This is a genomic window from Sulfurospirillum halorespirans DSM 13726 (genome assembly GCF_001723605.1).
In the GTDB taxonomy this organism is placed as follows: domain Bacteria; phylum Campylobacterota; class Campylobacteria; order Campylobacterales; family Sulfurospirillaceae; genus Sulfurospirillum; species Sulfurospirillum halorespirans.
In genome coordinates, this window is the sequence record NZ_CP017111.1 from 2,757,011 (window position 1) to 2,870,962 (window position 113,952).

Sequence of the window (113,952 nt, forward strand, 5' to 3'; positions counted from 1 at the left end):
TGATCGTATCATTTTCGATGACCGCTTCAAGCTCCGTGCCTTGAAGTAGTTTATCGAGGGCATTTTTCACCCCTTCAATTGCGTCTATTTTGGGAGCCATTTTGCCTTGAAGCAGTTTACCATCGGCAATGTAGGGCATATGCGACTCTATGGCGATTTTCTTGATCGCCTCTTCCAAGCTCTGTTTCTCGACGCTAAAACTCTGCGCGTATAAGCCTGAATATAAGGCTAAACCTAGAGCAATTTTTGAATACGTGATGCCCGTCATCTCTTCTCCTCGTTTTATTTATAATTTTGAGAACTGTTCTCTAAATTATAAGACGCAGAACGTTTCAAAAATGGATATACCATCTCAAAAAAAGTTACAACTTTTGACGAATATAGAGCGCATCTGCCTTTTTGTCGACTTTCAGCGCGTAGATTTTAGTAAGGGCTCGTAAAAATTTATCGACTTCATCTGTCGCAAATGAACCCGAAATAGAGAAGTTTTGCACCTCTTTTTGGACGGAGATGTTTAAATCTTGGTAGTGTTTAAATTCATCCAACGCGCTTTGCAGCGTCTCATCATGAAACACAAGAATGCCCTCTTTCCATGAAGCAATATTTGCGATGGGGACATTTTTGAGGCTCATCTGATTGTTTTGCGTATCGAATGAGAGTTTTTTCCCTTGCGTCAATGTTGCAAGAGGTTCTTTTTCGGCGGTTTCAACGCTCACGATCCCTTCTATCACACTGACCTCTACACGGTTGTTGTAGTTTTTGACCTCAAAATGGGTGCCTAAAACTTTAATGTTTAGCTTTCCTGCGTGGACGATAAAAGGCCTATCAGGATTTTTCGCCACATCAAAAAGCGCTTTTCCCTCTTCTAGCGTTATTTCACGTTTTGTATTGGCGTAACGCATCACTGCTTTGGTTTTGACATCCAAAAGCACCGTCGAGTCATCGGGCAAAAGCACCTGTTGCGTTTGTTTTTCAGTCGCGTAGCTGTGCGGTACAAAAAAAGCGAGGTAGCGTTCGTACACGCCTAGACAGAGCACAAGAAGGATTGAAGCGGCGATAGCAAAGTATTTATTTCGTCTGAAAATAGCCTCTCGTTTGATCTCTTGATGCACGCTTTGAACGATTTCGTCTTTCACATTTTTTGAAAGTGTTGCATACAACGACGCCATTTTCTGTACGTTTTCAAAGGCTTCTTGATGCTCAGGGTTCTCCTCACACCACACTTCAAATGCCTCTTGTTGCGCTGGCGTAAACCCCTCTTTCTTACAGGTGAAAAAATAACTCGCTTGGTTTTGAAGGGTTGTTTTCATGCGTCGTTCCACTCTTTGTGCTGGATATATTCGGTCAGTTTGGCAGTCGCGCTGATAATGTATTTTTGGACACTGTTGAGATTGAGGTTCAGCATAGAGGCGATCTCTTTTTTACTGTAACCTTCTATTACATGTAAAACAAAAACGTGTTTGAGGTGTCTGGGAAGTGCCCCCAGCGCTTCAACAAGCATCGCATCTTTGAGGCTTTCAAAAACAATCGCATCGGGCTGTTCGTGCGCATTGCAGCAGTGATGCTCCTCTTCGTAGGCAATAAACGTTCGATTCTTTTCCCTACGCGTTGCATCAATCACGATATTTCGAGCCACTTTGTATAAAAAGGCTCTCTCATTTTCGATGATCACATCTTTTGATTTTTCAATGGTTTTGGCATAGGTTTCTTGTGTAATGTCCATGGCAAGTTCTCGATCACCCACCATTTTTTGCACAAAATAGACCAATTCTTTGTAGTATTTTAGCATCGCTCGTTTTCATTTGTTTTGATAGATATTATCAAAACAAAATTTAGAGTTCACTGAGAAAAGCGACTACACGTTTACATGTAAAGCATTTTTCACCCCAACTTTTATCCAAACCGATACCCCACACCTGAAATGGTGATGAGTAATTGAGGTCGATTGGGGTCGATTTCGATTTTTTTGCGAAGTTGATTGACAAACACACGCAGTATTTTGGTATCGTTTTGGTAGCCTACACCCCAGACATTTTTTAGGATTTGCGCATGGGTTAGGGCTTTGCCACTGTTTTGCATGAAAAATTTTAAAAGGCTAAATTCGAGTGGAGTGAGATGCAACGCTACATCATTGAGTTTAAATTCTCGTTTTTCAAGATCAAGTTCCAACGTGCCAACTTTGAGCAGTGGCGTGCTCTCTTTTTTGAGCGCATGTCTGAGTGCAGAGTTGATGCGAGCAACGAGTTCTCCTGTAAAAAAGGGTTTCACCACATAATCATCCGCTCCAAGATTGAGTGAATCCACGATCTCTTGTTCGCTATTTCGTGCCGAGACAATAATGATGGGAATGTTGCTAAACCCGCGTATTTTTTCGACAAAAAGCTTTCCATCACCATCGGGAAGCCCTAAATCTAACAAAATGAGATCGGGATTAAACGCAATCATGTGCGACATACCCTCTTTTTGACTGCCACACACTTTGAGTAAAAAAGCGTGCTCTTCAAGGCTCACTTCAAGAAGCTTTTGGATCTGTTTATCGTCTTCGATGATCAAAATTTTATATTTGGGTTGGGACACTATTCCTCCTCAATGGGGATATTAAACTCAACAATGACGCTGTTTTCCAAATTTCTCGCCCAAATCGTTCCCTCGTGCGCTTCAACGATTTTTTTGCAGATAAAAAGACCTAAACCACTGCCATTGATGTCATCACTAATGCCTTTGATTCTGAAAAACTTTTCAAACACCATTTTGAGATCTTCTTCGCTGATGTGGCTGTCTTCATTTAAAACAAAGATTTTACACTTTGCACCCTCTTTTTGAAACCCTAAGGTAATGGCACTTCCGTGTTGCGAGTATTTAATCGCGTTTTCCAAAAGATTGACGACCACGCGTTCTATCAAAACACAATCCGCTTTAAAAATGCCCGATTCTTCTTCAATTTTGATGCTGAAATTGCGCTCTTTTAAAATATCTTCAAACTCCCTCGCCGCTTGCGAGAAGATGTCTGCAATATCGCACCAATCTTTTTTAAGAACTACTTTATGGCTTTCAAACCGCGCAGAATCGAGCAGATTATTCATCAGCCGTTCCATCTTTTTCGCGCTAAAAATAACTTGAGAGATGATAACGCGTTTTTTCTCATCCAGCCACGTCTCATCCGTCTTAAGCATCGAAACCATGCCTAAAATGGAAGCAAGCGGTGTTCTTAAATCATGAGAAATAGAACCATACAGCGCATTTTTAAGCTCTTCACGTGCTAGAGTAATCGCATTTTTACTATTTTTTTCTGAAAGAGAGATACGCTCAAAAGAGACCGCCATGACACTGGTGACCGAGTCTAAAAACATCTTAAGCTCTGTCGTCATCTCATCTTGTTTGAGTTTAAGTCCCAGTGCTCCATAAACGACCTCGCGACTTTTAATCGGAATGTAGAGCATATCCGAAGCCAAAAAGGTGTCCGTACCTGCCCCTGCTATTTTACCATTGTCCAAACACCAATCAAGGACTGCTTTTTCACTCGAAGAGATAAAAATAGCCTCTAGTTTTTCAAACATCGCATCGTATTTTTTACTCGAAAGTGGGCTTTTAGGATCATAATGCGCATAGAGTTTTGGCATCTCATCCACATGCTTGCGTAGGAAAAAGAAAGTCTCTTTGCCAAGCGATTCCGCAATGAGTGGCATGGCTATTTTAATCACCTGTTTTATCTCAGAAACAGCGGTTACTCTACGGCTCAGTTTATACAGTCGTCTCACCCTCTTCTCTCGCTCGCGTATCACTTCGCCAATGAGTTTCAGCTTTTTCGCTTGCGATGAGATGAGATACGCAACAATAAAAAAGATGAAAAAGCTCCACAGATGCGAGATGTCACTTACTACAAAGGTATAAACAGGAGGAACAAAAAAGTAGTTAAAAAGTCCGACACCGACAAAGGTAATCACCATCGAGGTTTTCATATCGCCTCTGGAAGCAACGATCAGCACAGGAATGAGAATAAGCAGTGCGACATTCAAAAGTTCTAAATGATTTCTAAAAACGATACACCCAAAGGTAATCACACCCAGCAAGCCTAGTCCAAAGAGAGAGTGCCATAAAGGAGCTTCCTCTTTGGTCTCTTCATCAAGGGTGTACGCTTCTAATTTTTGCTCTTGAGTTTTGTTAATGTACGAAATAATGCAAAATTCATTGCCTGCATTGAGGAGCTCATCGGCAATATCCATACGCCAGAATTTTCCTATAAAATTCTTTTTACGCTTCGCTACAACAATGTGTGTTACAAACCGTGCCCTCGCATGCTTTAAAATCTCTTCGCCTATATCTTGCCCTGAGACGGTGTTGACCTCAGCGCCTAACTCTTCGGCTAAGCGGATATTTTTAGCCAATTTTTCACGATTATTGGTTGAAAAATCATCGACATAAAGCGCGATCCACTCCGCATTCATCTGCGAAGAGAGCCGTTTGGCATAGCGAATCAAATTGGCGGAAAAATCACTGCCATCGATGCACACCATGACCTTTTCAACCGCTTCCCAACGTTCCAGTCTGTTCTCTTTATACAGATCGTAAACATCTTTGCTCACGCGCCCTGCAGCTTGTTTTAGCGCAATTTCTCGCAAAGCATTGATGTTGCCAAGCTTGAAAAAGTTCATCAGCGCTTTTTCAACGCTTTGAAGTTTATAGATTTTCCCCTCTTTGAGTCGCTCGACCAATTTTTCAGGAGGGATGTCGATGATTTGGATTTTATCGACACGTTCTAAAATGCTATCGGGAACGGTTTCAGTGACCTTCACACCCGTAATTTGTAATACCAAATCGTTAAGGCTCTCAAGGTGTTGGACATTCATCGTGCTGTACACATCGATGCCATTGTCCAAGATCTCTAAAACATCTTGGTAACGTTTTTGATGCCTTGAGGTGGGCGCATTACTGTGGGCTAACTCATCAATCAGCACAACATCGGGCTTGGCTTCCAAAATGGCATCGATATCGAGTTCATACAGTGTACTTCCGCGGTACACGATCTTTTTAGGTGCGATGGAAGGGATGCCTTGGGTCAAACGCTCTGTTTCAGCCCTGCCGTGCATCTCAACATAACCGATGAGCACATTTTCTCCGCTTTGTAGCAGCTCTTTGGCGTTACGAAGCATGGTGTAGGTTTTTCCCACACCTGCAAGGGCTCCAAAGAAGAGCGTTAACTCCCCCGTTTCACGTTTGTTTTTGATCTCTTGAAGAACCAGATCACTCGTTTCTAAGACATCTTCATTCATTTTAAGGATTTAAAACTCCAAAGTTTTTATCTAACGCACGATTTAAAAGAAGGACATTCACCCTCTCCTCGCCTATAAAACCCAAAAATTTTCGCTCTATATGCTGATTGACAAGTTCAAGCATTTGAACTTCATCGACATGGCGCTCTTTTGCAAGGGTATTCACCTGATACAGTGCCGCTAATTTTGAGATATGCGGGTCAAGTCCACTGCCTGAGGTCATAACCAAATCACTAGGAATATCACCCTCGCCAAATCTTACATGTAAAGCTTCTTCACTGGCGTCTATTCTATCCAACAAAAGCTTGTTTGTCGGTGCTAAATTGCTACCAGCAGAAGAGAGTGCATCGTAGCCATCCTCCCCTGCAGCCGAGGGTCTAGCAATAAAATAGCCCTCTTTTGAAAAATTTTGCCCGATAAGCTCTGAGCCTATAACGGTTCCATTATCTTCCAGTAAAAGCCCCGAACTTTGGCTTGGAAAAACCCATGCCCCTAAATTGGTAACCACCAGAGGATAAACACCTCCAAGTAAAAATGTCATGACTAAAAGTAATTTAATCGATTGAAATAGTGTTTTCATACGCTTCCTTTTACAAAAGATGCAATGTTGCAAGCAACATATCAAGCAGTTTTATACCCGCAAACGGAACGATAATACCGCCAAGTCCATAGATGACTAAGTTTTTTCCCAGCACCACATCTGCACTCAAAGCTTTATACCCAACCCCTGAAATCGCCAGAGGAATCAGTGCGATAATGATCAACGCATTAAAAATAACCGCCGATAAAATGGCACTCTGCGGCGATGAGAGGTGCATGATATTGAGCACTTCCATCTGAGGGAACGCGACTACAAAAAGGGCGGGAATGATAGCAAAGTACTTTGCAATATCATTGGCCAAACTAAAGGTTGTCAGCGCACCTCTCGTCATTAATAGCTCTTTACCCACTTCCACCACTTCGATGAGTTTCGTCGGCGAACTGTCCATATCCACCATATTAGCCGCCTCTTTCGCGGCTTGGGTTCCGCTGTTCATTGCCAGTCCCACATCCGCTTGCGCAAGAGCAGGTGCATCGTTGGTGCCGTCCCCCGTCATCGCAACCGTAAAGCCCTCTTTTTGGTAGTTGCGAATAAGCGCTATTTTGGTATCGGGTGTTGCTTCGGCGACAAAATCGTCCACACCCGCTTCGGCGGCGATGGCAGCAGCCGTGATCGGATTGTCACCCGTAATCATCACGGTTTTAATGCCCATACCTCTAAACTCAGCAAATTTCTCTTTAATGGAGGGTTTGATGATGTCTTTGAGATGAATCACCCCTAACACTTTGCTCCCCTCGCATACAACCAAAGGTGTACCACCTTTTTTACCAATTTGAGCGCAAATATCGTGAGCCTCTTTAGAAAACTTTCCACCCGATGCTGTGACAAATTTTTCAATGGCATCCACCGCCCCTTTGCGGTACGCCTTACCATCAAGATCAAGCCCACTCATTCTCGTATAGGCACTAAAAGGGATGAATTTAGCACTTTGTAGATTGGCTGGCTCTTTAACTCCATAATGATTTTGCGCAAATGTGACGGTACTTTTCCCCTCAGGAGTGTCATCTGAGAGTGATGTTAACAGTGCAGCATAGGCAAGTTGATCCAGTTCTTTTATATCAAGAGGAATAAAAACACTTGCCATACGGTTACCAAAGGTGATCGTTCCTGTTTTATCGAGCAATAACACATTAACATCACCCGCAGCCTCTATGGCTTTACCGCTCATCGCCAGCACATTCTTTTTAAGCAGTCTGTCCATCCCCGCAATACCGATGGCACTTAAAAGCCCGCCAATCGTCGTAGGGATCAAACAGACCAGAAGCGCAATCAATGAAACAACAGAGATATCTGCATTTACATGTAAAGCCATTGGCTTAAGTGTCAACGTCACGACAAGAAAGATGGCAGTCAAGCCCATCAGCAAAATGGAAAGCGCAATTTCATTCGGACTTTTTTGCCTTTTAGCCCCTTCAATCAGGCTAATCATACGATCCAAAAAGGTCTCGCCCGGATTTTTCGTGATCTTGATTGTAATCTCATCACTTAAGACAAGCGTACCGCCCGTCACCGAGTTGCGGTCTCCGCCGGATTCACGAATGACAGGAGCCGATTCGCCTGTAATGGCACTCTCATCAATGCTTGCAATGCCTTTGATGACCTCACCATCGCTAGGAATCACTTCTCCTGCAACCACTACGACGACATCGCCTACTCTAAGGCTCTCTGAGCTGACCTTTCTTAGGCTGCCATCTTCACTTAACTTATTGGCACTGCTGCTTTTTTTAGCTGAACGCAATGCACTCGCTTGCGCTTTCCCCCTGCCTTCGGCTAATGCTTCTGCAAAATTGGCAAAAAGGACTGTAAAAAAGAGCCAGACAAAGACCCAAAATTCAAATCCAAAAAGAGGAATAGTGCCACGACTGCTCTCATAAAGCCATATAAAGCCAGTAATAAAGGTACCCAAATAGACCACAAAAATGATCGGATTTTTAAGCTGCTCTCTCGGGGTTAATTTGCCAATACACCCTTTGAGTGCATCTTGGATAATCGCTTGGTTATAGCTAGAATTATTTCGTTTTTTCATACTCATTCCTTAAAAAGAGATGTGTTCAAGCATCATCAAATGCTCAATCACAGGGCCAAGTGCAAGCGAAGGGAAAAACGTAAGTGCTCCCGTTAATAAAATGGTCGCTACCAAAAGGGTGATGAAAAGCGCACTTTGGGTATTGAGTGTGCCTTTGCCAAAAGGAACCACTTTCTTTCTCGCCAAGCTTCCTGCAATCGCTAGCATGGGGATAATCACACCAAAACGCCCCACGAACATACACAAGGCAAGTGCATAGTTATAGTAAAGCGTATTGCCGCTAAACCCTGCAAAAGCACTGCCATTGTTTCCACTGGCTGAACTGAAGGCATAAAGAACTTGAGACAGACCATGAGGTCCTGGATTGGAGATAGAACTGGTGGCATCGGGAATTAAAAGCGATAATCCTGTAAAAAGAAGGATGCACAGACCCGGAAGCAACACGGCTATCACGGTATAGGTCATCTCCTTGGCTTCAATCTTCTTGCCCATGTACTCAGGGGTTCGACCTATCATCAGCCCTGCGATAAAAACACTTAAAATGACATACGCCATCATGCCGTAAAACCCTGCTCCCACACCACCGATGACAATCTCACCGAGCATCATCTGCACCATAGTCACCATACCTGCAAGTGGAGTGAGGCTATCGTGCATACCATTGACCGCACCACACGATGCTGCCGTTGTGGCTACTGAAAATAAAGAGGTTGAGGCAATGCCAAAACGCACCTCTTTGCCTTCCATCGCACTCTCTCCAACAATGCCCGAAATTTCAGGATTGCCAAATTTTTCAGAAATATAATGCGAGCCTAACATCAGCACAAAAAGTACCACCATCGCAATTAAGATAGAACGACCCTCACCGCTTTTTTGGCTCATTTTTCCATAGACAAAAAGCAATGAAATGGGCAAGAAGAGGATGGAAAAGACCTGCACAAAGTTCGAGAGTGGGGTCGGATTTTCAAAAGGGTGCGCGGAGTTCGCATTGAAAAAACCTCCACCATTGGTTCCTAACATCTTAATCGCCTCTTGCGAAGCTACAGGACCCATCGGAAGTGTTTGCTCCACTCCTTCAAGACTAATAGCACTGATATAAGGAGTAAAGTTTTGAATGACGCCTTGTGAAACCAAAAAGAGCGCATACACCAAAGAGAGCGGAAGCAAAACATACAGCGTTATACGAACCATATCTGCCCAGAAATTGCCGATGGACTCGCTCTCTTTATAAACGATACCTCGCATAAAAGCTACTGCTACGGCAATACCTGTTGAAGCAGAGAGAAAGTTTTGCACACTTAAGACAAACATCTGTGAGAAATAGCTCATCGTGCTCTCACCACTGTAATTTTGCCAGTTGGTGTTGGTCACAAAACTCACCGCTGTATTGAGCGCTAGCTCAAACGGTAGAGCGGGTAAGCCTTGAGGATTAAGAGGTAAAAGATGTTGGCTCAGAAGCACTGCTAAAACCAGCACGATGCCCGCACCGTTAAAAAGCATCAGTGCTAAAGCATACTTCTTCCAGTTCATCTCAAGCTGAGGATTGATGCCACACAAGCGATAAAGACTATTTTCTACATGTAAAAAGAGTGGTGTAAAAACATTTTTCTCACCCACCAACACTTTGGTAAAAAACCCACTGTACGCTTTTGCCGCTCCTATAAGCAAGATCAAAAAGCTGATAAAAAGGGTTATATCTGCAACCATTGTTTTCCTTTTTGGTAATTTAGGAAATTATAGAGCAGATAAAAGTGGGAAAATATCTTGATTTGGGGTTAAAAGATAAGGATTTTGTTAGGATGTAAAAGAGAAAGTGAACGACTTCCTCTTTTACATGTAAAGATGAGTGGATGTGAGCAATTATTTTTCCATTTCAACAGTAGAGTATTCACCCGAAGTGATTATAGAAGTTTATGGCAAAGAAGGATTATGCCCAATGATTTAATTCATAATCAGTCCACCATCCACAGCGATTTGGCTTCCTGTGACAAAACTAGAATCTTCCGATAGTAAAAAAAGTGCAACATTGGCTGCTTCTTGTGCACTTCCTGCTCGTCCTAAAGGGACAAGATCAACGACGACTTTTTCAAAAGCTGCTTGATCTTCATTCGAAAGAAAACGTCTAAAATTTGTTTCTATTGGCCCTGGGACAAGGGTATTGACGCGAATATTTAACGAACTTAATTCTCTTGCCCAAGATCTTCCCGCGGCAATAATCGCCGCTTTAGAAGCTGCATATAACCCCGTGACATCAGAGCCCTCATATACAGAAGACGATGCACTCAGGACAACAGATGCCCCATTTTTTAAAAAAGGCTTTAATGAAGCCATTTGCAAGAAAGGTGCTTTTACATTGATGGCAAAAATATGGTCAAACATTTCAGCGGTCGTATCCTCGATACGACCAAGAACAGCCGTTGCAGCATTAAGCCACAAACCATCCAAAGAGATTTCATTAGGTAAATATTCTACAAGGGCTTCTACGCTATTTACAGTGGATTGATCGTTGAAAAAAACATTGGCTTTCTCACCTAAAGCTTTTTGGGCGTATTGAATATGCTCTAAATCTCTGCCCGTAAGAATAACGCTTCCGCCTTCTAAAATAATTTGCTTTGCCGCAGCAAGCCCCATACCGCTCGTTCCCCCTGTAATGAGGATAGTTTTATTTTCAAATCGATTCTGTTGTGCCATTATTCTATTCCTTTCTTTACATGTAAAACTCTTCTAATTACGCCTTTGATACTCGTCATACCCAAACTGACTCGTCACTTCGTAACTTCCATCTTTGTGAAGTACCGCAAGATCAGGCAATTTTACACCGTTAAACGTTGTGTTTTTAACAATCGTATAGTGGATCATATCTTCAAAAATCAGCTTATCGCCGATCTTTAGTGGCACGTCAAAACTGTAATCGCCCATGATGTCGCCTGCTAAACAGGTTGGGCCTCCGAGTCGGTACATGTAAGGTTTTTCGCCCACTTCTCCAGCTCCACGAATCGCGGCGCGATACGGCATCGCAAGGGTGTCAGGCATATGCGCTTCAGCGGAGATATCAAGAATGGCGATGTCCATACCGTTATGGACGATGTCAAGCACACTTGCCACCAAAGGGCCTGTTTGCCAACCCACCGCTTCACCCGGTTCTAAATAGACTTTGATGCCATTGTATTTGGCTCTAAAATCCGTGATAAGAGAGATAAGTTTTTCCACATCATACCCCTCGCGCGTGATGTGATGTCCACCTCCAAAATTAACCCATTTCATTTGAGGTATCAACTCTCCAAAGCGCGCTTCAAATCCTTGTAAAACCGCTTCAAGTGCGCTCGCATCTTGCTCACACAACGCGTGAAAATGAAGCCCTTCAATGCCTTCCAGTTTATCATTTTGCATGTTTTCTTTCGTGATGCCCAAGCGACTGTACAGACCACACGGGTTGTAAAGATCCACAGGACTGGACGAGACTTCAGGGTTGAGACGCAGTCCGCAACTCGTTTTTCCGATCGCTTTAGCTCTGTATTTTTCCCATTGAGTGAAAGAGTTAAAAATAAGATGATCACTGAGGGCTATCACCTCATCGATCTCCTCTTCTTTGTACGCAGGTGAATAGGTGTGAATCGTGCCTTTAAAATACTCTTTCGCAAACTTCGCTTCATGAAGTCCGCTGCAGGTACAACCGCTCAAATAAGTGTCTACTAAAGGTGCGAGTGCTTTAAAGGCAAAGCCTTTGAGTGCCAACAAAACCGTTGCACCTGAACGCTCACTTACCTCTTTGAGAAGCTTTAAATTTTCCTCCAATAATGCCTCTTCGCAGACATACGCAGGGGTTTGAATCTGTTCGATGATTGTCTCTATTTTACTGACTTTGACCATGTTTTTCTCCCAAAATGACAGATGAAATGTAGCATTTTTCCTCTTAATAATCTCAATACACCCCTGCCATGAACCAATTAGCCAAAAGTTACGATAATATTAGGAATTAGCGCAAAAAACAAGGAGAATCTATGCGGGCTTTGAGTATTAAAATTAAGGCTTTGATTGTCTTTATGGTGTCCATTGTCTTCGTGGCATCCATCTCTTTGGGGGTGGTGGTTTACAAATCACAGCAACTCGGGCAAATCCAAACCAAGGATGAGGGCGAACTCATTTTAGAGATCAATAAAAATGAGCTCAAAGCCTTTACAACGATGGCAGAAAAGGCGATTGGTTCCTTTTATGAAGCCTCTTCTTCAGAAACAAATATCGCGCAAAAGATCAAAGCCGATGCGATGATTCTCAAAAAAACATTGGATGACATCTACACGAACAACAAAGACAAGCTCTCCAAAGATGAACTGCAAACGATGCTTTTAGCGCTGATTAATGGCTACCGCTACAACAACGATGTGGGGTATTTTTATGCGTATACTATGGAAGGTATCAACGTCGTTCATCCCATCAACAAAGCGCTTGTCGGCAAAAATTTGATCGAGATGAAAGACAAAGAGGGAAACTTCGTTATTAAAGATCTCCTCAAAGCAGCCAAAGAGGGAACAGGGGTTACCAAGTTCATTTGGCCCCACCCCATTACCAAACAAGATGAACCCAAACTCTCGTATAATTTCTACTATGAACCTTTAAACATCGTTATCGGCACGGGCGATTATGCTTCGAGCATCAAAGAACATTTTCAAAATGAGGCGATTAAAATTCTCAATACCCTGCGCTACACGGATGACAACGAGGGGTACTTCTTTGGTTTCAAAAAAGGAACTGCGAACAACTATGTTTACGCGTTTCATGCCACAAAGCAAGATCGCCAAGGAAGCGAGATCAAACTTGACAGTACCGATTCACAAGGCAAACCATTTCGCAAAGAGCTGATTGAGGGGGCAGCGAAAAACCCTAAAGAGGGTGTCTTTGTCATTTATAATTCGGAGCACCCGATCACGAAAAAAGATGCTCCAAAACTCGCCTACGCCAAATACTTCAAAGAGTGGGATTGGACAATCGTCTCGGGCGTTTACATCGACAACATTGAAGAACACATTGCCAAACAAGGTGAAAAAATTTCTACTAATATTAACGCCATGCTGATCGAAACTGTTACCACAGGATCGATTGTCGCGCTTATTGCGATTATCGCGATCTATTTTCTCATCACCAATCTGATTGCAACGCCCCTTCTAAACTTGCAAGCAACCGCGCACAATCTAGCCGTTGGTGATGGCGATCTGACCAAACAGCTCGAAATCAAAAACCAAGATGAAATCGGTGGAGCTTCCAAAGAGATCAATAATTTCATCGAAAAAGTGCGTGCAACGATTGCCCTTGCGAAAGAGACGAGCAGTGAAAATGCGTCCATTGCGCATGAGCTCTCAACAACAACCTTACAAGTCGGCAAACGCGTGGAGGATTCGACCACGATCATCCATCAAACGACAACCATGTCCAACGCGATCCAACAAGAGATTAACGCGTCAGTGGTTAAAGCCAAAGAGAGTAAAGAAGAGGTGATCAAAGCCAATCAAGAACTCAAATCCGCCCGTAAATTTGTCCAACAACTTGGAGAGCGCGTTCAAAACAGTGCACACACCGAGCTTGAGCTAGCGCATAAAATCCAACAGCTAAGCAGTGATGCCGATCAAGTGAAAAATGTCCTCACGGTCATCAGCGATATCGCCGATCAGACCAATCTTCTAGCGCTCAATGCCGCCATAGAAGCGGCGCGTGCAGGTGAACATGGAAGGGGATTTGCCGTGGTTGCCGATGAAGTTCGCACCTTGGCGGAACGCACCCAAAAAAGTTTGGTGGAGATCAATGCCACCATCAACGTGATCGTTCAAGCAATTGTGGACAGCAGTGAACAGATGAATCATAACTCCAAAGAGGTTCAAGAACTCTCCCTCATCGCGGAAGATGTGGGCAAAAAAATCAATACCACCGTTGATATTATGGATATTGCAACCACGTTAAATGACAAAACGGTTACGGATTATATTAATACGGGCTCAAAGATCGAAGCCATTGTCGCAAAAATAGAAGAGATCAACACGCTTTCAACGCAAAATACGAGAAGTGTCGAAGAGATAGCAGGTGCAAGCGAGCATCTCAATGCGCTCACTGAAAAACTCAACGCGATTTTAAATAAATTTAAAACCTAAGAGAAGCCCTATTTTAGGGCTTTCTAATCTCCCGCTTTTCTGGCAATCGTATCCATCCAGCAGGTGGGGAAAAACCGTTTTAGCCAGACAAAAAGCTTGGTTGGGAAGGTCACGGGGTAGCGAAACTTTGGCTTTTTGGCTTCAATCGCGTGAATCAAAACCTCTAAAACCGCCTCAGCACCCAAGGTAAAAGCGCTGTCGCCACTCTTTTGAAGGCGTTCTAATGTTTTGGTGTAAACATCTTTGTGTGCGGAGCGCTCTTGGTCGATGTTGGCGCGAAACTTTGCAAGTGCATTTTTGCGAAATTTACTTCGGATGGGGCCTGGCTCTATCAAAACAACCTCAATGCCACTGCCATGAAGCTCAAGTCTGAGTGTATCGGCAAGTCCTTCGATGGCAAATTTGGACGCATTGTACGCCCCTCGGTAACCCATCGCGACTAAACCCAAAATGGAACTGTTGTAGATGATGCGCCCATGCCCTTGTTTTCGCATGTAGGGAAGCACAAGGTTTGTCAGCTCTAAGGTGCCAAAAACATTGGTTTCAAACTGTTCACGAAGCACGTCACGCTTCAGATCTTCCACGGCTCCTGGTTGTCCGTACGCGGCGTTGTTAAAGAGCACATCAATGCGACCACCCGTTTGAGAGATCATCCACGCAAGCGCTACATGTAAACTGCTAGAGTCGCACAGATCAAGTTTAAACGCATTGAGCCCTTCTTCTTTAAGACGCTTGACGTCCTCATCTTTACGACACGTTGCAAAAACGGTGTAACCCAGTTTTGAAAGTCCGTGCGCGCAGGTATAGCCAATGCCCGAAGAGCAGCCTGTGATAAGAATCGTTTGAGCCATCAGACACTCACAATGGTTTCGCCAGAGTTGATCCACGAGCTTAGAAGTTCGCCCGTGTAAAAAACATCAATTCCGCAGCTTTGTAACGGCGCGGTGATCTCCATTGTGTCGGCGCATTTAAGGCAGGCTACCACTTTGACACCATCTTTTACCATTGCTTCGACTTTGGCTCGCACTTCCGCATCTTCGCTGATCAAACGCTGTGAAGCACCCCAAACAAGCACTTCGACTTCATCCATCCACCCTTTTAAAATGGCGTTGTGTGCGTAGAGGCAGACCATCAGTAAGGCGGTCTCTTTGTTATCGGTTGTCCATAAGATTTTTGCTTTTTTTGACATGGTGATCCTTTACATGTAAAGTGTCAAAGGAGAAACTCAAAGCTTTACATGTAAAGCTTTGAGCATAAGAAATTATTTGACTTCGAACGTTTGCTCAGGTTTCATTTCGATAATTTTCCAAGGAAGCCCTTGCACATTGAGCTCGTCCATAAAAGGTTTTGCATCGAATTGTTCCATGTTAAAAACTCCCAAGCCAGTCCATTTACCCTCTAACATCATTTTAGCCCCGATCATCGCAGGCACGCCTGTGGTGTAACTGACCGCTTGAGCGCCCGTCTCACGGTAACACGCTTGGTGATCGCACACGTTGTAGATGTACACTTTGCGTTTTTGACCATCTTTAAGCCCTTCAAAAACACACCCGATGTTCGTAAACCCAACGGTTCGAGGTCCTAAACTTGCAGGATCTGGAAGCAATGCTTTTAAGAGTTGAATTGGCACGATTTTCACACCGTCAACCTCAACTTCATCAATGCGAAGCATACCCACGTTTTCCAAGCATTTCATGTGTGTAAGGTAGCTTTGACCAAAGGTCATAAAGAAGCGAATACGTTTCAATCCTTTAATGTTTTGAACGAGTGACTCTAACTCTTCATGGTAAAGCAAATAACTGTCTTTTGGACCCACTTCTGGGTAATCCCAGACCATTTTCACTGAAACAGGCTCTGTTTCGATCCATTTGCCCTCTTCCCAGTAACGCCCTTTAGAGCTAACTTCTCTAAGGTTGATCTCTGGATTAAAATTCGTTGCAAACGCATAACCATGATCGCCTGCGTTACAGTCTAAGATGTCGATAGAGTTAATCTCATCAAAGAGGTATTGCTGTGCATAGGCACAAAAAACATTGGTCACACCTGGGTCAAATCCACTACCCAAAAGCGCCATAATGCCAGCATCTTTAAACGCTTTGTCTCTTGCCCATTGCTCTTTGTACTCAAATTTTGCCAAGTCTGGATGCTCATAGTTTGCGGTATCAAGGTAAGGAACGTTGGTTTTTATACATGCGTCCATGATGGTAAGGTCTTGATATGGAAGCGCGATGTTCATCACCAAAGCTGGGTTTACTTTTTTGATTAAAGCGACGAGTGATTCGACATCATCCGCATCAATTGCAGCGGTTTCAATGTTTACATGTAAAGATTCTTTGATCTCATTTGCGATTTGGTCGCACTTTGATTTGGTTCTACTTGCCAAAACGATGTGCGAAAACACCGCACTGTTCATCGCACATTTTTTAGTGACCACACGGCTCACTCCACCCGCACCAATAATTAATACTGTTGCCATTTCTATCCTTTGAGGTTTCATTATGAGGCTTCTTTAATAAGCGCTATGGCTCATAGCCATTATCAAAAAAGCCTAGTTTATTTTACGGTTTTTTGGTTACGTTTTTATTTCAAGCTTTTAAGTACGATGTACGCGAGTTCAAGCGCACGTGCTCGGTGGGAAAAGGCTTTTTTCACGCTCTCATCCAGTTCACCCAGTGTTTGAGTGTAACCGCAGGGAATGAACATTGGGTCGTATCCAAAGCCGTTGTTTCCACGAGCCTCAGCAATGGCATCTCCATGCATCCAGCCATGCACACAAAATTCGCCTTTGGCACAGACAAGCGCAATCGCCGCGGTGTAAAATGCAGGTGTTTTTGCAATACCTTTGTCTTTAAGCGTCTGAATGAGTTTATTTAAATTATCTTTAGCGTTTGCATGCACACCTGCATAACGCGCACTGTAAATGCCCGGCTCTCCGCCTAAAAGAGGAACACTGATGCCACTGTCATCGCTTAAAACGATGTCGTTTTTGGTGTCCAGTTTTTCATAAACGGCGCGCGCTTTAATCAGTGCATTTTCTTTAAATGTTGTGCCTGTCTCATCAATCTCAAAAGGAGGCATAATATCGCTGTAAGCGACGACTTCATATTCGCTGATCCATGATTGAAACTCTTTGACTTTACCGTGATTGGACGTGGCTAAAATAATTCTCAAACGCTGCTCCATTACCTTACATGTAAAAGGTTTAGAAATAACCTGCACGCAACACTTTGAGCCGATGGGACGAAAAAGCGTACGCGTTTCGGGGTTCTCATCGTGTCTCAACTGTGTGGAGAAAGGGTTAATTCTATACCTTGATTTTATCCATTATTTGTTTAAAACTTGGGCTGCATAATCCACAGCTCCAGTGGCGCTTTGAGCTCGCCTGCTATCCATTGTGCCCGCTCGCCGTAACCCATAAACATATCCGCTCGATTTGGTCCTTTGATTGCACCTCCCGTGTCTTGGGCAAAGACAAACTTCTCGACTTTATAGTTAGGCGATTCGCTCTTCACGACCAAAAGTGACCCTAAAGGAATATGCGCCCTATCCACTGCAACGGAACGCTCAGGGGTTAGTACCAGTCCCAAACTCCCCGTAGCACGCTGTTCCATTCTACGAAAGAAAACATAACTGGGATTCGTGTTGAGCAATGTGTCGATCTGGCTTGGGTGAGCAATAAGCCACGCTCGGATGCTCTGCAAAGAGACCTCTTCCACGGAATTAAAAATCCCACGGTTGATCATCTCACGCCCCAAGGATTTGTACGCATGCCCGTTTGAATCGGCATAGCCTATAAAAATGACGTTGCCATTTTCCAGCTCAACCCTTCCAGAGCCTTGCACTTCCATAAAGAAAAGATCGATCTTATCGTCCACATAACAGAGCACTTCGGCGTTGAGTTTACGCTTTCCGATCTCTTCGCGCGTAAAATAAGGCATCATTTTGCCCTTTACGGAACGTCCTCGCATCTTTTTGTCATTCTCACCCACGATCATCACAAGGTCTTTGGGTTTGCCGTAAACGGGGTATTTGAACCGTTCTGTTTTTTTCAAACTGCCGTGCAACAAAGGTTCATAATAGCCTGTCAGCATCGAGCGTTGTTCGTTGGGTTGGATTTTTTTAAGCTCAAAAGAGTTTTTAAAAAAGGCTTTCGCATCGTTTACATGTAAAGCTTGTTCACACACATTGGCATACACTTTTTGGGTTAAAGGTGCTGCACAATTCTGGCGAAACAAAACAAGGAGTTCATCAAAATTCTCAGTGTGACTCAGCATTTCAAAGCGTTCATTTTGCTCTTGAAGCGAGAGGACTAAAGCTTCATCTTGAAGCGTTGGAGCGGTTGTTTTCAAGCTACAACCGCTCACCAAAACCATTAAACAACTACAAAAATAGAGACTCTTTCGCATTACCATCCATTAAGAAGAGACACTCACGTGTCTCACATTTACTTTTTAAGCGTCGCTAACTCCGCTTTAATCGCGTCAAACTCAGCATAGATTTTATTGTGTTCCATGACAATCCAGTGGTTCAATCCCACATAATACAGCGAAACAAAATACGCAACCACACACCCTAAAAAACCCAAAATATGTGTAATTTCCATGGCCTATCCTTTTCATTTGATGAAAAAAGTATAACATAAATATACCTTGCTCGATATGATGCTTACAAATCCCATAGAATTTTCAAAGTTTAACCAAGGTAAAATTGTCACATCAATATATCTTTTAGGATTATCAGACTGATGTTTAAAACTATTTTCCCCCTTAGCCTTATCATTTCCCTCCGTTTCTTAGGTCTCTTTATCGTCCTACCTGTCCTCTCCGTTTACGCGCTCCATCTGGAAGGATCTAACGAATTTTTAGTGGGCATTACCATCGGCGGATACGCGCTGACGCAGATGCTCCTTCAAATTCCTTTTGGCATTATGTCTGACAAGATTGGACGCAAAATCACCATTTTTATTGGACTGGTTATCTTTCTTGCAGGCTCATTAGTGTGTGCGTATAGTGACACCATTTATGGCTTGATGATCGGACGCTTTTTGCAAGGTGCTGCTGCGATTGGCGCTGTAGGAACGGCAATGATCAGCGATATGGTCAAAGAAGAGGTTCGTGGTCACGCGATGGCGATTATGGGTGGCTGTATTGCCGCGAGTTTTGCCATTTCGATGATGCTCGGCTCCTTGATTGGTGGCTATTATGGGGTCGATAAACTCTTTTTTATCACTGCTGCCCTTTCGATTTTTTCAATGATTGTACTCTACACCAAAGTGCCAAATCCTCCTAAAATCGTTCACCATTACGGTGCCGATGAGACGGAACTCAAGCACATTTTAAAAGACCGAAACCTTATGAACATGAATATCACCAACATGCTGCAAAAAGGGATGATGACATTAGCATTTATGGTCATTCCCATCATCATGGTGCAAGAGTTTGGCTTTGCTAAAAAAGAGCTCTGGATGGTTTACTTACCTGCCATGCTCTTTGGTGTCCTTGCGATGGGACCGTCTGCGATTTTAGGGGAGAAAAAACACCGCTCCAAAGAGATGCTCATGATCGGTGTCGCGCTCTTTGCGATCAGCTACGTTATGATGGGCTACGCAAAAAGTGCGCCGTGGTTTATCGTAGGCGTGGTGATCTTTTTTATCGGTTTTAACATGCATGAACCACTCATGCAATCCATGGCAAGCAAATATGCCAAAGTTCACCAAAAAGGCGCAGCGCTGGGTGTCTTTAACACTTTTGGTTACGCAGGAACGTTTATTGGTGGTGTTTTTGGTGGGTATTTCTTGCAACATTTTGGCATTATGGAGATTGCTTGGGTTATTTTTATCGCCTGTATTGGCTGGCTATTTTTAATAGCCGCCCTCAAAAATCCAAGCCTCAATAAAAATCTCTATTTGCCCTTTTCCACCATCGACATGACACGTACCTTGCATCTCAGCCACGTCAAAGGCGTCGTCGAATGGTACAAAAACGAAAGTGAAGCGCTTCTTGTTATCAAGTACGACTCACAAGCCACCGACAAAGAGACCATCTTAGCGGTTTTAGAATAGGTGAACTACCTCAGCCTTTTTCTCGCAAGCTTCGCCTCCGCCACGCTATTGCCCGGTGGAAGCGAAGCACTTTTTGTCTATCTTTTAAGCGAACAATTAAACCCTTTTGTACTCCTACTCATCGCCACACTGGGCAACACATTAGGCTCGTTTGTGAACTATGTGCTTGGAAAACACGCCTCCACCTTCGCCCTCTCCAAAGGATACATGAGCGAAAAGCATCTCCAAAAAGCCTCCACCCTTTTTGAAAAATACGGCGCAATAAGCCTACTCTTTTCATGGCTCCCCATCATCGGCGACCCACTCACCTTTGTCGCTGGCATCGTGCGTTATGCGTGGTGGAAATTTCTCCTCATCGTAAGTTTTGCCAAATTGGCACGGTATAGTTTTGTCTATCTTGGATTTTTGGCGGTAACACAATGAACACACACATCTCCTGCGAATTTTACGACCAGCTCATGGTCGCTATCCAACGCAAAATTCCTTCCACGATTGTCTATCTGGAAAACGAGCAAAAAACCACCGTTAAAGGCGTTGTTACGGAATTGATGATGATAGAGTATGAAGAGTTTTTGGTTTTAGAAGGTGGAAAGAAGATCAATCTTCAGAGCATTTTTTTATTTAATGGGAAGAGGCATAAAGAGGGATGAAGCTTTACATGTAAAGATTTTGTCTTAATATATTATGGTCGAATTTCTATCGGTGTTCCTGCGTCTATTGCATTCCAAATTAAATCCATATCGCTAATACATCCATTTGTCCAATTGAAAAATTGCATTATAAATGACGCCCATCCAAAACCATTTTTTTGTCCATGAATCATAATTGCGCTACCAGGTGATACACCTAATTTATGAGCAGTTTCAATATCTTTTGCGTTAGGATAAGAAATATGAATTGCCTTATGAAATGCACTATCTTGTTTCTTGTAATCAAGGGTATAGAAGCCTTCAGGAGTTCGTTTATCACCTTCTTGTTGCTTATGTCCGCTTAAATTATTAGCTCCAAACACTACTGGATATGTTCCTATGTCTTGTTTGTCTTTGTAAAGTATCATTGTTTTTTCTTTTTTAGAAACAATAACAATATCAGCTTTTTCCATAGAGAATAAAGACAAAGAACTTAAATAAGCATCAACATTATAAATAGAAATTTCATAATACTCCATATTTTGGATGTTAAATCTTAGGATTTAAGAGGCAGAACTAAACTTTCTATTAAACCTCATTCCCTTCAATAGGATTGATGCGAATCTCCACCGTATCGTCACTCTTTGCTGCAATGACAATTTCGATAGGTCGACAGCAGACATAACAGTCTTCAACATAACTCTCGCCCACTTCGCTACTGGGTTCAATAAAAATAGTAAAGTTTTCCCAACAGTAAGGGCATGTTATAGTTTTTTCAAACAGTTCGTTATTCATAAAAACCTTTCTAAAAATAGCGGGCTATGTGTTTACATGTAAAGTAAAAAATGAGGTTTTTTGGGTATTGCCAGACCTTTACAAGTCCAGCAATACCACGTCAACCATCTCGCCTTTTTCAATTTTTTGGACATCTTTTTCGACACGTAAAAGAACGGGATTGTCTAAGAGATTATTGAGTATGGCGCTACTGCCCTCTTTTTTGCCTTGCAGATCAACAACAAGCTGACCTTCGTCAAAGCGAAGATTGCAGGCGGTAAATTCCACAAATTTGGAGCGTTTTTTATAGAGTTCGCCCATAAACGCTTTAATCGTTGGTAAGGCAAAGGTTTGCGCGCGCAGTTTGCGAAGCAGTGGAGCGATGAATAAAAAGGTACAGACCGATGCGCTGTAGGGAAAGCCTGGGAGCGCGTAGATGTATTTGTGTCCGGTTTTGACGACACGAATGTGGCGTCCTGGTTTCATGTACGAACCGTCGATGATATTTTCGATCTTCATATCGGTCAAAATGCTCTGCAAATAGTCAAAATCCCCGACACTTCCGCCACCGGTCGTGATAACGATGTCGCTCCACATGAGTGCTTGTCTGAGTTGCTGCTCGATGAGATCACGGTCATCACGGATAAGTTTAAACCGCATCGTTTCGCAACCGAGTTGGCGCAAAATGGCTTCAACAGTAACGTGATTGGAACTGCGAATTTGCGCAAAGGAAGTTTTTGGCTCACCAAAGTCTAAGATTTCATTGCCAGTGGAGAGAATGGCAACGCGAGGTTTCATAAAGACTTCAACTTGCACCATACTCACTTCTGCCATCACACCAATCTCGGCAAAACCGATCTTTGTACCTTTTTTAATAAGCACTTCACCCGCTTTATAGTTCTCACCAATCGGTCGAACCGCAAAGCCCTTGGAGACGGCAGAAGTGATATGAATCTTGCCCTCTTTTACTTCGACATTTTCGATGGGAATGAGCGTGTCGCTACCTTCGCTCATCAGTGTGCCCGTAAAGGTTTTCACACACTCACCTTTGTTTACGACGCCATGCGTTTCAGTCCCAGCAGGGATAAAATCGCTGATGGTGAGCGAGCCTAATTGTTGGTCGCTAAAACGAATGGCATAGCCGTCCATCGAAGAGGTTTCGTGCGTTGGGTTATTTTCCTGCGCAACAATGTCAATGGCAAGAAAGCGACCAAGGGCATCACCGATAAAAATATTTTCAATGCCGATTTCTGTTTTAATGGAATTTTCAAGCGCTTTAAGGGTTTCATCAAATGGGAGGAAATTCTTACTCATACATCTGCCTTTAAGAGACCAGAACCACTGAGAACGTGCGAACGCTCTTTGGCATAGACACGTTTTCCATCCACGAGGTCGTACTTCCAAATTGGCGCATTGGCTTTAAAATCTTCGACAAAATCGTTAATCATTTTAAGGGCGACCTTTCGTTTAGGAGAGACAACAGCGGCAATGTAACTTGAAGTATGGTTGGGCACGTCACCACGCGAGTGTGCCATCAAAAGATAGGCATCTTGTGCTTTGGCTCTCTCTTGCCACGCATTAAACCAGTTATTTAAGATAGGCTCATAAATGTCAAAACTAAGTCCTTCTATGCCATCTTCATCTCTGACGATGCCCACAAAAGGGATAAATGCCCCATAGTTTTTATCGCTAATTTTGGCGTACCAATCTGCCAAAATAGTGTTTACATGTAAAGATCCATTGTGAAGTTCTACCATAGATCAACCTCCGCAAACGGGGGGTAAAAGTGAGATTTTATCTTCTTTAGAAAGTGGCATATTAAGGTCACAAACGAGTGTATCGTTCACGGCAACGGCACAAATGGCAAGCCAGTCTTGAAGTTCTTTGTCTTCTTTAAAAAAGGTTTTGAGTTCACTGAGATTTGCAATATTCACTTCAATGCTAGGACGACCTATTGGTCCCAAAAATTCGACTTTTGCCACATCTTTTCCTTATTACATGTAAGAAATTTCAAAGAAGCGCGGGGGCGCACTTCTCTGAAGTCTTTTCAGACAGGTAATATTCGTATATTTTTACTTAATTTCTCTTGTAAGACAGCTTCAATCGCAAAAAGTGTGCCCGTAGAGCTACTTGCACACCCACTGCATGCACCAAGATAGCGGATGTAAACATCGATTGCACCCTCGCTGCCATCTTTGATGTCTAAAATTTCTATGTTTCCGCCATCCATGACAAGCATCGGACGAATATTTTCGTCGATCACCGCTTCAATTTGTTGGAATTTTTTAACCACAGTCAGATCATCAAAGTTCACAGTATTGCTACCTTCGATTTTTGAATCAGAGATGGCAAGCAGATGGTCATGATCCATCTCAGCTCTCGTGTCTCTTAAAATGTCAACAAGGTAATGCTCGCGTGCTTCATGACCACCTGGCTTAATACAGGATTTACAAAATGCACCTGCTTTGGTGTAGTTGGTGATCTCTTCAACGGTTTTGAGGTTGTTGATCTTGATGACCTCTTTGATCGTTCCAAGGCTCACACGCGCACATTCACACACGATGATATCATCTTCAAAAGAAGCAGCATCCACGCCTTTATACGAAGCAGCAGCAGCTTTAATAACATCGTACGCCATAACCGAACAGTGCATTTTTTGAGGTGGAACCGCTGGAATATCAGGGTTGTCACGCATCGCATGTTCGACATCAATATTCGTAATTTTGACTGCTTCAGAAACCGTTTTGCCAATGCAAAGCTCTGCCATGGTATCGGAACTTGCAATCGCAGTACCGCAGCCAAAACTTTTAAATTTAGCTTGTTTAATCACTTCTGTTGCTTCATCAACGATCCAGTAAAGTCTGACGGCATCGCCACAGCTCTCTGCACCAAAGTCCGCAATAATGAGCTTTCCTCCCTCATTTTTTGCATCATCTTCCGTCAACTCACCCATATTTTGGGGATGGTTCATCAAATCTTGTACTTTTTGGCTGTATTCTTCCCAGATGGAACCGCCAATTAAACTATTTTTTGCCATTTTTTTATCCTCTATTTATTATTGAATTATAATTTACTCACGTGCCATGATGGCGCGTATGCATACGTGCTTGAAATGGCACGAAGTCTGATTACCGCTTTTTGAATCACATCAATCGCAAAATCAATCTCTTCTTCTGTGGTGAACCGTGAAAGTGAAAGACGAAGTGCCGTGTGAGCTAAATCAGCTTCGGCGCCAATGGCTTCCATAACAGGGTTTGACTCTAACGCTTCGCTTGCGCAGGCACTTCCAGTACTCGCACCGATGCCACTTTGGTTGAGATCCCACAGCATCGCTTCGCCTTCAATGCCTTTGACACTGACCAAAATGGTATTGGGAACTCTCTGTTCTTTGGTGCCAACAACCATCATTTCAGGGATTTGCAAAAGAGCATCTTCGAGCTTGTCACGTAAACGTCTCACATTGTTTTTTTCAAAATCAAGCGCTTCCACAGCCAGTTCCATTGCTCTGCCCATGCCTACGATTCCAGCAACATTAAGCGTTCCACTACGACGTCCACCCATGTGCTCTCCACCATGGAAGAAGGGTGACAATGGTTGTCCATTGCGGATATAAAGCCCACCAATCCCTTTAGGTCCGTGGAATTTATGTGCCGAGAAACTGAGAAAATCGACATTGGCTTTTTTGACATCGACAGGGATTTTACCGACCGCTTGAACAGCGTCCGTATGAAAAAGGACCCCTCTTTCTTTACAAATCGCACCAATCTCTTCAATCGGGAAAATCATACCCGTTTCGTTATTCGCCCACATGATGGAAACCAGTGCGGTTGTGTCAGTAATGGCATTTTTAAGATCTTCCACATTGATGACACCGTCAGTATTGACAGGAAGATACGTCACTTTAACACCCAAGCTTTCTAAAAATTTACACGAAGCCCCAACGGCAGGATGCTCAACTTCACTGGTAATGATGTGATCTTTATCGCCATTTAAAATGTAGTCATTATAGATACTTTTAATCACCCAGTTATTGCTCTCGGTCGCACAGGACGTAATGACAATGTCATCCTCATCACTAGCGTTAATGCCAGCATAGAGTTGATCCATCGCCTTGCGAAGTGCAGGATGACTCTCACTGCCAAACTCATGCAAAGAATTTGGATTGCCATACATCTGGCAAAAATAAGGAACCATCTCTGCAAACACTTTAGGGTCAACGATGGTTGTCGCGTTATTATCTAAATAGACTCTCATTGGCTTCACTCTCCATTTCTATATAGGATAAAGTTTATCCTAATTAATTTTTGAATACTAGTATTTTCTATATTAAAAAATACTAAAGAAATTTAGGCAATAATCTGTTTTAACTCAGCAACGGTTGCTTCAAACTCAAAAACCTCTTCAGGAGATTGTTGTAAAAAGCCATTCATCTTCTCTTTTTTATTGATCGCCATATCGAGTTCTTTATCGTTGCCCTTTTCGTATGCACCGATGCGGACGAGAACTTCGTTCTCTTTCAAAATGGAATTGAGCCGTTTAAAACGCATCGCCGCTTTTTTATGCTCGCTATCAATGACATCGCCCATAACCCTTGAAGCACTGTTTTGAATGCTAATCGGTGGATAAATACCATAATCGGTAAGCTCACGACTGAGCACGATGTGACCATCCAAAATACTCCGAGACTGATCGGCAATCGGATCGCTCAGATCATCCCCTTCAACAAGTACCGTAAAGAACGCTGTAATCGAGCCTTTGCCCTCTTCTTTTCCGGCTCGCTCCATGAGTTGAGGCAAAAGCGCCAAAACAGAAGGCGGGTAGCCTTTAGAGGTGGGTGGCTCACCCAAAGCCAAACCAATTTCACGCTGTGCCATCGCAAAACGCGTGACGGAGTCCATCATAAAGAGAACATCGCGTCCTTGGTCTTTAAAATACTCGGCAATACTCATCGCTGAAAATGCACCGTATTTGCGCATCAAAGGCGAATCATCGCTGGTCGCAACCACGATCACAGTATTTTCAAGATTACCGCCTAAGTTTTTTTCAATAAACTCAGGCACCTCACGTCCACGTTCCCCTATGAGTGCGACGACTTTGATGGAAGCTTCTGCCCCTTTAACGATCATACCCATTAGGGTTGATTTACCCACACCACTTCCTGCGAAAATGCCCATTTTCTGACCTTTGCCACACGTCAAAAGTCCATCAATGGTCTTGACTCCGACACGAAATGGCTCGTTAATGAGCCCTCGTTTCATCGGATCAAGTGGCGCTTTCATGATCGGTGCTTGTGAACTTGCACCTATTGTTCCTTTGCCGTCTTTGGGACGAATAAACGGATCAACCACCCGCCCAAGTAACTCTTCGCCTACAGGAATCATCATACCCTGCTCGCTGATAAACACTTTATCGCCTGTTTTGAAGCCTTCAATAAAACCAAAAGGAGAGATAAAAAAGGAGTTGCGATCCACTTCCGTGATCATGCCAAGCTCGCTTTTATGACCATCTAAAGAGACGATTTTGACAATATCGCCAATGCTGGGTCTTAGCCCACACGCCTCGATGGTTGTGGAGCTGATTTTGGTGATAGTGCCAAACATGGGAGAGAGGCTTTTACCGTTAAGTTGTTTTTTGAGGCGTTCAAGTGGCATTAGTAGCGATTAGCCTGCGGTGCGTTAATGATGTCAAAAAACTCTTTCCTCGTATCGGCTTTCAAAAAGAGTCCTCGAAGGGCTGATGTAGTCGTGTTGGAGTGTGTTTTTTCTACACCTCGCATCTCCATGCACATATGGCGCGCTTGAATAACAACACCCACCCCTTTAGGAGCGATGACATCATCAATCGCTTTAGCAATCTGTTCGGTCAGTTGTTCTTGAATTTGAAGACGACGTGCAAAAATATCCACCATGCGAGGAATTTTAGAAAGTCCAACGACTTTTCCATTCGGAATATAAGCAACATGCGCACGTCCAATAATCGGTAAAAGGTGATGTTCACACATCGAATAAAATTCTATATCTTTAATCAGTACCATTTGGTTATTATCGCTCTCAAAAAGTGCCTCACCTAAAACTTCATTAGGACTTTGATGATAGCCTTGTGTCATATGCTCATACGCTTTAAATACACGTGTTGGCGTCTTTAAAAGCCCTTCACGCTCGGTATTTTCACCGATGATTTCTAACATCGTTTTAACGGCTTGTTCGAACTCTTCTCTTCGTTGCATTGTGATTCACTTCTGTTAAAATTAAGACGAGATATTTTATCTGCTTTTTGCTTTTTAATGGATAAAAAGCGACTTAAAAGCAAATTTTTGCTATATTTGAGCAAAATTTTATATCGAAAAGGGATTTTATGCAAATTAAAGTTAACCGTACTAATAGTGCTAATGCTGCAGTTGAAGCGACTATTTCACCTGCACTTTTACAAAAAAAAGAAGAGAAGCTCATTGCATCAGCAGCTTCAAATATGAAAGTGGATGGTTTTAGAAAAGGAAAGGTTCCTGCACACATCGTTAAAGCACGTTACGGCAAACAACTTAAAGAAGACGCACAAACCGAAGTTCTCAGAGAACTTTACACCAAAGCCTTAGCTGAACTTGATGTTAAAGCAGATCTTGTTGTTGGAGAGCCAAGTTTCTCAAAATTTGAAGAGAAAGAGGGTGGTTTAGAGCTTGTGATGAAACTTTCATTTAAACCAACCGTAGTCATTGAAGGCTACAAAGAGTGCGTACCTGAATATAAAGCGCCAAAAGTAACGAAAAAAGAGATCAGCGAGCGACTTGAGAAAACGTTAGCACTGGTTGCTGAGCTTAAAACCGTTGAAGAAAAACGTGCCGTTAAATCAGGCGACTTTGTTGTGATCGATTTTGAAGGCTTTGTCGATGGTGTCGCGTTTGAAGGTGGAAAAGCGGAGAGCTATACCCTTGAAATCGGAAGTGGTTCATTTATCCCAGGTTTTGAAGATGGCATTATCGGACTCAAAGTCAGTAGTAAAAGCAAAGATATTGCAGTAACGTTCCCAGAGACTTACGGAAACAAAGACCTTGCAGGCAAACCAACGGTATTTAAAGTCACCATTAAAGAGATCAAAGTAAAAGATATTCCAGAGACTCCTAGTGAAGAGATGATCAAAAAATTACTTCCAGGTGTTGAAGCTCCGACTTTAGCCGTACTTGAAGAGCAAATTGAGACCGAAATCCGCAATGAAAAACTCGCAAAACTTTTCAACGATGAAGTCAAACCTAAATTTGTTGAAAATATCTTAGAAAAACTCGCTCTTGATTTACCAGAAAACATCGTTGACCAAGAGATTGATCTTCAAATGCGTGGTGTTTTTGGCAAACTCAGCGAAGACGAAATCAAAGAATATGCAGGAAATCCTGATAAAATCAAAGAAAAACGAGAAGAGTTTAGAGCAGAGTCTGAAAAAAGTGTTAAACTTACCTTCATTGTTGATGAATTAGCCAAACAAGAAGGGATTAATGTCAGTGACCAAGAAGTCCTTCAAATGATCTACTTTGAAGCGATGCAACAAGGTGCTAATCCAAAAGAGTACCTAGAGTATTATGAGAAACAAGGTGTTCTTCCAGCGATTAAAATGTCTATCATTGAAGAGAGACTCTTCACAAAGCTTTTTACTAAAGGTAAATAATGAGCTATTATGTTCCAGTCGTTATCGAAAAAACGGGCCGAGGAGAAAGAAGTTATGACATCTACTCTCGCCTTTTAAAAGATCGTATCATCATGCTCAGCGGTGAGATTAATGATGTTGTTGCTTCTTCGATTGTAGCTCAGCTACTCTTCCTTGAAGCGGAAGATCCTGAAAAAGACATCTATCTTTACATCAACTCTCCGGGTGGCGTTATTACCAGTGGTTTTAGCATCTATGACACGATGAATTATGTCAGACCCGACATCAGTACCATTTGTATCGGTCAAGCAGCATCCATGGGAGCATTTTTACTCAGTGCTGGGGCTAAAGGGAAACGTTACGCGCTTCCAAATGCACGCATTATGATTCACCAACCTTTAGGTGGGGCACAAGGTCAAGCAACGGACATTGAGATTCAAGCAAAAGAAATTTTGAGAATGAAGCAAGTGCTCAATGAAATTTTGGCAAAAAACTGTTCACAAAAACTCCCTAAAATCATTAAAGATACAGAGAGAGACTTTTTCATGAGTGCGGAAGAGTCAAGTGAATACGGTTTAATTGATAAAGTATTAGATAAAAGTTTTAAATAACATAAAGAGGGCAAACAATGGTTCGTTTTAACAAAGAAAAAGGGAAAACGGGTGTTTATAATATCGATGTCAAGGATGATACGATTGAGCAAGCTCCACCCCCGCCCATTCCTAAAGAGCCTATTGTTCCACAAGCTTCCAATGTGGAGCTTGAAAAATTTGCCGCGTTGGTACTCAAGGTGTTGGGGGATGAAAATATCCCTCCCACCCCTACCAATTTTCAGATCTATTTTGACAAACTTTTAGAGAGTAAACCCGTTGCGTTTAGAAAACGCATTAATGACTTTTTAGATCTTGAAAATACGAACAATGATGAAAATCATGCACGCATTGAGCGCGAAGTCAAAGAGGGTTTTTCACAGATTAAAAACATCATGCAAGTGGTTTCTACGGTCTATCGCAATCTTAATGTGATGCAAGAGATTATTAAAAAACGCTCAACGCAGTTAGAGACAAACTCCAACCCACTTTCGATTCAAAATATCATCTCAACGCTGAGCGAAGATCTCAATAAAATGTTTGTACTGACCACCAAGCAAATTGATCTTTTGAAAGATTATTATCAAAAAACAACAACGATCTTGCAAGAGGTCGACAATCAATCTATTTTCGATGTTAAGTATGGCGTTTACAACCGCAGATACTTGCTTAAATCGCTCCAAGATGAGATCAAACTGATCAAAAACTATGCGCATTCAAGCTCTTTGGTACTAGCGCGTGTAAAAGAAGATACATTAGAGAAAATTGTCAATAAAAAAGACAAAGACACCGTTGTGCGCAACATTGCTAAATTGCTTCTGAAAACTTCTCGCAGAAGCGATATTGTGGCGCATTTTGGCGATGGTGTTTTTGCGATGATTCTCAAACATACTGATATTACGAGTGCTAAAAAAGCGTGCGATCGTATCAGTGAACTGGTGTATCAAACCAGCTTTTTTGTGGGAACAGGCGAAGTTGAAACCGACATCGAGCTTTCCATCGTTGCCCTCGATACCGAGCATAATTCCGAGGAGTTTATTTCTGCAACCCTTGAAGAACTCCCACACACTGGTAAAAAATATGTTCCTTACATTGTGTGTACGCCTTCCCTTCCAAGCGAGGAGCTATGATTAGAGAGATTCTTGTTTATCCCAATAAGCTGCTACGAGAGACCTCCAAAGAGGTAACGCATTTTGATGTGCATTTGCACACGCTTTTACACGATATGTACGAAACAATGGTTGCCAAAGAGGGTATTGGGCTTGCGGCAATTCAAGTGGGTGTGCCTCTGAATGTACTCATCATCAATCTTGTCGATGAAGAAGGGTACCAAACCGTCGAAAATCTCTATGAAATGATCAATCCCGTCATTCTTGAAAAAGATGGTCTTACGATTTACCAAGAGGGATGTTTAAGTGTTCCTGGGTATTACGATGAGATCGAGCGTGCCGCACATATTAAAGTTGTCTATTGTGATCGCGATGGTAATAGATGCGAAGAAGAGTTTACCGATCTGATGGCCATTGCCGTACAACACGAGATGGACCACCTCAAAGGTCGCCTTTTTATCGAAAAACTCTCTTATTTAAAACGTAAAAAATTTGACAAAGAGTGGAAAAAAAAGCAAAAAGCAGGTAAATAATCGTGGAAGAAGCTGTTGCACTCTCCAAGGTCAAACATGCGAAGTGCGCCACGCTATTTGGGAATAAAGCTTATGAGGTCGATGTCGAGTCAACCCTTGTGCGAGCCCTTCCTGGATTTAATATTGTCGGTCTTACCGATATTTCCATCCAAGAGTCACGCGAACGCGTAAAATCAGCTCTTTCGAGCATTGATTTTCAGTTTCCTTCCCAAAAAATCACGATTAACCTCTCCCCTTCTGATCTTAAAAAAGAGGGAAGCCACTTTGATTTGGTCACGGCTCTGCTTATCGCCATTCAAAAAGAACGCTTTACATGTAAAGATTTTTTCATCTTTGGTGAACTGGGGCTGGATGGCAAAATTAAGAAGACCAACTCCATGTTTCCTATTATCCTCTCCCTTGCTTCGCATACCCCTAACCTTCGTGTTTTAATCCCAAGTGAGATTCTCTCCAAAGTGCAGCAAATCCCCAATATCGAGGCATTTGGTGTTGAAACGCTGAGTGATGCCGTGCTCTTTTTTAAAGAAAAACGCTTCAACACGGAAGCGCCTCCTCGTGAGCAAAGTTTTTGCGAAAATGTATTGGAGATTGAGAATAAACGTTACTTTTACAATACGCAATTTCCGCTTGATTTTAGCGATGTTTTAGGGCAACACCGCTCCAAACGGGCGATGATGATCGCCGCAGCGGGTATGCACAACCTTCTGATGGAAGGAAGCCCAGGATGTGGCAAAAGCATGAGCATCAAGCGCCTTCGCTACATTTTACCGCCTCAAAGCATTGAAGAAATTTTAGAATCAAACGCCTATCAATCACTTCAAGAAGAGGATGTGGAGCTAAGCCCTTTGCGCCCTTTCCGCTCTCCACATCACACCTCTTCGCGTCCGTCCATCTTTGGTGGAGGTAGTTCTCAAAGTCGTGCAGGGGAAATTGCGCTCGCCCACAATGGGATTTTGTTTTTTGACGAATTTCCCAACTTTTCCAAAACCGTTTTAGAGAGCCTAAGAGAACCTTTAGAAGATCATCGCGTCCTCATTTCTCGGGTCAATACCAAAGTCAGTTACGCAACCAAATTTCTGTTTGCCGCCGCTCAAAACCCTTGCCCATGTGGGAATCTTTTCAGCCAAACGCATGAGTGTCGTTGTTCAGAAGTCGAGATCAATCGCTATAAAAACCGCATTTCTGAGCCCATTATGGACAGAATCGATCTGTACATTCAGATGAGCGAAGAGAGTTCTAAAGAGCAAGGGCTCAGCTCAAAGGAGATGTTTGAACAGGTGCTAAAAGCCTTTGTTATGCAAAAAAGTCGTGGGCAAAATGAGCTTAATGGCAAGCTGGATGAGCACAATACGATGCGTTTTTGCACCCTCGAAGCAAAAGCGGCTGAGAGTTTAGAGATGGCGCAAAATCGCTTGGGGCTGAGTCAGCGAAGTATCCACAAAGTGCTTCGCATTGCGCGCTCCATCGCCGATTTGGCACAGAGTGAACCCATCTTACAAGAGCATCTTTTAGAAGCTTTAAGCTTCCGTAAGCGTTAGGAGAAACCAATGCAGTACGTCCATGAAGAAACAAACAGTTTAGATGAGCGTTGTTATAAAAATTTTGATTTAACCCCTGAAATTTTGATGGAACATGCGGGTCTTGCGCTCGCACGTGCTGTCAAAAAAAAGCTTACATGTAAAAAAAGTGCGCTCTTTGTCTGTGGCATGGGAAACAACGGTGCGGACGGCATTGTCGCGGCACGGTTGCTTTATGGCGCGTACACTGTGAGCATTTATCTCCCTTTTGAGCTCAAATCTGAGCTTGCAAAACTGCAACTCAAACGCGCTAAAAAAGTAGGTGTTTCCGTGCTCAATGAGCTCATCGATGCCGATATCTACGTCGATGCACTCTTTGGCGTAGGGCTCAATCGTCCTTTGGATGAGCTTACATGTAAACTGCTCAAAACACTCAATGCAAAGCAAGGCTACAAAATAGCCTGCGACATTCCCAGTGGAATTCTGAACGATTTAACACTCAGTTCTGTCATTTTTCAAGCCAATGAAACGGTGACGATGGGCGCTTTGAAACTGGGTCTGTTAAATGACACGGTTAAAGACGCCATAGGCGATATCAAAGTCGCCAATCTTGGCATCGCTCGAAGTCAGTACGAAACACCAAGCTCCAATTTTTTGCTTCGAAAAAGCGACCTAAAACTGCCGATTCGTATCAAGAAAAACACCAATAAAGGCACTTTTGGACACGTCGCGATTGTGCAAGGTTCCAAAGAGGGCGCGGCACGATTAGCAGGCATGGGCGCATTTCATTTTGGCGCTGGCCTGGTGACACTCATTGGTGAGAAACCTAAAAAATTGCCTATTTATCTGATGCACAGCGAAACACTGCCAAAAAATGCCAATGTCATCGTCGCAGGTATGGGACTTGAAATGCCTTTTGATGAACCAGCGCTTAAAACACTTTTGCTCGCCAATAATTTACCACTGGTTATCGACGCATCCTTGTCGCATCATCCGCTTATCACGGAGATCATCGCATCCCAAAAACCTGTCGTTTTAACCCCCCATCCCAAAGAATTTAGCGCGATTTTAGAGCTTACATGTAAAGAAAAAATCAGCGTGGAAATGATTCAGCAAAACCGCTTTAAACACGCCAAACACTTTAGCCTCGCCTTTCCTCATGTCGTACTCGTTCTCAAAGGTGCGAACACCATCATCGCACACAATGGTGAGCTTTTCATCAACACCTATGGCACGCCTTCCCTTGCCAAAGGGGGCAGTGGCGATGTCATGTCTGGCATGATAGGCGCACTCCTCGCCCAAGGCTACACCCCAAAAGATGCGGCAATCAGTGCCTCTTTGGCGCATGCCCTCGTATCACGCACGTTTACATGTAACAATTTTGCGCTCACCCCGATGGATATTTGTAAAGGTCTTAAATGGTTATAAAGAAAATTGCTATTTTATTCAGTGGAGAAGGGAGTAATTTGGAAAAATTGCTTGCGGCTCTTCACAACCAAGTATTTGAACACTGTCAAATCGAAGTTGCAACCACCATTTGCAATCGCCCCAATGCGGCAGGAATCGAAAAGTCACGCAGTTACGGCATAGAACCTCTCATCATCGATCACACGCTTTATGGTAGCCGTGAAGCCTTTGATGAAGCCCTTGTCGAGGCTATCCACCGCAGTGGTGCCGAGCTTACTGTGCTCGCTGGCTTTATGCGTTTTCTCACTCCGTATTTCACACAACAGGTTAAAGCGATCAATTTACATCCCTCACTCCTTCCGCTTTTTAAGGGAGGCAATGCTATAAAAGAGAGCTTTGATTCCCCCATGAAAATCGCTGGCATCAGCGTTCACTACGTCAGCGAAGAGCTCGATGGCGGTGAAATCATCGCTCAACGCTGTTTTGAGAAAAGTGAAGGCATGAATTTAGAAGATTTTGAAGCCAAAATCCACACACTCGAGCATGAACTCCTTCCCGAAACCGTTAAAAATTTACTCAATAGGAACTAAAATGAACGACATTCTTAAAGTTGGAAATATAGAATTTGCAAGCCGTTTGATCGTTGGAAGTGGTAAATACCCTGACTTTCAAACAACCAAAGATGCAACACTTGCGAGTGGCGCAAAACTCATCACCGTAGCGGTACGTCGCGTCAACATCACCAACCCTAACGAAGAAAATCTCATGGATTACTTCAAAGGAACCGACATCAAACTGCTTCCAAACTCAGCAGGCTGTACAACCGCCGAAGATGCTATTACACTTTTCAGAATGGTTCGAGAAGCGACAGGACTTGATCTCATTAAACTCGAAGTGATTGGCGATACGGCTAAAACACTCTACCCCGATGTTATGGAAACACTTAAAGCGTGTGAAGTTTTAGCCAAGGATGGCTTTACCATCATGACCTACACCAATGATGACCCGATTATGGCAAAACGCCTGGAAAATGCTGGAAGTGCCGCTGTTATGCCTTTAGCTTCGCCTATCGGCAGTGGGCTAGGCATTCAAAATCGCTATAACGTTCTGTTCATCAAAGAAGCGGTGAATATTCCTGTTATCGTTGATGCAGGTATTGGCTGTGCCAGTGACGCGGCTATTGCGATGGAAATTGGCGCCGATGGTGTACTAACCAACACGGCTATTGCACAAGCAAGAAACCCTATTTTAATGGCTGAAGCGATGAAATACGCTGTACTTGCAGGACGGGCAAGCTTCCTTGCAGGACGCATCGCGAAGAAGCCTTTTGCAACGGCCAGCTCACCGACAGAGGGATTGATCGAGTTTTCCCACAAAGCCTAAAAACTTTTCCTTGACAAAAGGCTGGATTTTGGCTAGAATTTCAGCCTTAAAAAGACCATCTTAGGTTTTTTTAAATGTCGGGGCGTAGCGCAGTCTGGTCAGCGCACCTGGTTTGGGACCAGGGGGTCGAAGGTTCGAATCCTTTCGCCCCGACCATGTCATAATTTTAAAATGATGGTGGGTGTAGCTCAGTCGGTTAGAGCATCAGGTTGTGGTTCTGAGGGTCGTGGGTTCGATCCCCATCACTCACCCCATTGTTTAGAGCGGTTTATTTATGCGCTCGTAGCTCAATTGGATAGAGCAACGGACTTCGGATCCGTAGGTTGTAGGTTCGACTCCTTTCGAGCGCACCACCTAAACCGAGAAGATGCGCTCTTAGCTCAGCTGGATAGAGCAACGCCCTTCTAAGGCGTAGGTCACACGTTCGAATCGTGTAGGGCGTACCACCCTTTTAAGACGAAGTCGCAGCTTCGCAAAATTTACTACTGTTGTGTGCGGATATGGTGAAATTGGTAGACACGCCAGACTTAGGATCTGGTACCGCAAGGTATGGAAGTTCGAGTCTTCTTATCCGCACCATCCCTATTTTAGGGACTTTCAAACAAACTTCTCAACTTCATTTTACTACTGTTAAAAAATCTAGGGTACAGCTTAAGAATTTATTTCGATAAAAAATTCTTAATGCAGTCATACTATGATCACTGCATTAAGAGAGAAATCGTTACGATTTAGAATTTATAATTCGCTTTGAACCAAAAATCGTGTCCATCAGCATCTTTTCCCCAATCTTGATACATGATATCTGTCGATAATCCTTTAAGGGCACCTACAAAGGTATATGTCGTATAAATATCGGTATAGGCATACTCTTTATCATTTGCATTATCCTCAACTCCGGTGTATCTTGCCCCCAATTTGAAATTAATGTTTTTAAATAAATAATTTGCATCAACAGAATAGGCATCCGTATCTTTGGTAAAGGTGCCTGGTTTATTTTGCAATCCCTTGGCAAACACCGTTTGGGTACCACCACCAAGACCGCCACCCATAGAATTACCTTTGATATCACCATCTTTGGTAATAGTAGTATATGCAACGTAGGTATTAAAATCACCGTACCCTAAACTGGCTTTTGCACCGTACATTTTGCCGTCTTCTTCATTCAGTTTTTCCGTTGCTTTATACTCATGGTTCAAAGCAAGACCGTATCGATATTCACCCAATGTATTGGCATAAGCAGCTTCTAGATAATAAAAGTCACCTACGCCTGTAGCTGTATTATTACCATTAATACCTAACCACTGCGCTGTCAACGTTGTATTGGAAAGCGATTTATTGATAGCAAGGAGTGTATACGCATAAGAACCAAGAGCAGAATCAAGATTTTGAAAATCCGCAATATTTCCTGCGAAATCTGTTCTATCTTGATACTTTGTAATAACACCTGCTACGATAGTTGTTTGAGGAAGATCGGTATTGGTAAGCATAGCCCCTTCAAAGGATTGCAAGATAATACGTGAAGGGCTACCTGCAACTAAAGGAGTGTTAATAAATTGGCGACCCACTTTAACAGATGTCTTATCAAGTGTATACTCTATATAGGCTTCTGATAATACTGTGCCAGAACCATACATCTCGTTTTTAAAATCATCTTTCGCCGTACCCGCAGTGCCAATAGCACCATCAGCAAAAGGCGAACTGCTTGACTGCATCGTCGCACCCAATTTGAAGCCGTAGAATGAATCCGTATTATAATGAAGCATAATGCCTGTTGTGAAAATGTCAGAGTTAACTTTTTCGGTTGCGGCAGTACTTAAATTTGGCGAACCTTCTCTGTCAAAATAGTATGCCTTAATCTCTCCATTAATCTTTCCATTTTTAAAAGCATCCGCCAGTGTATCTGCTGCAAATGAGCTAGTGGTTAAACCAGCAACAACGATCGTTACCAAACTAAGTTTAGCTAATTTCATATTATCTCCTTAAAAAACCTTTTAGAAGAACAAGGTAAACATATTAAGATCCTTATTCATCACCGTTGTTAAAATTACCCGCTTAAGATACAAAATGGAATAGCAACACACTAAATACTGCCAAACTAAAACTATACGCTACTTACATCTCAACCGTTTGTAACGAGATTTTTTCAGTCATATCCATTTTTGAATCCTTCCTCTGTGAAATCCAAATTCACGCTCTTCCTATCGTTACCCAAGAATCCCATGACCATAAGATTCTTTTACAAACAGATATAATAATGATTTATTTCTGTTTAGATTTATCGATTCATCAACATCATTATAAGATTCATTGCCACCTTTTGTCAAGACTATTATATATATTTTTATATTCTTCTTTATTTTAATATATATCAGTATATCGCTACTTATTTAATAATAAATAACTTATTTATTAAAATTATTCTCAAAAAATATAAATGTATAAAATTAATTAATTATTTTTAATATTTTTATATTTTTTAGTGTTAGAATGAGTGAAATAGTTAATCTTATTCAATAACGTGATTTTTGTTGCTCTTTGATGCCTCTATTATGGGCTATGCGAAGTATGTAACATGATTGAAAGTTTGGTATGATTATTCTATCAATCTTATTTTACATGTAAGGTTTTAGGTTCACGTTTTATAAGGGAAGTGATTATGCGCAAAAAACGTTCATCTTTTACAACTGAGTTTAAAACACTGGTTGTTCTTGAAGCGCTTAAAGGGGAACTAACCATTTCACAATTAGCCGCTAAATATGCTATTACATCTAAAAATATTCTCAATTGGAAACAACTTTTTTTAGACAATGCTGCGCTTGCTTTTGAAGCGACTGACTCAACCAAATCTTCCAAAGCCGAACTTGCCAAGCTCAAAAAAGAGAATGAAAAACTTGCTTCCAAATTATCCTCTTTAGCGTCTGAAAGGGATTATGCGATTGAAAAACTCAAAGATTTAGATTTATAACACGCCTTCTTTGCGCTATAAGATTCCCTCAAAAGACAAACTACGTATTGTAAATTTTTGCACCCAAGAGCGTACCCATTTTTTCAGTAACACAGGAAAAAGCATCTTCATTTTTTTGTCGTTCATACAAAAGGATTTGTTGCGTTGAGAGAATCGTATCAAGATCATTGTGAGCATCAAGCGAAATAGCATTTTTAAAGCAAACATCCACGCATAAATGGCATGCAACGCAGCGTGAACGTTTAGATGTAATCCCCAAATTCTCCTCGCTGGTATCTGTTTCAAGAGCTCCCGTTGGGCAGACATTGGCGCAGATAGTGCATCCGATGCACTGCGTCGTATCGATGTTTGGTGCTAGGAATAAAGCATCATCGCTGCAAGGCAAAGGTGTTTTCCCCGCCAATAATTGTAAGGACTGAACGAACCGTTGATGTTTTTTGGGTATGGGTATTTTTGTATTATTCTGTCTGATCTTTGCCGTTTCTACCGATGGTTCCACACGTTTTTTACGAAACAGTTTTAAAAAAAATATTCTACGAGAATGATCTTTACATGTAAGATTATTATCTGAAATATTCTGTGCGCATTCCAATGCAATTGGGATATGAACAGTGCATAGATCAGCATATTTTTGTGTCATTTCAATCGTTTTGTGAATGGAAGGCAAAGTATGGTTAAGAGCACATTTTTGGCACTCTCCTGAGATCAATTTAATTTCCGATGCCCCTTTTGCAAGGGAAAGAAGAAGCAAAGAAGGCTCAAGCCGTGCAAGGCATTTGAGAGAAATTGCGCCTTCACGCTTCTTTTCAGATTCTTTACATGTAAAGATAATTTTCGCATTCAAAACAGCCCTAGAGATAATTTCTTCTTCGAGTTGTGCATCGCTTGGCGTTAGAGCTTCGATAGCTCCCATAGGACAAGCACTCTCACACGCTCCACATTGCAGGCAAAGCGCAGCATCGTAAATGGGATGATTCAGCGTGAGCGTTATGGCACCTGTTGGACACGCTTCACTGCAACATTGGCACGTTGAGGCTTTATGCAAATAGCATGTACACTGCTCTTGCGCAATGCTTACCCCTGTATTTTCTAGTGTATTGTCTCTTATCATTGCATTTTGCCTTAGAGGTGCTTATCGTTTTTTTGACTAAAAAAAGGAAATTTGATGGCACTCATCGGACACACATCCGCACAGTCACGACACTTTGTACACCTCGAAAGGGTTGAAGCCTTGGCTGGTTCATGCAGATCAATCGCTTCATTGCAGACACTTTTGCACAGCTTACACTCAATCCCTTTACTGGTTTGCATACACACCTTTTGATCAATTTTAGGTCGCATGAAAATATTTAAACGGCTTACCAAAGAGATCAATGCGCCTAAAGGACAAAATTTGCTGCAGGAGTAACGGTAAAATACCAGCTCTAACACCAAAATGACAGGGAAAATTAGAAGCGACCATGTTGGTTCATTAAACTGTATCAATCGCCAAGCGCCAATCAATACAGCAAAGGTCAACCCCACAGGACAAATCAAACAAAAGACAGGAAACCCAAAAACAAAACTTGAAGCCAAAGCTCCGCCTAATACAAAATAACTGGAATCTGCCGTCTTTGAAGTTTGTTGAGAGGAAGCGTGAACTTCTTTTTCCGCATGGTTTATTTTTGAATTATTTTTAGGAAACCATTTGCGAAACAAAGGAACAGGGCACGCCCAAGCACAAAAAATACGACCAAAAAGGATGGTAATCAGCACAAATACTGCCAAGGAAATCAGTACTTGAGGTAAGAATGTTTTGCTGGCTAATTGCGCTTCAAGTGAGCCTAAAGGACAAATGGCGGAGATCGTTTTATATCCAAAAGCAGAAATAGTTCCCGTGCCTGTGTGAAAAGCCAAACCTATGATCACCAACAGGACAAATGCTAAAATCGTCAGGGTACGAAGGGTTGATGCCTTAATTTTTTTCATACGATTGCCTCTTTTACTATGGGTCTCACTTCGATACCACGCAGTGTTCCGCCGATGTACGATCTTAAAACAAGGGATGGGCATATTTTTTCACAGACGCCACATCCATTGCATTTGTCGGCATCAATGATAGGTCTTTTTTGATCATCTAGCGAAATCGCTTTATACTCGCATGCTTCAAAGCAGAGCGTACAGCCGCCATAATTGAGGGCAATGCAGGTGTCGGTGAGGGTTGCTATCCCTATTTTGACCGTTTGTTTATCAAAAGGTTCTAGGGCTTGTGTGGGACAGACCTCAACACATTGGTTACAAAAATCACAAAACCCGAGATGAAACTTCATCACAGGCGTTCGCGCATTGATAAACCCCTCTTCAATGGGAGTAACACCAATGACAGACGTGTGGCACACACTTCTACAGCGATCGCATTTGATACATTTCGCCCTAAACGCATCTTCATTTTGCCCTCCTGGAGGACGAAGCAGCTTTTGTGTTTTACTCTGTGCTCCAACAAACCCAAGACCAAGCATGACGACAATACCAGCACTTGAAGAGAGAAATTGACGACGCTGAGAGCTTTTTGAAGCTTTTGTGGTATTTTTTTCCGTATACAATTCATTCTGTTTCATTATGGTTTTACTCTTTTCTTAGAATACATCACGCTTCATTCTAAAAGATCGATTACGATGCATCTTCTGCGCTATTTTCGATACCCATTTCATTATTGCTTAACACCATCGTTTCGCTCAAATAATGGATCATTTGCGTATCCAAGTCTAAATATCCATGGGTTATTTTGCCAATCGCTTTGTAGAAATCAACGTGTGAGCATTTTTGAATGTCGGCACAAAATTCGGGCATCCAATTGAGCAGATGGTGTTCTAAAAAATCTTTTTGTATCTGAAGTGACACAGCAGCCGCAGACCAATCATTTAAAACTATAGCCTCTTTGGCTTCATGGCATAAATACGCCATAAATTCCAGCTCAAGACCGATATGATCCTCAGGAATATCCAAAGCTTCATCTTTATCCAAACCTTTCTCACGGTAAATGGCAAGTACCTTATCTCTGGCATCTTGCATAATGAGTCGCTCAGGACTGGTGTACACAGACTCATACGGATACGCAACCGTACCATCCGCAATGCCAGCACCTAAAAAAACAGCCGCATAGTCAACAGCAAGTTCTGTTAATATGTCTATTTTTGTTTGTTTAAAATAGTCCTCAAACAATTGGTATCCCTCTGCCAGTTCACTTTCACTGCCGCTACATTCTTTTGAAAATTGCATGTGTGACATGTGATCTAACAATGTTTTGTCTACTTCGAGCTTGTATATCCGACCCAAAAATTGGTACATATTTTCGCGATTTTCCATTAAGGTTATAGTTTCAGTTAATTGATTCATCTGTTATCCAATTTTAATAAAGTTATAAAGCGATGTTAAACGAATGAGAGAGGCTAAAACCTCTCTCATCATCCCTCATTTAGAAAAACTGCCAAACCGTAGAGCCCAAATTAAACATCAGCACTCTAAAGGCGGCGGCTCCTATAAAAACACACACCAATCCAAGCGTTGCTGACATTACGGGAGCGACACTCTCTTTCTTAAGCGTGGTTAAGCCAAAAGGGATCAAAAGCCCAATAATGACGATTCCACCCCAAAATAGAGCAGAAAATCCTCCCATCAAAACCTGCGTGGCTGATCTACTGACATCACTGTAAGGGGCATTGGATAAGGCGACTAAATAAGCGACCATTAAAACAGCTTGAATAACCAATAATCCTTGCGTAAGCAATTTTAACTGAGTCACCAAATGCTCACTAGGGCTTACAACCAATATCCTATACGCAAAGCAGCCTAAAACAGCCGCTGAACCCAAATAAGCAAAAGGTAAAACCAGCGTATCCCACGCTGGACGAGAAGCCATAACATACGAATCCCCTACCGCAAACGCAAGGATCACCGCAGGAATGGCGCCGATCAATGTGATCAGTTTAAGATTTTGATGCGATGCATTGCGTTTGAGCGCAAAAATATATGCCAACACACAAATGCCTGTAATCGCAATCATAGAAGACTCAATGAAAATACCAGAGGTTGGATGACTAAAGGCTCCAAAAATTCTCTCTGGATGACCTAAGTGTAATACACTGGATAAGCCACCAAGTGCTAATGCGACAAGCACTGCGATAGCGCCACGCCATCGTACTTGTGGATTGATACTAAACCATTCATTAATGGCTAATGCAACAAACAATCCACACCCTAAGTCAACAAACGATGTAAAAAAGACTAATGACCATTCGCTACCCATGTTGTTTATCTCCCTTTCGTCCAGATTGATTACTATTTCTCCACGTCTCTTTGGGTGGAGTTGCTTGCCATGTAGCTGTCTTGCGGTGCAAGATATATTTCACAGAAGGGTGGTTACCACTATCGGGTAAGGTATGAATATTATCACTTCCCGCTTCTCTTAATACTTGTGAAATATGACTGTTTGGATCCTCAATGTCTCCAAATGTTCGCGCTTTAGAACAACAGACTTTCACACAAGCAGGTTCTTCGCCAATGGCTTGAAGGTGTCCGCACAATGTGCATTTTTCAACAACTTTTTGAGCTTCATTGAAAGAACGTGCACCATAAGGACATGCCATCATGCAGTATTTACAGCCAATGCACAGCTCTTTATTCACAAGCACCGTACCATCAGCCGCTTTATATGCGGCACCTGTTGGACAGACCCCCACACACGGGGCGTCATAGCATTGTTGGCAGATGGTTGGCAGAAAATACTGTTCAATATCAGGGAACGTTCCTGTTGGTCCAATCGTCAACACTTTATTGTAATAAACACCTAGCGCAACGTCATTCTCCATCTTACATGCAATTTCGCACGAGTAACAGCCGATGCAGCGGTCTAGGTCAATAACCATTGTATTTTTCATATGTAAATTCCTTTGTTAAAGTTACAGAACCACAGTTTTGGTTGCATCCGTTGGCTCAGGAAGCCACGGTTTGAAATCTTCTGGTTTTTGCCAAATACCTTTTGGTGCGCTATCCGCTTTAGAAATCTTGACTTGATAGCCACGCAACGTATACGTTCCAAACATGTCATTGTAAGGACCTGTGTATTTGGAGAGAACATTCACATTCATCTCTTTCCACCCTTTTGTAGGGCTATCAAGGGTTTCAGGATTCCAAAAACGCTCCATGTAAACCGTATTAGGTGGGATTCCCTCCGTGACACGTGCTTTGGCTTGTATCTTTCCACGAAGTGATTCAACCCAAACCCAATCACCTTGTGCTACACCGTATTTTTTAGCCGCAATTGGGTTAACCCAAATCTCAGCTACAGGAAAAATCTCACGAAGAAATGGGCTATTGCGCAATGTTCCGTGATGGTAGATTGGTAAACGTCCATTGGTCATTACCAGTGGGTACTCTTTTCCAGTTTCAGATTTTGGATTTTCAGGCGGCTCCATGTAGTAGGGAAGCGGATCGTAATCTTTGGAAGATGGCGGAAGATCATACGTTGTCCAAGGACGACCTGTGCGACCAAGTGTAATAAAGCTCTCACCATACACTTCACATTTTTTAGAAGGTGTTCCAAAACCTTTTGGTTTCCCTGTTTTTGGATCAATCTCTTTATAAATGTAATAGCGTCTCCACTCATTATAAGGAACATAATCAAAAGGAACTTTGGCTTTGTACTCTGACCATGTCATGCCAAAGTATTTACTCCAGCCATCCAATTGCTCTTCATAGGTGTTGTAGTAAGGAAGCTCAGGCGCTGTCTCTTTAGGATCAAAGGCTCGCTTACATGATTCATGTCCAAGCTCACCACATTTTTTCGCCAGTCTTGCCCAAAAGAAACTCTCATTACAAGTCTCCCAAAGGTGCGTAACGGCTTGTCGTGCAAACATACGGTTGTGAGAACTGACAATAAAATCAGACTCTAACCATTCATTCATAGGAAGAAGATAATCAGCATAAGCAGAGAATGACGTAGGATAGACAAAAGCATGAACGACTAAATCCAACTGTTTTAACCCTTCAATCCATTTAGCAGCGTCCGCAACCACAGCAAGTTTATTGCCAGAACGCTCAATCCACGCATGAATGCCATAAGGTTTGCGTGTTGTCATCGCTTCCAACAAAGGACCAGGTTGTGCAACCCACCACCTTAGCATTCCCTTATGCTCGATACCTCCCAAACGTTTGCGTAACTGCTCTTCTGGAAGGAATTTTTTCAACATCGTGGTACGAAGATCACCGATTCCACCCCCAGCGTAACGTTGTAAAGCCGTACCTGGTTTTTCAACATTTCCCATAAGCATATCAAGTGCTGCTGTACACATAGGTGCTTGCGCCGAATTCACATTGTGATCGGTTGCAACCCCTAGCGCAATACTTGAAGGAGTGTTTTTGGCATAAAGATTGATCGCTTTTTCAATTTTATAAGCTTCCAAGCCACACTCTTCCGCTGCTTTTGCAATGGTAAACGGCTCTACACGCTCTTTGAGAAGGCTAAAACCTGTTTTACATGTAATACCATCAACGCTAAAAGCACCTTCTAACGCAGGATCTAAATTATCATCCCATGGATACGCAATTGGCTTAGCTGCATTGGTTTTTTTATCCCAAATAACAAAGGTATCTGCACGTCCACCGACCATAAGATCACTCTCGCGAAGTAACATTTTTGTTTTGGTATTGACAAGGTAAGGAAGATTTGTCCATTTCATGACAAAATCAAGGTCATACAAGTTTTTTTCAATAATATACTTGATCCATGCCATCATCAATGCGACATCAGTTCCTGGACGAATCGGCAACCAGATATCTGCCTTAGCCGCATCAGGTGTAAAACGTGGATCAATAACAATGGTTTGAACACCACGCGCACGAAGTTCCACTAAAGCACGCCCTGCTTGAGAAGGTCCACTATACGATGGGTCTGTTCCCCACAACACGAATGTTTTCATCTTGATGTCGTTGTAAAAATAGGCTTCGATACAGTTAGAATCTCCTAAGCTTGTATTTCCAGCAGGTCCACCACCGTACATCATTTGATAAACCATTTGACGAGGCATATAACATTGTGAAGCTCCTGGTTCAAACCAATTGGGTGTGCCAAAAACATCGCAAAAACGACAACAGCTGAGGAAGTTTGGATTTCCGCCACCGCCAGTGCTTCCCATGACCGCTTCTGCACCATATTTTTCACGGATTTCCATCAATTTTTTAGCAATGTCATCCAATGCTTCATCCCAAGTGACACGCATCCATTTATTTTCACCACGAGCACCCATACGCTTCATTGGGTATTTATTGCGTTGAGGATGATACAGTGCTGTAATCCCAGATAAACCCTTAACACATAAAGCGCCTTCACTTCTCTCAAAGTCAGGATCGCCTTCAAGCTTAATAACGCGACCATCTCTCACATGTGCTAAAACACCACAATCGGCAGTACAGCTACGACAGTTCGTCTTCATAATTTTTGTTCCGGTACGTTCTTTGGTCATTGCAGTTTCACTGGCTGCATTCGCCCGTGGGACAAGCCCACCTGACCACGAACTGCTCAGCGCACCAAAGGCACCTATAACAGCAGTCGTCTTGAGAAAATCTCTTCTCCCGAGCGCTGGTTGTTCTATTTTTTCCATAAATTTCTCCTTATAGGGTCAATCATTAGGAATGAAGATTGGCTGTATGCGTATACGATGATCCATTTTCGCTCACCGCGTTCATACCCATACGCGTCGTTTGCCATTTGTCTCTCCACTCCAAACCGCCGGCATTTTCAAGTGTCTCAATGAAATAGTTTGCATAAATTTTCGGACTTTCAAGAATTGGATTGCCTCGTAACATTACCTCAATTTCTGCTCTGGTTTTAGGAGAAGCACATGTGCCTAAAATTTGCCAATAGATGCTAACATAGGCAGGTTCTTGCATGAATAATGTGGCTATCTTATCGCCACTCTTTTCTTTATCAAGTACCGCCTTTCCTGCTATCGTCGTACGGAACATACGCTCTTTTCCTTCCCTACCCGCTAAAACCACTTCCTCTATTCCATCACACGCAATCAACCATGAGAGCAATAGTGAAACAGGCTGCAAAGAACCCTTCATCTCAGGATAAGAGCATACTTCTTCAGCTATATCAACTGACGAGTGTGTTGCTTGGCAGAATGCAAGCATCTTATAAAGAACGGTCCTATAGGCAGGTTCGGAAACTATTCTTTGATGAATTTTTGCCATAGCTTCTTCTAAGCTTTGTAACGAGACCTTTTGAGTCATATCCATTTTCAATCCTTTACCTATCAAATCTAAATTCACCCTATTAACACGTTTACCCAAGAATCCTCTGGTCATAAGATTCTTTTACAAACAGATACAATAATGGTATGTTTCTGTTTAGATTTATCGATTCATCTGTGTCATTATATGCTTCATTGCCACCTTTTGTCAAGACATATTTTATTAATTTATTATTCTTTTAATATCTCTTATAGTTTGCTATGTCAATTTTTATATAAAAATAGATTACTTATTTTGTGAAATACTTCTCTAAAGTATTTAATATTTAAAATTAATCATTTATTTTTAGTAATTTTCAACAATTTAGTGCTAGAATAACCGTAATATATAATTTTATATAATGATAATTCTGTTTTTGGATTGCGTGCTAGAGAAGTATTTAAAATTATTAAAAGTTTGGTAAGATTGTTCAAGAGATCTTGTTTTTAAAGTGTTTTACATGTAATGTTTTATCATTAATGTTGTTGGCACGTTAAAGTGAACTGTATAGGGGAGTTATTATGAGTAGAAAGCGTTCATCTTTTACGACTGAGTTTAAAACACAGGTTGTGCTTGAAGCACTTAAAGGGGAACTAACCATTCCGCAATTAGCCACTAAATATGCTATTACATCTAAAAATATTCTCAATTGGAAACAACTTTTTTTAGACAATGCTACGCTTGCTTTTGAAGCGACTGACTCAACCAAATCGTCCAAAGCCGAACTTGCCAAGCTCAAAAAAGAGAATGAAAAACTCAACGCTAAACTCACGAATGTAGCTTCCCAAAGGGATGCGGCGATCACGAAACTTCAAGGACTCGATGTCGCTGTTAAAAAGAAGCTCATCGATACACACTACAGCAAGCTCTCGATTGCTAGGCAATGTGAAATTATCAATCTGAATCGCACTTCTCTTTATTATGCACCCAAACAAACCGATGACAAAGACGCAAAAATCATCAATCGAATTCAGGAAATTCATACAACCATCTCCTCCGCTTACGGTTACCGTATGATGCATCAGCAACTGATTAAAGAGGGGTATCGTATTGGTGTCAATAAAGTACACAAGCTTATGAAGATGATGAAACTACACGCCAAGCAGAAACAGGATGATCAAAACAAGATTCATCCCTATCTCTTACACGATCTTTCCCTTGCAAAACCAACTAAATTATAGTTTACATGTAAACCTGTACTGATCGCATAACGCCTAGCTAATCAATAAATAATCTAAGGCAATGATCTCACGCTGTTTTTTCTCTAACGTATGGCTTCGCGCATTCATCAACCTTCTGTTATGCGCGATCGATAAACTTTGCAATGTACGACACACCACATCTCGCTCCGTCGTAACTTTTTCAACCATAACTGTTAATTTTTTATTCTCTTTAACATACGTTTCAACCCTTCGTTTTAATGCTTTTTTCGATCTTTGCGTCTCAAATATCTCTGAAGCATTGGCTAAGAATTGTTGTTTCCACATCGAAAGATTTTCAACAGTTGTTCCATATTGGGTGGCAATCTCTATGAGGTTAGGTTTTCCGTGTAACAATTCAAGAACAATTTTTGTCTTTAGTTCAGTGCTAAAGGTTATGGGTGATTGATTCATAAATTCCTCCTTTATCCATTTGGAAATTATTCAATTACCCCAATCTTAACACTAAAGCATCCAATAAGCAGTAAATGGTTGGTAACAATTCAAAATAGTTACCTATTTGTATATTTTACGTTTATTTATGTTCTGGTAATTTGCGCTATCCTCTTTACGATCGGATAAAAATGCTCAAAATTCCTCTAAAATACTTTAATGTGGCATTTGAAAAATCGTCTTGTATTTTTGAGATGAATGATTTATTTTAAAAAAAATTGAATTTATTTTTTTAGTTTTATAACTTTAGAGGTATAATAAGCCCATGATAAAAATTTTACTGATTGAAGATGATGTCGAATTAGCACGGCTCCTTCAACGCATACTTTTAACAGAAGAAGTCGAAACAGTGATGGCTTTTAATCCTGTTGATGGGTTAAAAATCCTTGAGCATGAGACATTTGATGCCCTTGTATTGGATCTTTCTCTACCTCAAATTGATGGCTTAGATGTCTGTCGCACCGTGAGGGCATCGTTTCCAGATCTTCCCATTATTATCTCATCTGCAAGGTCAGATACCGTCGATAAAATCATTGGTTTTGAATTAGGGGCAGATGACTATCTTCCAAAGCCTTATGAGCCAATAGAATTAGCTTTTAGATTACGCGCTATTTTACGAAGAGGCATTCAAGTAAAAACATCTTCGGAAGTTTTTAGTATTGATGAAAAACAACATGTTATCAAACGCAATAATCGTGAATTGAACCTCACAAAAGCTGAATATGATATTATGGCTTTTATGCTTGACAAAGAAGGTTTTGTTATCTCACGTGAAGAGCTTTTGCTCAATATCAATTCGATTAAATTTCAAAGTGGACTTAAAAGTATTGATGTTATTATTGGACGAATTCGTCAAAAAATAGGCGATGATCCCAAAAATCCTCATTCGATCCTCTCTGTCAGAGGGGTAGGGTATAAATTTATCAATGCGTAATATTTCAATTATTAAACTTATCTCCTTTTTTTTTATTTTGGCACTTGTCGTTATTAATATCTCTTTTACCATTGAATACAACAGGCAAATTAAAGACTTAAACTACTTTACCTTTCAACGTTTTATGATGGGAATGCGCACCATTGGAGAAGAGCCTCAAAATAAAGATGATCTGCTTGCAGAGCTTGGGATTAAATTAAGCGATACTCCAAAAAATGAGATCCGCACAAACGGCAAAAAACTTCTTGAAGATTCGTATTGCGATATGATTTTGTATCACAATACACTCTATTTTGTCCCACGAGATCCCCCTCCTCCTAAAAAGTCTATGGTTAAAATCATGCTATTAGCAGGCATTGCTCCAAAGTCTGATGAAGAAGTGATTTCAATGGATGATAGGCCCGCTCTTGAAAATCTAGAAAACTTTTCACTCAATCGTTTATGGATTTTATGGGGAACCATGAATGTCGTAACCGTGATCTTTTTTATTATTGTCTTACGCAAGCTATTACGACTCCGTAATTTAAAAAGTGCTATTCGCGCATTTGGTGATCAAACCACCTTTCAAGAAATTCCCGTAGATAGCAAAGATGAATTGGGAGAAATTGCGGCTGAATTTAATTTTGCTATGAAAAAAATTCACCTCTTGAAAGAATCTCGAACGCTCTTTTTGCGCAATATTTTACATGAGCTTAGAACACCTGTTATGAAAGGAAAAATCCTCGCAAGCATTATTAAAGATGACGAGTTTAAAGGACAGCTTAGGCAGATCTTTATTCGACAAGAGGTGCTTTTAGGCGAAATGGTCAAAGTTGAAAAATTGGCTTCGAATGAATGGATATTATCAACCAAAGAGTACCGCTTGGTGGATATTTTAGACCATGCAATTGACCTTCTTTTGATACACGATACAAAGCGCATCTGTATTAATGCCGAAGATACGACACCTATTCTTATGGCTGATTTTGAGCTTTTAGCCACGGCTATTAAAAACTTACTTGATAATGCACTCAAATATTCTAAAAATGACGTTATTGTTGATATATGTCCCGATCATATTAGTATCTGCAGTGATGGTGAAAAAATTCCTGAACAACGCTTAGATTTTACACGAGCATTTAACCGTGATATAGAAAGTACCAGTATTGGTTTGGGGCTTGGACTTTATATCGCCAACAGTATTATTTTAAAACACTCATTTGATCTTCTTTATCATCATGAAAATGGGAAAAACTATTTTCGCATCTTTTTTCAGCCTATCTCGCATAAGCCATACGAAGAAATTTCAGATGTACCTGAAAATCTTATACATTAATATCATTTGGAAACACTATGCAAAAAATCTATCTTGCAGGGCCTGAAGTTTTTTTACCCAATGCTTTAGAAATCGGTACTGCACATAAACTCCTTTGTAAGAAATACGGCTTTGAGGGTCTTTTCCCACTTGATAATTCCATTACAGGAAATAATCCCAAAGAGATAGCCGAAGCAATTCGGCAGGCGAATCAGAGGATGATCTGTGCGTGCGATACCGTCATCGCCAATCTTTCTCCGTTTAGAGGGCCAGAGCCTGATAGTGGGACGGTTTGGGAAGTGGGTTTTGCTGAGGGACTTGGTAAAAACATTGTGGCTTATTCGACGGATCTGCGCACGCTCAAAGAAAAAACGCAATCCATTCTTGATTTAGGGGATTCTAATTGCGATGCTTTGGGTATGGCGATTGAAGATTTTGGACTCACCCACAATCTGATGTTTTCGCATACCGTGGTTGCTGAGAACTTTGAAGCATGCCTGCAATACCTTCAAATAAAGATTAATACAATCTAAAAAATATAGTTAATTTAGCCATTGTCTTTGTTGTTAAAGCTTACTGGAATAGAGTAACCAAAGAGATAATTATTATCTTTTAACTCTATCAAGAAAGGTGCAAAAATGGCATATTCTAGACCTACGTACAAACCGCGTTATGAAAACTTTATTGGTGGCGAATGGGTTCCACCTCTTAATGGTGAATATTTTGACAACCTCTCACCCGTTGATGGTGAACTTTTAACGAAAATCCCACGCTCTTCAGAAGCGGATGTTGATGCAGCCGTTGCTGCGGGTGTTAAAGCATTTGAAACATACAGACACACTTCGGTCATCGAGCGAAGTACCCTTTTAAATAAAATTGCCGACAAAATTGAAGCCAACCTCGAAGCACTCGCTATTGCTGAGACGCTTGATAACGGTAAAGCCGTTCGCGAAACATTAGCGGCGGATGTTCCTTTAGTGATCGATCATTTTAGATACTTTGCTTCGGTTATTCGTGGCGAAGCAGGAACCGTGGCAGATCTTGATGAAAATACGATTTCTCAAGAGATTCACGAACCTTTGGGTGTTGTAGCGCAAATCATTCCATGGAACTTTCCTCTCTTGATGGCAGCATGGAAGATCGCTCCTGCAATTGCTGCTGGAAACTGCGTTGTTTTAAAACCAGCGAGTGCAACCCCAATGTCAATCCTCCTATTAATGGAAACTATCCAAGATGTGTTACCAAAAGGCGTGGTCAATATCATTAACGGTGCAGGTGGAAAAATCGGTAAACACCTCTCGACCCATCCTGACATCAAAAAAGTAGGCTTTACAGGTGAGACGACGACCGGTCAGCTCATCATGCAGTATGCAACCGAAAACATTATCCCTTCTACGCTCGAACTCGGTGGTAAATCGCCTAACGTCTTCTTTGAATCCATTATGGCAAAAGACGATGAATTTTTTGACAAAGCGATCGAAGGACTGGTACTCTTTGCCTTTAACAGTGGCGAAGTCTGCACATGCCCTTCACGTGCGCTTATTCAAGAGTCCATCTATGAGCCGTTTATGAAACGTGTTTTAGAGCGCGTTAAAGCGATTACCCAAGAAAATCCTCTTGATCCAACGACCAAAATGGGAGCACAAGCTTCGGTCAATCAAAAAGAGAAAATCTTAGACTACATTCGCATCGGTAAAGAAGAAGGGGCAGAGTGCCTCATTGGTGGCGAAGAGTACAAAAACAAAACCTTCCCAAAAGGCAATTACATCCAACCGACTATCTTCAAAGGTCACAATAAAATGCGCATCTTCCAAGAAGAAATTTTTGGACCCGTTCTTTGTGTAACAACGTTCAAAGATGAAGCCGAAGCGCTTGCCATTGCCAATGACACGATTTATGGTTTAGGCTCTGGTGTTTGGTCAAGAGACGCGCATCAACTCCACAGCATGTCACGGGGCATTGAAGCCGGACGTGTGTGGGTAAACTGCTACCATCTCTACCCATCACATGCCTCTTTTGGTGGCTATAAAAAATCAGGTATCGGTCGTGAAACACACATGATGATGCTTAATGCTTATAGACACACCAAAAATATCTTGACGTCTTACAATAAAAATAAACTTGGATTTTTCTAGACTGCACTAACGCATGGGCATCAAAGCCCATGCACCTTTTTTTGAAAGGAGCTCAAATGAGCATCCATCGTCTGAGTGCGACAGCTGAAGCGCTTAAAGTCATCGAAATGCTTAAAAAAGAGTACGGCGAACTTGTTTTCAATCAAAGTGGTGGCTGTTGCGATGGCACGGCACCGATGTGTTATGAAAAAAAAGATTTTCACGTTCCTTCGCGTAATGTCAAAATGGGTGAAGTCGGTGGCTGTGAGTTTTTCATCGACAAAGATCAATTTGAATACTTTCGTTACTCTCAAATCGTCTTAGATGTTAAAGAAGAAAAAGCCGCGTTTGGCAACTCTTTTTCATTGGAAATAGATGAAGGGTATCAGTTTATCACACGTTCGCGTATTTTTAGCGATGAAGAAAACAAGCTCTTGAGAGAACAGGAGAAGTGAAATTCACTTCTCCACTTTTTTAGAGCTTCTCTTTGAAATCAATGGTAGTAACATTGAGATTATCAAGCGTAATAACCGTTAATCGATCCTCTTTTTTAGGAAAATATGCCACATCTTTTTCATTTTCCAAAAGCCCTATGGCATAAGGATATTTCTTAAACTTTGGCATCATGAACATACTCATCACCAAGCTTGGAACAGCCGTTGCATCCATAAGATAAAGCGCACTGTTTTCGCTTAAGTAATTGGGATTAGCCTCTAAAAAAGCTTTCATCACATCGCCTTGGGATTTGGTGTAAGCGATGATAATCTGCTTGGTTTGCGGTGTAACGCTCATTGTTTTTTCAAACTGATCTTTAATCGCAGGCGCTTGAATAGGCGAGCCCTCTTTCAAGGTGTCAGCAAAGAGTCCGAAAGGCAGAATGAACGCAATGAGGAGTAGAAGTTTTTTCATAGAATTCCTTTATTGATAATTATTCTCTGATTGTATCTTTTCAAAGTAAATAGCAGATTAACAAAAATTGATCAATCTTCTCAGTAAAGTTTGAAAAAAGCATGCTATACTTTATTCACATTAGACGCTTAACATGTAAAAGGAATTTCCATGAAAATTGCTGTGATTACCCCTCTTTTTTCGCGCTCGCTTGAGCTGATGAACGAGCTTGCATTTCATTTCCCAGAGGTCAAACACAATGCCGACAACACGCTTAAAACCAAGGAAGATATGATCGCTTTTTTACACGATGTTGATGGGGCAATCGTTGGACGTGAAGAGATAGACGATGAAATCCTAAGTGCGTGTCCAAAACTCAAAATCCTCTCACGTTACGGTGTTGGACTGGACAATCTTGACCTTGACGCGATGAAAAAGAGAAATGTAAAACTGGGTTGGAGTGGCGGAACAAACAGCAATTCGGTCGCCGAAATCACGCTTTCGTTGATGCTCTCGCTCATTCGCAATCTGCACATTGCAACGACCCTTTTAAAACAGCACACGTGGAAAGTCAATGGCGGAAGTGAACTCAGTGGCAAAACGATCGGTCTTTTTGGCTTTGGCAACATCGCTAAGCGTCTGGTTGAGCTTTTGAGCCCTTTTCACTGCAAAATTCTTGTCTGCAACCGTACGCATGATGAAGCTGAAGCTCAAAAGTATGGCATCACGTTTGCAACGAAAGAGCGCATTTTAGAAGAAGCGGACATCATCTCCATTCATCTGCCACTCACGCCTACGAGTCAAAACCTCTTCTCAACCGAAGCATTTAAAACGATGAAAAAAAGTGCGTTTATCATCAACACGGCGCGCGGTGGCATTATTGATGAAGAGGCACTCAAAGTGGCGCTCAAAAGTGGTGAAATCGCAGGAGCAGGACTGGAAGCATTTGAGGTAGAGCCTACGCAAAACTGGGAGCTGATCGACCTTCCAAACCTTGTCTGCACACCGCATCTTGGGGGAAATTCTAAAGAGAGCATTTTAGCGATGGGCTACGCCTGCATCGATCATCTCAAGAATATGAAATAAGTTATCAGAATTTTATTCTTTTTAGGTACAATAAAACCGATTTTGTGTTAGTAGGGAAGAAATGGAAGAGTCATTCAGTCACGCCGAAAAAATAATTGATCAATTTTTAACAGAGTTCGATCCAAATCGTTACCTCTTTTTGGATGTGCTTTACCGTTTTGAAGAAGAGGATCTTGAGCCGATTATCTCTGCGCTTTCCCATTGTAAGCTCCCCAAGCGTTATGCTTCGTATATCGATGTTTTACACGAAAAATTTGCCAACAAAGTCGATCTGAATGCCTCGGATCTTTTTATCTGCACAGATGATGAAATCTACATCAAACGTTATTTTCAAGTTGAGATACCCGAAAACAGTGCAGATCGTAGAGCGTGCGGCATTCCAAATGAAACGCTTGCTGGCTATAAAAAGCAGTATTTTCCGAACAATGAATACAAAGAGCGTTTATTGACCCTGCTCCCTTTTGCCATCAACAGTACCCTCAACGTCAAGAAAATCAACCCGATGGAGTTTAAAACACTCTTCATTCCAACCTTCGTCAACCTAGCAGACATCGTGATCATCGAATCAACGGAGATAGAAGATTTGCGAAGCATTCGTGGGCTGAGTTTTTTTATTTTGCGCGAAATATTTGAAGATTTGATGCTTCTCGTCGCTGAAGATATTTTGTTGCACTTTTCCAACCAAGAGAAAAAGGCGATCGATTTTCTAAGTCACTTTGGTATTCACGAAACCATCGATGCGAAGGGAAACCGTTACAAGCCAAATCCTATCTTAGATGAGAGCAAACGGGCTTGGAATATGACGACGATTCGCTCCACGATGATTCAATTTAAAAAGTCCAAACAGACACTTTACGATAGACGCAACGATATTGCCATTATCAAGAAAAAACTCGACCAACTCCATAGCGAATCCAAAGAGATCAGCCAACAGATCAAAAAAGAGCATCTTGGGCTCAAAGATGTCGAAGAAAAAGCCGATCAAACGCGCACAACGCTTGAAAGACTTGAAACAAACGATGCCAAAGAGGTGAAGTTTTTAGAAGATGGCGAGGAGAAAAATTTTGATCGCAGAAGTTTAATGGCACAACTTTACCGAAAAGAAGACTCGATTTTAAACCAAAGAACACGTCACCAAAAAGCACTCAAAGAGCTCGACCTAGCCCTTGCCAATAAGCAAAAAGAGATCTACGTCTGGGAACGACGCTTTGGTGAAACCGAAAAATCGCTTGTCATCCTCGAATCCCAAGGACACCCTATTGATGGGCAATACGAGCGCATTCGAAGAGCGCTTGCTAAAACGCTCTCGCAAAGGTAATACGCTAAGCCGATAGCTTTTGTTTGATCTTCTCAAAAGTCTCTTCGTCGATCTCACCACGGGCAAAACGCTTTCGGGCTATCTCCAACGCTTCGTCTTCTTTCTCATGATGATGGCAAGACGATTTGCCCCCTCGCATCATCATAAAGAGCACTAAAATCACCATCGGAAATATAATCATCCACGGCATAAAAAACCCATGCCCCATCCATTCATATCCATACATTTTGACTCCTTTGCATCAAGTTACCCTATTGTAATCCTTTTGTGTGAACAACGTGTTAACTCTTTCAATTTTCTCAAAGTGTCATTAAACTATAATATCCTACCCCATAGGATAGGATATATCATGTCGCAACATCTTTCACACGAAGATATACTCAAACGCCTCAAACGAGCCGATGGACACCTTAAAAGCATCATGACGATGATCGAGAACGAACGTAACTGCGCTGAGATAGCCCAACAACTTCATGCCGTAGAAAAAGCCATCGCCAATGCTAAAAAATTACTCATCCATGACCACATCGACCATTGTCTCGATAGTGCCGCAAAAGATGGCACACTCAGTTCCGACGATGTTATCAAAGAGTTTAAACAAATAACCAAATACTTATAACAAGGCAACACATGACAGACATCGCCTCAATCATTCAAAGCAGTTCAGGCAATGCGTGGCTCTTTCTTCCCAGTGCCATTCTTCTTGGCGCACTGCATGGACTAGAGCCAGGGCACTCTAAAACGATGATGGCGGCATTCATCATCGCGATTAAAGGAACGGTCAAACAGTCTATTATGCTAGGTATTGCAGCGACACTTTCGCATACTGCAGTGGTTTGGGCTATTGCACTTTTGGGTATGAGTTTTGGTTCTCGCTTTGCAACAGAAGCAGTCGAGCCGTATCTTGAAGTTGTTTCGGGTTGTATTATGGTAGGCATCGCACTGTGGACACTCTGGCAAACACGTAAAAATGAGCGTGCCTGCTTTAGCTCTCATGAGCATGACGACTATCATCATTCGCATGACCACGACCACGAAGAGCATCATCACCACAGCAAAGAAGAGATCATTTTTGAAGAGCTTGGAAGTTGCAATGACCCGCATGAACTCGCACATGCCAAAGATATCAAAAAGCGCTTTTCAAACAAAGAGGTGACCAACTGGCAGATATTACTCTTCGGGCTAACAGGCGGTCTTATCCCCTGCCCTGCATCGATTACGGTGCTTCTCATCTGTTTACAACTCAAACAGTTTACGCTCGGTGTTGCGCTTGTGTTAGCTTTTAGTGTTGGATTAGCGCTTACATTGGTGTTATCGGGCGTGATTGCAGCTCTTAGCATGCGCCATCTCTCACAAAAATGGAATGGCTTTGGGGAGATTGCTAAAAAAGCACCTTATGTTTCAAGTGGGCTTATTTTGCTTGTTGGCTTGTATATCGGCTATCAGGGATTACGCCATCTTCTCTAAGTGATCTTTACATGTAAATGTTTACACCTCTTTGAGGCTGAGGCTCACTTTGCCTTTTTCTTTGTCGACTTCGATGACACGAATGCGCGTTAACTGCTGATTGATGCTCAAAACTTCGAGCGGATGGGCGATGCGCTTGTCGCTCATTTGCGAAATGTGAATCAGACCATCGTTTTTCAGTCCAATGTCCACAAATGCCCCAAAATCAGCGATATTGCGTACTACTCCCGAGACGATAGAACCCTCATTCAGTTCGCTAATATCCGTCAAATCGGAGCGAAAGGCAATCGGCGGCAAGCTCTCTCTGGGGTCAAACCCAGGTTTTAAAAGCTCGGCAATGATGTCTTGAAGCGTCACTTCCCCAATACCTTGCTCGCGCGCTAATGTGATAATCTGCTCTTTGGAAAGCGTTGCCAAATCAGCACGTGCCAAAAGCTTCTGCGCCGTTGCATAACTCTCAGGGTGAACACCTGTATTATCAAGCACACTTTTACCCTCGCGGATACGGAAAAACCCTGCACATTGCTCGTAGGCTTTCGCTCCCAAACCTTTTACATGTAAAAGTTCAGACTTACATGTAAACGCCCCTTTGTCCTCACGATGCTCGACTATGGCTTTGGCAAGTTTCGCGCCAACACCTGCCACGTAGGAGAGCAAAGAGATCGAAGCGCTGTTAGGATCAACCCCGATGCGGTTTACCAAATCTTCAATGACTTCACCCAGTTTCTTTTCCAACTGTTTTTGATCGACATCGTGTTGGTACTGCCCAATTCCTAGTGATTTTGGGTCGATTTTCACGAGTGCCGCCATCGGGTCGCGCAGGCGTTGCGCGATGGAAATGGCTCCTCGTATCGTCACATCAAGGTTCGGGTACTCTTCGGTGGCAATTTTCGACGCGGAGTAGATGGAAGCGCCCGCTTCCGAAACCACGGTATAGGCAAGATTCAGCCCCTCTTCGCGGTTAAGTCTGGCAAAAAACTCTTGGCTTTCACGCGAGCCCGTACCATTGCCAATCGCCACGGCGGTGATGTGGTACTTCTGCGTAAACTCTTTGATAACTTTGGCAGACTTCTCATAGTCACTTTGCGGTGGTGTCGGGTAGATAACCGCGTGGGTCAAGTACGTGCCATGTTCATCCACGACGGCGAGTTTACACCCCGTACGATACGCTGGATCAACGCCCAAAATCACGCGCTTGGTAACGGGTGGCGTGTTGAGAAGTTGAGAGAGGTTTTTACCAAAGGTGGTAATGGCTTGTGTGTCGGCTCGCTCTTTGATAATGGTGTGAATTTCGCGCTCCAATGAAGGGAAGAGAAGGCGTTTAAACCCATCCAAATACGCTTCCAAAAGATAGCTTTTGGAACTTCTCGCGTTGCGTGGAATACGGTAACGCGTGATGGCACTTTCCACTCGCTCCATCTCGTGCAGTATCTTTACATGTAACTCTTTTTCGCTCACGCCACGCATCATCGCAAGGTAGCGGTGAGAGGGAATAGAGGCGATTTTCTCGGCTTTGCCTGCCAGCTTGGCGTAAAGTCCATCCGCTTTGAGCGTTTTGGTTGCTTTGATCTCAAACGAAGCGTAGTCATGCAGTTGCGCTCTCCAATATTCTCGCTCTTTGGCATCATCACTGTAACGCTCCGCGATGATGTCCTGCGCCCCTGCTATCGCCTCTTTGACACTCCCAATTTTCTCGTTCACAAAACTTTGCGCCTTTTTCTCAAACGCTTCTAACTCTAACTCTGCCCTTTCCAAGACATCCGCCAATGGACTCAATCCCGCTGCAATCGCAAGAGCCGCACGGGTGTTTTTTTTCTCTTTATACGGTCTGTAAATATCTTCCAACTCTTGAAGTGTTTGCGCTTTTTCCACCGCTTTTTTCACCTCATCACTTAGCACGACTTTTTCAGCAATCAGCCGTAAAATCTCCTCTTTACGATCATGAAGTTTCTTCGCATAGGCATAAATGGTATCAAATTCTCGCAGCTGCTCATCGCTCGCTCCACCCGTCATCTCCTTGCGATACCGTGCGATAAACGGAATGGTCGAACCTTCTTCTAAAAGTTTTAAAATGTTGATAATGTTTTCTTTGGCAATGCCTGTTTTTTGGACTAAAATGGAGATAAGTGGATTCATAATTTTTGCTTTCCTAGGTTTTACATTTAAAGATTTTTGGAGAGGTATTTTAGCGGAAAAAAATCTAAAGATTAAAATAGTTTGTCCATTTTATTCTTCTTTATTTTTTTAAAACTTCTTGACCTTTTTTAAGAAACTCTTCTAACAATTGATTATATTGTTTTTCATATTCTTCAAGCCCTAATTCTTTATTAAAAGCAAAAAGAATTGAGTAAACACATTGCGATACAGTTAACATAAGGGTAATAATCGTACTAAAATTGTGATTTATCATTCCTTCTACAGAAAATGATTGGTTTTTTCTATTTACAATGCCCAAACTATGTCTCATCCCATATAATGTTCCATGAACGATATCCGAAGATGTTCTGTAAATTGTAAGATGTGCTATTTGCAAAAATCTAGCAACCATATCGCCATATTGTTTATTAATGAGATTGATTCTATTAGATATATTTACCCCTGTCCAATCTCGAGGGTCACCTTTCATATTAATTGGATTGTTTTTAGAAAAACTGATAATATGTTTTTCTCCATCAAAAGCAAAAAATACAGCTTCTTTATCGGTAGCAATTGAGCGCGCTGATTCAAACTTTGATTTTTCCTTTGTATATTCAATCATATCTTTCATTGCTTCAAAATTTGTAGCAGAAATATATAAAACGTTAATAGTTGTTTCATAAATCATCCGAGATATAACGTAACAATCTCTCATCTTATTGATTTTTGATAATACGGATAACGATTCTAACGAGTCAGAAATTCCTAATAACAATAAAAATAATTCTTCACTATACTTGGTATCTGTATGAAGAATATATTCACATGCTTCTTTAAAAATTTTGATTTGTTTATCGAAAATAGCGCTGATAGTATGAACATCATTTATAGTCATTATTTTAAATCCTTCAGGTAATAACTTACTCTCACTATCTTTACATGTAAAGCTAATTATACTTCACCCCCCAACCCATGCGAACTAAAAAATCATCTCTTCATTGTATTGGCATCTAAAGACAAAGGAACTCTTCGTATCACAAATCCTGTTGGGGTTTTGTAGATTTCAAAGCGTTGATTGAGTGTGATTTCTTGGTAGACGGAGCTTCCGTATTCGATGTCGACAAAGGGGTTCCAACCAAGCAGGGTGAAGTGATCGAGCAACGTGTTTTCGCCAAGATCGTGCGAGAGTTTTTGCTGAGTGTTTTGATCTTCACTCTTTTTGTAACGCCCTTCAAAGCGCTCAAGGACGTAACGTGAGTCCAGTTTTAAAAGATTTGACCAATATTTCATTTTCATAAATTTAGCATCAATGCGCCACTGTTCGCCGTAGATCTTAAAATCTCCAACGACTTTGCCGTCTTCGCCACTCAGATGCGCGATATGAAAACCACTGCCCTCATAAGGTTTGGTAAACTGAACCGTGGCGATGAGCGTCTCTTGGGTGAGTGCGGTATAGGTCCATGAAAATAGCACCACTAAGATGGCATTTAACACTAGACTCGCCAAGATCAACCCAAAAGAGATTCGCATCAAAAATCGTCTCATTTTTTCTCCTGTAGCACGTTTATCTCTCCACCATCATAGCTGAATTGATCTATGGCGCGTCCAAAGATAGATTGCTATTCGTCCTTAAATGCAAACCCTTGTGCCATTAAAACTTTGCCTGTTTTTCGGTAGTAAACACTCGAATACGCGTTTGAAGTAATCTCCGCGTAAGTAGGCATCGAACCGCTTCCTGTTGCATCTCTAAAGGCTTTAAAGGTTTTATCATACGCCAAAACGCCCTTTTTTACTTTTTCATTATCGTAGACGTCTTGCATCGCAAAGCTTTCTAATGCAACACGTGGTTTCAACGGAGCATTTTTAGCCGCTTCGGTTGGAACACCGATGGTGCAACCGACAACTAAGAACGTTTTGGGTGGAAGATGAAACAGTTCGATCATCTTGTCAGAATTTTCACGCACTGCGCCGATCGGTGTTGTGCCGTATCCCAACGCTTCAGCAGCAACTTGAAGGTGAATCAGCATAATGCCAGCATCCACGGCGCCTACCATAATGCCCTCAGCACTCTGCTCGATGACATGTTTTTTCCCCATGCTTTCGGTAATGATAGCAGTTCGATTAAAGTCGATAACAATCCCCACGAAAACATCTGCTGTAGCGATGTGCGCTTGTTCATGACACAGATGCGCGATCTCTTTGAGCTTGGCTTTATCGCGGGTGTAGACAAGGCTGATTTGTTGCCCGTTGATGGACGTAGGTGCTCGTTGCGCTGTTTTGAAGATAAGCTCTAAATGCTCATCGCTGATCACTTCACCGGTGAATTGACGGATGGATTTGCGGTTTTGCAGTTGTTGGATGGTTGGATTTTCCATGGTGTTTCCTATAAGATTTTTTCTAACTTCTGAATCGACATGCTTTCAACTTTTCCCTCTAACGCCATTTGAAACGCTTTAAAATGTGCTTTTCCCATGTGTTCTGCCAAAAGGGCTTCGCTCTCCCATGTTTCGACAAAAACATACGTGTTTGCTTTTTCGGTGTCTTTGTGAAGATCGTACTGCACACACCCTTTATCTTCTTTGTGCGTTGCGGTATGCAATGCTTTAAGGGCTTCAAAGCCAACTTCCGTGTAGGCATCTTTTAGGGTTAATGTTGCGACAACAACGACGTATTTCATCGTATTCCTTCATATTAAATTCTGTAACAAGTATAGGAGCCATATACTTAATATTCTCTTACGATACTTTTGTAATGTAAAGAGCAGAATAGCCTCATTTTCGTTACATGTAAAAATAAATTGTGACATTTTTTTGACATATTTCATCATTTTTGTGATATCATTAATTAATTATTTTAAGGAGGTTTTAAATGGAAGCAAACGGTGATTACAAATACTATGTAAAGCTTTTAGCACCCGTTGTTGTAGGTCTTTTGGTTTTTATGTGCCCGACCCCAGAAGGGTTAAGCGCCAATGCTTGGCTTTATACCAGTATTTTTGCAGGTCTTGTCATAGGTCTTATTTTTGAGCCAATTCCACCCGCACTGATCGGAATTATCGCGGTTGTCCTAGCTGTTCTCTTTAAAGTAGGTCCTGTTGGTTCAGGAAAAGATGGCGCAGTTATCAAATCAGCTGCTGCTATGGACTGGGGCTTAAGTGGCTTTTCTAACGCTGTCGTATGGCTTATTTTTGCAGCCTTTATGATCGGCATTGGCTATCATAACAGTGGTCTTGGTAAGAGAATCGCTTTTTTACTGGTGCATAAACTTGGAACCTCAACACTGGGTCTTGGCTATGCCATTGCCCTAGCCGATCTTATTTTGGCTCCGTTTATCCCTAGTAATGCTGCGCGCAGTGGTGGAACGATTTATCCGATTGTGACGAGCATTCCTCCTATGTTTGAGAGTTATCCTGAAAAGGATGCGCGCAAAATTGGTGCTTATCTTGTATGGGTTTCCCTTGCGACAACGTGCGTTTCCAGTTCAATTTTTTTAACGGGTCAAGCACCCAACCCTCTTGCACTTGAACTTGCTGTAAAAGCAGGTGTTCATTCGGTGAGCTGGACGGGTTGGTTCATCGCGTTTGCCCCTGTGGGTATTATCCTTTTTGCGATCACACCGATTCTTGCTTTGTGGATCTATCCACCCGAGATCAAAGGCTCACCGATCATCTCAAAATGGGCAGGCGAGGAGTTGGAAAAGCTGGGTAAAATTAGCAGAGGCGAGATTTTGATGCTCTCCATTTCCATTCTTGCGCTCGTTCTTTGGATCGGCAGTTCTTTCTTTAAAGTCAACGCTACCACCACCGCATTGATCGTTATTGTCCTTATGATCGCTGCGAAGATTATTTCATGGGGCGATTTCTTGGGCAATAAACCTGCATGGAATGTTTTAACATGGTTTGCAACCCTCGTCACGATGGCAGCAGGTCTTAAAAACGTCGGCTTTTTGGAGTGGATCGCTAAAGCAACGGGTACGTACTTACATGGCTTAACACCGTTTATGGCAGTTCTTGGGCTTATCGTCGCGTTTAGTATTTTGCGTTATTTCTTTGCGTCAGGAACTGCTTACGTTACGGCAATGGTAGGACTTTTTACCGTTCTTGCCATCTCCATTCCGAACACTGACCCATCTCAAACGATGCTGATGTTACTGCTTCCAATGGGAATTATGGGTGTTTTAACCCCGTATGGAACAGGTCATAGCCCCGTTTGGTTCGCCAGCGGTTACGTCACAGGACCCGAGTTTTGGAAACTGGGAGCCATTTTTGGTGCGATCTATTTGGCTGTCTTTTTAGTGATTGGACTTCCGTGGATCAAATTTATCTATCCGTATATCGCAGGTTAATCTACTTTACAACGAGACTGGCTTTATCGCCAGTCTCTCCTCAAAAATCTTTTACATGTAAAATCCCTCTTGGCTCTGTTATAATGGCGATACTCGACTCAAAGGAGCTTTCGTGAACATTGTTATACTCGATGATTATCAAGACGTGGTGCGCCACCTTGCGTGTTTTTCACTTCTAAGCGAGCATGATGTTCGTGTGTTAACCACTTCGTACACCAATAATAATGAACTCGCTGAAGCGATTAAAGATGCCGAAGCGTTGGTACTGATTCGCGAACGAACTCCCATCACGGAAGCACTTTTATCCAAACTGCCCCATTTAAAGATCATCTCTCAAACAGGAAAAGCGGGAAGTCATATTGATCTTCAAGCCTGTACAAAACAGCATGTGTTAGTCTGTGATGGTGTTGGCTCACCGATTGCGCCTTCTGAACTTTGTTGGGCGCTCATTATGGCGGCATCGCGCCATATCGTCCCCTACGCGACTAACGTGAGCAATGATATTTGGCAAAGTTCAGGCGCGTTAGGACTTGGACGAACACTGAGTGGTTTGACACTTGGGATTTGGGGTTATGGAAACATCGGTCAACGTGTTGCTGGGTTTGGCAATGTCTTTGGGATGAAGATTCTCGTTTGGGGAAGTGAGGTATCAAGAGCAAAAGCAAAAGAGCATGGCTTCAAAACAGCGAATAGTAAAGCAGAATTTTTCGCTACTTCGGACGTTTTGTCTTTGCACTTAAAACTAAGTGATGCAACCAAACGTTGTGTCACCCAAAGTGACCTTGATAGTATGAAACCTGATTCACTGTTTGTCAACATCAGTCGTGCAGAACTGGTTGAAAAAAGAGCACTTTATGCAAGTCTTAAAAACACTCCTACCAAACGTGCCGCCATTGATGTCTTTGAAACAGAGCCAGCCACACGTGAAAACGAGCCACTTTTAGCGCTTAAAAATGTACTTTCAACCCCACACATCGGATATGTTGAGCAGAACAACTATGAAAACTATTTTAAAATGGCATTTGAAAATATCGTAGCATTTGCGCAAGGAAAACCTCAAAATGGTGTAAATCATCTCTAAAAGGAACGACGGCTGTGTTGATAGAATGCTACATTTTTGCAGTGTTTATACTTTCAAGTTTTTTGCAAACCGCCACTGGATTTGGCTATGCAATCATCACCGCACCGCTTTTGGCACTTGTTTTAGAACCGAAAGAGACGGTTATGATCACAATGCTAACTGGTCTTATGATACGGCTTATGATGATGAAAACAACCCAGCACGAAGGCAGTTTCAAAGCCATATCGCCGCTTATTATCGCTAGTATTTTAGGCGCGATTCCAGGGGCGTATTGTCTGAGTTTTATGAGCGTGGATCTGCTTAAATTTTTTATGGGAGCGATCTTGCTCCTTTTTACGGTGCTTTTATGGAAAAACTATCGCTTTCCCATTCATCATCATACGCTTGCCAAAGCGATTGCAGGGGGAATCAGTGGTTTTTTAGCCACCACGACGAGCATCAATGGCCCACCCATCATTTTATACTATCTCAACGCCAAAGCAGAAGAGAATAAAAATGCTCTTCGGGGAAATCTCACACGCTATTTTTTACTGATTAATATAGCATCTATTATTCTATCTTACGCTATGGGAACATTAAAGATAGAAGAACTGTGGGTAACAACGCTGGTCTCTATACCTGCACTTGTTATAGGCTTTTATTTTGGAGAAAGGTTTTTTCATCGCATTAATGCAGAAATTTTCAAAAAAATGGCATTAGCGATTGTGTTTATAAGCAGCATCGTTTTAATCTATAAAGCAGTGAGTTAAAGAAAGCCTAGATAACTAGGCTTTCTTCGCTTTTTTCTCTTCGCGTTTCTCTTTGAGCGACTTCTCGGGTTTCTTCTTGACTTCTTTTTTCATATCTTTACTTTTTGCCATGCTCTCTCCTTTTTGAAGTTGGTTAATACTTCTTAATTGTATAAGAGTTGGGCTTAAAAATAGACTTTATGAAAGCCTTAACGTGACCTTCTTCGAAAAAAGATCATCGTAATACTCATAAAAACAATTCCCAAAAAGAACATCGGTACAATCAGTGTCCACGCAATCTCCCAAGAGATGTCTTTTAAAAAAACGCCTTTTATAAGGATAAGATAATATTTAAGAGGTGTGAGGGCTGTTAAGGGCTGTAACCATGAAGGCATATTCTCTATCGGTGTTGCAAAACCTGAGAGTAAAATGGAAGGGAGCAAGAAAACAAATGAGCCTAAAATGGCTTGCTGTTGCGTGTTAGAAATCGCTGAGATAAAAAGACCAATGCCTGAGATAGAAAATAAAAAGACGATGACACCCGTATAAAGAATGGTTAATGAGCCCATGAGCGGAACGCCAAAAAGATAGATGGCAAAAAGCAAAATCAAGATGGATTCTAGCATGCTAATCAACAAAGCAGGAACCAGCTTTCCAACAAGAATCTCAAATGGGCGTAAGGGAGAGACAAGAATTTGATCAAACGTCCCTAATTCTCGCTCTCTCGCAATCGAAAGAGCCGTTAATAACATCGCAACGATCATGGTAATAGAGCCAAAAAGGTTGGGAACAATCCACCAAAAATTACTCAAATTAGGGTTAAAAAAGAAGCGTGTTTGAATGGTAACCGCACGTGTAACGGGTTGTTTGCTCAGAAAAAAAGTTTGGACGATGCTGCTTAAATACCCCTCTGCAATTTGCGCGGTATTCGATCTTCGCCCATCGAGTAACAGTTGCACATTGGCTTTGGCGTTCAACACTTCTTTGCCAAAACCATTAGGAATGACGAGTACTGCCAATACCTGTTGTGTATTGATAAGCTCAGAAATCTCGTGGTTATTTCCAACACGGACAAGTTTTTGGATATAAGCAGAACCTTTGAGGTTTTGAATCAATTCTTGACTTGTATGGGTTCCATCTTGATCAAAAACAGCTAAATCAATATGCTTTATCTCCAACGTTGCCGCAAAAGAGAACATCAACACTTGAATCAGCGGTGGCACAATAACCACAAAAAGACTTTTTTTATCGTTTCGAATCGCCAGCGCCTCTTTACGAATCAGTGCTAATAATCGACCAATCATTCTAACCCCTTCTTCGTTTTTTTCACCACAAGTGTAAAGAAAAAAAGCCCTACCAAAAACATGCACGCCATATCTTTGATAAAAATAGAAGGGATGTTTCCCACCAGAAAAATAGTTTGCAGAGACTCTACAAAATACCGAGCAGGAATGATATACGTAAAGATTTGCAACGCCATAGGCATATTGTTAATTTCAAACAAAAAGCCTGAAAGCAAAAACGCAGGTAAAAAACCCGCTATAAGTGAAACTTGCGCAGCAACAAATTGATTTTTAGCCAAAGTTGAGATGAGCAAACCAATACTCAGTGAGGGAAATAAATAAACAGCACTGAGTAAAAACAAGATGCCAAAACTCCCTTTAAAAGGGATGTCATACCAAAAGTAGACCACCACAAAACATAAGATCATCGAGCCTAATCCCAAAATAAAATAGGGAATAAGCTTTCCTAAGATAATTTCCATCATCGATGTGGGCGTTGCCATTAACGCTTCCATCGTACCTCTTTCCCACTCCCTTGCGATAACCAACGCGGTGAGTAAAATTCCAATAAGCGTCATAACAACACTGATGGAGCCTGGAAGCAAGAAGTAGCGGCTAGAAAGTGGAGGATTGAACCAATAGCGAGGTACAACACTAATGCCAGCGGAGGGCATAATTCCCTCCTCAATAGCCCAGTTGCGAATAATTTTAGAGGCATAATTTTGAATCAATCCACCCGTATTGGGCTCTGTTGCATCGATGAGAATTTGAAGGGTATAATCGTCATGTTTTCCAAATGACGCAGGCACTTCTAAAACACCTTTGAGTTTATTTTCTTGAAGCAATTGCATCAGCTCTTTTTTATCGTAAGACATGTGAGTCTTAAACGAAGAAGAGCCAACAAACGAAGAGACTAAGGCATGTGCCTCTTTGGTGTTACTTTTATTGATAATGCCAAGTGACATATTTTTGGCATCCAAAGAGACGGCATAGCCCATTAAAAACAGTAAAATCAATGGCAAGATGACGGCAATAAGAATGGCACTAGGATCACGCATGATTTGCAACGTTTCCTTGAGCAAAAGTGCGAAGAGCCGTTTGCGGTTCATGAATTTGCTCGCTTATCGTACGATTCAATCAAGTAGATAAAGGCCTCTTCCATCGTTGCATCACGAGAGACTTGCTCTTTTAGCTCATCGGGTGTTCCTGTGGCGATGGCTTTTCCATGATAAATCAGCATAATCCGATCACAATACTCTGCTTCATCCATAAAGTGCGTTGTTACCATGACGGAAACACCTTTTTTAACAATCCCGTTAATATGTGTCCAAAACTCTTTGCGTGTGATAGGGTCAACCCCACTGGTTGGCTCATCTAAAAATAAAACGGATGGTTCATGCATCAGCGCACACGCAAGGGCTAATCGCTGTTTAATACCCAAAGGTAGCAATTCCGCTCTTGTCTCCAAATGGGCTTTAAAATCAAACGTTTCAATAATATCATCAATCTTTTGGGTACGATTTTCGCCACTGAGTCCGTACAGTCCTGCAAAAAACTCTAAATTATTTTTGATATTTAACGTACCATAAAGTGAAAATTTTTGCGCCATATATCCAATATTGGATCGCACCTTTGCTCCTGCGGTGTAGAGATTTTCTCCCATAACCAAGGCTGTTCCAAAGCTGGGCACAAGCAATCCACACAGCATCTTAAACGTCGTTGATTTACCAGCACCATTAGGCCCTAAAAAACCAAAAATTTCTCCACGTCCTATCTCAAAATCAATATGATCTGTGGCTGTAAAATTTCCAAACTTTTTGGTCAGATTTTTAGCCTCAATCAGATGCCCCGCACGCTCTTCTTTGGGCGACATTTGATTGGCTAACAGCGATTCTGGCGCTGTTTTAACGCCTAGTAAGCGCACAAATGCATCTTCAAATGTTGGGGAGCATACAGCAGCACTCGCTTCAGAATCGAATGTGCTTAGATACGCAAGAGGAAATGATGCTCCTTCTTGAAGGTTAACGCGAATTGACGCTCCTACCAAGACAGCATCCATCACTTCTTCTGCATGTAAAAGGTGCGTGAGAAGCTTTCGTTTATCGGTGCTGATGTTGGTAACAAGATAGACTTCTCCGAGAAGAGGCTCTTTCATTTTCTGTGGTGAGCCTTGGTAGAGGCACACACCTTCATTGAGCAAAATAACCGAATCGCACTTATCCGCCTCATCCAAATAGGACGTTCCCCACAAGACCGCGACATCTTCTTTTAAAAGTGCTTGGATCATCTCCCAAAGGTTGATGCGAGAAATCGGATCAACCCCGACACCTGGCTCATCCAGCAGTAAAAGCTTTGGCTTTTTGATCAACGCACATGCAAGCCCTAATTTTTGTTTCATACCGCCTGAAAGTGCGCCCGTTTTACGTGTACGAAACGCGGAGAGTGCCGTAAAGTCCAATAACTCTTGGATACGCTCTTTTGGAGCTTCTACATCTTGCAAAGCGGCGTAAAGTCTCAAATTTTCATCCACGCTCAAATCTTCATAAAGCCCAAATTTTTGAGGCATGTACCCAATCTGTTGCAAAAGAGAGCTTTGTGTACACGGCATCTGCGTTCCTAAAATTTCCAACGTGCCCGAAGTGGGCGTTAAGAGTCCTGCTAACATGCGTATCAGTGTGGTTTTCCCTGCGCCATCAGGTCCTACAAGTCCTGTAATTTTTCCAGATTTGATCGAAAAATCAAGTGCATGAAGTGCTGGTTTTTTTTCTTTAGGAAAACTCTTAGAGAGCTGTTGCGCCAAGACGATTGTCATTTTTAGGTATCTTTTTTACATTTGATCGTAACAGGCATTCCTTGTTTTAAATGCGAATCAGGATGTTTAATAATGACACGAAAACGGTACACAAGCTCAGGGCGAAGCTCCATCGTCTCAATGTTTTTAGGTGTAAATTCTGCCACAGGAGAGATAAAACCGATACTCCCTTCATAAGGCTCTTTGCGAGAATCGATGTAAATCAACATACTCTCACCTTGCGTAATTTTGCCTAAAAGGGGCTCATCCACATACGCCTTAACCCAATACTCATCTTCCAACGCAATCTCCAAGATACTCTGAGCCGCAGAGACAATGGAAGAAGGCTCTTTGTAGCGCGCAAGAACGGTTCCTTGGGTTGGAGCGTACAGTGTTGCGTCTTTGATGTCGTGCTCTAGGCTTTTGGCTTGAGCAGAGAGAGCCATGACTTTGGCATTTTGCACTTCAATATCTTCAACCTGATACCCTTTTCGCACCATGTCGTAATAACTCAGCGCTTTATCGTAGCTGGCGTTTGCTTTATCGTATTGCGTTTTAGCCGTGATATAATCTTGCTCTGTCGTTGCATCGACTTTAAAAAGCTTTTGCTGCCTGAGATAAACATCTTTTGTCCCCTCTAAGGCTGCTTTTGTTTCTTCAACACTTGCCTTTGCTTGGGAGATTTCTTCAACGCGGTACCCTTTGGTAAGCTTTGCTAACGTCGCTTTTTCGGCAATGAGTTGTGCCGTGAGATTTTCTAATTGATAGCGCAATGTGGTGGTATCGAGCAGGACTAAAGGCTCACCTTTTGTAAAAGACTCGCCTTCGTCTTTGCTAATGCTTTTGATCGTACCCAAAAATCGAAACGATAAATCTTGCGTACGATTTTCAATGTTGCCGTAAAAAATCAATGGCTTTTCTTGCCCATTTTTGTGACTTACGTAGTAATACCCTCCACCAGCAACTAAAATAACCATCACTAAAATTAAAATGATTTTTTTCATAAGCGATCCCTTTTGGCAACGATTCCCCAAAGAATATACTCTACATTTTCAAGAATCGTCTGAATAATAATCTCCATATTTCTTTCCTCATCTTCCTGCAAAAAAGGCATCCGTTGAGTGATGGTAAGTTGTTGGACACTGAATATAACAATCTGTCCAAGCAACGTATGTGTTCTAGCTCTGACTTCGCAAGAGCTTATCTCTTGCTTGCTGATGCGCGCAATCAAATCATCTAAAATGGTTAATACAGGCTCCAGCCCTTGTTGATACAACAGTTCAAACCCCTTTGAGGGCGTCATTTGCTCCCTGATAATAATGCGATGTAAATAATTGTTTTTTTTCAATCGGCCTATCATCGAGCGTGCTATCATCTCCACAAGATGTTTGAGCCAATGGATATAAAACGCATCTGTTGCTTCACCCTCTTTTTGTGCCTCAGTAAAAGCACGCGTAAACTCACCCGCTTTTTGCGCCATGATCTCTGTAATGCTGCTCACAACCGCTAAATAAAGCTCTTCCTTACTCCCATAATAGTAGTGAATCGAGGAGATATTGACATTGGCTTCTTTAGCAAGTTCTCTAATAGAGACATCCTCCAAAGAGCGCTCTCCAAAAAGCCTGTAGGCGGTCTCCAATATAGCGGATTTGGAGGCGTTGGATGGTTTTGATTGAGTGGCATTTTTCAACACATTCAGTACCTTATCGTGAAATTCGTATTCAAAGTATAATACAAACCATTGTTTAAGTCAAACGTTTGTTTGAATTCTTACATGTAAGGATTATAGACGCATTGAGATTCAAAAAATTGCACACCGTTTCGCATACTCTAAGCTCGTATACTATAAAATAATTCATGCTAACACCAAGGACTACTGTGGAAAACAACAAACATTCTCTCATCGCCGAATACGAAAAAGAGCTCAAGCAGTATGAAAACTTTAGCGACAAAATGGACATTTTAATCAAAGAACTCCTTGACCAAGAGAACATCTCGTACCACTCCATCGAAAATCGGGTCAAAGAGAAAAGCAGTTTATCACGCAAAATAGACGGTAAAAATAAATACCAAAACCTCAGCGAAATTACCGATATTGTTGGCTGTCGCATCATCAGTTATTTTGAAATCGATGTTGAAAAAATCGTCGCACTGCTCACCAAAGAGTTTAAAATCGATGAAGTTAATTCCATCGACAAAAAAAAGATTCTCGATCCTGACCGCTTTGGCTACCTCTCGTATCACATCATCTGCTCCATCAACGACGAACGCGCACAACTTCGAGAGTATAAAAACTACAAAGACCTCAAATTTGAGATCCAAGTGCGAACCATTTTACAACACGCGTGGGCAGAGATCGAACACGACATCGGTTACAAGTCCAACATCGCCGTTCCTAGGGAATTTCGCCGAAAATTCTCACGTATCGCAAGCATTCTTGAAATTGCCGACGATGAATTTAGCAGACTCAAACTGGATATCCACAACTATGTTGAAACCATCTCCAAAAAAGGGTTTGAAAACATCGACATTAACGCTGAAAGCCTCAAACTTTTCATCGAGCAATCCAATGATCTTGAAGAGATCGAAGCTTATATTATCGACAAGCTAGAGCTCAAAACGCTTGCTTTTTCAGAACAGATGCAATCAGCCAATATCAGCCTCTTTTTGAACATTATCAACACCTTTACCACGTTTAAAGAGATCTTGGAGATTCAAAATTCTCTTCAAAAACATAAAGAGCTCATCAAAAAATTTATCGTAAAATGGGCACACGTGAGAGGGAAATTGTTGGAGCGGTTTCGTGAAAATTTCGAACAAAAAGATGGGTTCATCATCGGTTATGCTTTAATGATCGAGTTTTTAGAAACCAATCATAAAGAGGGACTCGGAGCGTTTTTTCCAAGCCTTCCCGCCCCAGAAAAAGATGAGGCAGTGGCATTGGCGGTGAGAATTTACAGAGAAATTACACATAGTCAGCAAAAGCAGAAATCCTTACATGTAAAAAATACAGAAGCTAGAATCTGCCAAAGGCAACAAAGGTAAGAAAAATTTCATGATAGTGCTTTTTGTGCTATCAATCTCTTCTTCTATTTTGGTATTGACGATTTTGTAGCCTTCGCCTTTGACTGTTTCGATGAAATGAAACGGAAGTAGTTTCGCACGCAGTTGTCTCACAAGCGATCTAACGCGTTCTTGGCTGATCACTTCATTGTGGTACACATAACATTCGATCTATTCAAACGAGACGACATGCGGTGACTTTGCGAGCAAATATTTGAGAAAAAGTGCCTCTTTTTTGCCTAAAAAAGTCTTCTCTTCTTGATGAATAAAAAGAGCGTTTTTAAAGTCAAAACAGACCTCTTTGGAAAGGCAAAAAACATCATCATTCCAAATGTGGCACAGTTTATAGATTCTAAAAGCGATCTCATCGGGAGAAAAATCTTTAATGATTACGTCGTCATACGAGAGATAATAGAGTGTCTTAAGGATGTTCGTATTGACTTCTTTGTCTAAAATAAGCAAAATAGGCGCATCGCTTCCACTTTGTCTTATAAACTTCATGATAGCGGGATCGGTAGGATTTTTGAGGTTGAGAATGAAAAGGGAATAAACAGCCAAATCAGAACCCTCTTGAAAGATTTCCTCTTCGGTTTGTATCTTCTTCATCTTCATTTTTAAACGTAATTGATTCATAAATATATCAATGGTGTCTGCTAACGCTCGATCTGGTTCAAGAAAAAGTACTTTCACTTTTCTCCTTTTCGTTGCTTAGTATGGACTCGTTATACACGTGTTCAGGAGTATACGATTTCATTATACTCCTAAATTAATTATAATACTTTAGAATTTATAAGACAAGTAGAAACGTCCATAGATGAAATCATCATCTTCTGTCGATGTTCCACCTGTTGGATTGTCATACGTTCCATAACCTGCCCATAAACGTGTACTAAGCCCTTTTAAAGCTCCGCTAAAGGCATAGGTTAGATCAATATATTTATCTCATCTGCCCCATCTAAGTTCATTGCATTACCAGAATTGATAATTCCTTTATCGCTTTGCGTATAGTGTGCATACTTAAGCCCTGAGTTAAAGCCAGGGATGCCAAAACCATACAATGCTTCAATAGAATATCCATCAACACCTGCAAAAATGGAGTTATTTGTTAACATATCGGTGTACGAAATAACATCAGGGACATGACCAAAGGTTCCTGGAAAATTCGCTTCATCATCCATCGTTGTGTAAGCCAGGTTGAGTTTTACACCACTGAGTGTCGTTGCAACTTTAAATCCATAGAGCGTTGCCTCATCGTTGCCTGCAATGATTGGATTATCGTATTTTGCGCCCGCATAGGTCATCGCTAAAGAAAGCGGTAAATCAATCGGTAGTTTGTAGTCTGCTTGGAGATAATACTCATCATACCCACCCGCTTTTATGAAAACAGGTGCATCCCAGATTGAGTACGGAGCTGTACCATACTTTTTATCTTCATCGATTGTGAGGTATTGTCCGTCAAGTGTTAAACCTTTGATACTGGTATTTTTAAAAAACAGAGAGTACATGCCATCACTATAGTGTTCATCTTGTTGAGAATTGCCTGCAGCCTCGCTACCATATCGCATCTGCCACTCTTGGATATAGATCAACTTAATCATCGTATCAGGGAGTTCTCTCACGGTTAATACAGCAGCATCAAAAGAGTCTTCAAGTGCAAACGCTGTACTGGTCATAATCAGTGGTGTTTTAATTTTTTGTCGTCCAACCATGATGTCCGATTTAGAAATCGTGTATTTGATATAGGCTTCTGAAAGTAGTGTTGTACTCACAGAGTTACGTGCATCATCTTCACTATCAGGATCTTTGGAACCGACCGCATCTCTGTTTTGGAAGCCTAGATCATGTGCTGATTGAAAGCCAATACCTAAGTTAAACCCTTTAAAATCATCGGTTATGTACCTTAACTCAACCGCAACAGAACCGACATTGACATTATTAACAGGTGCCGTTTCATTGACAGCATCTGACTTACTACCGCCCGTATAAACAAATCTAAGATCACCACTCACTTTACCGTTTTTAAAAGCATCTTCTAAAGAATCGCCCGCATACGCCATTGTACTTAGTGCCGCCACAGCTACTAAAGATAATTTAGCCCATTTCATTATTTTCTCCTTTATCTACCCGTTTTGCATTTTACATGTAAAACGCCATCACTATATGCCTCATTGATTTAGCCTAAACCAATGAGGCTTCTCTTTCGTGCCTCTATTTCATCTCTTCGGCTAATTTTTTCTCAGCCACTTCTTTTTGTTTGTCTAACTTACCTTTGTAGTATTCATACTCAGGGTTATAGTAATTGAGCATGCTTCTAAGCCCTTTATGCCCCACTTCGACGTGACATGAAGCACAGCTTATCTCTTTATCCGTATCTTTCAAGCTATCGTAATGTGCATGCATTTTACGACCTTGCTCACTGATCGCTTCATTGGTTTTGTAGTTGGTGTGACATCCTGCACACGCAGTGTCTTCTACAAAATGCGCCCTATTAGCACGATTGGCTTGCCAATCAATCGCATCAGGATTGCCAAAGAAGTGAATCGCTCCTTCTACAACGCCATTTCGAGCCTTCGTTGCGATGTATGCAAAGACATTGTCATGCGGTAAGTGACACGCAACACAGCTTACTTTGATGCCTACTTTACCGTTTCCGCCATGCACATCATTATGATACGCTGCAACCATGGGTTTCATCTCGTGACACACGATACAAAACCGATCGTCACTCGTTCGATGAAGCCCTTCATACAGCACCCATGAACTGAGTAACCCAACCAATACCCCAACCAACAACGTTAGAAGAAGGTTGTTTTTGATGATGAGAAATAGTTTCTTGATCATGGTGTCGGCCTCATCCATAGTTTCACATCATTGCTATGACAGCTTAAACACATATTGTCTGACTTTTTGTGTTCGTAGTGACACTCATCACAATAGAGTTTTGGACCATCATGAATGGAGTTGTGTGGATTGGTATGTAATGCATCCATAAATTTAAGTCTATCTGCCAAGAACTGTTTTGTTTTATGACAGGATAAACACCCTTTATCGTCAATCGCTTTAAAATTTTCAGGGTCATCTCCTTGACCCTCATGACAATCAACGCATTTAAATGCGAGCTTTTCATGATGAGGCTTCATGGGAAATTTCTCTTTCAGTTCAGGTGTGATGGTGATCTTTGGGGAAGAAGTGTTCACGTCACTCCCCACCAAAGCCATCACACTGAAGATAAGAAAAACCCCTACCGCTAGAAGAGTTTTTTTGTTACGCATGATTAAATGTTTTCTCCTGCAACAAGACCACATACTAGACAGTCAGCAATCGCACAACTACCTAGACGACTCGCACCATGTGTACCGCCCGTTACTTCACCCGCAGCAAAAAGACCTGGGATTGGTTTATTGGTATTGGCTGAAATGACTTGTGCTTTCGTATTGATTTTTAGACCGCCCATGGTATGGTGAGGTTTTGGCACCAAACGAATCGCGTAGAATGGTCCTTTCATATCGATAGGATCACCGCCTTTGAGCTCTTTAAGCGACTCACCTTTGAGGGTTTGTTTTTTGAACTCATCCTCAACACCATTTTTCACGTCTTCGTTGTATTTTTTAACTGTTGCTTTGAGGGCGTCCGCAGGGATTTTATAGTTGGCAGCAAGGGCATCAAGCGTATCAAATTTTTTCATAACACCGCCAGCAGCCAACCCTTTTTCAATGATAGGATAAATTTGCTCTTCAAAGGTATTGTACGTACCAATGGCAACGGGGTACATTTTTGGAGCTTCTCTTAGAATCACATACTCAGCGTCTGCTCGTGTTTTACGATCTGCCATTTCGTTCATGAAACGTTTACCGTTTCTAACATCAACAGCGACACCGAATTTAAACAACCCTTGTTGCGTAAGAAGTGGTGCTACACCAAAACCTCTCTCATCTGGGCTTGCCCATGGTCCTTGTTGAATCCAGTCAATATGCACAGGAAGTGCGCCGATTTGGAATGCTTTAAGCAATGCACCAGCAGTTGCTCCATCATGGTTGGTCGCATCCATATCTTCGACAAGGCGTGGATCTTGAATTTTTCTAAAGACTTTATCCATAGAGAAACCACCTGATGCTAAGACAACACCTTTTTTCGCTTTGTAAACTTTTTTCTCTCCTGTTTTGTTTTCGACATCATCGCTGAGAAGTTTTGGATCAAAACGGTAGTTGATACGAGCTGTTACACCCACAACGCTGGTACCATCCGCACTCATCACAAAATCATCCATTTTGGTACGTGTCATGATTTTACAACCAGGAAGTTTCTCAACAAACTCATGCATCGGTTTAATAACGCCTGATCCGCTCATATTGTCAGTGACTAACGATCTAGGAGCTGAGTGTCCACCAAACCATGCTGGTTTAACATCTTGCCATTTTGCGCCACATTTAATAGAGAAATCGAGTGCATCTTGAGATCGTTTAACAATGGTCTCCAATAATTCAACGTGGTTGATACCAAGACCTGCTTTGAGACAATCTTTGATAAACATCTCACCCGAATCTTCAATACCGTATTTTTTTTGCCATGAGCTGTTAGGAACTGCCATACCACCGCCGTTGATAACAGAGTTACCGCCAACGCGACCCATTTTCTCAAGAATAAGGACTTTATAACCTCTTTCAGCTGCTTTGGCTGCTGCTGCAAGACCTGCGAAACCTGTACCGATAACGATAACATCGTACTCTTCATCAAACTTAACATCTTTCTCCGTTGGGGCTGCTGCCATTGCATTGCTAGCAGTTAGCATTGCTACACCCACTGTTCCAAGAGCACCTATTCTTAGGGCGTCACGTCTTGACATTGTCTCTTTACTCATTGTATTACTCCTTTTTGAAATAGTGTTTTTTATTTCTAACTTAATTTTAACAACTAGCTGTGAGATTTAATGTGAGATATGAATGAAAGAGATCATTTTCACCAAAGAGTGTTACATTTGACGAAAAATAGTTTGAAAATAGCCAAAATAGTCGGTTTTAGGGCACTTAAACGAGCCATTTGGCTTCTTTTTGTATAATTTACATTAAATAAGAAGGTTAAAAATTAATGCAAACACGGTATGGCGATCGACAAAAGTGCTACAGCTGTTACAGACCCAAAAGCTCGTGCATGTGCGGACACATTCGATCCATTGAGACAAAGACGAAGTTTATCGTTTTGATGCACCCCAAAGAGTTCAAAAAGACCAAAAATGGCACGGGACATCTCACACACCTCTCGCTTCCAAATTCTGAGCTTTTTATGGGAATTAATTTTAGTGACAATGCGCGCATCAATGAAATCATCGCAACCCATGAGAGTTTCATTCTCTATCCATCTTCTCATGCGATCAACCTGAGTCATGAAAATCCGCTGAGCGAAAAAGCTTTACATGTAAACAAGCCTATGGCGATTTTTCTCATCGATTCGACATGGGCATGTTCGCTGAAAATGATGCGTGAGAGTAAGAATTTGCACGCACTGGCGCACATCAGTTTTGAGCCCACGAAGCGTTCAGAGTTTAAGATCAAAGAGCAACCGCTGGAGTACTGTTTATCGACCATGGAGTCCACACTCACGGTTTTAGAGCTTCTAAGTCACTGGCAAATCGAGACGATAAAACACGCACAGTTAGAAGCGTTTCTCACCCCGTTTCACGCGATGATCGACTATCAACTCGCGTGCATCCAAAACCCATTGCATCAAGCGGTGAGATTCAAGCCCAAAAAAATTTCGTCAAACGTTTACATGTAAGGATTTTTCTTTACATGTAAAGACTTATCCAAACGCGAGCCAGATACCAACACCAAGCATTAATGTGCCTGCAATGCGGTTCATCAACCTCACATTGTCGCCTTTTTGCAAAAAGATCCGCAAGGTATTGCCACCACTCGCGTAGATGATCATACAGATAAATTCAAGCGTTAAAATAATGGCTAAAAGTACGGATATTTGAGGAATAAGCGGTTTTGTTTGGTTGATAAACGGCGGTAAAAGTGCTATGAAAAATGCCCACCCTTTTGGGTTAGCAATCGCCGTAATGAAGCCTTGAAGTGCCAAAGAAGTCGCGGAGATAGTCGCCGAACACTCGGTATTGGAAAGTGCCATCTTGCCACGGTTCAGCCAGAGTTGCACACCCAAATAGCCCAAATAAAGCCCACCTGCGTATTTAAAAATCGTAAAAATATCAGGATGATTGATCATAATCGCCGCGACACCAATGACCGAGGAAAGTGCAACAATTGCCACGCCAACTAACTCGCCTGCCATCATGTAAAAGGTGCGCTTAAGCCCAATACTCATGCCCAAACTCATCGCAAGCGTCATACACATGCCAGGAGTCACCGAGACAAAAAAGAAGGTGGGAAGAAAAATCGCCATAATCGAAAAATCAACTGCAGAAGCCACGTCAAATCCTTTATTAAAAATAGTATTATAGCCCATCTCATCTTTCTAAAAAATGGAAGTTAATTTTAAACGGTTTCATTTAATTTCAAGAAAGTTTCGTACAATGAAGCATTAATTTACGCAAAGGTTAAGTCATGACCGTATCAGAAGCACTCAAAACACGAAAATCCGCACGCGCTTTTTTACCCAAGGAAGTTTCACCAACACTCATCCAAGCGATTTTAAACGATGCCAAACAAGCACCCTCAGGTGTCAATATGCAACCGTGGCACGTGTGTGTCGTGACTGGTGAGAAAAAATGCACGCTGGAAACCAAAGTCATCGAAGCCTTTGAGCAAGGTTTTAAAGAGGTCATGGACTATGCGTATTACCCATCCACGTGGGAAGAGCCCTATAAAAGTCGCCGAAAAGAGACAGGGCTTTTGATGTACAGCACACTGGGCATCGCCAAAGAGGACAAACCAAGGCAAATCGAACAATGGAAACTCAACTACCGCGCCTTTGATGCACCCGTAGTACTCTACTTTTTTATCGACGCGAATTTAGAAAAAGGCTCCTACCTCGACTATGGTATGTTTTTGCAGTCCGTTATGCTGAGTGCCACAGAAAAAGGGTTAGCGACCTGCCCACAAGCCGCTTTGGCTGAATTTCCAAGTATCGTTAAAGATGAGCTTGGAACACCAGAGAACATGCTTCTGCTGTGCGGTATGGCGCTCGGATATGAAGATAAAGAAGCACTCATCAACAGCTACCGAACACCTCGCATTAGCCTTGATGCGTTTGTAACATTCCACCGTTGAGCGCATTCTTTCATCTAACCCATTTTCAAGTACAATACCTCAAAACAAAAGGATAACGTATGCGTCTACTTGGCAATGTTCTGTGGTTTCTTTTAGGTGGCGTTTTTATGGGGCTTTCGTGGTGGTTTTTTGGCGTCATTGCCTTGCTTACGATTGTTGGGATTCCTTGGGCAAAAGCCTGCTTTGTCATCGGTCAATTTACGTTCTTCCCCTTTGGCAAAGAGTCCATTAGCCGCAAATCACTGCATCAAAAAGAGGACATCGGCACGGGAACATTGGGGCTTATCGGTAACGTTTTTTGGTTTGTCTTTGCTGGTATTTGGCTTGCCATTGGGCACATTATGTCTGCCATTGCGTGCTTTGTAACGATCATCGGCATTCCGTTTGCGATCCAACACCTTAAACTGGCGCTCATTTCACTCGCACCCATCGGACAAACCATCGTTGATAAAGAGGTCGCCGCGGTGATTCGTCAAAAAGAGGCGGAAGATTTTGTGGAACAATCACGCTAAACAATGCCCATAACGATCCACCCCTTTGACACTCAATTTACCACCGAAATTGTTAACCTCCATCACGCCTGCGTGCATGCGATTGACCCTGCTATCTATTCGCTTGAACAGCAAGAAGCATGGGCGCATACGCCCCCTAATTATTCGTATTGGGAGAAAAGGCTTTCTCTTAAAAAACCTTTTGTGGCGATGGTGGAAACAACCATTGTCGGGTTCATAGAGCTCGAAGAGAACGGGCATATCGACTGCGCGTACACGCATCCAACGTATCAAAAGTGTGGCGTGATGAGCACACTTTATGCGTACACAGAAAATGTAGCACAGCAAAAAGGCATAAAACGCTTATTCCTCGAAGCCTCCATCGTGGCAAAACCTTTTTTTGAAAAGCGAGGTTTTGTCGCACTCACGCGCAATGATATCAAGAGAAATGGGCAAATGATCGTCAATTTTTCGATGGAAAAAATACTCAGCTGAATCTTTACATGTAAAACCATTTTAACCTCATTTCTTCTTGACCCTGTAATGTGTTCGTACTATAATCACCCTAACGCTATCTGAAGGAGGACGCATTATGTATGTACTATTGGTCGCAAGTTTAAATGAAAATATGAAGTTGGCACGAAGAATAGAAAAAAGCCTAGAAACACTGGGCGTCAAAAGCAAAATCATCAATTTAGTCGATTTGAACATCACCTTGTACGACTCAACAAAAGAGGAAAATGACGGCATTCCAAGCAAAATCACGGAGCTCTCAAGCACCATGAAAACCGCTTCAGGCTACATCGTCGTATCGCCCGAATACAACTACTCCATTCCGCCAACACTCACCAACGTCATCGCATGGCTCTCCAGAAACGGTGAGGATTTCAGAGAACTCTTCACCCTAAAATACGTCCAACTCGCAACGCACTCAGGCGTGGGAGGAAATGACGTCTGCAACGCGATGCGTTTACAGTTTTCAAAACTCGGAGCCGTTGTCGCGCCCAGAGAGATTGTAACGACGCCCAAAAAAGAGGTTGAAGAAGCTAGTTTGCAGAGGATTTTGAGCCAGTTTGTGGGGATTTCGCAGAAGTAAAAATAATTTTTGAAATTGGATACAATTAGAGAATAAACTTTTATACTCCAAAGAACAGAGCTAATCTATGCAAAATGAAAAGACTTTATTAGTATCGTTAACCTATGAAAACCTAACTAAAAAAATTTTAAAGAGCTTTTTTAATTTTTTTATGTTGCCCATCATCTTAGGCTTAAATATTATGCTCATCATAGCGATAGTAAGACATAAAAATCTCATTGAATCCTTAGCACTGTCTATTACTTTATTAATTGTAATGGGAGTATTTTTTTTAACTATCGTGCTATTTTTATTGTCAATGAAATTTTTACTGCGTAGATATTCTCAGCTTGAAATCTTTGAAGAAAAAATTATCATTAACAACACTACTACATGTCTAATTTCTGATATAGAATTTGTTCCTATGCCTTCCTTCTTAAGTAAGTCATCACGGTGGTTTGAATTAAAAGAAAAAAACTCAGATCAAGTTATTGCACATTTTGTTTATAGATTTTACAATACTTACTTCTTCAAACACTCTCCTGAAATTGTTAAAAAAATCATACAAAATGACCATTCACTTGAATTAAATACTCTACTTCAAATGATAAAACAAGATACAGAAGAGTGTGTGAGAATACAAAATCGAAATGAAGATATACGAACACTAACAATTTTATTGTTTTTAGTATTGATATTTTTGACTTGTCAAATCTATTTTACGAACTTTTTTCACATGTAAGGAAAAATCCTTACATGTAAACCCTCTCACTCCTCAATTTTCTGCATCCTATAGTACAACACTGGAATCACCAAAAGCGTCAAAATCGCCGAACTCACAACACCACCGATCATCGGGGCGGCGATGCGTTGCATGACTTCACTTCCGACACCGTTTAACCACATGATCGGCAAAAGTCCTCCAAGTATGGCAAAAACAGTCATCAGTTTGGGGCGGACTCTTAAAACGGCGCCTTCAAAGATGGCTTCTTGAATGTTTTTTGCCGTTCTTTCTTTTACATGTAAAATGGCTTCTTCAAGGTAGATGATCATCACAATCGCCGTCTCCACCGCGATGCCAATAAGGGCTAAAAAGCCCACAATAACGGCAATGGAGAGGTTAAAATTTAGATAATCCACATATAAAAACCCACCTACGGCTGCGAGAGGCAAAGTTAAAAAGACCAAAAGCGCATTTTTAAACGAGCCAAGTCCGAGGTAGATAAGCACAAACGTCACCAAAAGTGTGAGCGGAAGAATGAACTGCAAGCGCTCCATTGCACTTTCTAGGTACTCGCTCTCCCCTGCCCAACCGATGTAAAAGCCCGTTGGTAACTCCACGCTCTCTTTCAGAATTTTGTTGGCTTCCTCTTTATAAGTCTTAGACGAAAAGCCCTCTTTTAGGGTGATGTAGATGTAATTAACCTTCTTGCCCATTTCAGACTTTAACTCACTCGCACCCACGTCGTAACCAAGTTCCACAAAGTGCCCTAAACGTTGGAACCCGTACGGTGTTTTGATGGTCAGCTCGCTAATGGAAATCAGGTCTTTGCGACTCTCTTCTTCCAACCTGAGTGTAATCGGGTAACGCTCAATGCCTTGGTAAAACGTCGTTACTTTTGAGCCACCAATAGCGTTGTCGACAAAGTTGAGGATTTCCTCTTTGGTTAGCCCATAAGAGGCAATATTTTCAGGCTTAAGCGTCATATTGAGATAGTAGCCGCTGTTCGCCTTGTCCGCAAAAACGCTTTTGGTTCCCTCATAGTTTGCAAGCACACTGGCGATTTTATTGGCACTATATTCTAAGGCTTGGTCATTGTCGCCGTACAGTTTGATGCCAAGCGGTGTGCGTATACCTGTAAGTAGCATATCGATGCGCCCACGAATTGGGTATGTCCACGAATTTGTCAGTCCCAAAAGTTGAAGCTGTTCGTTCATCTCATCGCGAAGTTTTTCATACGTCATACCCTCTCTCCACTGCTCTTTGGGTTTGAGCTGTATGATCGTCTCCGTCATCGAAAGTGGAGCAGGATCAGTCGCACTTTCCGCGCGCCCTGCTTTAGCAAAGGAACTCTGCACCTCTGGAAAGCTTTTGATGACCTCATTGCTCTTTTGTGCGTACTCTTTTGCCATCTCGATGCTGATACCAAACGGTGTGACGGGCATATACATAAACGTCTGCTCATTTAGAGGTGGCATAAACTCCCAGCGCTGTTTCGTAAACGTATAATAGCCCAGCACCAAAAAGCCGATGAACGCAACCATAGCGATGTACCAAAAACGCATATGCAGTCTCAAAAGTGGTGCATAAAGCCAGATGAAAAAGCGGTTGAGCGGATTTCTGTCTTCCTCAAGAATTTTGCCTTTGACAAAAAAGAGCATCAAAAGCGGAACAAGGGTGATAGAGAGCACCGCGCCAATAAGCATTGCAAACGTTTTGGTGTAGGCTAAGGGTTTAAAGAGCGCACCTTCTTGACCGCTAAGCGCAAAGATAGGCAAGAAACTAACCACAATGAGCAAAAGAGCAAAAAAGATCGGGCGACCGACTTGTTTGGACGAAGCAATGATGATGGCTTTGCGCTCCTCTTCGCTTTTCATCTCACCGTGTGAAAGCTTCTTATGCACATTTTCGATCATCACGATACACGCATCGACCATCGCACCAATAGCAATGGCAATGCCGCCTAAACTCATAATGTTCGACTCCAAGCCAAAAAGTTTCATCGCTAAAAAGGTCATAGCAATGGTGAGAGGCAGAACAATGATGACAACAAGCGCGCTTCTAAAGTGAAGCAAGAAAAGCATAACGACTGCCAACACTACGATGCTCTCTTCAAAAAGGGCACGTTTGAGGTTGTTGATCGCTTTGGTGATAAGATCGCTTCTATCGTACGTTGTCACCACTTCTACATCGTTTACATGTAAACTTGCTAGCTTCTCTTTAACCGCTTGGATGACCTTGTAAGCGTTCTCTTTGTGGCGCACAACCACCACACCACCCACAACCTCACCCTCACCGTTGAGTTCTGCCAAACCACTGCGGTAGTTTGGAACAACACGCGTATCCGCAATGTCTGAGAGTTTCAAAGGAATGCCATTGACTGTTTTGATGGTAATGCCTGCTATCTCTTCCAATGAACGCGCAAAACCTCTGGCTTGGATGATCTGCTCAAAGCCATTTTCAAGCACCACTCGCCCACCCAAATCGCTGTTGTTTTTGGAAAGTGCGTTCATAAGATCATCGATGCTTAGGTTATACTTGTAGAGTGCGTCCGGGCGTAATGTGACTTCATAGTCTTTTACAAAACCGCCCACACTCGCTACTTCACTGACCCCCTCAACACCCAAAAGTGCATAGCGGTAGAGGTAGTCTTGAATGCTTCGAAGATCATCAAGACTTCGATTTTGAGATGTGAGTGCGTACTCAAAAGCCCAACCAATGCCCGTCGCATCAGGTCCTAGCTTGATGGTCGCATTTTTCGGTGCATTTTTAGAGACATTTTGGATGACTTCATTGACCCTATCTCGCGCCCAGTAAAGGTCAGTGCCATCTTCAAAGATGATGTAAACGATGGCATTTTCATACGAGGTAAATGCACGCACGGTTTTGGTTTTGGCAACCGATAAAAGTGCATTGGTTAGCTCATAAATGATTTGGTTTTCAATAATCTTAGGCGATTGACCCAAGTATTTGACATTGACGATAACCTGCGGCGGTGTGAGGTCTGGCAATGCGTCTAATGGTGTCTGCTTAATCGCCCAAAAAGAGAGAAAAGCAGCGATGAGCAAGGTTAGCAGAAGTAGCGCTTTGTTTTTAACGCTACTTTCAATGATACTCTCGATCATTGCATTGCCCCTCCATTATTTTGCGCATCACTATCAAACATAAAAAGCGCATTTGCCACAACGACATCACCCTCTTTGAGCCCTTTGATGATTTCAAAAGTGTCATTGTTCAGACGTTTCGCTTCGATCTCGCGTGGTTCGTATTCGCCCTCAAATTCGCCTTTGACAAACACGCTCGTCTTGGCTCCTTTGGTCATCACCGCACTTTTTGGAAGTGCTAGATATTCTCGCTTGGCTGTTCCAAAACGCGCCTTAGCAAACGCGTTTTCGTAGATTTCGAGGTCTTTGTTTTCGATCACCAAACGTACATCCACACTTTTGGTTTGCGGATCAACTTTAGGGTAGATAAAATCAATTTTTGCTTTGTAAGGCTTGGAACTCATATCAAAAAAGATGTCGGCACTTTGCGCTTTTTTAACAAAATCAAGGTCTTTTTCATAGACTTTAACGATAAGCCATAAGTTCGTGTAGTCGCTGATCTCGTAGAGTTTGGTGCCTTTGGGAACGAACGCCCCTTGATTGACCAATTTTGCCGTTACGATGCCACTGTACGGCGAAACGATGGTGATGTTTTCAGGCACATTTTTATCCGCAATAATCTTCGCGATGGTCTTCTCATCAACCCCTAAAAGCTTGAGTTTTTGGGTGATGCTCTGCACCATGCTGTCACTTTTAATGCGTAACGCGTTGATGAGTTCTAGCTCTGCAGTGTAAATCTCTTGCGAATAGAGCTTCGCCAAAGGCTCACCTTTTTTTACATGGTTAAAGTTTTTGTTCACATACAGTTGCTCGATAAAAGCGTCATAACGCAAGCTTACCTCTTTCACACTCTCTTCATTGGCTTTGGTGTAGCCGTAAAACTCTTTGGCGGAACCTTCCAACACCTTTTTCACTTCGATGGTTTTGACATTGAAAATCTGCTTGGCATCAAGCGTGGAGCCTAACAGTAAAAGAGCTCCTAAAATGAGATGGGTGTATTTCATAGCTCGACTCCTAAAAGGGTGTAGATTTTGATGATAGACTCGTTATACGCAAACGTATTAGCATTGATCTGCTTTTGCGCTTCAATGATTTGCGTGAGTACATTGAGAAGGCTTAACAGCGTGTCATTTTGAGAAAGTGCGGTGCTTTGAAGCACTTGGTACATCTTCTCATTTTCATATAAAACTTCTTTTGCAAGAGAGATTTTGTCGTACTGAAGCTCTTTGTTTAAAAGCTCATCTCTTAGCTCAAACAGCAAGCTTTTATGGACTGACTGCACACTCTGTTCGGAAGAAGCATGAATGAGCGTAGCTTTTTGGATGGAGGCATTTTCTTTGCCATAAATCGGAAGCGGTACGGAAATACCTATAAAGGCGTAGTCATCTCTGCCTTGTCTTCGGTTGTAGCCTAGGCTTACCGTTACATCGGGTGTTTTGTTCGCTTTTTCATAACGTAAGTTCAATAGCTCTTTACTGCTTTGCATGTTTTGAACTTGAAGCTTGGGTGATTTTTCCAAAAGCTTCTCTTCATCACTGAGTTTGTAAGGTAACAAACCCTCTTTTGCGCTCATCTCAGGCACATGGGCTACGATAATGCTCTCCAATTTTCGCTCGATGGAAGCTTTGTCGCGAAGCAGTGTTTTTTTCTCGATGGAGAGATTTTTTTGCAAAATTGTATTGTTTAATGTATCGACATAGTGCGCGCTCGTGGTGTTATAAGAGAGGTGGGCATTTTTCAGGTCTTCCAAAACTTTCTCATACTTTATCACTAAAGCAAGGTCTTGGTTGATACGGATGTAACTTTGCTCCAACACGCCAATTTCACGCTGCATTTCGAGTTTCTTGGTTTTGAATTCCAGCTTTTTAATCGCCAAATCTTGCAATGCAATCGACTCTTTGATGTCCAGTTTTCCACCCGTTGGGATCTTTTGTGAAAGGGAAATCGCCTCATTTTGCGCTTCTTGGTTTCGAGTGAGAGGCTCATTTAAAAAGATGTCGTTGACCCCAAGAGAGAGCATAGGGTTTTCCCAAATCTTGCTTATATCAACCTCTTTTTCAAGTGCTTGTACCTCAGCTTCAAGTGCTTTTAATTCATAATTATGCTCATACGCTAAAGAGGTTAATTCGCTTTGCGCCAAAGCGTAGCCCGCTAGGGCTACGAGTGTTAAAAAAATGCGTTTCATTAGAAATTCACACTTGATTTTAAGCGTTGTTTTTTACCATCAGCAGTTTCCACCACGATGCTAAGTTGCCATGTACCGTTCATTGCGAAAACAACATTAGCTTCATAAGCACCCTCTTTATAAACTGCTTCTGCTTTCTCTTCCATCGCTGGCATACCAGGCATTGCAGGCATCAAAGTAATGATGCTTACTTTGGCATCTTTTACCTCTTTAGCACCCTCTTTGACTTTAACTTTGATGAGATTCATACCCTGAGAGACAGGCTTTAGCGTGCTGTACTCCACTTCTAATGGCCCAGCCATACCTTTTTTAGAAAGCGCCTCTGCCGCATACAAACTACCGAGGCTTAATGCCACCGCTAAAAACATCCCTAAAATCTTCTTCATCACGTACTCCTTGTAAAAATATAATGACAGTATAGAAAGCGTGTGTGTACTATTTGTGGAATAATGCTACTAAACAATATCATACTACTTTATAGCAACCTTGTGGTGCATTCCCGCTTCAAAATGCTCTGGGATATTGCACGCAAACATCACAGTGTCTCTTTTGGTAAATTTTAATCTTACTTCTTTGTCTCTTCAGGCTTGTGTGTCATGGTCTTACTATCACTGTGCATCATATTGGGCATTTGATTCATAGCTTCATTATTTTTCTTTTGCACTTGTTCACTCCCTATAGAAAACTCTTGGGTTACCTTACCTTGGTTTATTCCTTTTCCATTTCCGCCATGACCATTTTCAGCAAAAGCTTGATTGGAAAAAATTGCTATAAGGGCAATAGCCACCATCGTTTTTTTATATTTCATTGTGTACTCCTATTTTTATTAAAATGTAATAGAATTATAGAAAAGACGTGTGCAATATTTGTGGAGTGAAAAAAGAAAGAGAGCGTGACTGTTAAATCAGTCACGCAAGAAAGAAGTTTAATTTTTAACTTTTTTAAACAAAATCGTGCTACCTATTTTATGACAACCTTGTAGTGCATTCCCGCTTCAAAATGCTCTGGGATATTGCACGCAAACATCACAGTGTCTCTTTTGGTAAATTTCCACGTTAACTCTTTCGTTTCATTCGGTTTAACGGTAATCGTACTGCCATCACTGTGTACCATATTTGGCATTTGTTTCATCATTTCAAGATGGGCTTTTTGCTCCTTCTCACTACCGATGGAGAACTCATGGTCAATCTCACCTTTATTGGTCACAACAAATCTAACAATATCCCCTTCTTTGATGTCCATTGTGTTATGAAATTCAAACCTCATGGAATCAAGTAAATCAACCTTGATGGTTTTGTTTGCGTGTGAGACATCGGAGAGTTTACCAACGGTAGATGCCATACTATGGCTGTGTGTTGCATGGTTGTGAGCTGAGTGGTCATCCATTGCAAAAGCTTGATTTGACAGAGCAGAGGCAAGCATTAGCATAGTAATTGCTTTTTTATGGTGTAACATTTGTTTCCTTTTTTTAGTAATTGTGTCACTAAAGTATAGAAAACATCTGTGCAATATTTGTGGAATGTTTGTATAATGACTCTTATGAAAATCCTACTCCTAGAAGATGACCCCATTTTAAGCGAGATAATTGAAGAGTTTTTGGTCGAACATGGTTTACATGTAAAGCTCTTTTACGATGGTAAAGAAGCGCTTGATGCCATTTTTGAGCACAAGTTTGACATCTTGGTTTTAGACATCAACGTCCCAAGCCTGAGCGGTTTTGAACTTTTAAAAACACTCAAAGAGGCCAACATCACCACGCCTACGATCTTCATCACCTCACTGGATCAAATCAGCGATGTGAAAAAAGGCTTTGCGTTGGGAGCTGAGGATTACCTCAAAAAACCCTTTGAGCTTGAAGAGCTTTTGGTTCGCATCGAGCGGACTAAAAAATTGCATCACATCGAAGAAAACAACCTTGTAAAACTGGCTCCAAACATCAGCTACGATCCGCAAAATTACCAGATCATCACGCCTGAGACGTTGTATAAACTTCGCAAAAAAGAGGCACAGCTTTTGGAGTATTTTATCTCCCATCAAAACCGCATGGTCAGTTTTGAAGAGATCATCGAAGAGGTGTGGCGCTTTGATGAAGTGCCGACCCATGCGACGGTGCGTACCTACATCAAAAACCTACGCAGTTACGGGATGGAGAGTCTTATAGAGAACATCAAAGGAGTTGGTTATCGCTTTAAGTGCCTATGAAAAACGCTCGCTGACGAGGTTTTTACTCATCTACCTTGGCTCCATTTACACGTTCATCTGCTTGCTTGCGTGGATGTTTTACACCATTGAGATCAAAAATCTGCATGAAAACTACGCCCTAAAAATGCGAGCCACCGCTTCTAGCATCGCGCACAAAATCGTCACGGCGCACATGATGGAAGATGACACACTTCAAAAATGCCTTAAAGAAAAGCCCGCTGAGCAGTGTTTTGGCTTAGAAAAAGAGTACCAGCTCGGACTCTTTGGAGAAGGCAATATGCCTTTACATGTAAGCTTTCCTGAACCTGTGGATTTCACGAAAACGTTTTATCTTGAAAATAACAGTTTTTACGCACTGGATGAGAGTAGCCAAAAACATTTGGGCATTCACACTATAGTCCTCAAACACACGCATAGTTCGAGTATGATTCATTCTTTACGCTTGCAAACCGTGTTCTATTTATTCCTAAGTCTAGCATTTGCAACTATTTTGGGCTATGTCCTTGCCAAACAATTTCTCAAACCCATTCAAGAAGAGATCAACCATCTGGATACCTTCATCAAAGACTCAACCCATGAGCTAAACACGCCCATTACGGCGATTTTGATGAGTATCAGTACGCTTAAAAACGTGGAAGAGAAGAAGCTCAAACGCATCGAACTCAGTGCCAAACGCATTGCAACCTTGTACGGTAACCTCAGTTATATGCTTTTACATGACAAACAAAATGAAGATAAAAGCGATGTCGATGTGAAAAAGCTCATAGAGGAGCGCGTCGAGTATTTTACGGATTTGATGGCGAGCAAGCGCATTAATATGACGTTAAACCTGAGAGAAAAATCTTTACATGTAAACGAAGAGGGCCTTACCAAACTTATCGACAACCTGCTTTCCAACGCTATCAAATACAACCGTTTGAATGGCAGCATCGAAGTAACACTCGACTTTGAAAAACTCAGTGTCAAAGACAGTGGCATCGGCATAGCAAGCTCAAAACTGGGTGACATCAGCAAACGCTATAAACGCGCCAATAGCGATAAAGGCGGCTTTGGGATCGGTTTGGATATCGTCAACACCATCTGCAAAACCAATGGTTTTAGGCTTGAAATAGCCTCGGTTGAGGGCGAAGGCTCTACCTTTAGTGTCTTTTTCTAAGCAAACGTTATGAGCTTACTTTCATCAACCTCAAAGCCTATCACATCACCCTCTCTTAAGGTGTCATCAAAACTGTATGCACTCAGCGTCGCCCCTTCAAAATCCAAAATAATTTCATAAAAATTTCCATAAAAAACAATCTCTTTTATGCGTGCTTTACGCGTAAAATCTGGGCTTAAACGCAACGCATCTAAACGACAATACGCCTCACCAAAACCTAAACTTTGAGGCAATGCGTTGATTTTGCCTAAAAAATTGGCGCAGTAGAGAGAACTCGGGTGATTGTAAACCTCTTTGGGTGTTCCAATTTGCAAGATGTCACCACCATCCATAATGGCAATGCGACTTGATAGATAAAACGCATCTTCTTTGTCGTGCGTGATGAAAAGGGCTGTGATGCCAAAGAGTTTGATCATCTCTTTAAGCTCTGCCCTTAAAATGGCTCTAAGCTCGGTGTCGATGTTGCTCAGTGGTTCATCAAGCAGCAAAATCTTAGGCTTATCCAAGATAGCACGCGCCAATGCAACACGCTGCTGCTGACCCCCGCTGATCTCATGCGGGTACTTAGAAGAGAGCGTTTCTATCTTGGTTTTTTGCATTACATGTAAAAGCTCTTCTTGGCTCGCTTTGCTTCCAAAAGCGATGTTTTGAGCGATGCTCAGATGAGGTAAAAGTGCGTAGTTTTGGAAGACAATGGCGATTTCTCGCTGATTGGGCGGAAGATTGGTTTTGGCGTCATATACAACTTTATCGCCAATGCAAATCGTTCCACTGTCAGGATTTTCAAGACCTGAAAGCATACGCAAAAGCGTGGTTTTACCACTACCGCTTCTGCCTAAAATAGTAAAAATTTCACCTTCGTTGATGGAAAAGCTAATGTCATTGGCAACACAGACACTTCCTTTGCAAAAACGTTTGTGTAAATTTTCGATGCTAACGATAGGTTTCATCTTCTACCTCGTACAAATTTTGAATTGAGTAATAAAACCGCAATGGCGGTTGTGAGCACCAATAAGAGCGATGGAAAGGCACTTTTATAGAGTATCTCGTTGCTGGCTAACTCGTAAATGCGAATGGCAATGGTGTCATAATTAAATGGTCGCAGAAGCAAGGTCGCTGGAAGCTCCTTAGCAAGGTCGATGTAGAGAATCAAAAAGCCACTCAGCAAATAAGGACGCATCAGTGGCAAATAGACTTTAAAAATGCGCCCCCATTCGCTCGTTCCAAAGACGATGGTCGCATCATCAATGCTTTTGTCTATCTTGCTAAAACCGTTTTCGACTGAGCCAATACTTGCGGCAAAATAGCGGCTCAGATACGCAAATATCAGCGCAAAAAATGAGCCACCCAGTACGACTTTGCCGAAACTTTGATCGATAAAATTGGTAAAAAGTAAAATGCCTATACCGATGATCGCTCCGGGAATGGAGTAACCAAGAATGGAGAGTTTATGGCTAATGACCCCTAGCTTGCTTGGGTAAAAACGCGAAGCATACTCCATCCCAAACGCTAAAGCGATGATGATAAAGGAGGAGAGAATATTGAGACTAAGTGTACGGTAAAGATAGGTTAAAGAACTCCAATCCAGTGTGTTAAAATCAAGATAAAACCAGTACAAAAGCACACCCGTTGGGATGAAGAGCGTAAAGGTGCTTATGAGCATAGAGAGTCCAAAAGCGATGCCATTTTGTAAGCCTTTAAGTTTTACTTTAGGTGCTTTTTTACTGCTATGGGTGACGCTGATAAAACGAAATTTGGCTCTTAATCTGGACTCTGCAAGCATCATGCTAAAAACCATAAGGAGCATTATAATCGCAAGGTTAATCGCCTCATTTAGATTGCCATAGCCAAACCAACTTTTAAAAATGCCCACACTAAAGGTATCGACACCAAAGTACGCCACTGTTCCATAATCACTCAAAACTTCCATCATGGCAAGCACAAGCCCCGCAAAAATGGCAGGGTACGCCAAAGGCAGATAGACCGTGAAAAAGGCTTTGCAAAATGAGAGCTGTTTGAGTGAAACGAGTTCTACCACCGTTGAGGAGATGGAAGCAAACGAAACTCGCGCCAAAATGAAGACATACGGGAACATCGCAAAAGAGAGAATTGTCGTAACGCCGTAAATATTTAAGATGTCGAGTTTAACTTTGGGCTGGGAGAGAAGCGTGGCTAAAATGCCATGAAACTCAAAAAACCCCACATAACTGTAGCCTAAGATGTAGGCTGGAAAGGCTAAAGGGAGTACAAAAATTAGGCTAAAAAAACGACTTCCAAAATACTCAAAGCGCGCACTCATAAACGCTGTACTGATGCCTAAAAGAAGCACTAAAAATGCTGTTCCAAAGAGAACAAAGGCAGTGTTTTTTGTGTAGAGTAAAAGCTCTGATAGGTTGATCGAAGTCATCGAAAAATCGCCTTGTGCGATAAAGTAGATGACAAGCGAAAAAATGGGAAGAGAGATTACCAGCCCCAAAAGAGGGGCTAGTAAATATTTAAACTTTTGCATTATCTCCAGTTTGCCTTTGTTGCGATTTCAACTGCTTTTTTGTTGTATTTTCCTACTTCTGCTAGAGGTAGTGTGTCCTCTTTAAATGTTCCAAACGTTGCTACGGTACCTGAAGCTTTAACAGCAGGGTTTGCTGGGTACTCATAGTTGGCTTCAGCAAAAATGGTTTGTGCCTCAGGACTGCTTAAAAACTCGATCAATTTAATGGCATTCTCTTTGTTCTTAGCATACTTTGTTACACCTGCACCACTGATGTTGATGTGCGTTCCCTCCGCTTTTTGTGCAGGGAAAAAGCGCTTGACACTTTTAGCAATTTCAACGTCTTTTGGATCTTTGCTGTTAAGCATAATACCTAAATAATAGGTATTGACAATCGCTAAGTCACCTTCACCACTTGCCACTGCTTTGATTTGATCTCTATCGTTTCCTTTTGGATCTCTGGCAAAATTTGCCACCAAGCCTTTGGCAAATTCCAACGCTTTGGCTTCACCATGATTCGCGATGATAGACGCTAAAAGCGATTTATTGTATGCTGCAGAAGAGCTACGGGTAAGGAGCTTGCCTTTAAATTTAGGATCGCTCAGATCAAGGTAACTTCCAAGCTCTTTTTCAGAGATTTTTTCGGGATTGTAAACAAATATACGCGCACGTTTTGTAAGACCAAACCATTCATTGTCACTATCTCTTAAGTGTGCAGGAATATTTTCAACAAGCGTTTTAGAAACGATAGGCTGTAAAAGATGCTCTTCTTTAGCTTCATATAAATTGCCAATATCTGATGTGATTAACATATCAGCAGGTGAATTTGCACCCTCAATTTTCAGCTTTGAAACAAGCTCTTCAGCTTTAGCGGTAATGACATTAACCTTAATGCCACTCTTTTTTTCAAACGCTTCAAAGAGCAGTTTATCGCTGTCGTAGTGCCTGTGGGAATAGACATTGATTTCACTTGCTAGTGCAAAACTCGATGCAATGCTAAGCCCTAAAAATGCTTTTAAGATGTTGGAGGAAATACTCATTATAGCTATCCTTGTACTAATTTTGTGATGGAAGCATAATATAAAACTCTTTAATAAGTCATAATAACCATTATCAATTAAAAAGTTAAAGCCTATTTTATTTTTTGATACGGTTCATTCTAGTGCGCTTATTACCTTTTAAAAGAGAAGTAATTTTGTATACAAACCAAGAGTAGCCTTATCCAAAATAACTACTTTTAAACTGTTAAATAAACCTTAAATACCTTGGAGTAGAATGAATTTACTTTCAAACTATTAGGAGGAATTCATGGTTAAAAAACTTTCTTTCGCACTGATGGTAGCGACACTTCCCCTTTCCCTCTTTGCGGCTGAAACCAAAGTAGCACTCAACCTTGCAACAGCAACTGGCGTTGGTGAAAAAATCGGCGAAGTTACTATTTCTGAGACAAAATACGGTCTGGTATTTACCCCTTCTATTAAAGGCGTTCCAGCAGGCATTCATGGTTTCCATGTCCATGCAAATCCTAGTTGTGAACCCTTAAAAGCAGCCGATGGCAAAGTAACGCCCGCAGGAGCGGCAGGTGGGCACTTTGACCCAAAAGCGACCAATGCACACAAAGGTCCTTACAGTGATGATGGTCACTTAGGCGATCTTCCTGCACTTTATGCCGATGCCAACGGTGACATCACAACACCTGTTCTTGCTCCAAGACTTACGTCACTGGATCAAATCAAAGAACATGCTTTGATGCTTCATGCAGGTGGAGACAATCACTCTGACCATCCAGCAATGCTTGGCGGGGGTGGTGCTCGTGTCGCATGTGGTGTTATCAAATAATTACACTCTCAAAGAGAGGAGAAAGCTCCTCTCTTTTCTCTCTTTTATTCCTCTTTTTGCCTCACAATAACAGTGTAAAATACTCAAACTTTTTTCGTCTTTAGTAGCTCTCTTAAAAAAAGCTTTTCTACCAAAATAAGTTTTAAATTTTATACATTACTATATTGATAAACATACTTGACAATACCCTAGTAAAATGCTATTATTCTCCAAATTAAAAAGGAGGCAACATGGTAGAGCACAAAAAACGTAGTATCGTTAAAGCGATCTCTTGGAGAACACTCGGAACGGTTGACACCATGTTGATCAGTTTTATCGTCACGGGAAGCCCACTTGCCGCCGTTTCTATCGGAGCGTTTGAGCTTCTCACCAAAACATTGCTATACTATTTTCATGAAAGAGCGTGGAATAAAATCGATTTTGGTCGCCAAAAAACACAACCAGAGTATCAAATATGAGCCAAACATACGAAATTAAGGTCGCAGAAGCGATTAACACACTTCAAGAACTCATTGGAGCCAAAGCTCTTAAAGTCACGTTGGCATTTAGCCATCAAAGTGAAGATGCCATCAACATCTCACTTGCGCAAAAAGCGGGCATTGAGTTTGATCTGTTTACCCTTGAAACCCATAAGCTTTTTGATGAGTCATTAGCCTATGAAAAAGAGATCGAAACCTTTTTTGGCGTTGCGATCAAACGCTTTAGCGCAAGTGATGAACAGATCAAAGCATTGGAAGCAAAGGTCGGAGAGTTTGGCATTTTTGATAACATTGATCTGCGCAAAGAGTGTTGTCATGTACGTAAACTCATCCCTTTAGCACAGGCACTTAAGGGGTATGATGGCTGGATCAGCGGTATTCGCATCGCACAGTCGATTACAAGAAGCGATACAAAACTGGTAGAGTTTGACGGCAAATTTGAACTCTTAAAGTTCAACCCACTCACCCATTTTAGCGATGAGGACGTGGAGCGTTATATGCACGAAAATGCCATTCCTCAAAATGCCTTATACGCCAAAGGCTTTAAAAGCATCGGCTGTAAGCCCTGTACACGCGCCATTAAAGAAGGCGAAGATATCAGAGCAGGCAGATGGTGGTGGGAAAACCCAGAACATAAAGAGTGCGGATTGCATCTGCATAAGGAGAAGTAAGTAATGGATCATTTAGACAGACTCGAAGCCCAGAGTATCTACATTTTGCGAGAAGCGTACAGAAGCTTCCCAAACCTTGCCATGCTTTGGAGCATCGGCAAAGATAGCACGGTACTTTTGTGGCTCACACGAAAAGCATTTTTTGGGCATGTGCCGTATCCGCTCGTGCACATCGACACGGCGTTTAAAATTCCTGAGATGATCAAATACCGCGATGAAATCGCGATTCAATGGGACTTAAACTTAGTCGTTGGACAAAACAAAGAAGCGCTTGCAAAAGGTGAGACCTTTGTGAATGGACTTGATCGCCTCAGCTGCTGTAAAAAACTTAAAAGCGACGCGCTCAAAAATACGCTTGATGGAACATGGGCACGCCGTAAATGGAATCCTTACAAAAAAGTATGGGAAGATGAGTTGAACGGCTCACCTTACACGGGTGTTATTGTCGGCGTTCGTGCAGATGAAGAAGGCAGTCGCTCCAAAGAGCGTGTTTTCTCAGCGCGTGATGAAAAAAGTGAGTGGGATGCCAGTACCCAACCACCAGAGCTTTGGAATCAGTACAAAACCGATTTTGCACCAGGTACGCATGTGCGCATTCACCCACTTTTAGAGTGGACGGAGCTGAACATTTGGGAGTATATCGAGAGGGAAAATATTCCTATTATCAACCTCTATTTTGATCAAGGTAATGGCAAACGATACCGTTCTTTAGGATGTTTTCCATGTACGGCACCTGTCGATTCACAGGCTCGTAATCCAAAAGAGATCATCGAAGAGCTCACCTCTGGTAAGTTTAAAGACATCGCGGAACGTTCAGGCCGAGCGCAAGATAAAGACGGTGGTGGCACACTTGAAGCACTAAGAAAAGAAGGATATATGTAATGCAAAGACTCAATATTGTCATCACAGGACACGTCGACCACGGTAAGAGTACGCTCATTGGAAGGCTTCTTGCCGACACCGACTCATTGCCACAAGGAAAACTGGAGAGCGTGAAAAAGATGTGCGAAAACAACGCACGTCCGTTTGAGTACGCTTTCTTGCTTGACGCACTTGCCGATGAGCAGAAACAAGGCATTACCATCGACAGTGCACGCGTCTTTTTTCAAAGTAAAAAACGAGAGTACATCATCATCGATGCACCTGGTCACATCGAATTTTTGAAAAACATGATCAGTGGAGCGTCACGTGCTGAGGCGGCTTTGCTTCTCATTGACGCCAAAGAGGGTGTGGCTGAAAACTCCAAACGTCACGGTATGTTGCTCTCACTTTTAGGCATCAAACAAGTGGCGATTGTGGTCAATAAAATGGACTTGGTTAATTTTAGTGAAATCGCCTTTACGAAATTGAAAGTGGAATACAGCGAGTACCTCGCAACACTGGGCATTAAAAGCGACATTTTCATTCCTATCAGTGCGCGTGAAGGTGTGAACCTCATCGAGCATTCTGCCTCAACGCCATGGTATAAAGGACCAACGGTTTTAGAAATTTTAGATAGTTTCAAAAGCGTGGAAGAAAAAGAGAATGATGACTTTAGAATGCCATTACAAGATGTGTACAAGTTTACACGTGACAACGATGACCGTCGAATTTATGCGGGAACCGTGACTAGTGGTGAGCTCAATGTCGGTGATGAAGTGGTTTTTTACCCTTCACTCAAACGCTCCAAAGTCGCAAGCATCGAGAGTTTTAACACCGAAGTGAAAACGAGTGTCAAAGAAAGCGAAGCCATTGGGTTTACGCTTGAAACACAAATTTACGTGCGAAACGGTGACGTAGTAGCACGTGCAGACCAGAGTGCGCCTAGAGTTAGTAACCGATTTGAAGCGAATCTTTTTTGGTTGGGTGTAAAGCCACTAGAGCTTGATAAACCGTATAAAATAAAGATCGGTTCGGCGCAAAGTACCATCTATCTTGAAGAGATCAAACGTGTCATCGATGGCGATACGCTAGATCGTGCCGATGAGCCAAGTGTGGGACGCCATGAAGCAGCATGTGTTATCTTTAGGGTACACGATCTTTTGGCGATGGAGCTTTTTGCGGAAAACCAAAAGCTAGGTCGTTTTGTCATCGTCGATGAGTTTGACATAGCAGGCGGTGGTATCATCACTGAAGTGTTAGAGCAGTACACAACGAGGCGCACAAAGTCTTTACATGTAAACTCTGTTTTGGTTGACAAAGCAGGCGAAAGTGCAGAGTTTGAAGAGGAGCTTTTTGCCCTACTTCGTAAACATTTCCCACATCAATTTAATTAAGGAATAGAGAATGAAATTAACCATTAACGGAGAAGCAAAAGAGATTAAGGACGGCGTAACGCTTCCAGAATTACTCATTATTGAAAATGTTGAACAACCCGACATGGTCTCGGTGCAACTCAATGACGAATTTGTAAGACAAGACGAACACAAAAGTATCACACTTAAAGAGGGCGATGAGATCAACTTTTTATACTTCATGGGAGGTGGCGCGTGAAAGAGTTTAGCGATGAGGAATTAGAGCGTTATTCGCGCCACATCATCCTTCAAGATGTCGGCATAGAAGGTCAAGAGAAGATTGCTAATTCTAAGATTTTAGTGATCGGAGCAGGCGGACTTGGCTCTCCTGTAGCACTTTACTTAGCCGCAGCAGGTGTTGGAGAAATCGGCATCGTGGATGGTGATGTGGTTGATCTTTCAAACCTTCAACGTCAAGTCATTCACGCCACAGCCGACATCGGTGTACCAAAAGTTCTCTCGGCTAAAGCGAAAATGGAAGCGATCAACCCAAATGTTAAAGTGACCGTGTATCAAAAGTTTTTGGATGCTTCCAACATTTTGGACATTATCAAAGGGTATGACTTTGTCATTGATGGAACCGACAATTTTTCGGCGAAATTTTTGATTAACGATGCGTGTATCTTGGCAAATGTACCTTATTCACACGGTGGCATTTTACGTTTTGGTGGACAAACGATGACCATTAAACCTCACGAGAGTGCATGTTACGCGTGTGTGTTTGATAGCCCTCCACCTGCGAATGCGATTCCTACATGTTCAAGTGCAGGTATTTTAGGAGCGGTTGCGGGTATGCTTGGAACCATTCAAGCCGCAGAAGCACTCAAATACATCGTCGGTGTCGGTGAACCACTCTACAACAGACTCTTAACCTTTGATGCCAAAACGATGAACTTTAGAAATGTGAATTTCAAAAAAAACCCAAAATGCCGCGTCTGTGGTGGAGAGGGAATTAAAGAGATACGCGACTACGAAGCCGTTGTATGTGAGGCAAAATTATGATAAAAATCCCACAAAGCGTGTACGATGAAATCGTCGCACACGCACTTAGAGATAACCCGATTGAAGCGTGTGGTTATCTTGCAGGCATCAATGGCGAAGTGAAATACGCCATCCCTATGAAAAATACGGATGCAAGCAATGAACACTTCAGCTTTGATCCGCAAGAACAGTTTGATGCGTTTAAAAAGACGCAAAAAGAGGGGCTTAGACTTATTTCCGTCTATCACTCTCACCCAGAAACACCCGCTCGTCCGAGCGAAGAGGACATTCGTTTAGCATTTGATCCTAATGTCAGTTATATTATCGTCTCACTTGCAGGCGAGGTTCCTGATATGAAGTCATTTATTATTAAAAATAAAACGGTTGAAAAAGAAGAAATTAACATTATTTAAAGTCCGTAAAGCGCGTTGTAAAATGTAAAACAGCTTACGAAACAACCTTCTATCGACACGGCTGAGGCACGATGGGAGCCCCGAAACGCTCCGCTTATTCGTCCCATCGGCTCAAAGTGTCTCTTTCAGGTCATTTCTTCGCGTTTTACTCTGAACTGCTTTACAGTTTTACATGTAACGATAAGGAGTTACGATTATGAGTAGATATGAAATTCCCCAAATGGTCTATGAAGACCTTGAAGTTTTTAAAAAAAACCATGCCGAGTTTTTGGCTGGAACGCTTGATGAGCTTACCTTTAAAACAATGCGAGTCCCTTTTGGTGTGTATGAACAACGCGCGGCCAACACTTTTATGGTGCGTATCAAACTGGCTGGCGGCATCTTAACCCCCAAACAACTTTTAACGCTCTCCGACTTAGCTGAAAAGTACGCGCACGAGGCAATTCATATCACCACACGTGGTGGCGCACAGCTTCACTATGTCAAGATTGAAGACATCATCGACATTATCACAACATTGCACAGCATCGACCTCAGTGGTCGTGGTGGCGGAGGCAATACCGTCCGTAACGTTATGGCTGACCCACTCGCAGGAACGGCTAAAGATGAGATTTTTGATGTCTCTCCGTATGCCCTTGCGATGACCTCTAAGATGCTAGAGCAAAAAGACTCGTTTGCACTTCCACGAAAGTTCAAAATCACCTTTAGTGGCTCAGAAGCAGACCGTGGTTACGCCACGATTCACGATGTTGGCTTTATCGCTAAGATTCAAGATGGCGTGAAAGGCTTTAAACTCTTTACCGCTGGTGGTATGGGTGCAAAATCACGCTTGGGAACACTGTTGCGTGACTTTGTGCCAGATACTGAAGTCTTTTTGTACTCTCAAGCGATCAAACAAGTGTTTGACAAATACGGTAACCGCAAAAACAAACATGCTGCACGCCTTCGCTTTTTATTTGAAGATCTTGGTCTCGAAGAGTTTAACAAACTCCTTGACGTGGAGCTTAAAGCGGTAAAAGCCAAAGGTGACTGGGAGATGCCAATCACTGAAATTGAGCGTGACTTCGGCGACACAACACATGAGCCTTTCGCTGTTCCTGAAAATATTAAAAAATGGTGGAACCGTTACGTGTACGCCCAAAAACAAGAAGGGCTTTACGGATGTAAAGTGCCTGTGCATTTAGGCGACATTCATTTCGAAAATGCACGCAACCTTGCCAATGCACTGCTTCCATTTGGTGAAGACGTGCTTCGTTTTACAGGCGATCAAAACCTTTACATCAGAAACCTAACAGCGCCTCAAATGGCAAGTTTGCACGACATCTTGCAAAATTTCTCGAAAGATGTGGCAAAACCAACGCTCTTTGGTGATATGGTCGCGTGTACCGGTGCAGCAACGTGTCAGCTGGGCATTGCTCGCCCTCGTGGTGCAGTCGATGCGATTCAAAAGCGTCTCAATAAACTCATTGATGAACGTGACTATGATGCTCTTCAAGGATTTAAAATCCATTTATCGGGTTGTCCGAACAGTTGTGGAAAACACCTCATCGGCGATCTTGGATTTTTCGGAAAAGTTCAACGCAATGAGGGCTACTCCTACCCTGCCTACAACGTCGTAGCAGGTTCACGCACCCATGGTGATGGCAGTGTGTACGCGCAAAAAGCGGGTGATGTTGCAGCCTTTCATGTTCCAGCTTTTGTGGAAGAAGTTTTGGATACGTGGCTTTTACATGTAAAGGCTTATAAGAGTTTTGCAGACTGGATTGATGATGGTGGTCTTGCTATCATCACAGAGATCAGCAAAAAATACGTCGATATTCCTTCGTTCAAAGAGGATAAAAACCCTTACTTTGACTATGACGCGGTGGAACTCTTCTCGCTAAAAGGTCGAGGAACAGGTGAGTGTAGTGCAGGTATGTATGACCTTATCGAAGCCGATAAAAAGGCACTTAAAGAAGCGTTAGAGAAAGAGGAAAAAGACTATGAGTTGATTCGTCTTTTAGCCGCTCGTATGCTTTTGGTGACACGTGGCGAAGATGCGCGTGATAAAGCAGGTGTTCTCAAAGCCTTTAAAACACTTTTTGTCGATACAACACTGCTCAATGCCTACTTTGGCACGATGCTAGAGGGTGATGCGGATGAAAAATCCATCGAGCTGGCAGAAGAAGTTATCAAGCTTTACGAGACAATGGACAATACCCTGAAATTTGCGAAAGAAAAAGAGCTCGCAGCAGCGGCTACGCAGACCGAAGTAAAATCAGCCCATTTTAAAGACCTCAGCGGTGTGGCGTGCCCGATGAACTTTGTCAAAACAAAGATGGAACTCTCTAAAATCGGAAGTGGCGAAGTCTTGGAAATTTTACTCGATGATGGCGCACCGATTGACAACGTGCCAAAATCGGTGGCAAGCGAAGGACACACCGTCGAAGCGACTACCAAAGAGGGTAATGGCTGGCGTGTAAGGATCGTGAAAAAATGAGTACCTTAGGCATCGCACTCACGCCAAAACGCACACTTTTGATTGGGGCGGGCAAAGTCGCCGCACAAAAAGCGCGCGTACTGGACAGTCTTGATTTTGCGTACGAAATCGTCGCAGCATCAAAGCTCGATGCCTATTTTGAATCCAAAATCTTTACATGTAAAGCGTTTGAGGATGCTGATGCAGAGGGCTTTGAAGTGATTATTGACGCGACCGGCAATGAGCAGGTGACCAAGCGTTTGGTTGCCCTAAAACCGCTTCATCATTTTTGGCTCAATGTTGTCGACGTCCCTGAACTCTGCGATTTTTACTTTAGTGCGCTGACACGCCGTGGAGACATTCAAGTTGCCGTGAGTAGTGGAGGCAGTTCGCCAACCTTGGCGCAAGTCATTCGTAATAAGATCGAAAAAATTTTACCGCGTGATCTGACCTCACTCATCGACAGACTGAAAAACGAGCGTAAAAAACCCGATCGTGATTTGGATAAACTCAAAGAGATTGCCAAAGCAGGTGTGGGAAAAGTGTTTCTTATCGGCTGTGGAACAGGCTATGTCGGAAACCTCACACTCGATGCACTAAATGCGTTTGAACTGCTCGATGTAGCATTAGTGGATGCGTTGGTCTCGCAGGAGATTCGCGCCCTGATTCCGCTTACATGTAAAGTCGTCGATGTGAGCAAAAAGAAGGGGTTCCACTCCAAAAGTCAAGATGAAATTAACGCACTTTTGGTCGAATACGCGAAGCAAGGGTTGGTTGTTGGACGCCTAAAAGGAGGCGATCCGCTTCTGTTTGGGCGTTTGGGTGAAGAGAAGCAGGTTTTGGCTCAGCACGGCATCTCCTTTGAGGTCATTAATGGCATTACGTCAGCCCTAAGATCATGTACCGTTTCAGGCATTGTGCCAACGATTCGTGACATTTCCAAAGGGGTGACCATAGTCTCGGCACACCTTCGAGAAACGCTTTTCAACGATGATTGGGTGGGCATTTTAAAACAACCGTTACACACGGTAATCGTTTTGATGGCGCACAGTTTTGCGAAAAAAATCGAAGATGCCATTGCAAAACAAGAGATCGACCCCAACCTTCCTGCCGCGTTTGTCTCGAAGATTGACCTGCCCGATCAGATTACCATAGTGGGAACTGTGGGAAAATTGGATAAAATGGCAACACTATGTGCCACACCCGCGGTTCTCATCATTGGTGAGTGTGTCGCAAAAGAGAACATTTTACCAGCCGAAAATAGCGGCAAAATCATTTACATGTAAAGGCTAATCAGCTGTCTAAAAAAAGCACCAACGGTGCGCGGGCTCGCTGCCGAAGCGAACTCAGCGTTAGCGTAGCGTGAGAAGCTTTGCTTTGAGCGCGTGTCAAAACATAGGATTTTTTCGATAGCTGATTTACATTCAAAGAAGGATATTTTATGGGATTTACCACCAAAGCATTGCATGCCAAACCTGCACACAAAGACCAACACGGCGCAATGCGCTTCCCTATCTACCAATGTTCAGCGTTTGAGTTTGAAAAATCAGAAGACCTTGAAGCTGTTTTCAAAGGTCAAAAGATGGGGCATGTCTACACACGCTCTTCCAACCCGTCCATCGAAGAGTTTGAACTCAAAGTCAAAGCGATCAGCGGTGCTTTTGGCGTGATTGCGACCGCAACAGGAATGGCGGCGATTGCGAACGCGCTTTTTGCACTGGTTAAAAGTGGCGATAACATCATCACCACCCAGTACCTTTTTGGCAATACGCTTTCCTTGTTTCAAACACTCTTCAGTGATTTTGGCGTGGAAGTACGTTACGTGGATTTGAGCGATGTTGAGGCGATTCGTGCGAATATTGATGCTAAAACGCGTCTGCTTTTCTGTGAGAGTGTGAGCAATCCTCAACTGATTGTGCCTGATTTTAGCGCGATTAAAGCGGTGTTAAAAGAGAACAATGTACCTCTCATCGTCGATACAACGGCAACGCCTTGGAATATCTTTGATGCGAAAAAACACGGTGTCGACATTGAGATTATCTCCGCGACCAAATACATTTCGGGTGGCGGTCATGTTTTGGGCGGTTTGATCGTCGATAACGGTACCTTTAACTGGAAAAACCACGTAACGCTAGAGCCTTTTTTCAAAAAATTTGGTCCTTTTGCCTTTATGGCGCGCCTTCGTAAAGAGACCTTCCGAAATTTAGGCTCTTCGTTGACGGCGCAAAGTGCCTACTTGCTCTCCTTAGGTCTTGAAACGCTGGACTTAAGAGTGCAGAGAAGCTGTAAAAATGCCCTAGCTGTCGCAAAACATCTGCAAAGTAAAGCTGAGATTATCAGCGTTGAGTATCCGCTTTTGGAAAACTCGAACTATTTTGCCAACGCATCCAAACAGTTTAGTGGCGGTGGCGGCATTGTCAGCTTTAGCTTTAGCGATAAAGAGACAACCTATGCGTTTTTAAACCGTTTGAACATCATCAAACGAGGCACCAACGTCCAAGACAATAAATCATTGGCGATTGCAACGTACCATACGATTTACGCCGAATATTCCGATGAGCAAAAAGCCGCTTACGGGCTAACCGAGGGCATGATTCGTCTCTCTGTGGGTATTGAAGATTTGGAAGATTTACTCGCCGACATCGACCAAGCATTAGCCTAATAAAACGTTTTGAATGGATTTAACCCTTTACCTTTACATGTAAAATTCACTCAAACACGATCATTTTAAAGTAACGAAAGTAAACATGGGGTAAAATTTCATCGCGCTGGTGTAGCTCAGTTGGTAGAGCAGTTGATCCGTAATCAACAGGTCGGGGGTTCGAGCCCCTTCACCAGCTCCAGCCTCTCACAGAATTTCCCCATGTTTTGAATGCTAAACGTTTAACTCCCTTGCCTTGTTCGCTTTACATGTAAAGTAACGTTAAAAGTTTAGCCCTAAGCTCTAGGTGCCCATTTTGGGCTAACACGAAACGTAAAGACTTTTACTCTTTAGACGTCGAACCCTAAATAAAAGAGAATACATCTATGAAAATTGCACTCCTTATGAGTGGCGGAATAGATTCTAGCTACTCCGCTTATTTGCTCAAAAACCAAGGCCATGAGGTCATTGGCATCTATCTCAAACTTCACGAAGATGAGAAAAAACATGCCATTAACATCGCCAACATCGAAAAAGTCAGCCATCATTTGGGTATAGAGACCCATGTGTTAGATGCCAAAGCCCTTTTTAAAGAGCATGTCTATGACTACTTTGTACGCTCGTATGAGCAAGGACTCACTCCCAATCCGTGTGCTTTTTGTAACCCCCGAATGAAATTTGGGTTTGCCTTTGAAAAAGCGATGGAGATGGGCTGCGAAAGAATTGCCACAGGGCATTATGCACGCATTGAAGAGGGGCATATTAAAGAGGCATTTGATATGTCAAAAGACCAAAGTTATTTCCTTTTTGGTCTTAAAAAAGAGGTGATCGAGAAGATCATTTTCCCACTGGGGGGTATGCTGAAAAATGACATCAAACCTATTGCACTGAAAGAATTACCATGGCTTGGTACACTTGAAACTTACAAAGAGTCTCAAGAGATCTGCTTCGTCACGGATACCTATATTGATATTTTAAAACAGCATCTCAATGTCGATCAAAAAGGCGTTATCAAAGATGTTGAAGGAAAGGTCATTGGTGAACATAAAGGCTACATGCACTACACCATCGGCAAACGAAAAGGTTTGACCATCAACGGAGCGCATGACCCTCACTTTGTTGTGAATATTGACGCAAAGACCAATACGGTGATCGCTGGAACCAAAGAAGATCTGTTACAAACCAAAGTCATCGCCGAGAACTTCTCCTTGGGCGAAGATTTTAAAGAAGGCGAATACGGCGTGAAAGTACGTTACCGAAGTGCTAAGACCAAGGCGCATGTGAGTGTTGTTGATGGCAAGATTATTGCCGAGCTTCACGAGGGCGTTTACGGGCTCGCAAGCGGTCAAGCACTGGTTGTCTATCAAGATGACCTTGTGGTTGGCGGAGGCTGGATCGAAGCGTAAGTGGTATGAAGAGCCTCAAAATGGGGCTCTTCATCTTTACATGTAAAACGTTAATCTTCTTTTTTCCAAATATTGGCTAATACCAATACGCACATAAGCAGTATCGAACCTACCATTAAACCGCCCATCGCAAAAATAAGATAGACGAGTTCTGGGATAAATTTTGAAAACCACCATGAAAAAATATCTAAAAATGCTGCACCAAAAGAGCCGATAATCAGAACATTTTTGATACTCTCTTTATAGGTCGTATAGGCAAAAAGCAAGGAGATAATCACCAAGAACGTTGAAATCCCAAACATATGAATATGCGCCTGTTTTGACATCTTTGACCACGAATAGCCGGCATCCGTATGCGATACGATTTGCTCATAGGTATCAAATGGCATCGAAGGAATGGCTTTACTCATTTTAGAGGTTTTACTATGACAATTTGCACAATCTTGCTTGATAATCTGTGCCGCTTCTTCATAGAGTTTACCCTCTTTTTTAACACCCTCTTTGATCCAGTTATTCACCGTGTCAATGTCTTCATCTGCCGTGACATGCTCATACATGTTTCCTCGCATCGCTGCGACTAGGGTTGGCGTCGTATATTTATTTTTAATCTGAGCAATCGTTGGAATATTCAGCCCTTTTTTTTGCCCAGAAAGCTCAAGTCCTAGTAAAATGACCGATGAAATGGTAGCCGTTATAACAAAGAGCAAAAACAGCGATACCGCTGCCTTTGCTTGGAAATTAAACTGTTGAATGCTCACTGTCCCGCCTTTTATTTAAAAAGAAGCTCAATGCTTCCGTCGTGATACATATGGTTAATCGCCGAGTTATCAAAGACAGAGACGCCAAAGAAGTATGGTTTTTTCAAATCACTAAATTGAACATCTTGCTCTGCTGATTTTGGATGGGTTGTTACTAAAGCTCTTTTCATAACAAGTGTCCATTTACCATTTGCCCAAGACGCATTGGTTTCGATGTCACCACGTGAACCACTTAGTTTACCCACGACAATACCGGGAACCATGTCACCCGCTTTAAAGGTATCGACAAAAGGAACTTTGTCTTCTTCGAGTATCCATGTTTTGGTTTTATCTGGGTTTTTGCTCATAAATTCTGGTGCTGTTTTATCTGCATTGACGTTCGCTTTATCGCCGCCACCCAGTTTTTCATCGCCGGAGCGTCCCCAGTCTTTACTCACCTTTGGATCGGTATTGCTGTTGACATATTGATCATCGGTCATACCTGTTGAAAGTCCTGTTCGAACACTTTTCCAATGCCACATATCGATAGTCTCGCCTTCCGCACGGGTATATTTTCGACCCGGTGACGTGTCACTGATGCCATTGTTCAAGCCATCTTTTGCCATGTGACACGCGATAGCACACCCTTTTTTCTCAAAACCTTTAGTGTTGATGTTCCAAAAGAATGCCGCTTTATCTTCATAATAGGTATTTTCATGATTGGTTTCATCAACATCTTTCATTTTTTTCCACGTACCATCGGCTTGTTTGATCCATGGTTCACGGTTCGTGCTCATGGTTGGATCATCGTATTGAAGTTTGATATAGATATTTTTATCATCATGCACCGACTTTAAAACGGCCGTTGTTTTGGTGATGCCCTTGTAGTTATTTGGCTTGTAAGGTGTTTCGCTCAAAGGAACGCTTACCTCTTTCGCTTTTGCCCAGATAGCATCATTAGCATCCAATGTTGCAGGTGAGCCTTTAGCACTCTCTAACGTATACTCCGCCGCAAATACACTCGAAGATAATAACATCATGCTTGCCATAACAACCGATAGCCCCGCAGTTGAAATTTTGTGTGAAAATCCCTTCATAAAAACTCCTTTTTGATAATTGTGAACTGAAGTATCACATTGTTTTATTTCGTCAACATTAACGCTTTATTAATTTTTTTTAATATTTCTTTAGCTACGATGAAAAGATGAAACTCTTAATCATCGAAGATGACCCAAAAATTATCGCTTTTGTTCAAAAAGGGCTCCAAGAAGAGGGCTTTATCATCGATACTGCCAGTGACGGTGAAGAAGGATTGTACCTTGCAGAACAGCATGCGTATGACCTTCTCATTATTGATTGGATGTTGCCCAAACTGGATGGTTTAAAGATGTGTGAAAAGCTTCGTGAGAAAAAAAACCATACTCCCATTTTGATGCTCACCGCTAAAACCAGTGTGGAAGAGCGCATTACAGGGCTTGGTTGTGGAGCCGATGACTACTTGGTCAAACCTTTTGTCTTTGCTGAGTTAGTGGCACGCATACGCTCCTTACTTCGTCGCTCATCCTATAATTTCAACGAATGCTTGAGCCTTGATACCCTTGAAGTCAATGTCTTAAAAAGAGTCGTCACCCGTTCCAAAAAGCCGATTTCGCTGACATCTAAAGAGTTTGATATTTTGGTGTACCTGCTGCTCAATCAAAATAATATCATCACCCACACCCAACTCCAAGAGAAAATTTGGGGCATCAATGAAGCAACATCGAGCAATATCATTAACGTTTTTATTCACCATCTGCGCCATAAAATAGACAGCGAAGGCGAGAAACCTCTTATAAAAACCATTCGTGGTTCTGGCTATAAAATAGAGTCGTGCTAGGATGGAGATTATCCTCTTTGTGTACGGTCTCTCTTTTTTTATCTTAGGCGTTTTGGTTTTATTTGTCAGAACAACCGATAGCGCAATCTTTTTTGCACGAAAGATTTGGCTTTTAGGCATCTTTGCCATTTTGCATGCTTTTGTTGAGTGGATTTTTCTTTACATGTATCTTTATCCCCAGTACGAACCTCTTTTAAGCCCTCTAAAGTTTACTCTTCTGCTCTTCTCGTACCTCTTTTTATTTGAATTCTCCCGTTTTATCGTACGCGAAAGCTTTAAAAAGCAGAGCTCTAAGCTTCATTTTTTACACACACTTTATGCTGCGCCCGTTATTTACATCATCAGTCTCTCCAGCCTTTTATCCCTAATTCTTCTTCACCCATCCCTAGATGATGCCATTGCCGCCATTCGCTATACCTATGGCTTTTTTGGCTCTCTGTTTTTAGGCGTTGGACTGTACTATTATGGAGAATCCCTGAAGAAAAGTGAATACGTAGAACGCCTCAAAATTTACTTTAAAATCCCAGGCGTTGCCTTTATTTGCTACGCGCTTTTAGCAGGAATTGCTGTCTCGCCGACCCACTATTTTCCAGGGAACATCATCAACACCGTGTGGTTTTTAGACACCTTTGGCATTCCTGTGCAGTTTTTTCGAGCCCTGTGTGCTTTGGTCATTACGATCTGCTCCATTAAAGCGTTGCAAATTTTTAGCGATGAAACGCATCTTAAAATGCTCCAATCGCTTCGGCAGATCAAACGCTTCTCGTCCGATGTCTCCCATGAACTCAAAACGCCCTTAACGGCGATGAAAGGAGAACTCGAAGTCGCCCTTAAAGAGCCTCGCACAAACGAGGAGTACCAAAGTATTTTGTACTCCAATCTGGAAGAGGTCGATACCTTGCAAAGCATCGTCAAAAACCTTCTTATGCTCACGTATCTTGAAAAAGAGTCGCTTAAGAGTAAATTTACACAGCAAAATGTGGATGATGTGCTTCTTAAAGCCATCGAAGATCTCATCGTCATTGGATCTCAGAAAAATATCATCTTTGAGATAAGAGAGCTGGAGAACCTCATCGTTATCGGGGATGAAATTTTATTGAAAACGGTTTTTTCCAACCTCATTGAAAATGCGATCAAGTACAGCCCGTACCATACCACGATCTTTATTTCACTCACTGCTTTAAATCACATGGCGCATTTTCGTATTGAAGATGAAGGCAATGGCATTGATGAAGAGAAGCTTCACCTCATCTTTGAGCGCTTTTACCGTGCGGATGATTCGCGCTCAAAGCAGATCAAAGGGTTTGGACTGGGATTGTCCATCGTTCAGCAGATCGTTGATGTGCATGATGGCACCATCACGGTCAAAAACCGACACCCTCAAGGGCTTGAAATAAACGTAATGCTCCCGTTAGCTTTCTAAAAGCAGTTCAACCTCTTTAACCGCGTAAACCACGTAAAGATCACACTTACAGGCTTTGCAATTTCCCTCTTGAAATTTCTCACCTGCATCAGGAGAACCGAGCGAAAAGCCCAAAAGCGAAGCGCATTCACAGCTTCCAAATGCTTTTTCAAAATGCGCTTTAAATAACTGCACATTGTGGTAAAGCGGATCTTTGGGAGCGCTTACTTCTGTGCGTCCTTGCAAGAGTGAAAGTGCCATAACGCCGCCACTAAACGCACCGCACAGCCCTCCTTCACTTCGTGCCATTCCACTGCCAAATCCTGAGGCAATCGCAGGAATAAGTGGAGAATCAATGCCATGCTTCTCAGCGATCGTTTTTAACACCGCTTCACTGCACACATACCCGTTTGAAAAATGCTCCAATGCTCTGTGCTCGATTGTTTCATTCATTTTAACTCCTTACGCAACGATCACTTGATCTTTGCCAGCTTTTTTGGCTTCGTAGAGTGCCTGATCGACTTTATGCACCAATCCATCTTGGCTCTCCAAACTGGTGAGTTCGCCAAGCCCGATGCTGACAGTCAGTTTTTGTTGCAATATCTCTTGCAACAGGGCATCTTCTCTGATCGCATGGCAAATTTTTTGCGCGATCTCTAGTGCATTTTGGGATGGAACATCCACCAGTAAAAGGGCAAACTCTTCGCCACCCCAGCGTGCGATGATGTCTGAGACTCTAAGCTCCGTGCGCAAAATCTCAGCCACTCGCATCAGGGTATCATCGCCTACAAGATGCCCGAATGTGTCATTGACCTCTTTAAAATCATCAATATCAATGAGTAAAAGGGTGAGCCGATTGACCCCTTTTTTGTAGAGTTTATAGCGTTTTTCAAACTGCTCGTTAAATTTTCTGCGATTGGCAAGCCCTGTGAGCGCGTCCTCATTGGCAAGTTGAACCAACTGATTTTGGTAAATATTGATCGTGTAGATGATGATGAGTGTGACCAAAAGGGTGACCAAAAGCGAGATGGAAAGGTTGACGTAAAAGGTCTTTTTGAGATCACCAATGTACTCTTTTTTATTGATCTCGACAAAAAGATGCAGTTTGAGTTTTTCGATGTATTTGGTATTGAGCAGATACTCGCCCTCTTTCCCTTTGTACTCGAATTGACTCTTTTCACCTTTAAAAACGCTCTCTTTGATCTCTTTAAGACCTTCGATAGTGTCGATGTTCCCTCGTTTGTTCAGCCCCTTCGCAAAAAGCGTTATTTCACCCTTTTCAGAGACAAAGTAGACATCGTATTTGTACTTGGTTTTAAAGGAGTTGAGCATCGTTTCGATGTTCATGATCTTCACGCCCACGCCTGTTGCACCGATTATCTCATTTTTATAATTCATCACTTTGTAGTTGATAAACATGATCAGAGAATCACTGAGGTTAGCATTGTAGTCCAGATTGATTTCGTACGGCTCAGGCTGCGCCATAAAACGAAAATACCACGCATCGGCACTGTTCTCTTTGTTGACCACATCGATGAGACCGCGTGCATGGTAGTAGTTTTTGGTTTTATCCGAGACCAAAAAGGTGGTAAAAATATCGTATTTTTGCTGAATTTCGGTGAGATAGCGCACGATCCCGTTCATATCGGTTTCACCCTCAAGCAACCAATCGCGCAAAAAAGTGTCATGCGACATCAACGACGAAACTAAAAGCGGCTCGATCATGCGTTGCTGAATCTCGGTGTAGATATTATCCACCGAAAGCGGCAACGACGTGTTTTGCAACTGCGCTTGCGTGTCACGCACATTTTTCAGGTAATTGATGATGGAGCCTGTGATCGAGACGCCTAAAAGCAATCCCGCGATGATGAGTACAACTTTGGTTTTTAATCGCATGTAGCCTCCTAAGATGTGCGATTATAACACAAAATCAGCAACATTATGAGCCTAAAAACGCTACGATTTCATCGACACTGAGAAGTTTTCCACTGCTTACAACCGTGCCATCTATCACCAAAGCAGGCGTTGATGTGACGCCGTACGCCATGATTTTCATGAGATCTTCGACTTTCTCAACCTGCGCAAATATCCCTTTTTTCGCCACCGCTTCTTTTACATGTAAGGTTAACGCTTGGCATTTTGAACAGCCAGTTCCTAGAATCTCTATTTTCATTTTTTCTCCTTGTTTGCTCTGTATTCGTCTAAAAATTCTTTGGCATTGTCACCGCGCAAAAAGTCTGCCGTTTTTAGCAGCCCATCATTGAGGTATTTTGCGTTGTAGCCGTTTTGCACCAGAAAGAGGCGCGCGATGTTTGACCTGTCATTATGTGGGCAGGCTGTGATGATGAGCTTATCTTTGGGCAATTCATTTAGGCGTTTTTGTAGCTCGTTTAGCGGAATATTTATGGCAAAATTCATGTGCCAGACCTCAAACTCTTCACGAAACCTCACATCAACTAAAATCGCCTTGCCCTCTTCGATCAGTACAAGCATATCGGGCGTTTTGATCTTCATCGTTTCGCGTTCTTTATAATCGAATTTTGAGAGATACTCCTCAAAACTCATGTTTTTCAGCTCTGCCGCATTGACTAAGCCTACCAATGCCAACACGGTAAAAATCATTTTTTTCATTTTAACTCCTATAAAATCGCATTAAACAGATACCCAATTCCCATAATACCCACCGCGACGATGCCAAAAAAGGTCGCAATGAGCTTTACATGTAAAATGCGCTTCAAGATCATCGCTTCAGGCAGACTCAAAGCCGTGATCGCCATCATAAAGCTCAGCGCCGTGCCAAGAGGCATGCCTTTAGAGGTCAAAACCTCGATCAACGGCATGACGCCCGCAGCATTGGAGTACATCGGAACACCCAGTAAAACCGCCAAAGGCACACTGTACCACGCATCGCTTCCTGCATATTTCACGATGAATTCTGTCGGAACATAGCCATGAATAAACGCTCCAATACCCACACCAATCATCACATACAGATAGATTTTTTGCAAAATATCCATCGTGTACGCCCATGACTCTTTCAC

The 113,952-nt window shown here is 42.2% G+C and carries 119 protein-coding genes and 6 tRNA genes (2 of these 125 only partly in view); 55 read left to right on the top strand and 70 right to left on the bottom strand.

Going from position 1 to position 113,952, the window contains the following annotated elements:
* From SHALO_RS13790 to nspC, 10 genes are all read right to left on the bottom strand, one after another.
* Positions 1-268 carry the beginning of a TonB-dependent siderophore receptor gene (locus SHALO_RS13790; RefSeq protein ID WP_069479035.1) on the bottom strand. The gene continues 2,039 nt to the left of window position 1, outside the view, so 268 of the gene's 2,307 nt are visible here — the first part of the coding sequence; its start codon is at positions 266-268; its stop codon lies off the left edge, out of view.
* 94 nt (positions 269-362) lie between these two features.
* Entirely contained in the window at positions 363-1,310 is a 948-nt protein-coding gene (locus SHALO_RS13795) for a FecR family protein (protein ID WP_069479036.1), read from the bottom strand.
* On the bottom strand, positions 1,307-1,789 hold the full coding sequence (locus tag SHALO_RS13800) for an RNA polymerase sigma factor (RefSeq protein ID WP_069479037.1): 483 nt from the start codon (positions 1,787-1,789) through the stop codon (positions 1,307-1,309). Before SHALO_RS13800 ends, SHALO_RS13795 begins: the two co-directional genes overlap by 4 nt.
* 104 nt (positions 1,790-1,893) lie before the next feature.
* A complete protein-coding gene (locus SHALO_RS13805) occupies positions 1,894-2,577 on the bottom strand; it encodes a winged helix-turn-helix domain-containing protein (protein ID WP_069479038.1) in 684 nt (227 codons plus the stop codon).
* The gene (locus SHALO_RS13810; protein ID WP_069479039.1) at positions 2,577-5,270 is read right to left on the bottom strand and encodes a sensor histidine kinase; all 2,694 of its coding nucleotides are present in this window, start codon (positions 5,268-5,270) and stop codon (positions 2,577-2,579) included. Before SHALO_RS13810 ends, SHALO_RS13805 begins: the two co-directional genes overlap by 1 nt.
* 1 nt (position 5,271) lies before the next feature.
* Positions 5,272-5,850 (bottom strand): potassium-transporting ATPase subunit KdpC, encoded by a 579-nt coding sequence (gene kdpC / locus SHALO_RS13815; RefSeq protein ID WP_069479040.1) that lies wholly within the window; start codon positions 5,848-5,850, stop codon positions 5,272-5,274.
* Between the two features lie 10 nt (positions 5,851-5,860).
* Positions 5,861-7,897, bottom strand: coding sequence for a potassium-transporting ATPase subunit KdpB (gene kdpB / locus SHALO_RS13820; RefSeq protein ID WP_069479041.1), 2,037 nt, complete (start codon positions 7,895-7,897; stop codon positions 5,861-5,863).
* A 9-nt stretch (positions 7,898-7,906) separates the two neighbouring features.
* Complete coding sequence (gene kdpA / locus SHALO_RS13825) at positions 7,907-9,604, bottom strand: potassium-transporting ATPase subunit KdpA (protein WP_069479042.1); 1,698 nt, start codon at positions 9,602-9,604, stop codon at positions 7,907-7,909.
* A gap of 234 nt (positions 9,605-9,838) precedes the next feature.
* Entirely contained in the window at positions 9,839-10,588 is a 750-nt protein-coding gene (locus SHALO_RS13830; RefSeq protein ID WP_069479043.1) for an SDR family oxidoreductase, read from the bottom strand.
* Between the two features lie 33 nt (positions 10,589-10,621).
* On the bottom strand, positions 10,622-11,767 hold the full coding sequence (gene nspC / locus SHALO_RS13835; RefSeq protein ID WP_069479044.1) for a carboxynorspermidine decarboxylase: 1,146 nt from the start codon (positions 11,765-11,767) through the stop codon (positions 10,622-10,624).
* 131 nt (positions 11,768-11,898) lie between these two features.
* Here nspC and SHALO_RS13840 point away from each other — a divergent pair, with 131 nt between their 5' ends.
* Entirely contained in the window at positions 11,899-14,037 is a 2,139-nt protein-coding gene (locus tag SHALO_RS13840) for a methyl-accepting chemotaxis protein (RefSeq protein ID WP_069479045.1), read from the top strand.
* 23 nt (positions 14,038-14,060) lie between these two features.
* On the opposite strand, the gene SHALO_RS13845 is transcribed toward SHALO_RS13840, so the two are convergent.
* The 6 genes from SHALO_RS13845 to SHALO_RS15405 all read right to left on the bottom strand — a co-directional run bounded on the left by SHALO_RS13845 (position 14,061) and on the right by SHALO_RS15405 (position 18,640).
* A complete protein-coding gene (locus SHALO_RS13845; RefSeq protein ID WP_069479046.1) occupies positions 14,061-14,888 on the bottom strand; it encodes an SDR family oxidoreductase in 828 nt (275 codons plus the stop codon).
* Complete coding sequence (locus SHALO_RS13850; RefSeq protein WP_069479047.1) at positions 14,888-15,226, bottom strand: hypothetical protein; 339 nt, start codon at positions 15,224-15,226, stop codon at positions 14,888-14,890. Before SHALO_RS13850 ends, SHALO_RS13845 begins: the two co-directional genes overlap by 1 nt.
* Positions 15,227-15,298: 72 nt before the next feature.
* Entirely contained in the window at positions 15,299-16,513 is a 1,215-nt protein-coding gene (locus SHALO_RS13855; protein ID WP_069479048.1) for a saccharopine dehydrogenase family protein, read from the bottom strand.
* Positions 16,514-16,617: 104 nt separating this feature from the next.
* Positions 16,618-17,208, bottom strand: a complete 591-nt coding sequence (gene rdgB / locus SHALO_RS13860) for an RdgB/HAM1 family non-canonical purine NTP pyrophosphatase (RefSeq protein ID WP_069479438.1) — start codon at positions 17,206-17,208, stop codon at positions 16,618-16,620.
* A gap of 161 nt (positions 17,209-17,369) precedes the next feature.
* Positions 17,370-18,443, bottom strand: a complete 1,074-nt coding sequence (mltA, locus tag SHALO_RS13865; RefSeq protein ID WP_084010969.1) for a murein transglycosylase A — start codon at positions 18,441-18,443, stop codon at positions 17,370-17,372.
* Between the two features lie 38 nt (positions 18,444-18,481).
* Positions 18,482-18,640, bottom strand: a complete 159-nt coding sequence (locus SHALO_RS15405) for a hypothetical protein (RefSeq protein ID WP_168156757.1) — start codon at positions 18,638-18,640, stop codon at positions 18,482-18,484.
* Positions 18,641-18,781: 141 nt separating this feature from the next.
* Between SHALO_RS15405 and SHALO_RS13870 the strand changes: the two genes are divergently transcribed.
* From SHALO_RS13870 to SHALO_RS13880, 3 genes are read left to right on the top strand one after another with little or no spacing between them, the layout of a single operon-like run.
* Positions 18,782-20,098 carry an MFS transporter gene (locus SHALO_RS13870; protein WP_069479049.1) on the top strand — a complete coding sequence of 439 codons (1,317 nt, stop codon included), beginning with the start codon at positions 18,782-18,784 and terminating at the stop codon, positions 20,096-20,098.
* Positions 20,099-20,521, top strand: a complete 423-nt coding sequence (locus SHALO_RS13875) for a YqaA family protein (protein WP_069479050.1) — start codon at positions 20,099-20,101, stop codon at positions 20,519-20,521. It abuts the gene before it with no gap.
* A complete protein-coding gene (locus SHALO_RS13880) occupies positions 20,518-20,748 on the top strand; it encodes a transcriptional antiterminator Rof (protein WP_069479051.1) in 231 nt (76 codons plus the stop codon). The genes SHALO_RS13875 and SHALO_RS13880 overlap by 4 nt, the downstream gene beginning before the upstream one ends.
* A 32-nt stretch (positions 20,749-20,780) precedes the next feature.
* Here the strand turns inward: SHALO_RS13880 and SHALO_RS13885 are convergent, their stop codons facing one another.
* From SHALO_RS13885 to folE, 9 genes are all read right to left on the bottom strand, one after another.
* Entirely contained in the window at positions 20,781-21,266 is a 486-nt protein-coding gene (locus tag SHALO_RS13885) for a L,D-transpeptidase family protein (RefSeq protein WP_069479052.1), read from the bottom strand.
* 49 nt (positions 21,267-21,315) lie between these two features.
* Positions 21,316-21,522, bottom strand: a complete 207-nt coding sequence (locus SHALO_RS13890) for a CPXCG motif-containing cysteine-rich protein (protein WP_084010971.1) — start codon at positions 21,520-21,522, stop codon at positions 21,316-21,318.
* A 78-nt stretch (positions 21,523-21,600) separates the two neighbouring features.
* Complete coding sequence (locus SHALO_RS13895) at positions 21,601-22,815, bottom strand: molybdopterin molybdotransferase MoeA (protein WP_069479053.1); 1,215 nt, start codon at positions 22,813-22,815, stop codon at positions 21,601-21,603.
* Complete coding sequence (locus SHALO_RS13900) at positions 22,812-23,258, bottom strand: molybdopterin synthase catalytic subunit (RefSeq protein ID WP_069479054.1); 447 nt, start codon at positions 23,256-23,258, stop codon at positions 22,812-22,814. The genes SHALO_RS13895 and SHALO_RS13900 overlap by 4 nt, the downstream gene beginning before the upstream one ends.
* A gap of 3 nt (positions 23,259-23,261) precedes the next feature.
* Entirely contained in the window at positions 23,262-23,483 is a 222-nt protein-coding gene (locus SHALO_RS13905) for a MoaD/ThiS family protein (RefSeq protein ID WP_069479055.1), read from the bottom strand.
* Positions 23,484-23,548: 65 nt separating this feature from the next.
* Positions 23,549-24,538: an iron-sulfur cluster assembly scaffold protein gene (locus SHALO_RS13910; protein ID WP_069479056.1), complete on the bottom strand. Its 990-nt coding sequence runs from the start codon at positions 24,536-24,538 to the stop codon at positions 23,549-23,551.
* A 26-nt stretch (positions 24,539-24,564) separates the two neighbouring features.
* Entirely contained in the window at positions 24,565-25,755 is a 1,191-nt protein-coding gene (locus tag SHALO_RS13915; RefSeq protein WP_069479057.1) for a NifS family cysteine desulfurase, read from the bottom strand.
* A 92-nt stretch (positions 25,756-25,847) separates the two neighbouring features.
* Entirely contained in the window at positions 25,848-27,152 is a 1,305-nt protein-coding gene (gene fliI, locus SHALO_RS13920; RefSeq protein ID WP_069479058.1) for a flagellar protein export ATPase FliI, read from the bottom strand.
* Positions 27,152-27,727, bottom strand: coding sequence for a GTP cyclohydrolase I FolE (gene folE / locus SHALO_RS13925; protein ID WP_025346058.1), 576 nt, complete (start codon positions 27,725-27,727; stop codon positions 27,152-27,154). Before folE ends, fliI begins: the two co-directional genes overlap by 1 nt.
* A 128-nt stretch (positions 27,728-27,855) precedes the next feature.
* Between folE and tig the strand changes: the two genes are divergently transcribed.
* From tig to SHALO_RS13990, 13 genes are all read left to right on the top strand, one after another.
* Positions 27,856-29,154, top strand: coding sequence for a trigger factor (gene tig / locus SHALO_RS13930; protein WP_069479059.1), 1,299 nt, complete (start codon positions 27,856-27,858; stop codon positions 29,152-29,154).
* On the top strand, positions 29,154-29,744 hold the full coding sequence (gene clpP / locus SHALO_RS13935; RefSeq protein ID WP_069479060.1) for an ATP-dependent Clp endopeptidase proteolytic subunit ClpP: 591 nt from the start codon (positions 29,154-29,156) through the stop codon (positions 29,742-29,744). The genes tig and clpP overlap by 1 nt, the downstream gene beginning before the upstream one ends.
* Before the next feature lie 17 nt (positions 29,745-29,761).
* Complete coding sequence (locus tag SHALO_RS13940) at positions 29,762-30,853, top strand: GGDEF domain-containing protein (RefSeq protein WP_069479061.1); 1,092 nt, start codon at positions 29,762-29,764, stop codon at positions 30,851-30,853.
* The gene (gene def, locus SHALO_RS13945; protein WP_069479062.1) at positions 30,850-31,365 is read left to right on the top strand and encodes a peptide deformylase; all 516 of its coding nucleotides are present in this window, start codon (positions 30,850-30,852) and stop codon (positions 31,363-31,365) included. Before SHALO_RS13940 ends, def begins: the two co-directional genes overlap by 4 nt.
* Before the next feature lie 2 nt (positions 31,366-31,367).
* Positions 31,368-32,903, top strand: coding sequence for a YifB family Mg chelatase-like AAA ATPase (locus SHALO_RS13950; protein WP_069479063.1), 1,536 nt, complete (start codon positions 31,368-31,370; stop codon positions 32,901-32,903).
* Positions 32,904-32,912: 9 nt separating this feature from the next.
* Positions 32,913-34,310 carry a bifunctional ADP-dependent NAD(P)H-hydrate dehydratase/NAD(P)H-hydrate epimerase gene (locus tag SHALO_RS13955; protein WP_069479064.1) on the top strand — a complete coding sequence of 466 codons (1,398 nt, stop codon included), beginning with the start codon at positions 32,913-32,915 and terminating at the stop codon, positions 34,308-34,310.
* Positions 34,301-34,879, top strand: coding sequence for a phosphoribosylglycinamide formyltransferase (gene purN, locus SHALO_RS13960; protein WP_069479065.1), 579 nt, complete (start codon positions 34,301-34,303; stop codon positions 34,877-34,879). Before SHALO_RS13955 ends, purN begins: the two co-directional genes overlap by 10 nt.
* A gap of 1 nt (position 34,880) precedes the next feature.
* The gene (locus SHALO_RS13965) at positions 34,881-35,672 is read left to right on the top strand and encodes a thiazole synthase (protein ID WP_069479066.1); all 792 of its coding nucleotides are present in this window, start codon (positions 34,881-34,883) and stop codon (positions 35,670-35,672) included.
* 78 nt (positions 35,673-35,750) lie between these two features.
* Positions 35,751-35,828: transfer RNA gene (locus SHALO_RS13970), tRNA-Pro, on the top strand.
* Between the two features lie 21 nt (positions 35,829-35,849).
* Positions 35,850-35,926 (top strand) — tRNA-His (locus SHALO_RS13975).
* A 22-nt stretch (positions 35,927-35,948) separates the two neighbouring features.
* Positions 35,949-36,025: transfer RNA gene (locus SHALO_RS13980), tRNA-Arg, on the top strand.
* A 16-nt stretch (positions 36,026-36,041) separates the two neighbouring features.
* A tRNA-Arg gene (locus SHALO_RS13985) sits at positions 36,042-36,118 on the top strand.
* A gap of 48 nt (positions 36,119-36,166) precedes the next feature.
* Positions 36,167-36,251, top strand: a tRNA-Leu gene (locus tag SHALO_RS13990).
* Positions 36,252-36,400: 149 nt separating this feature from the next.
* On the opposite strand, the gene SHALO_RS13995 is transcribed toward SHALO_RS13990, so the two are convergent.
* Positions 36,401-37,642, bottom strand: coding sequence for an OprD family outer membrane porin (locus tag SHALO_RS13995; RefSeq protein ID WP_069479067.1), 1,242 nt, complete (start codon positions 37,640-37,642; stop codon positions 36,401-36,403).
* 686 nt (positions 37,643-38,328) lie between these two features.
* On the opposite strand from SHALO_RS13995, the gene SHALO_RS14000 reads away from it, so the two are divergent.
* On the top strand, positions 38,329-38,637 hold the full coding sequence (locus SHALO_RS14000; RefSeq protein WP_084010973.1) for an IS3 family transposase: 309 nt from the start codon (positions 38,329-38,331) through the stop codon (positions 38,635-38,637).
* A 40-nt stretch (positions 38,638-38,677) separates the two neighbouring features.
* On the opposite strand, the gene SHALO_RS14005 is transcribed toward SHALO_RS14000, so the two are convergent.
* The 8 genes from SHALO_RS14005 to SHALO_RS14040 form a co-directional block, all read right to left on the bottom strand.
* Positions 38,678-39,748, bottom strand: coding sequence for a 4Fe-4S binding protein (locus tag SHALO_RS14005; protein WP_069479068.1), 1,071 nt, complete (start codon positions 39,746-39,748; stop codon positions 38,678-38,680).
* Between the two features lie 11 nt (positions 39,749-39,759).
* Positions 39,760-40,605, bottom strand: a complete 846-nt coding sequence (locus SHALO_RS14010) for a 4Fe-4S binding protein (RefSeq protein ID WP_069479069.1) — start codon at positions 40,603-40,605, stop codon at positions 39,760-39,762.
* The gene (locus SHALO_RS14015; protein ID WP_069479070.1) at positions 40,602-41,234 is read right to left on the bottom strand and encodes a 4Fe-4S dicluster domain-containing protein; all 633 of its coding nucleotides are present in this window, start codon (positions 41,232-41,234) and stop codon (positions 40,602-40,604) included. The genes SHALO_RS14010 and SHALO_RS14015 overlap by 4 nt, the downstream gene beginning before the upstream one ends.
* A 52-nt stretch (positions 41,235-41,286) precedes the next feature.
* The gene (locus SHALO_RS14020) at positions 41,287-42,012 is read right to left on the bottom strand and encodes a TorD/DmsD family molecular chaperone (protein WP_069479071.1); all 726 of its coding nucleotides are present in this window, start codon (positions 42,010-42,012) and stop codon (positions 41,287-41,289) included.
* Between the two features lie 79 nt (positions 42,013-42,091).
* The gene (locus tag SHALO_RS14025) at positions 42,092-42,922 is read right to left on the bottom strand and encodes a dimethyl sulfoxide reductase anchor subunit family protein (protein WP_069479072.1); all 831 of its coding nucleotides are present in this window, start codon (positions 42,920-42,922) and stop codon (positions 42,092-42,094) included.
* A complete protein-coding gene (locus SHALO_RS14030) occupies positions 42,915-43,553 on the bottom strand; it encodes a 4Fe-4S dicluster domain-containing protein (RefSeq protein ID WP_069479073.1) in 639 nt (212 codons plus the stop codon). Before SHALO_RS14030 ends, SHALO_RS14025 begins: the two co-directional genes overlap by 8 nt.
* A gap of 21 nt (positions 43,554-43,574) precedes the next feature.
* Positions 43,575-46,274: a molybdopterin-containing oxidoreductase family protein gene (locus SHALO_RS14035; protein WP_174543307.1), complete on the bottom strand. Its 2,700-nt coding sequence runs from the start codon at positions 46,272-46,274 to the stop codon at positions 43,575-43,577.
* A gap of 25 nt (positions 46,275-46,299) precedes the next feature.
* Positions 46,300-46,914, bottom strand: coding sequence for a hypothetical protein (locus SHALO_RS14040; protein ID WP_145923268.1), 615 nt, complete (start codon positions 46,912-46,914; stop codon positions 46,300-46,302).
* A gap of 515 nt (positions 46,915-47,429) precedes the next feature.
* Between SHALO_RS14040 and SHALO_RS14045 the strand changes: the two genes are divergently transcribed.
* A complete protein-coding gene (locus SHALO_RS14045; protein WP_069479075.1) occupies positions 47,430-48,089 on the top strand; it encodes an IS3 family transposase in 660 nt (219 codons plus the stop codon).
* Between the two features lie 33 nt (positions 48,090-48,122).
* On the opposite strand, the gene SHALO_RS14050 is transcribed toward SHALO_RS14045, so the two are convergent.
* A complete protein-coding gene (locus tag SHALO_RS14050) occupies positions 48,123-48,521 on the bottom strand; it encodes a transposase (RefSeq protein ID WP_069479076.1) in 399 nt (132 codons plus the stop codon).
* 304 nt (positions 48,522-48,825) lie between these two features.
* On the opposite strand from SHALO_RS14050, the gene SHALO_RS14055 reads away from it, so the two are divergent.
* The 5 genes from SHALO_RS14055 to SHALO_RS14075 all read left to right on the top strand — a co-directional run bounded on the left by SHALO_RS14055 (position 48,826) and on the right by SHALO_RS14075 (position 53,357).
* Positions 48,826-49,494: a response regulator transcription factor gene (locus SHALO_RS14055; protein ID WP_069479077.1), complete on the top strand. Its 669-nt coding sequence runs from the start codon at positions 48,826-48,828 to the stop codon at positions 49,492-49,494.
* The gene (locus tag SHALO_RS14060) at positions 49,487-50,809 is read left to right on the top strand and encodes an ArsS family sensor histidine kinase (RefSeq protein ID WP_069479078.1); all 1,323 of its coding nucleotides are present in this window, start codon (positions 49,487-49,489) and stop codon (positions 50,807-50,809) included. The genes SHALO_RS14055 and SHALO_RS14060 overlap by 8 nt, the downstream gene beginning before the upstream one ends.
* 17 nt (positions 50,810-50,826) lie before the next feature.
* Positions 50,827-51,321, top strand: coding sequence for a nucleoside 2-deoxyribosyltransferase (locus tag SHALO_RS14065; protein ID WP_069479079.1), 495 nt, complete (start codon positions 50,827-50,829; stop codon positions 51,319-51,321).
* 105 nt (positions 51,322-51,426) lie between these two features.
* Positions 51,427-52,923 (top strand): aldehyde dehydrogenase family protein, encoded by a 1,497-nt coding sequence (locus tag SHALO_RS14070; RefSeq protein WP_069479080.1) that lies wholly within the window; start codon positions 51,427-51,429, stop codon positions 52,921-52,923.
* A 56-nt stretch (positions 52,924-52,979) separates the two neighbouring features.
* Complete coding sequence (locus SHALO_RS14075; protein WP_069479081.1) at positions 52,980-53,357, top strand: DUF779 domain-containing protein; 378 nt, start codon at positions 52,980-52,982, stop codon at positions 53,355-53,357.
* Positions 53,358-53,376: 19 nt separating this feature from the next.
* On the opposite strand, the gene SHALO_RS14080 is transcribed toward SHALO_RS14075, so the two are convergent.
* Positions 53,377-53,811, bottom strand: a complete 435-nt coding sequence (locus SHALO_RS14080) for a hypothetical protein (protein WP_069479082.1) — start codon at positions 53,809-53,811, stop codon at positions 53,377-53,379.
* A 150-nt stretch (positions 53,812-53,961) separates the two neighbouring features.
* Between SHALO_RS14080 and SHALO_RS14085 the strand changes: the two genes are divergently transcribed.
* Positions 53,962-54,876 (top strand): phosphoglycerate dehydrogenase, encoded by a 915-nt coding sequence (locus SHALO_RS14085; RefSeq protein WP_069479083.1) that lies wholly within the window; start codon positions 53,962-53,964, stop codon positions 54,874-54,876.
* A gap of 61 nt (positions 54,877-54,937) precedes the next feature.
* Complete coding sequence (locus SHALO_RS14090) at positions 54,938-56,194, top strand: hypothetical protein (RefSeq protein ID WP_069479084.1); 1,257 nt, start codon at positions 54,938-54,940, stop codon at positions 56,192-56,194.
* 4 nt (positions 56,195-56,198) lie between these two features.
* On the opposite strand, the gene SHALO_RS14095 is transcribed toward SHALO_RS14090, so the two are convergent.
* Positions 56,199-56,420 carry an SHOCT domain-containing protein gene (locus SHALO_RS14095; protein WP_069479085.1) on the bottom strand — a complete coding sequence of 74 codons (222 nt, stop codon included), beginning with the start codon at positions 56,418-56,420 and terminating at the stop codon, positions 56,199-56,201.
* 123 nt (positions 56,421-56,543) lie between these two features.
* Here SHALO_RS14095 and SHALO_RS14100 point away from each other — a divergent pair, with 123 nt between their 5' ends.
* Both SHALO_RS14100 and SHALO_RS14105 read left to right on the top strand, forming a co-directional pair.
* The gene (locus SHALO_RS14100; RefSeq protein ID WP_069479086.1) at positions 56,544-56,813 is read left to right on the top strand and encodes a metal-sensing transcriptional repressor; all 270 of its coding nucleotides are present in this window, start codon (positions 56,544-56,546) and stop codon (positions 56,811-56,813) included.
* Positions 56,814-56,824: 11 nt separating this feature from the next.
* Entirely contained in the window at positions 56,825-57,661 is an 837-nt protein-coding gene (locus tag SHALO_RS14105; protein WP_069479087.1) for a nickel/cobalt efflux transporter, read from the top strand.
* A 21-nt stretch (positions 57,662-57,682) separates the two neighbouring features.
* On the opposite strand, the gene SHALO_RS14110 is transcribed toward SHALO_RS14105, so the two are convergent.
* The 5 genes from SHALO_RS14110 to SHALO_RS14130 form a co-directional block, all read right to left on the bottom strand.
* Complete coding sequence (locus SHALO_RS14110) at positions 57,683-59,797, bottom strand: helix-hairpin-helix domain-containing protein (RefSeq protein ID WP_069479088.1); 2,115 nt, start codon at positions 59,795-59,797, stop codon at positions 57,683-57,685.
* A 100-nt stretch (positions 59,798-59,897) separates the two neighbouring features.
* Positions 59,898-60,692 carry a DUF5677 domain-containing protein gene (locus SHALO_RS14115; protein WP_069479089.1) on the bottom strand — a complete coding sequence of 265 codons (795 nt, stop codon included), beginning with the start codon at positions 60,690-60,692 and terminating at the stop codon, positions 59,898-59,900.
* Positions 60,693-60,784: 92 nt separating this feature from the next.
* Positions 60,785-61,342, bottom strand: a complete 558-nt coding sequence (locus SHALO_RS14120) for a hypothetical protein (RefSeq protein ID WP_069479090.1) — start codon at positions 61,340-61,342, stop codon at positions 60,785-60,787.
* Between the two features lie 74 nt (positions 61,343-61,416).
* A complete protein-coding gene (locus tag SHALO_RS14125; protein WP_069479091.1) occupies positions 61,417-62,172 on the bottom strand; it encodes a nitroreductase family protein in 756 nt (251 codons plus the stop codon).
* A gap of 8 nt (positions 62,173-62,180) precedes the next feature.
* Entirely contained in the window at positions 62,181-62,474 is a 294-nt protein-coding gene (locus tag SHALO_RS14130; protein ID WP_069479092.1) for a putative quinol monooxygenase, read from the bottom strand.
* A 191-nt stretch (positions 62,475-62,665) separates the two neighbouring features.
* Between SHALO_RS14130 and SHALO_RS14135 the strand changes: the two genes are divergently transcribed.
* The 3 genes from SHALO_RS14135 to SHALO_RS14145 all read left to right on the top strand — a co-directional run bounded on the left by SHALO_RS14135 (position 62,666) and on the right by SHALO_RS14145 (position 65,971).
* Positions 62,666-64,141, top strand: a complete 1,476-nt coding sequence (locus SHALO_RS14135) for a DASS family sodium-coupled anion symporter (RefSeq protein WP_069479093.1) — start codon at positions 62,666-62,668, stop codon at positions 64,139-64,141.
* Between the two features lie 112 nt (positions 64,142-64,253).
* Entirely contained in the window at positions 64,254-65,222 is a 969-nt protein-coding gene (locus tag SHALO_RS14140; protein ID WP_069479094.1) for a D-2-hydroxyacid dehydrogenase family protein, read from the top strand.
* Between the two features lie 17 nt (positions 65,223-65,239).
* A complete protein-coding gene (locus tag SHALO_RS14145) occupies positions 65,240-65,971 on the top strand; it encodes a sulfite exporter TauE/SafE family protein (protein WP_158513727.1) in 732 nt (243 codons plus the stop codon).
* Between the two features lie 188 nt (positions 65,972-66,159).
* Here the strand turns inward: SHALO_RS14145 and SHALO_RS14150 are convergent, their stop codons facing one another.
* Genes SHALO_RS14150 through SHALO_RS14170 form a run of 5 tightly spaced genes read right to left on the bottom strand, consistent with a single transcriptional unit; the run spans position 66,160 to position 71,717 of the window.
* A complete protein-coding gene (locus SHALO_RS14150; RefSeq protein WP_069479096.1) occupies positions 66,160-67,254 on the bottom strand; it encodes an ABC transporter permease in 1,095 nt (364 codons plus the stop codon).
* Positions 67,251-68,342 (bottom strand): ABC transporter permease, encoded by a 1,092-nt coding sequence (locus SHALO_RS14155; RefSeq protein ID WP_069479097.1) that lies wholly within the window; start codon positions 68,340-68,342, stop codon positions 67,251-67,253. The genes SHALO_RS14150 and SHALO_RS14155 overlap by 4 nt, the downstream gene beginning before the upstream one ends.
* Positions 68,339-70,045 carry an ATP-binding cassette domain-containing protein gene (locus SHALO_RS14160; RefSeq protein WP_069479098.1) on the bottom strand — a complete coding sequence of 569 codons (1,707 nt, stop codon included), beginning with the start codon at positions 70,043-70,045 and terminating at the stop codon, positions 68,339-68,341. Before SHALO_RS14160 ends, SHALO_RS14155 begins: the two co-directional genes overlap by 4 nt.
* A 2-nt stretch (positions 70,046-70,047) precedes the next feature.
* Positions 70,048-71,028 carry an HlyD family secretion protein gene (locus tag SHALO_RS14165; protein ID WP_069479099.1) on the bottom strand — a complete coding sequence of 327 codons (981 nt, stop codon included), beginning with the start codon at positions 71,026-71,028 and terminating at the stop codon, positions 70,048-70,050.
* Positions 71,025-71,717, bottom strand: a complete 693-nt coding sequence (locus SHALO_RS14170; RefSeq protein WP_069479100.1) for a CerR family C-terminal domain-containing protein — start codon at positions 71,715-71,717, stop codon at positions 71,025-71,027. The genes SHALO_RS14165 and SHALO_RS14170 overlap by 4 nt, the downstream gene beginning before the upstream one ends.
* Positions 71,718-71,902: 185 nt before the next feature.
* Here SHALO_RS14170 and SHALO_RS14175 point away from each other — a divergent pair, with 185 nt between their 5' ends.
* Positions 71,903-73,069 (top strand): GTP pyrophosphokinase, encoded by a 1,167-nt coding sequence (locus SHALO_RS14175; RefSeq protein ID WP_069479101.1) that lies wholly within the window; start codon positions 71,903-71,905, stop codon positions 73,067-73,069.
* Here the strand turns inward: SHALO_RS14175 and SHALO_RS15410 are convergent.
* From SHALO_RS15410 to SHALO_RS14205, 6 genes are all read right to left on the bottom strand, one after another.
* Entirely contained in the window at positions 73,019-73,231 is a 213-nt protein-coding gene (locus tag SHALO_RS15410; RefSeq protein ID WP_238585252.1) for a helix-turn-helix domain-containing protein, read from the bottom strand. The genes SHALO_RS14175 and SHALO_RS15410 overlap by 51 nt on opposite strands.
* A gap of 27 nt (positions 73,232-73,258) precedes the next feature.
* Positions 73,259-73,777 (bottom strand): response regulator transcription factor, encoded by a 519-nt coding sequence (locus SHALO_RS14185; RefSeq protein WP_069479103.1) that lies wholly within the window; start codon positions 73,775-73,777, stop codon positions 73,259-73,261.
* Between the two features lie 233 nt (positions 73,778-74,010).
* Positions 74,011-75,192 (bottom strand): OprD family outer membrane porin, encoded by a 1,182-nt coding sequence (locus tag SHALO_RS14190; RefSeq protein ID WP_069479104.1) that lies wholly within the window; start codon positions 75,190-75,192, stop codon positions 74,011-74,013.
* A gap of 103 nt (positions 75,193-75,295) precedes the next feature.
* A complete protein-coding gene (locus tag SHALO_RS14195; protein ID WP_069479443.1) occupies positions 75,296-75,928 on the bottom strand; it encodes a cytochrome c3 family protein in 633 nt (210 codons plus the stop codon).
* Positions 75,925-76,359: a cytochrome c3 family protein gene (locus SHALO_RS14200; protein WP_069479105.1), complete on the bottom strand. Its 435-nt coding sequence runs from the start codon at positions 76,357-76,359 to the stop codon at positions 75,925-75,927. Before SHALO_RS14200 ends, SHALO_RS14195 begins: the two co-directional genes overlap by 4 nt.
* A gap of 2 nt (positions 76,360-76,361) precedes the next feature.
* On the bottom strand, positions 76,362-77,945 hold the full coding sequence (locus SHALO_RS14205) for a flavocytochrome c (RefSeq protein ID WP_069479106.1): 1,584 nt from the start codon (positions 77,943-77,945) through the stop codon (positions 76,362-76,364).
* 227 nt (positions 77,946-78,172) lie between these two features.
* Here SHALO_RS14205 and SHALO_RS14210 point away from each other — a divergent pair, with 227 nt between their 5' ends.
* Entirely contained in the window at positions 78,173-78,859 is a 687-nt protein-coding gene (locus SHALO_RS14210) for a tRNA-uridine aminocarboxypropyltransferase (protein ID WP_084010979.1), read from the top strand.
* Between the two features lie 24 nt (positions 78,860-78,883).
* Here the strand turns inward: SHALO_RS14210 and SHALO_RS14215 are convergent, their stop codons facing one another.
* Complete coding sequence (locus tag SHALO_RS14215; protein ID WP_069479445.1) at positions 78,884-79,513, bottom strand: LysE family translocator; 630 nt, start codon at positions 79,511-79,513, stop codon at positions 78,884-78,886.
* 134 nt (positions 79,514-79,647) lie between these two features.
* Between SHALO_RS14215 and SHALO_RS14220 the strand changes: the two genes are divergently transcribed.
* From SHALO_RS14220 to SHALO_RS14240, 5 genes are all read left to right on the top strand, one after another.
* Positions 79,648-80,313: a nitroreductase gene (locus SHALO_RS14220; RefSeq protein WP_069479107.1), complete on the top strand. Its 666-nt coding sequence runs from the start codon at positions 79,648-79,650 to the stop codon at positions 80,311-80,313.
* Positions 80,314-80,372: 59 nt separating this feature from the next.
* A complete protein-coding gene (locus SHALO_RS14225; RefSeq protein WP_069479108.1) occupies positions 80,373-80,825 on the top strand; it encodes a YccF domain-containing protein in 453 nt (150 codons plus the stop codon).
* A 3-nt stretch (positions 80,826-80,828) separates the two neighbouring features.
* Complete coding sequence (locus SHALO_RS14230) at positions 80,829-81,299, top strand: GNAT family N-acetyltransferase (protein ID WP_069479109.1); 471 nt, start codon at positions 80,829-80,831, stop codon at positions 81,297-81,299.
* Between the two features lie 97 nt (positions 81,300-81,396).
* Positions 81,397-81,900: an NADPH-dependent FMN reductase gene (locus tag SHALO_RS14235; RefSeq protein WP_069479110.1), complete on the top strand. Its 504-nt coding sequence runs from the start codon at positions 81,397-81,399 to the stop codon at positions 81,898-81,900.
* A 67-nt stretch (positions 81,901-81,967) separates the two neighbouring features.
* On the top strand, positions 81,968-82,621 hold the full coding sequence (locus tag SHALO_RS14240; RefSeq protein ID WP_069479111.1) for a hypothetical protein: 654 nt from the start codon (positions 81,968-81,970) through the stop codon (positions 82,619-82,621).
* A gap of 26 nt (positions 82,622-82,647) precedes the next feature.
* On the opposite strand, the gene SHALO_RS14245 is transcribed toward SHALO_RS14240, so the two are convergent.
* The 6 genes from SHALO_RS14245 to SHALO_RS14270 form a co-directional block, all read right to left on the bottom strand.
* Positions 82,648-85,725 (bottom strand): efflux RND transporter permease subunit, encoded by a 3,078-nt coding sequence (locus SHALO_RS14245; RefSeq protein WP_069479112.1) that lies wholly within the window; start codon positions 85,723-85,725, stop codon positions 82,648-82,650.
* Positions 85,722-86,708 (bottom strand): efflux RND transporter periplasmic adaptor subunit, encoded by a 987-nt coding sequence (locus SHALO_RS14250; protein WP_069479113.1) that lies wholly within the window; start codon positions 86,706-86,708, stop codon positions 85,722-85,724. The genes SHALO_RS14245 and SHALO_RS14250 overlap by 4 nt, the downstream gene beginning before the upstream one ends.
* Positions 86,705-87,889 carry a TolC family protein gene (locus tag SHALO_RS14255; protein WP_069479114.1) on the bottom strand — a complete coding sequence of 395 codons (1,185 nt, stop codon included), beginning with the start codon at positions 87,887-87,889 and terminating at the stop codon, positions 86,705-86,707. Before SHALO_RS14255 ends, SHALO_RS14250 begins: the two co-directional genes overlap by 4 nt.
* Positions 87,889-88,275: a FixH family protein gene (locus SHALO_RS14260; protein ID WP_069479115.1), complete on the bottom strand. Its 387-nt coding sequence runs from the start codon at positions 88,273-88,275 to the stop codon at positions 87,889-87,891. Before SHALO_RS14260 ends, SHALO_RS14255 begins: the two co-directional genes overlap by 1 nt.
* A 179-nt stretch (positions 88,276-88,454) precedes the next feature.
* Positions 88,455-88,697: a cupredoxin domain-containing protein gene (locus SHALO_RS14265; RefSeq protein ID WP_069479116.1), complete on the bottom strand. Its 243-nt coding sequence runs from the start codon at positions 88,695-88,697 to the stop codon at positions 88,455-88,457.
* A gap of 152 nt (positions 88,698-88,849) precedes the next feature.
* Positions 88,850-89,344, bottom strand: coding sequence for a cupredoxin domain-containing protein (locus tag SHALO_RS14270; protein WP_145923269.1), 495 nt, complete (start codon positions 89,342-89,344; stop codon positions 88,850-88,852).
* Positions 89,345-89,428: 84 nt separating this feature from the next.
* On the opposite strand from SHALO_RS14270, the gene SHALO_RS14275 reads away from it, so the two are divergent.
* Positions 89,429-90,091: a response regulator transcription factor gene (locus SHALO_RS14275; RefSeq protein ID WP_069479117.1), complete on the top strand. Its 663-nt coding sequence runs from the start codon at positions 89,429-89,431 to the stop codon at positions 90,089-90,091.
* Positions 90,066-91,247, top strand: a complete 1,182-nt coding sequence (locus SHALO_RS14280; RefSeq protein ID WP_069479118.1) for a sensor histidine kinase — start codon at positions 90,066-90,068, stop codon at positions 91,245-91,247. Before SHALO_RS14275 ends, SHALO_RS14280 begins: the two co-directional genes overlap by 26 nt.
* Here SHALO_RS14280 and SHALO_RS14285 read toward each other — a convergent pair.
* From SHALO_RS14285 to SHALO_RS14295, 3 genes are read right to left on the bottom strand one after another with little or no spacing between them, the layout of a single operon-like run.
* A complete protein-coding gene (locus SHALO_RS14285) occupies positions 91,244-92,197 on the bottom strand; it encodes an ABC transporter ATP-binding protein (RefSeq protein WP_069479119.1) in 954 nt (317 codons plus the stop codon). The two genes, SHALO_RS14280 and SHALO_RS14285, sit on opposite strands and share 4 nt — an antisense overlap.
* Entirely contained in the window at positions 92,194-93,756 is a 1,563-nt protein-coding gene (locus SHALO_RS14290) for an ABC transporter permease (RefSeq protein WP_238585253.1), read from the bottom strand. Before SHALO_RS14290 ends, SHALO_RS14285 begins: the two co-directional genes overlap by 4 nt.
* On the bottom strand, positions 93,756-94,775 hold the full coding sequence (locus tag SHALO_RS14295) for a Fe(3+) ABC transporter substrate-binding protein (protein ID WP_069479121.1): 1,020 nt from the start codon (positions 94,773-94,775) through the stop codon (positions 93,756-93,758). Before SHALO_RS14295 ends, SHALO_RS14290 begins: the two co-directional genes overlap by 1 nt.
* Positions 94,776-95,043: 268 nt before the next feature.
* On the opposite strand from SHALO_RS14295, the gene sodC reads away from it, so the two are divergent.
* The 13 genes from sodC to mnmA all read left to right on the top strand — a co-directional run bounded on the left by sodC (position 95,044) and on the right by mnmA (position 106,896).
* Entirely contained in the window at positions 95,044-95,574 is a 531-nt protein-coding gene (gene sodC / locus SHALO_RS14300) for a superoxide dismutase family protein (RefSeq protein ID WP_069479122.1), read from the top strand.
* A 230-nt stretch (positions 95,575-95,804) separates the two neighbouring features.
* Complete coding sequence (locus SHALO_RS14305; protein ID WP_069479123.1) at positions 95,805-96,032, top strand: DUF2061 domain-containing protein; 228 nt, start codon at positions 95,805-95,807, stop codon at positions 96,030-96,032.
* Entirely contained in the window at positions 96,029-96,724 is a 696-nt protein-coding gene (locus SHALO_RS14310) for a phosphoadenylyl-sulfate reductase (protein ID WP_069479124.1), read from the top strand. The genes SHALO_RS14305 and SHALO_RS14310 overlap by 4 nt, the downstream gene beginning before the upstream one ends.
* A gap of 3 nt (positions 96,725-96,727) precedes the next feature.
* A complete protein-coding gene (gene cysD / locus SHALO_RS14315) occupies positions 96,728-97,606 on the top strand; it encodes a sulfate adenylyltransferase subunit CysD (protein ID WP_069479125.1) in 879 nt (292 codons plus the stop codon).
* Positions 97,606-98,979: a sulfate adenylyltransferase subunit 1 gene (locus SHALO_RS14320; RefSeq protein WP_069479126.1), complete on the top strand. Its 1,374-nt coding sequence runs from the start codon at positions 97,606-97,608 to the stop codon at positions 98,977-98,979. The genes cysD and SHALO_RS14320 overlap by 1 nt, the downstream gene beginning before the upstream one ends.
* Before the next feature lie 10 nt (positions 98,980-98,989).
* On the top strand, positions 98,990-99,196 hold the full coding sequence (gene thiS, locus SHALO_RS14325; RefSeq protein ID WP_069479127.1) for a sulfur carrier protein ThiS: 207 nt from the start codon (positions 98,990-98,992) through the stop codon (positions 99,194-99,196).
* The gene (locus SHALO_RS14330; protein WP_069479128.1) at positions 99,193-99,999 is read left to right on the top strand and encodes a HesA/MoeB/ThiF family protein; all 807 of its coding nucleotides are present in this window, start codon (positions 99,193-99,195) and stop codon (positions 99,997-99,999) included. Before thiS ends, SHALO_RS14330 begins: the two co-directional genes overlap by 4 nt.
* A complete protein-coding gene (locus SHALO_RS14335) occupies positions 99,996-100,391 on the top strand; it encodes a M67 family metallopeptidase (protein ID WP_069479129.1) in 396 nt (131 codons plus the stop codon). The genes SHALO_RS14330 and SHALO_RS14335 overlap by 4 nt, the downstream gene beginning before the upstream one ends.
* Before the next feature lie 196 nt (positions 100,392-100,587).
* Entirely contained in the window at positions 100,588-102,870 is a 2,283-nt protein-coding gene (locus tag SHALO_RS14340) for a sulfurtransferase TusA family protein (protein ID WP_069479130.1), read from the top strand.
* Positions 102,867-104,135 (top strand): uroporphyrinogen-III C-methyltransferase, encoded by a 1,269-nt coding sequence (gene cobA / locus SHALO_RS14345; protein ID WP_069479131.1) that lies wholly within the window; start codon positions 102,867-102,869, stop codon positions 104,133-104,135. The genes SHALO_RS14340 and cobA overlap by 4 nt, the downstream gene beginning before the upstream one ends.
* A gap of 155 nt (positions 104,136-104,290) precedes the next feature.
* A complete protein-coding gene (locus SHALO_RS14350) occupies positions 104,291-105,511 on the top strand; it encodes an aminotransferase class V-fold PLP-dependent enzyme (protein WP_069479132.1) in 1,221 nt (406 codons plus the stop codon).
* Between the two features lie 105 nt (positions 105,512-105,616).
* Positions 105,617-105,692, top strand: a tRNA-Thr gene (locus SHALO_RS14355).
* A gap of 184 nt (positions 105,693-105,876) precedes the next feature.
* On the top strand, positions 105,877-106,896 hold the full coding sequence (mnmA, locus tag SHALO_RS14360; RefSeq protein ID WP_069479133.1) for a tRNA 2-thiouridine(34) synthase MnmA: 1,020 nt from the start codon (positions 105,877-105,879) through the stop codon (positions 106,894-106,896).
* A gap of 50 nt (positions 106,897-106,946) precedes the next feature.
* Here mnmA and SHALO_RS14365 read toward each other — a convergent pair whose 3' ends face one another.
* Together SHALO_RS14365 and SHALO_RS14370 are read right to left on the bottom strand one after the other, a co-directional pair.
* Positions 106,947-107,654: a hypothetical protein gene (locus SHALO_RS14365; protein ID WP_069479134.1), complete on the bottom strand. Its 708-nt coding sequence runs from the start codon at positions 107,652-107,654 to the stop codon at positions 106,947-106,949.
* Positions 107,655-107,665: 11 nt separating this feature from the next.
* Positions 107,666-108,730: an ethylbenzene dehydrogenase-related protein gene (locus SHALO_RS14370; protein WP_069479135.1), complete on the bottom strand. Its 1,065-nt coding sequence runs from the start codon at positions 108,728-108,730 to the stop codon at positions 107,666-107,668.
* A 107-nt stretch (positions 108,731-108,837) separates the two neighbouring features.
* Between SHALO_RS14370 and SHALO_RS14375 the strand changes: the two genes are divergently transcribed.
* Together SHALO_RS14375 and SHALO_RS14380 are read left to right on the top strand one after the other, a co-directional pair.
* Complete coding sequence (locus tag SHALO_RS14375) at positions 108,838-109,509, top strand: response regulator transcription factor (protein WP_069479136.1); 672 nt, start codon at positions 108,838-108,840, stop codon at positions 109,507-109,509.
* Position 109,510: 1 nt separating this feature from the next.
* Positions 109,511-110,932: a sensor histidine kinase gene (locus tag SHALO_RS14380; protein ID WP_069479137.1), complete on the top strand. Its 1,422-nt coding sequence runs from the start codon at positions 109,511-109,513 to the stop codon at positions 110,930-110,932.
* On the opposite strand, the gene SHALO_RS14385 is transcribed toward SHALO_RS14380, so the two are convergent.
* The 5 genes in view from SHALO_RS14385 to SHALO_RS14405 are tightly spaced (at most 43 nt apart) and all read right to left on the bottom strand, a layout consistent with a single transcriptional unit that may run on beyond the window.
* Positions 110,921-111,364: a C-GCAxxG-C-C family protein gene (locus SHALO_RS14385; RefSeq protein ID WP_069479138.1), complete on the bottom strand. Its 444-nt coding sequence runs from the start codon at positions 111,362-111,364 to the stop codon at positions 110,921-110,923. The two genes, SHALO_RS14380 and SHALO_RS14385, sit on opposite strands and share 12 nt — an antisense overlap.
* A 9-nt stretch (positions 111,365-111,373) precedes the next feature.
* On the bottom strand, positions 111,374-112,807 hold the full coding sequence (locus SHALO_RS14390; protein ID WP_069479139.1) for a sensor domain-containing diguanylate cyclase: 1,434 nt from the start codon (positions 112,805-112,807) through the stop codon (positions 111,374-111,376).
* 43 nt (positions 112,808-112,850) lie between these two features.
* Complete coding sequence (locus SHALO_RS14395; RefSeq protein ID WP_069479140.1) at positions 112,851-113,084, bottom strand: thioredoxin family protein; 234 nt, start codon at positions 113,082-113,084, stop codon at positions 112,851-112,853.
* A complete protein-coding gene (locus SHALO_RS14400; RefSeq protein ID WP_069479141.1) occupies positions 113,081-113,542 on the bottom strand; it encodes a rhodanese-like domain-containing protein in 462 nt (153 codons plus the stop codon). The genes SHALO_RS14395 and SHALO_RS14400 overlap by 4 nt, the downstream gene beginning before the upstream one ends.
* 8 nt (positions 113,543-113,550) lie before the next feature.
* A protein-coding gene (locus SHALO_RS14405; RefSeq protein WP_174543309.1) for a permease crosses the window boundary here: on the bottom strand, positions 113,551-113,952 show its end. It continues 558 nt past the right edge of the window; only the last 402 of its 960 coding nucleotides appear in the window; its start codon lies beyond the right edge, outside the window; its stop codon occupies positions 113,551-113,553.

What these genes read in the sequence shown, in the direction of transcription:
- SHALO_RS13795 (WP_069479036.1), bottom strand. Translation starts at nt 1,310, where the DNA reads ATGAAAACAACCCTTCAAAACCAAGCGAGTTATTTTTTCACCTGTAAG.
- SHALO_RS13800 (WP_069479037.1), bottom strand. Translation starts at nt 1,789, where the DNA reads ATGCTAAAATACTACAAAGAATTGGTCTATTTTGTGCAAAAAATGGTG.
- SHALO_RS13810 (WP_069479039.1), bottom strand. Translation starts at nt 5,270, where the DNA reads ATGAATGAAGATGTCTTAGAAACGAGTGATCTGGTTCTTCAAGAGATC.
- kdpC (WP_069479040.1), bottom strand. Translation starts at nt 5,850, where the DNA reads ATGAAAACACTATTTCAATCGATTAAATTACTTTTAGTCATGACATTT.
- kdpB (WP_069479041.1), bottom strand. Translation starts at nt 7,897, where the DNA reads ATGAAAAAACGAAATAATTCTAGCTATAACCAAGCGATTATCCAAGAT.
- kdpA (WP_069479042.1), bottom strand. Translation starts at nt 9,604, where the DNA reads ATGGTTGCAGATATAACCCTTTTTATCAGCTTTTTGATCTTGCTTATA.
- SHALO_RS13830 (WP_069479043.1), bottom strand. Translation starts at nt 10,588, where the DNA reads ATGGCACAACAGAATCGATTTGAAAATAAAACTATCCTCATTACAGGG.
- nspC (WP_069479044.1), bottom strand. Translation starts at nt 11,767, where the DNA reads ATGGTCAAAGTCAGTAAAATAGAGACAATCATCGAACAGATTCAAACC.
- SHALO_RS13840 (WP_069479045.1), top strand. Translation starts at nt 11,899, where the DNA reads ATGCGGGCTTTGAGTATTAAAATTAAGGCTTTGATTGTCTTTATGGTG.
- SHALO_RS13845 (WP_069479046.1), bottom strand. Translation starts at nt 14,888, where the DNA reads ATGGCTCAAACGATTCTTATCACAGGCTGCTCTTCGGGCATTGGCTAT.
- SHALO_RS13850 (WP_069479047.1), bottom strand. Translation starts at nt 15,226, where the DNA reads ATGTCAAAAAAAGCAAAAATCTTATGGACAACCGATAACAAAGAGACC.
- SHALO_RS13855 (WP_069479048.1), bottom strand. Translation starts at nt 16,513, where the DNA reads ATGGCAACAGTATTAATTATTGGTGCGGGTGGAGTGAGCCGTGTGGTC.
- mltA (WP_084010969.1), bottom strand. Translation starts at nt 18,443, where the DNA reads ATGCGAAAGAGTCTCTATTTTTGTAGTTGTTTAATGGTTTTGGTGAGC.
- SHALO_RS15405 (WP_168156757.1), bottom strand. Translation starts at nt 18,640, where the DNA reads ATGGAAATTACACATATTTTGGGTTTTTTAGGGTGTGTGGTTGCGTAT.
- SHALO_RS13870 (WP_069479049.1), top strand. Translation starts at nt 18,782, where the DNA reads ATGTTTAAAACTATTTTCCCCCTTAGCCTTATCATTTCCCTCCGTTTC.
- SHALO_RS13880 (WP_069479051.1), top strand. Translation starts at nt 20,518, where the DNA reads ATGAACACACACATCTCCTGCGAATTTTACGACCAGCTCATGGTCGCT.
- SHALO_RS13885 (WP_069479052.1), bottom strand. Translation starts at nt 21,266, where the DNA reads ATGGAGTATTATGAAATTTCTATTTATAATGTTGATGCTTATTTAAGT.
- SHALO_RS13890 (WP_084010971.1), bottom strand. Translation starts at nt 21,522, where the DNA reads ATGAATAACGAACTGTTTGAAAAAACTATAACATGCCCTTACTGTTGG.
- SHALO_RS13895 (WP_069479053.1), bottom strand. Translation starts at nt 22,815, where the DNA reads ATGAGTAAGAATTTCCTCCCATTTGATGAAACCCTTAAAGCGCTTGAA.
- SHALO_RS13900 (WP_069479054.1), bottom strand. Translation starts at nt 23,258, where the DNA reads ATGGTAGAACTTCACAATGGATCTTTACATGTAAACACTATTTTGGCA.
- SHALO_RS13910 (WP_069479056.1), bottom strand. Translation starts at nt 24,538, where the DNA reads ATGGCAAAAAATAGTTTAATTGGCGGTTCCATCTGGGAAGAATACAGC.
- SHALO_RS13915 (WP_069479057.1), bottom strand. Translation starts at nt 25,755, where the DNA reads ATGAGAGTCTATTTAGATAATAACGCGACAACCATCGTTGACCCTAAA.
- fliI (WP_069479058.1), bottom strand. Translation starts at nt 27,152, where the DNA reads ATGCCACTTGAACGCCTCAAAAAACAACTTAACGGTAAAAGCCTCTCT.
- folE (WP_025346058.1), bottom strand. Translation starts at nt 27,727, where the DNA reads ATGCAACGAAGAGAAGAGTTCGAACAAGCCGTTAAAACGATGTTAGAA.
- tig (WP_069479059.1), top strand. Translation starts at nt 27,856, where the DNA reads ATGCAAATTAAAGTTAACCGTACTAATAGTGCTAATGCTGCAGTTGAA.
- clpP (WP_069479060.1), top strand. Translation starts at nt 29,154, where the DNA reads ATGAGCTATTATGTTCCAGTCGTTATCGAAAAAACGGGCCGAGGAGAA.
- SHALO_RS13940 (WP_069479061.1), top strand. Translation starts at nt 29,762, where the DNA reads ATGGTTCGTTTTAACAAAGAAAAAGGGAAAACGGGTGTTTATAATATC.
- def (WP_069479062.1), top strand. Translation starts at nt 30,850, where the DNA reads ATGATTAGAGAGATTCTTGTTTATCCCAATAAGCTGCTACGAGAGACC.
- SHALO_RS13955 (WP_069479064.1), top strand. Translation starts at nt 32,913, where the DNA reads ATGCAGTACGTCCATGAAGAAACAAACAGTTTAGATGAGCGTTGTTAT.
- purN (WP_069479065.1), top strand. Translation starts at nt 34,301, where the DNA reads ATGGTTATAAAGAAAATTGCTATTTTATTCAGTGGAGAAGGGAGTAAT.
- SHALO_RS13965 (WP_069479066.1), top strand. Translation starts at nt 34,881, where the DNA reads ATGAACGACATTCTTAAAGTTGGAAATATAGAATTTGCAAGCCGTTTG.
- SHALO_RS13995 (WP_069479067.1), bottom strand. Translation starts at nt 37,642, where the DNA reads ATGAAATTAGCTAAACTTAGTTTGGTAACGATCGTTGTTGCTGGTTTA.
- SHALO_RS14000 (WP_084010973.1), top strand. Translation starts at nt 38,329, where the DNA reads ATGCGCAAAAAACGTTCATCTTTTACAACTGAGTTTAAAACACTGGTT.
- SHALO_RS14005 (WP_069479068.1), bottom strand. Translation starts at nt 39,748, where the DNA reads ATGATAAGAGACAATACACTAGAAAATACAGGGGTAAGCATTGCGCAA.
- SHALO_RS14010 (WP_069479069.1), bottom strand. Translation starts at nt 40,605, where the DNA reads ATGAAAAAAATTAAGGCATCAACCCTTCGTACCCTGACGATTTTAGCA.
- SHALO_RS14015 (WP_069479070.1), bottom strand. Translation starts at nt 41,234, where the DNA reads ATGAAACAGAATGAATTGTATACGGAAAAAAATACCACAAAAGCTTCA.
- SHALO_RS14020 (WP_069479071.1), bottom strand. Translation starts at nt 42,012, where the DNA reads ATGAATCAATTAACTGAAACTATAACCTTAATGGAAAATCGCGAAAAT.
- SHALO_RS14025 (WP_069479072.1), bottom strand. Translation starts at nt 42,922, where the DNA reads ATGGGTAGCGAATGGTCATTAGTCTTTTTTACATCGTTTGTTGACTTA.
- SHALO_RS14030 (WP_069479073.1), bottom strand. Translation starts at nt 43,553, where the DNA reads ATGAAAAATACAATGGTTATTGACCTAGACCGCTGCATCGGCTGTTAC.
- SHALO_RS14035 (WP_174543307.1), bottom strand. Translation starts at nt 46,274, where the DNA reads ATGGAAAAAATAGAACAACCAGCGCTCGGGAGAAGAGATTTTCTCAAG.
- SHALO_RS14040 (WP_145923268.1), bottom strand. Translation starts at nt 46,914, where the DNA reads ATGGATATGACTCAAAAGGTCTCGTTACAAAGCTTAGAAGAAGCTATG.
- SHALO_RS14045 (WP_069479075.1), top strand. Translation starts at nt 47,430, where the DNA reads ATGAGTAGAAAGCGTTCATCTTTTACGACTGAGTTTAAAACACAGGTT.
- SHALO_RS14050 (WP_069479076.1), bottom strand. Translation starts at nt 48,521, where the DNA reads ATGAATCAATCACCCATAACCTTTAGCACTGAACTAAAGACAAAAATT.
- SHALO_RS14055 (WP_069479077.1), top strand. Translation starts at nt 48,826, where the DNA reads ATGATAAAAATTTTACTGATTGAAGATGATGTCGAATTAGCACGGCTC.
- SHALO_RS14060 (WP_069479078.1), top strand. Translation starts at nt 49,487, where the DNA reads ATGCGTAATATTTCAATTATTAAACTTATCTCCTTTTTTTTTATTTTG.
- SHALO_RS14065 (WP_069479079.1), top strand. Translation starts at nt 50,827, where the DNA reads ATGCAAAAAATCTATCTTGCAGGGCCTGAAGTTTTTTTACCCAATGCT.
- SHALO_RS14070 (WP_069479080.1), top strand. Translation starts at nt 51,427, where the DNA reads ATGGCATATTCTAGACCTACGTACAAACCGCGTTATGAAAACTTTATT.
- SHALO_RS14075 (WP_069479081.1), top strand. Translation starts at nt 52,980, where the DNA reads ATGAGCATCCATCGTCTGAGTGCGACAGCTGAAGCGCTTAAAGTCATC.
- SHALO_RS14080 (WP_069479082.1), bottom strand. Translation starts at nt 53,811, where the DNA reads ATGAAAAAACTTCTACTCCTCATTGCGTTCATTCTGCCTTTCGGACTC.
- SHALO_RS14085 (WP_069479083.1), top strand. Translation starts at nt 53,962, where the DNA reads ATGAAAATTGCTGTGATTACCCCTCTTTTTTCGCGCTCGCTTGAGCTG.
- SHALO_RS14090 (WP_069479084.1), top strand. Translation starts at nt 54,938, where the DNA reads ATGGAAGAGTCATTCAGTCACGCCGAAAAAATAATTGATCAATTTTTA.
- SHALO_RS14095 (WP_069479085.1), bottom strand. Translation starts at nt 56,420, where the DNA reads ATGTATGGATATGAATGGATGGGGCATGGGTTTTTTATGCCGTGGATG.
- SHALO_RS14100 (WP_069479086.1), top strand. Translation starts at nt 56,544, where the DNA reads ATGTCGCAACATCTTTCACACGAAGATATACTCAAACGCCTCAAACGA.
- SHALO_RS14105 (WP_069479087.1), top strand. Translation starts at nt 56,825, where the DNA reads ATGACAGACATCGCCTCAATCATTCAAAGCAGTTCAGGCAATGCGTGG.
- SHALO_RS14110 (WP_069479088.1), bottom strand. Translation starts at nt 59,797, where the DNA reads ATGAATCCACTTATCTCCATTTTAGTCCAAAAAACAGGCATTGCCAAA.
- SHALO_RS14115 (WP_069479089.1), bottom strand. Translation starts at nt 60,692, where the DNA reads ATGACTATAAATGATGTTCATACTATCAGCGCTATTTTCGATAAACAA.
- SHALO_RS14120 (WP_069479090.1), bottom strand. Translation starts at nt 61,342, where the DNA reads ATGAGACGATTTTTGATGCGAATCTCTTTTGGGTTGATCTTGGCGAGT.
- SHALO_RS14125 (WP_069479091.1), bottom strand. Translation starts at nt 62,172, where the DNA reads ATGGAAAATCCAACCATCCAACAACTGCAAAACCGCAAATCCATCCGT.
- SHALO_RS14130 (WP_069479092.1), bottom strand. Translation starts at nt 62,474, where the DNA reads ATGAAATACGTCGTTGTTGTCGCAACATTAACCCTAAAAGATGCCTAC.
- SHALO_RS14135 (WP_069479093.1), top strand. Translation starts at nt 62,666, where the DNA reads ATGGAAGCAAACGGTGATTACAAATACTATGTAAAGCTTTTAGCACCC.
- SHALO_RS14150 (WP_069479096.1), bottom strand. Translation starts at nt 67,254, where the DNA reads ATGATTGGTCGATTATTAGCACTGATTCGTAAAGAGGCGCTGGCGATT.
- SHALO_RS14155 (WP_069479097.1), bottom strand. Translation starts at nt 68,342, where the DNA reads ATGAACCGCAAACGGCTCTTCGCACTTTTGCTCAAGGAAACGTTGCAA.
- SHALO_RS14160 (WP_069479098.1), bottom strand. Translation starts at nt 70,045, where the DNA reads ATGACAATCGTCTTGGCGCAACAGCTCTCTAAGAGTTTTCCTAAAGAA.
- SHALO_RS14165 (WP_069479099.1), bottom strand. Translation starts at nt 71,028, where the DNA reads ATGAAAAAAATCATTTTAATTTTAGTGATGGTTATTTTAGTTGCTGGT.
- SHALO_RS14190 (WP_069479104.1), bottom strand. Translation starts at nt 75,192, where the DNA reads ATGAAATGGGCTAAATTATCTTTAGTAGCTGTGGCGGCACTAAGTACA.
- SHALO_RS14195 (WP_069479443.1), bottom strand. Translation starts at nt 75,928, where the DNA reads ATGATCAAGAAACTATTTCTCATCATCAAAAACAACCTTCTTCTAACG.
- SHALO_RS14200 (WP_069479105.1), bottom strand. Translation starts at nt 76,359, where the DNA reads ATGCGTAACAAAAAAACTCTTCTAGCGGTAGGGGTTTTTCTTATCTTC.
- SHALO_RS14205 (WP_069479106.1), bottom strand. Translation starts at nt 77,945, where the DNA reads ATGAGTAAAGAGACAATGTCAAGACGTGACGCCCTAAGAATAGGTGCT.
- SHALO_RS14210 (WP_084010979.1), top strand. Translation starts at nt 78,173, where the DNA reads ATGCAAACACGGTATGGCGATCGACAAAAGTGCTACAGCTGTTACAGA.
- SHALO_RS14220 (WP_069479107.1), top strand. Translation starts at nt 79,648, where the DNA reads ATGACCGTATCAGAAGCACTCAAAACACGAAAATCCGCACGCGCTTTT.
- SHALO_RS14225 (WP_069479108.1), top strand. Translation starts at nt 80,373, where the DNA reads ATGCGTCTACTTGGCAATGTTCTGTGGTTTCTTTTAGGTGGCGTTTTT.
- SHALO_RS14230 (WP_069479109.1), top strand. Translation starts at nt 80,829, where the DNA reads ATGCCCATAACGATCCACCCCTTTGACACTCAATTTACCACCGAAATT.
- SHALO_RS14235 (WP_069479110.1), top strand. Translation starts at nt 81,397, where the DNA reads ATGTATGTACTATTGGTCGCAAGTTTAAATGAAAATATGAAGTTGGCA.
- SHALO_RS14240 (WP_069479111.1), top strand. Translation starts at nt 81,968, where the DNA reads ATGCAAAATGAAAAGACTTTATTAGTATCGTTAACCTATGAAAACCTA.
- SHALO_RS14245 (WP_069479112.1), bottom strand. Translation starts at nt 85,725, where the DNA reads ATGATCGAGAGTATCATTGAAAGTAGCGTTAAAAACAAAGCGCTACTT.
- SHALO_RS14250 (WP_069479113.1), bottom strand. Translation starts at nt 86,708, where the DNA reads ATGAAATACACCCATCTCATTTTAGGAGCTCTTTTACTGTTAGGCTCC.
- SHALO_RS14255 (WP_069479114.1), bottom strand. Translation starts at nt 87,889, where the DNA reads ATGAAACGCATTTTTTTAACACTCGTAGCCCTAGCGGGCTACGCTTTG.
- SHALO_RS14260 (WP_069479115.1), bottom strand. Translation starts at nt 88,275, where the DNA reads ATGAAGAAGATTTTAGGGATGTTTTTAGCGGTGGCATTAAGCCTCGGT.
- SHALO_RS14265 (WP_069479116.1), bottom strand. Translation starts at nt 88,697, where the DNA reads ATGAAATATAAAAAAACGATGGTGGCTATTGCCCTTATAGCAATTTTT.
- SHALO_RS14270 (WP_145923269.1), bottom strand. Translation starts at nt 89,344, where the DNA reads ATGTTACACCATAAAAAAGCAATTACTATGCTAATGCTTGCCTCTGCT.
- SHALO_RS14275 (WP_069479117.1), top strand. Translation starts at nt 89,429, where the DNA reads ATGAAAATCCTACTCCTAGAAGATGACCCCATTTTAAGCGAGATAATT.
- SHALO_RS14285 (WP_069479119.1), bottom strand. Translation starts at nt 92,197, where the DNA reads ATGAAACCTATCGTTAGCATCGAAAATTTACACAAACGTTTTTGCAAA.
- SHALO_RS14290 (WP_238585253.1), bottom strand. Translation starts at nt 93,756, where the DNA reads ATGCAAAAGTTTAAATATTTACTAGCCCCTCTTTTGGGGCTGGTAATC.
- SHALO_RS14295 (WP_069479121.1), bottom strand. Translation starts at nt 94,775, where the DNA reads ATGAGTATTTCCTCCAACATCTTAAAAGCATTTTTAGGGCTTAGCATT.
- sodC (WP_069479122.1), top strand. Translation starts at nt 95,044, where the DNA reads ATGGTTAAAAAACTTTCTTTCGCACTGATGGTAGCGACACTTCCCCTT.
- SHALO_RS14305 (WP_069479123.1), top strand. Translation starts at nt 95,805, where the DNA reads ATGGTAGAGCACAAAAAACGTAGTATCGTTAAAGCGATCTCTTGGAGA.
- SHALO_RS14310 (WP_069479124.1), top strand. Translation starts at nt 96,029, where the DNA reads ATGAGCCAAACATACGAAATTAAGGTCGCAGAAGCGATTAACACACTT.
- cysD (WP_069479125.1), top strand. Translation starts at nt 96,728, where the DNA reads ATGGATCATTTAGACAGACTCGAAGCCCAGAGTATCTACATTTTGCGA.
- SHALO_RS14320 (WP_069479126.1), top strand. Translation starts at nt 97,606, where the DNA reads ATGCAAAGACTCAATATTGTCATCACAGGACACGTCGACCACGGTAAG.
- thiS (WP_069479127.1), top strand. Translation starts at nt 98,990, where the DNA reads ATGAAATTAACCATTAACGGAGAAGCAAAAGAGATTAAGGACGGCGTA.
- SHALO_RS14335 (WP_069479129.1), top strand. Translation starts at nt 99,996, where the DNA reads ATGATAAAAATCCCACAAAGCGTGTACGATGAAATCGTCGCACACGCA.
- SHALO_RS14340 (WP_069479130.1), top strand. Translation starts at nt 100,588, where the DNA reads ATGAGTAGATATGAAATTCCCCAAATGGTCTATGAAGACCTTGAAGTT.
- cobA (WP_069479131.1), top strand. Translation starts at nt 102,867, where the DNA reads ATGAGTACCTTAGGCATCGCACTCACGCCAAAACGCACACTTTTGATT.
- SHALO_RS14350 (WP_069479132.1), top strand. Translation starts at nt 104,291, where the DNA reads ATGGGATTTACCACCAAAGCATTGCATGCCAAACCTGCACACAAAGAC.
- mnmA (WP_069479133.1), top strand. Translation starts at nt 105,877, where the DNA reads ATGAAAATTGCACTCCTTATGAGTGGCGGAATAGATTCTAGCTACTCC.
- SHALO_RS14370 (WP_069479135.1), bottom strand. Translation starts at nt 108,730, where the DNA reads ATGAAGGGATTTTCACACAAAATTTCAACTGCGGGGCTATCGGTTGTT.
- SHALO_RS14375 (WP_069479136.1), top strand. Translation starts at nt 108,838, where the DNA reads ATGAAACTCTTAATCATCGAAGATGACCCAAAAATTATCGCTTTTGTT.
- SHALO_RS14380 (WP_069479137.1), top strand. Translation starts at nt 109,511, where the DNA reads ATGGAGATTATCCTCTTTGTGTACGGTCTCTCTTTTTTTATCTTAGGC.
- SHALO_RS14385 (WP_069479138.1), bottom strand. Translation starts at nt 111,364, where the DNA reads ATGAATGAAACAATCGAGCACAGAGCATTGGAGCATTTTTCAAACGGG.
- SHALO_RS14390 (WP_069479139.1), bottom strand. Translation starts at nt 112,807, where the DNA reads ATGCGATTAAAAACCAAAGTTGTACTCATCATCGCGGGATTGCTTTTA.
- SHALO_RS14395 (WP_069479140.1), bottom strand. Translation starts at nt 113,084, where the DNA reads ATGAAAATAGAGATTCTAGGAACTGGCTGTTCAAAATGCCAAGCGTTA.
- SHALO_RS14400 (WP_069479141.1), bottom strand. Translation starts at nt 113,542, where the DNA reads ATGAAAAAAATGATTTTTACCGTGTTGGCATTGGTAGGCTTAGTCAAT.